Annotated in this window: 103 protein-coding genes and 1 tRNA gene (2 of these 104 only partly in view); 48 read left to right on the top strand and 56 right to left on the bottom strand. The window is 57.8% G+C overall.

What is annotated here, in order from left to right; genetic code table 11:
• Nucleotides 1-3,072, bottom strand: partial view of a hypothetical protein gene (locus ACQ4N7_RS07915; protein ID WP_430711070.1) — the 5' end (the start) only. 4,143 nt of this gene lie to the left of the window's left edge; the window shows 3,072 of its 7,215 coding nt (coding positions 1-3,072); its start codon is at nt 3,070-3,072; the stop codon falls past the left edge of the window.
• 373 nt (nt 3,073-3,445) lie between these two features.
• Between ACQ4N7_RS07915 and ACQ4N7_RS07910 the strand changes: the two genes are divergently transcribed.
• The 3 genes from ACQ4N7_RS07910 (at nt 3,446) to cobT (ending at nt 6,105) form a co-directional block, all read left to right on the top strand.
• A complete protein-coding gene (locus ACQ4N7_RS07910; RefSeq protein ID WP_106873443.1) occupies nt 3,446-4,150 on the top strand; it encodes a Crp/Fnr family transcriptional regulator in 705 nt (234 codons plus the stop codon).
• 6 nt (nt 4,151-4,156) lie between these two features.
• Nucleotides 4,157-4,942, top strand: a complete 786-nt coding sequence (locus ACQ4N7_RS07905; RefSeq protein WP_430711069.1) for a DUF2232 domain-containing protein — start codon at nt 4,157-4,159, stop codon at nt 4,940-4,942.
• Between the two features lie 68 nt (nt 4,943-5,010).
• Nucleotides 5,011-6,105, top strand: a complete 1,095-nt coding sequence (gene cobT / locus ACQ4N7_RS07900; protein ID WP_430711068.1) for a nicotinate mononucleotide-dependent phosphoribosyltransferase CobT — start codon at nt 5,011-5,013, stop codon at nt 6,103-6,105.
• On the opposite strand, the gene ACQ4N7_RS07895 is transcribed toward cobT, so the two are convergent.
• The 5 genes from ACQ4N7_RS07895 to tsaB form a co-directional block, all read right to left on the bottom strand.
• On the bottom strand, nt 6,102-6,734 hold the full coding sequence (locus ACQ4N7_RS07895) for a Uma2 family endonuclease (protein ID WP_430711067.1): 633 nt from the start codon (nt 6,732-6,734) through the stop codon (nt 6,102-6,104). The genes cobT and ACQ4N7_RS07895 overlap by 4 nt on opposite strands.
• Before the next feature lie 163 nt (nt 6,735-6,897).
• On the bottom strand, nt 6,898-7,590 hold the full coding sequence (locus ACQ4N7_RS07890) for an SDR family oxidoreductase (RefSeq protein WP_430711066.1): 693 nt from the start codon (nt 7,588-7,590) through the stop codon (nt 6,898-6,900).
• A 110-nt stretch (nt 7,591-7,700) separates the two neighbouring features.
• Nucleotides 7,701-9,119 (bottom strand): ATP-binding protein, encoded by a 1,419-nt coding sequence (locus ACQ4N7_RS07885; protein ID WP_430711065.1) that lies wholly within the window; start codon nt 9,117-9,119, stop codon nt 7,701-7,703.
• Complete coding sequence (locus tag ACQ4N7_RS07880; RefSeq protein ID WP_430711064.1) at nt 9,116-10,789, bottom strand: FAD-dependent oxidoreductase; 1,674 nt, start codon at nt 10,787-10,789, stop codon at nt 9,116-9,118. Before ACQ4N7_RS07880 ends, ACQ4N7_RS07885 begins: the two co-directional genes overlap by 4 nt.
• A gap of 124 nt (nt 10,790-10,913) precedes the next feature.
• Nucleotides 10,914-11,558: a tRNA (adenosine(37)-N6)-threonylcarbamoyltransferase complex dimerization subunit type 1 TsaB gene (gene tsaB / locus ACQ4N7_RS07875; RefSeq protein ID WP_430711063.1), complete on the bottom strand. Its 645-nt coding sequence runs from the start codon at nt 11,556-11,558 to the stop codon at nt 10,914-10,916.
• A 962-nt stretch (nt 11,559-12,520) separates the two neighbouring features.
• On the opposite strand from tsaB, the gene ACQ4N7_RS07870 reads away from it, so the two are divergent.
• Nucleotides 12,521-12,868, top strand: coding sequence for a TfoX/Sxy family protein (locus ACQ4N7_RS07870; RefSeq protein WP_430711062.1), 348 nt, complete (start codon nt 12,521-12,523; stop codon nt 12,866-12,868).
• Nucleotides 12,869-13,044: 176 nt separating this feature from the next.
• Here ACQ4N7_RS07870 and ACQ4N7_RS07865 read toward each other — a convergent pair whose 3' ends face one another.
• The gene (locus tag ACQ4N7_RS07865) at nt 13,045-14,601 is read right to left on the bottom strand and encodes an ABC transporter permease subunit (RefSeq protein ID WP_430711061.1); all 1,557 of its coding nucleotides are present in this window, start codon (nt 14,599-14,601) and stop codon (nt 13,045-13,047) included.
• Nucleotides 14,602-14,778: 177 nt separating this feature from the next.
• Between ACQ4N7_RS07865 and ACQ4N7_RS07860 the strand changes: the two genes are divergently transcribed.
• The 3 genes from ACQ4N7_RS07860 (at nt 14,779) to ACQ4N7_RS07850 (ending at nt 16,956) form a co-directional block, all read left to right on the top strand.
• Nucleotides 14,779-15,552, top strand: coding sequence for an amino acid ABC transporter ATP-binding protein (locus ACQ4N7_RS07860; RefSeq protein WP_430711060.1), 774 nt, complete (start codon nt 14,779-14,781; stop codon nt 15,550-15,552).
• Between the two features lie 323 nt (nt 15,553-15,875).
• Nucleotides 15,876-16,484: a 30S ribosomal protein S4 gene (gene rpsD / locus ACQ4N7_RS07855; RefSeq protein ID WP_430711059.1), complete on the top strand. Its 609-nt coding sequence runs from the start codon at nt 15,876-15,878 to the stop codon at nt 16,482-16,484.
• A gap of 202 nt (nt 16,485-16,686) precedes the next feature.
• Entirely contained in the window at nt 16,687-16,956 is a 270-nt protein-coding gene (locus ACQ4N7_RS07850; protein ID WP_430711058.1) for an HNH endonuclease, read from the top strand.
• Here the strand turns inward: ACQ4N7_RS07850 and ACQ4N7_RS07845 are convergent.
• Both ACQ4N7_RS07845 and ACQ4N7_RS07840 read right to left on the bottom strand, forming a co-directional pair.
• Nucleotides 16,947-17,480, bottom strand: a complete 534-nt coding sequence (locus ACQ4N7_RS07845) for a universal stress protein (protein ID WP_430711057.1) — start codon at nt 17,478-17,480, stop codon at nt 16,947-16,949. The genes ACQ4N7_RS07850 and ACQ4N7_RS07845 overlap by 10 nt on opposite strands.
• A 198-nt stretch (nt 17,481-17,678) precedes the next feature.
• Nucleotides 17,679-18,788, bottom strand: a complete 1,110-nt coding sequence (locus ACQ4N7_RS07840; RefSeq protein ID WP_430711056.1) for a metal ABC transporter solute-binding protein, Zn/Mn family — start codon at nt 18,786-18,788, stop codon at nt 17,679-17,681.
• 81 nt (nt 18,789-18,869) lie between these two features.
• Here ACQ4N7_RS07840 and ACQ4N7_RS07835 point away from each other — a divergent pair, with 81 nt between their 5' ends.
• Nucleotides 18,870-19,613: a metal ABC transporter ATP-binding protein gene (locus tag ACQ4N7_RS07835; protein WP_430711055.1), complete on the top strand. Its 744-nt coding sequence runs from the start codon at nt 18,870-18,872 to the stop codon at nt 19,611-19,613.
• Between the two features lie 254 nt (nt 19,614-19,867).
• Here ACQ4N7_RS07835 and ACQ4N7_RS07830 read toward each other — a convergent pair whose 3' ends face one another.
• From ACQ4N7_RS07830 to psaA, 4 genes are all read right to left on the bottom strand, one after another.
• A complete protein-coding gene (locus ACQ4N7_RS07830; protein WP_430711054.1) occupies nt 19,868-20,269 on the bottom strand; it encodes a helix-turn-helix domain-containing protein in 402 nt (133 codons plus the stop codon).
• Entirely contained in the window at nt 20,253-20,552 is a 300-nt protein-coding gene (locus ACQ4N7_RS07825; protein ID WP_430711053.1) for a type II toxin-antitoxin system HigB family toxin, read from the bottom strand. The genes ACQ4N7_RS07830 and ACQ4N7_RS07825 overlap by 17 nt, the downstream gene beginning before the upstream one ends.
• Nucleotides 20,553-20,687: 135 nt before the next feature.
• Nucleotides 20,688-22,889, bottom strand: coding sequence for a photosystem I core protein PsaB (gene psaB / locus ACQ4N7_RS07820; protein ID WP_430711052.1), 2,202 nt, complete (start codon nt 22,887-22,889; stop codon nt 20,688-20,690).
• Between the two features lie 103 nt (nt 22,890-22,992).
• Nucleotides 22,993-25,257: a photosystem I core protein PsaA gene (psaA, locus tag ACQ4N7_RS07815; protein WP_430711051.1), complete on the bottom strand. Its 2,265-nt coding sequence runs from the start codon at nt 25,255-25,257 to the stop codon at nt 22,993-22,995.
• A gap of 809 nt (nt 25,258-26,066) precedes the next feature.
• Between psaA and ACQ4N7_RS07810 the strand changes: the two genes are divergently transcribed.
• The 3 genes from ACQ4N7_RS07810 (at nt 26,067) to ACQ4N7_RS07800 (ending at nt 28,681) form a co-directional block, all read left to right on the top strand.
• On the top strand, nt 26,067-26,510 hold the full coding sequence (locus tag ACQ4N7_RS07810) for an NUDIX hydrolase (RefSeq protein WP_430711050.1): 444 nt from the start codon (nt 26,067-26,069) through the stop codon (nt 26,508-26,510).
• 30 nt (nt 26,511-26,540) lie between these two features.
• On the top strand, nt 26,541-27,299 hold the full coding sequence (locus tag ACQ4N7_RS07805; RefSeq protein WP_430711049.1) for a M48 family metallopeptidase: 759 nt from the start codon (nt 26,541-26,543) through the stop codon (nt 27,297-27,299).
• Between the two features lie 311 nt (nt 27,300-27,610).
• Nucleotides 27,611-28,681, top strand: coding sequence for a tocopherol cyclase family protein (locus ACQ4N7_RS07800; RefSeq protein WP_430711048.1), 1,071 nt, complete (start codon nt 27,611-27,613; stop codon nt 28,679-28,681).
• A gap of 9 nt (nt 28,682-28,690) precedes the next feature.
• On the opposite strand, the gene ACQ4N7_RS07795 is transcribed toward ACQ4N7_RS07800, so the two are convergent.
• From ACQ4N7_RS07795 to ACQ4N7_RS07785, 3 genes are all read right to left on the bottom strand, one after another.
• Nucleotides 28,691-29,356, bottom strand: coding sequence for an SDR family oxidoreductase (locus ACQ4N7_RS07795; protein ID WP_430711047.1), 666 nt, complete (start codon nt 29,354-29,356; stop codon nt 28,691-28,693).
• Nucleotides 29,357-29,561: 205 nt separating this feature from the next.
• The gene (locus ACQ4N7_RS07790; RefSeq protein ID WP_430711046.1) at nt 29,562-30,119 is read right to left on the bottom strand and encodes a hypothetical protein; all 558 of its coding nucleotides are present in this window, start codon (nt 30,117-30,119) and stop codon (nt 29,562-29,564) included.
• 202 nt (nt 30,120-30,321) lie between these two features.
• On the bottom strand, nt 30,322-31,803 hold the full coding sequence (locus ACQ4N7_RS07785) for a hypothetical protein (protein WP_430711045.1): 1,482 nt from the start codon (nt 31,801-31,803) through the stop codon (nt 30,322-30,324).
• 261 nt (nt 31,804-32,064) lie between these two features.
• On the opposite strand from ACQ4N7_RS07785, the gene ACQ4N7_RS07780 reads away from it, so the two are divergent.
• Nucleotides 32,065-32,988 (top strand): alpha/beta fold hydrolase, encoded by a 924-nt coding sequence (locus tag ACQ4N7_RS07780; RefSeq protein ID WP_430711044.1) that lies wholly within the window; start codon nt 32,065-32,067, stop codon nt 32,986-32,988.
• Here ACQ4N7_RS07780 and ACQ4N7_RS07775 read toward each other — a convergent pair.
• The 3 genes from ACQ4N7_RS07775 to petJ form a co-directional block, all read right to left on the bottom strand.
• Nucleotides 32,985-33,467 (bottom strand): hypothetical protein, encoded by a 483-nt coding sequence (locus tag ACQ4N7_RS07775; RefSeq protein WP_430711043.1) that lies wholly within the window; start codon nt 33,465-33,467, stop codon nt 32,985-32,987. The two genes, ACQ4N7_RS07780 and ACQ4N7_RS07775, sit on opposite strands and share 4 nt — an antisense overlap.
• Nucleotides 33,468-33,522: 55 nt before the next feature.
• Entirely contained in the window at nt 33,523-34,323 is an 801-nt protein-coding gene (locus ACQ4N7_RS07770) for a tetratricopeptide repeat protein (protein ID WP_430711042.1), read from the bottom strand.
• Between the two features lie 83 nt (nt 34,324-34,406).
• Nucleotides 34,407-34,736 (bottom strand): cytochrome c6 PetJ, encoded by a 330-nt coding sequence (gene petJ, locus ACQ4N7_RS07765; protein ID WP_430711041.1) that lies wholly within the window; start codon nt 34,734-34,736, stop codon nt 34,407-34,409.
• A gap of 160 nt (nt 34,737-34,896) precedes the next feature.
• Here petJ and ACQ4N7_RS07760 point away from each other — a divergent pair, with 160 nt between their 5' ends.
• Entirely contained in the window at nt 34,897-35,337 is a 441-nt protein-coding gene (locus ACQ4N7_RS07760; RefSeq protein ID WP_430711040.1) for a BlaI/MecI/CopY family transcriptional regulator, read from the top strand.
• Nucleotides 35,337-36,227, top strand: coding sequence for a M56 family metallopeptidase (locus ACQ4N7_RS07755; protein ID WP_430711039.1), 891 nt, complete (start codon nt 35,337-35,339; stop codon nt 36,225-36,227). The genes ACQ4N7_RS07760 and ACQ4N7_RS07755 overlap by 1 nt, the downstream gene beginning before the upstream one ends.
• Before the next feature lie 17 nt (nt 36,228-36,244).
• On the opposite strand, the gene ACQ4N7_RS07750 is transcribed toward ACQ4N7_RS07755, so the two are convergent.
• From ACQ4N7_RS07750 to ACQ4N7_RS07725, 6 genes are all read right to left on the bottom strand, one after another.
• Nucleotides 36,245-36,823: a hypothetical protein gene (locus tag ACQ4N7_RS07750; protein WP_430711038.1), complete on the bottom strand. Its 579-nt coding sequence runs from the start codon at nt 36,821-36,823 to the stop codon at nt 36,245-36,247.
• A gap of 326 nt (nt 36,824-37,149) precedes the next feature.
• Nucleotides 37,150-38,322, bottom strand: coding sequence for a molybdopterin-synthase adenylyltransferase MoeB (gene moeB, locus ACQ4N7_RS07745; protein ID WP_430711097.1), 1,173 nt, complete (start codon nt 38,320-38,322; stop codon nt 37,150-37,152).
• Nucleotides 38,323-38,397: 75 nt separating this feature from the next.
• Nucleotides 38,398-38,919: a M67 family metallopeptidase gene (locus ACQ4N7_RS07740; RefSeq protein ID WP_430711037.1), complete on the bottom strand. Its 522-nt coding sequence runs from the start codon at nt 38,917-38,919 to the stop codon at nt 38,398-38,400.
• Nucleotides 38,920-38,941: 22 nt separating this feature from the next.
• Entirely contained in the window at nt 38,942-40,621 is a 1,680-nt protein-coding gene (locus ACQ4N7_RS07735) for a TolC family protein (protein ID WP_430711036.1), read from the bottom strand.
• A gap of 215 nt (nt 40,622-40,836) precedes the next feature.
• Complete coding sequence (locus ACQ4N7_RS07730; protein ID WP_430711035.1) at nt 40,837-42,246, bottom strand: TIGR03279 family radical SAM protein; 1,410 nt, start codon at nt 42,244-42,246, stop codon at nt 40,837-40,839.
• 41 nt (nt 42,247-42,287) lie between these two features.
• Complete coding sequence (locus tag ACQ4N7_RS07725; protein WP_430711034.1) at nt 42,288-43,232, bottom strand: undecaprenyl-diphosphate phosphatase; 945 nt, start codon at nt 43,230-43,232, stop codon at nt 42,288-42,290.
• A gap of 477 nt (nt 43,233-43,709) precedes the next feature.
• Here ACQ4N7_RS07725 and ACQ4N7_RS07720 point away from each other — a divergent pair, with 477 nt between their 5' ends.
• From ACQ4N7_RS07720 to purF, 4 genes are all read left to right on the top strand, one after another.
• Complete coding sequence (locus ACQ4N7_RS07720; protein ID WP_430711033.1) at nt 43,710-44,357, top strand: DUF3120 domain-containing protein; 648 nt, start codon at nt 43,710-43,712, stop codon at nt 44,355-44,357.
• 135 nt (nt 44,358-44,492) lie between these two features.
• Complete coding sequence (locus ACQ4N7_RS07715) at nt 44,493-45,509, top strand: FHA domain-containing protein (protein WP_430711032.1); 1,017 nt, start codon at nt 44,493-44,495, stop codon at nt 45,507-45,509.
• 339 nt (nt 45,510-45,848) lie between these two features.
• Nucleotides 45,849-48,242 (top strand): phosphoribosylformylglycinamidine synthase subunit PurL, encoded by a 2,394-nt coding sequence (gene purL, locus ACQ4N7_RS07710; RefSeq protein ID WP_430711031.1) that lies wholly within the window; start codon nt 45,849-45,851, stop codon nt 48,240-48,242.
• Between the two features lie 335 nt (nt 48,243-48,577).
• A complete protein-coding gene (gene purF, locus ACQ4N7_RS07705) occupies nt 48,578-50,101 on the top strand; it encodes an amidophosphoribosyltransferase (RefSeq protein WP_430711030.1) in 1,524 nt (507 codons plus the stop codon).
• A 148-nt stretch (nt 50,102-50,249) separates the two neighbouring features.
• On the opposite strand, the gene ACQ4N7_RS07700 is transcribed toward purF, so the two are convergent.
• Nucleotides 50,250-50,684: a VOC family protein gene (locus tag ACQ4N7_RS07700; RefSeq protein WP_430711029.1), complete on the bottom strand. Its 435-nt coding sequence runs from the start codon at nt 50,682-50,684 to the stop codon at nt 50,250-50,252.
• A 153-nt stretch (nt 50,685-50,837) separates the two neighbouring features.
• On the bottom strand, nt 50,838-52,067 hold the full coding sequence (locus ACQ4N7_RS07695) for an NAD(P)/FAD-dependent oxidoreductase (RefSeq protein ID WP_430711028.1): 1,230 nt from the start codon (nt 52,065-52,067) through the stop codon (nt 50,838-50,840).
• A 93-nt stretch (nt 52,068-52,160) separates the two neighbouring features.
• Here ACQ4N7_RS07695 and ACQ4N7_RS07690 point away from each other — a divergent pair, with 93 nt between their 5' ends.
• Nucleotides 52,161-52,967, top strand: coding sequence for a 4'-phosphopantetheinyl transferase family protein (locus ACQ4N7_RS07690; protein WP_430711027.1), 807 nt, complete (start codon nt 52,161-52,163; stop codon nt 52,965-52,967).
• Between the two features lie 31 nt (nt 52,968-52,998).
• On the opposite strand, the gene ACQ4N7_RS07685 is transcribed toward ACQ4N7_RS07690, so the two are convergent.
• The 3 genes from ACQ4N7_RS07685 to ACQ4N7_RS07675 form a co-directional block, all read right to left on the bottom strand.
• Nucleotides 52,999-53,799, bottom strand: a complete 801-nt coding sequence (locus ACQ4N7_RS07685; protein WP_430711026.1) for a peptidase — start codon at nt 53,797-53,799, stop codon at nt 52,999-53,001.
• Between the two features lie 166 nt (nt 53,800-53,965).
• On the bottom strand, nt 53,966-54,076 hold the full coding sequence (psbM, locus tag ACQ4N7_RS07680; RefSeq protein ID WP_017300174.1) for a photosystem II reaction center protein PsbM: 111 nt from the start codon (nt 54,074-54,076) through the stop codon (nt 53,966-53,968).
• 166 nt (nt 54,077-54,242) lie between these two features.
• Nucleotides 54,243-54,581, bottom strand: coding sequence for a 2Fe-2S iron-sulfur cluster-binding protein (locus ACQ4N7_RS07675; RefSeq protein ID WP_430711025.1), 339 nt, complete (start codon nt 54,579-54,581; stop codon nt 54,243-54,245).
• Between the two features lie 366 nt (nt 54,582-54,947).
• On the opposite strand from ACQ4N7_RS07675, the gene psbB reads away from it, so the two are divergent.
• From psbB to ACQ4N7_RS07655, 4 genes are all read left to right on the top strand, one after another.
• Nucleotides 54,948-56,480, top strand: a complete 1,533-nt coding sequence (gene psbB / locus ACQ4N7_RS07670) for a photosystem II chlorophyll-binding protein CP47 (RefSeq protein WP_430711024.1) — start codon at nt 54,948-54,950, stop codon at nt 56,478-56,480.
• A gap of 114 nt (nt 56,481-56,594) precedes the next feature.
• A complete protein-coding gene (locus ACQ4N7_RS07665) occupies nt 56,595-56,693 on the top strand; it encodes a photosystem II reaction center protein T (protein ID WP_017300177.1) in 99 nt (32 codons plus the stop codon).
• A gap of 208 nt (nt 56,694-56,901) precedes the next feature.
• Nucleotides 56,902-57,417 carry a transcriptional regulator NrdR gene (nrdR, locus tag ACQ4N7_RS07660; protein WP_430711023.1) on the top strand — a complete coding sequence of 172 codons (516 nt, stop codon included), beginning with the start codon at nt 56,902-56,904 and terminating at the stop codon, nt 57,415-57,417.
• A gap of 222 nt (nt 57,418-57,639) precedes the next feature.
• Entirely contained in the window at nt 57,640-58,617 is a 978-nt protein-coding gene (locus ACQ4N7_RS07655; RefSeq protein ID WP_430711022.1) for a 30S ribosomal protein S1, read from the top strand.
• Between the two features lie 9 nt (nt 58,618-58,626).
• Here ACQ4N7_RS07655 and ACQ4N7_RS07650 read toward each other — a convergent pair whose 3' ends face one another.
• Together ACQ4N7_RS07650 and glgX are read right to left on the bottom strand one after the other, a co-directional pair.
• The gene (locus tag ACQ4N7_RS07650) at nt 58,627-58,989 is read right to left on the bottom strand and encodes an MGMT family protein (RefSeq protein ID WP_430711021.1); all 363 of its coding nucleotides are present in this window, start codon (nt 58,987-58,989) and stop codon (nt 58,627-58,629) included.
• Nucleotides 58,990-58,992: 3 nt separating this feature from the next.
• A complete protein-coding gene (glgX, locus tag ACQ4N7_RS07645) occupies nt 58,993-61,152 on the bottom strand; it encodes a glycogen debranching protein GlgX (RefSeq protein WP_430711020.1) in 2,160 nt (719 codons plus the stop codon).
• A gap of 261 nt (nt 61,153-61,413) precedes the next feature.
• Between glgX and aqpZ the strand changes: the two genes are divergently transcribed.
• On the top strand, nt 61,414-62,181 hold the full coding sequence (gene aqpZ / locus ACQ4N7_RS07640; RefSeq protein ID WP_430711019.1) for an aquaporin Z: 768 nt from the start codon (nt 61,414-61,416) through the stop codon (nt 62,179-62,181).
• A 103-nt stretch (nt 62,182-62,284) separates the two neighbouring features.
• On the opposite strand, the gene ACQ4N7_RS07635 is transcribed toward aqpZ, so the two are convergent.
• Nucleotides 62,285-62,815: a zinc-ribbon domain-containing protein gene (locus ACQ4N7_RS07635; RefSeq protein ID WP_430711018.1), complete on the bottom strand. Its 531-nt coding sequence runs from the start codon at nt 62,813-62,815 to the stop codon at nt 62,285-62,287.
• Between the two features lie 509 nt (nt 62,816-63,324).
• Here ACQ4N7_RS07635 and ACQ4N7_RS07630 point away from each other — a divergent pair.
• Nucleotides 63,325-63,798: an NUDIX domain-containing protein gene (locus tag ACQ4N7_RS07630; protein WP_430711017.1), complete on the top strand. Its 474-nt coding sequence runs from the start codon at nt 63,325-63,327 to the stop codon at nt 63,796-63,798.
• A 20-nt stretch (nt 63,799-63,818) separates the two neighbouring features.
• Here the strand turns inward: ACQ4N7_RS07630 and ACQ4N7_RS07625 are convergent, their stop codons facing one another.
• On the bottom strand, nt 63,819-64,205 hold the full coding sequence (locus ACQ4N7_RS07625) for a hypothetical protein (protein WP_430711016.1): 387 nt from the start codon (nt 64,203-64,205) through the stop codon (nt 63,819-63,821).
• Nucleotides 64,206-64,449: 244 nt separating this feature from the next.
• Here ACQ4N7_RS07625 and hslO point away from each other — a divergent pair, with 244 nt between their 5' ends.
• Nucleotides 64,450-65,361: an Hsp33 family molecular chaperone HslO gene (gene hslO, locus ACQ4N7_RS07620; protein ID WP_430711015.1), complete on the top strand. Its 912-nt coding sequence runs from the start codon at nt 64,450-64,452 to the stop codon at nt 65,359-65,361.
• Nucleotides 65,362-65,401: 40 nt separating this feature from the next.
• On the opposite strand, the gene ACQ4N7_RS07615 is transcribed toward hslO, so the two are convergent.
• From ACQ4N7_RS07615 to rsfS, 5 genes are all read right to left on the bottom strand, one after another.
• Nucleotides 65,402-66,721 carry a four-carbon acid sugar kinase family protein gene (locus tag ACQ4N7_RS07615; protein WP_430711014.1) on the bottom strand — a complete coding sequence of 440 codons (1,320 nt, stop codon included), beginning with the start codon at nt 66,719-66,721 and terminating at the stop codon, nt 65,402-65,404.
• Nucleotides 66,722-66,841: 120 nt separating this feature from the next.
• A tRNA-Met gene (locus ACQ4N7_RS07610) sits at nt 66,842-66,918 on the bottom strand.
• Nucleotides 66,919-67,038: 120 nt separating this feature from the next.
• Nucleotides 67,039-68,001, bottom strand: a complete 963-nt coding sequence (locus tag ACQ4N7_RS07605) for an asparaginase (protein WP_430711013.1) — start codon at nt 67,999-68,001, stop codon at nt 67,039-67,041.
• A gap of 68 nt (nt 68,002-68,069) precedes the next feature.
• Nucleotides 68,070-68,561, bottom strand: coding sequence for a CGLD27 family protein (locus ACQ4N7_RS07600; protein WP_430711012.1), 492 nt, complete (start codon nt 68,559-68,561; stop codon nt 68,070-68,072).
• Nucleotides 68,562-68,638: 77 nt separating this feature from the next.
• Complete coding sequence (rsfS, locus tag ACQ4N7_RS07595; protein WP_430711011.1) at nt 68,639-69,106, bottom strand: ribosome silencing factor; 468 nt, start codon at nt 69,104-69,106, stop codon at nt 68,639-68,641.
• A 491-nt stretch (nt 69,107-69,597) separates the two neighbouring features.
• On the opposite strand from rsfS, the gene ACQ4N7_RS07590 reads away from it, so the two are divergent.
• Nucleotides 69,598-71,361 carry a hypothetical protein gene (locus ACQ4N7_RS07590; protein WP_430711010.1) on the top strand — a complete coding sequence of 588 codons (1,764 nt, stop codon included), beginning with the start codon at nt 69,598-69,600 and terminating at the stop codon, nt 71,359-71,361.
• A gap of 124 nt (nt 71,362-71,485) precedes the next feature.
• Here the strand turns inward: ACQ4N7_RS07590 and nrdJ are convergent, their stop codons facing one another.
• The gene (gene nrdJ / locus ACQ4N7_RS07585) at nt 71,486-73,669 is read right to left on the bottom strand and encodes a ribonucleoside-triphosphate reductase, adenosylcobalamin-dependent (RefSeq protein WP_430711009.1); all 2,184 of its coding nucleotides are present in this window, start codon (nt 73,667-73,669) and stop codon (nt 71,486-71,488) included.
• A gap of 355 nt (nt 73,670-74,024) precedes the next feature.
• Between nrdJ and ACQ4N7_RS07580 the strand changes: the two genes are divergently transcribed.
• Entirely contained in the window at nt 74,025-74,204 is a 180-nt protein-coding gene (locus ACQ4N7_RS07580) for a DUF4278 domain-containing protein (protein ID WP_430711008.1), read from the top strand.
• A gap of 247 nt (nt 74,205-74,451) precedes the next feature.
• On the opposite strand, the gene ACQ4N7_RS07575 is transcribed toward ACQ4N7_RS07580, so the two are convergent.
• From ACQ4N7_RS07575 to ACQ4N7_RS07560, 4 genes are all read right to left on the bottom strand, one after another.
• A complete protein-coding gene (locus ACQ4N7_RS07575; RefSeq protein WP_430711007.1) occupies nt 74,452-76,065 on the bottom strand; it encodes a B12-binding domain-containing radical SAM protein in 1,614 nt (537 codons plus the stop codon).
• A gap of 297 nt (nt 76,066-76,362) precedes the next feature.
• On the bottom strand, nt 76,363-77,814 hold the full coding sequence (locus ACQ4N7_RS07570) for a RecQ family ATP-dependent DNA helicase (protein ID WP_430711006.1): 1,452 nt from the start codon (nt 77,812-77,814) through the stop codon (nt 76,363-76,365).
• A gap of 134 nt (nt 77,815-77,948) precedes the next feature.
• The gene (locus ACQ4N7_RS07565; RefSeq protein WP_430711005.1) at nt 77,949-78,764 is read right to left on the bottom strand and encodes a hypothetical protein; all 816 of its coding nucleotides are present in this window, start codon (nt 78,762-78,764) and stop codon (nt 77,949-77,951) included.
• Nucleotides 78,765-79,059: 295 nt separating this feature from the next.
• Nucleotides 79,060-80,007, bottom strand: a complete 948-nt coding sequence (locus ACQ4N7_RS07560; RefSeq protein WP_430711004.1) for a serine hydrolase — start codon at nt 80,005-80,007, stop codon at nt 79,060-79,062.
• 214 nt (nt 80,008-80,221) lie between these two features.
• On the opposite strand from ACQ4N7_RS07560, the gene ACQ4N7_RS07555 reads away from it, so the two are divergent.
• The 4 genes from ACQ4N7_RS07555 (at nt 80,222) to psbV (ending at nt 85,643) form a co-directional block, all read left to right on the top strand.
• Nucleotides 80,222-80,986: a dienelactone hydrolase family protein gene (locus ACQ4N7_RS07555; protein ID WP_430711096.1), complete on the top strand. Its 765-nt coding sequence runs from the start codon at nt 80,222-80,224 to the stop codon at nt 80,984-80,986.
• A 288-nt stretch (nt 80,987-81,274) separates the two neighbouring features.
• Nucleotides 81,275-83,842: a GAF domain-containing protein gene (locus ACQ4N7_RS07550; RefSeq protein WP_430711003.1), complete on the top strand. Its 2,568-nt coding sequence runs from the start codon at nt 81,275-81,277 to the stop codon at nt 83,840-83,842.
• A gap of 150 nt (nt 83,843-83,992) precedes the next feature.
• Nucleotides 83,993-84,937, top strand: coding sequence for an acetyl-CoA carboxylase, carboxyltransferase subunit beta (gene accD / locus ACQ4N7_RS07545; RefSeq protein ID WP_430711002.1), 945 nt, complete (start codon nt 83,993-83,995; stop codon nt 84,935-84,937).
• 199 nt (nt 84,938-85,136) lie between these two features.
• Nucleotides 85,137-85,643 (top strand): photosystem II cytochrome c-550, encoded by a 507-nt coding sequence (psbV, locus tag ACQ4N7_RS07540; RefSeq protein ID WP_430711001.1) that lies wholly within the window; start codon nt 85,137-85,139, stop codon nt 85,641-85,643.
• 27 nt (nt 85,644-85,670) lie between these two features.
• Here the strand turns inward: psbV and ACQ4N7_RS07535 are convergent, their stop codons facing one another.
• Complete coding sequence (locus ACQ4N7_RS07535; protein WP_430711000.1) at nt 85,671-85,796, bottom strand: hypothetical protein; 126 nt, start codon at nt 85,794-85,796, stop codon at nt 85,671-85,673.
• Between the two features lie 62 nt (nt 85,797-85,858).
• On the opposite strand from ACQ4N7_RS07535, the gene petE reads away from it, so the two are divergent.
• The 3 genes from petE (at nt 85,859) to ACQ4N7_RS07520 (ending at nt 87,472) form a co-directional block, all read left to right on the top strand.
• Complete coding sequence (gene petE, locus ACQ4N7_RS07530) at nt 85,859-86,275, top strand: plastocyanin (RefSeq protein ID WP_430710999.1); 417 nt, start codon at nt 85,859-85,861, stop codon at nt 86,273-86,275.
• A 199-nt stretch (nt 86,276-86,474) separates the two neighbouring features.
• Nucleotides 86,475-86,996, top strand: coding sequence for a GrpB family protein (locus ACQ4N7_RS07525; RefSeq protein ID WP_430710998.1), 522 nt, complete (start codon nt 86,475-86,477; stop codon nt 86,994-86,996).
• Nucleotides 86,993-87,472 carry an OsmC family protein gene (locus ACQ4N7_RS07520; protein ID WP_430710997.1) on the top strand — a complete coding sequence of 160 codons (480 nt, stop codon included), beginning with the start codon at nt 86,993-86,995 and terminating at the stop codon, nt 87,470-87,472. Before ACQ4N7_RS07525 ends, ACQ4N7_RS07520 begins: the two co-directional genes overlap by 4 nt.
• A gap of 82 nt (nt 87,473-87,554) precedes the next feature.
• On the opposite strand, the gene ACQ4N7_RS07515 is transcribed toward ACQ4N7_RS07520, so the two are convergent.
• Together ACQ4N7_RS07515 and ACQ4N7_RS07510 are read right to left on the bottom strand one after the other, a co-directional pair.
• Nucleotides 87,555-88,559: an alpha/beta fold hydrolase gene (locus ACQ4N7_RS07515; protein WP_430710996.1), complete on the bottom strand. Its 1,005-nt coding sequence runs from the start codon at nt 88,557-88,559 to the stop codon at nt 87,555-87,557.
• 8 nt (nt 88,560-88,567) lie between these two features.
• Nucleotides 88,568-89,503: a fatty acid desaturase family protein gene (locus ACQ4N7_RS07510; RefSeq protein WP_430710995.1), complete on the bottom strand. Its 936-nt coding sequence runs from the start codon at nt 89,501-89,503 to the stop codon at nt 88,568-88,570.
• Between the two features lie 247 nt (nt 89,504-89,750).
• Between ACQ4N7_RS07510 and ACQ4N7_RS07505 the strand changes: the two genes are divergently transcribed.
• Together ACQ4N7_RS07505 and ACQ4N7_RS07500 are read left to right on the top strand one after the other, a co-directional pair.
• Complete coding sequence (locus ACQ4N7_RS07505; RefSeq protein WP_430710994.1) at nt 89,751-90,473, top strand: GntR family transcriptional regulator; 723 nt, start codon at nt 89,751-89,753, stop codon at nt 90,471-90,473.
• A 79-nt stretch (nt 90,474-90,552) separates the two neighbouring features.
• Nucleotides 90,553-91,074: an alpha/beta hydrolase gene (locus ACQ4N7_RS07500; protein WP_430710993.1), complete on the top strand. Its 522-nt coding sequence runs from the start codon at nt 90,553-90,555 to the stop codon at nt 91,072-91,074.
• 123 nt (nt 91,075-91,197) lie between these two features.
• Here the strand turns inward: ACQ4N7_RS07500 and ACQ4N7_RS07495 are convergent, their stop codons facing one another.
• The gene (locus tag ACQ4N7_RS07495) at nt 91,198-91,368 is read right to left on the bottom strand and encodes a hypothetical protein (RefSeq protein WP_430710992.1); all 171 of its coding nucleotides are present in this window, start codon (nt 91,366-91,368) and stop codon (nt 91,198-91,200) included.
• 417 nt (nt 91,369-91,785) lie between these two features.
• Here ACQ4N7_RS07495 and gap point away from each other — a divergent pair, with 417 nt between their 5' ends.
• Nucleotides 91,786-92,838 (top strand): type I glyceraldehyde-3-phosphate dehydrogenase, encoded by a 1,053-nt coding sequence (gap, locus tag ACQ4N7_RS07490; RefSeq protein WP_430710991.1) that lies wholly within the window; start codon nt 91,786-91,788, stop codon nt 92,836-92,838.
• Between the two features lie 615 nt (nt 92,839-93,453).
• Complete coding sequence (locus tag ACQ4N7_RS07485) at nt 93,454-93,729, top strand: type II toxin-antitoxin system PemK/MazF family toxin (RefSeq protein WP_430710990.1); 276 nt, start codon at nt 93,454-93,456, stop codon at nt 93,727-93,729.
• Nucleotides 93,730-93,947: 218 nt separating this feature from the next.
• On the opposite strand, the gene ACQ4N7_RS07480 is transcribed toward ACQ4N7_RS07485, so the two are convergent.
• The gene (locus tag ACQ4N7_RS07480) at nt 93,948-94,709 is read right to left on the bottom strand and encodes a metallophosphoesterase (protein WP_430710989.1); all 762 of its coding nucleotides are present in this window, start codon (nt 94,707-94,709) and stop codon (nt 93,948-93,950) included.
• Between the two features lie 216 nt (nt 94,710-94,925).
• Here ACQ4N7_RS07480 and ACQ4N7_RS07475 point away from each other — a divergent pair, with 216 nt between their 5' ends.
• Nucleotides 94,926-95,303 carry a hypothetical protein gene (locus ACQ4N7_RS07475; protein WP_430710988.1) on the top strand — a complete coding sequence of 126 codons (378 nt, stop codon included), beginning with the start codon at nt 94,926-94,928 and terminating at the stop codon, nt 95,301-95,303.
• Between the two features lie 153 nt (nt 95,304-95,456).
• Here the strand turns inward: ACQ4N7_RS07475 and argC are convergent, their stop codons facing one another.
• Complete coding sequence (gene argC, locus ACQ4N7_RS07470; RefSeq protein ID WP_430710987.1) at nt 95,457-96,521, bottom strand: N-acetyl-gamma-glutamyl-phosphate reductase; 1,065 nt, start codon at nt 96,519-96,521, stop codon at nt 95,457-95,459.
• A 284-nt stretch (nt 96,522-96,805) separates the two neighbouring features.
• Here argC and ribBA point away from each other — a divergent pair, with 284 nt between their 5' ends.
• The 5 genes from ribBA (at nt 96,806) to ACQ4N7_RS07445 (ending at nt 101,095) form a co-directional block, all read left to right on the top strand.
• The gene (gene ribBA, locus ACQ4N7_RS07465) at nt 96,806-98,533 is read left to right on the top strand and encodes a bifunctional 3,4-dihydroxy-2-butanone-4-phosphate synthase/GTP cyclohydrolase II (RefSeq protein WP_430711095.1); all 1,728 of its coding nucleotides are present in this window, start codon (nt 96,806-96,808) and stop codon (nt 98,531-98,533) included.
• A gap of 57 nt (nt 98,534-98,590) precedes the next feature.
• Complete coding sequence (locus ACQ4N7_RS07460; protein ID WP_430710986.1) at nt 98,591-100,222, top strand: DUF4041 domain-containing protein; 1,632 nt, start codon at nt 98,591-98,593, stop codon at nt 100,220-100,222.
• A 104-nt stretch (nt 100,223-100,326) separates the two neighbouring features.
• Nucleotides 100,327-100,581, top strand: coding sequence for a ribbon-helix-helix domain-containing protein (locus ACQ4N7_RS07455; RefSeq protein WP_430710985.1), 255 nt, complete (start codon nt 100,327-100,329; stop codon nt 100,579-100,581).
• Between the two features lie 53 nt (nt 100,582-100,634).
• Nucleotides 100,635-100,835, top strand: a complete 201-nt coding sequence (locus ACQ4N7_RS07450) for a hypothetical protein (protein WP_430710984.1) — start codon at nt 100,635-100,637, stop codon at nt 100,833-100,835.
• A complete protein-coding gene (locus tag ACQ4N7_RS07445; RefSeq protein WP_430710983.1) occupies nt 100,835-101,095 on the top strand; it encodes a hypothetical protein in 261 nt (86 codons plus the stop codon). The genes ACQ4N7_RS07450 and ACQ4N7_RS07445 overlap by 1 nt, the downstream gene beginning before the upstream one ends.
• A 55-nt stretch (nt 101,096-101,150) precedes the next feature.
• Here the strand turns inward: ACQ4N7_RS07445 and ACQ4N7_RS07440 are convergent, their stop codons facing one another.
• From ACQ4N7_RS07440 to ACQ4N7_RS07425, 4 genes are all read right to left on the bottom strand, one after another.
• Nucleotides 101,151-101,729: a hypothetical protein gene (locus ACQ4N7_RS07440; RefSeq protein ID WP_430710982.1), complete on the bottom strand. Its 579-nt coding sequence runs from the start codon at nt 101,727-101,729 to the stop codon at nt 101,151-101,153.
• Nucleotides 101,730-101,840: 111 nt separating this feature from the next.
• A complete protein-coding gene (locus tag ACQ4N7_RS07435; RefSeq protein ID WP_430710981.1) occupies nt 101,841-104,504 on the bottom strand; it encodes a DUF3536 domain-containing protein in 2,664 nt (887 codons plus the stop codon).
• Between the two features lie 455 nt (nt 104,505-104,959).
• Nucleotides 104,960-106,330 (bottom strand): sensor histidine kinase, encoded by a 1,371-nt coding sequence (locus ACQ4N7_RS07430; protein ID WP_430710980.1) that lies wholly within the window; start codon nt 106,328-106,330, stop codon nt 104,960-104,962.
• 155 nt (nt 106,331-106,485) lie between these two features.
• Nucleotides 106,486-106,773, bottom strand: coding sequence for a nucleotidyltransferase domain-containing protein (locus ACQ4N7_RS07425; RefSeq protein ID WP_430710979.1), 288 nt, complete (start codon nt 106,771-106,773; stop codon nt 106,486-106,488).
• Nucleotides 106,774-106,962: 189 nt separating this feature from the next.
• Between ACQ4N7_RS07425 and hpsL the strand changes: the two genes are divergently transcribed.
• Together hpsL and ACQ4N7_RS07415 are read left to right on the top strand one after the other, a co-directional pair.
• Nucleotides 106,963-108,651 (top strand): hormogonium polysaccharide biosynthesis protein HpsL, encoded by a 1,689-nt coding sequence (gene hpsL / locus ACQ4N7_RS07420; protein WP_430710978.1) that lies wholly within the window; start codon nt 106,963-106,965, stop codon nt 108,649-108,651.
• Between the two features lie 446 nt (nt 108,652-109,097).
• Nucleotides 109,098-109,463: a hypothetical protein gene (locus tag ACQ4N7_RS07415; protein ID WP_430710977.1), complete on the top strand. Its 366-nt coding sequence runs from the start codon at nt 109,098-109,100 to the stop codon at nt 109,461-109,463.
• A 170-nt stretch (nt 109,464-109,633) separates the two neighbouring features.
• Here ACQ4N7_RS07415 and ACQ4N7_RS07410 read toward each other — a convergent pair whose 3' ends face one another.
• Nucleotides 109,634-110,917: an ABC transporter substrate-binding protein gene (locus ACQ4N7_RS07410; protein ID WP_430710976.1), complete on the bottom strand. Its 1,284-nt coding sequence runs from the start codon at nt 110,915-110,917 to the stop codon at nt 109,634-109,636.
• A gap of 264 nt (nt 110,918-111,181) precedes the next feature.
• Nucleotides 111,182-112,390, bottom strand: a complete 1,209-nt coding sequence (gene purT / locus ACQ4N7_RS07405; protein WP_430710975.1) for a formate-dependent phosphoribosylglycinamide formyltransferase — start codon at nt 112,388-112,390, stop codon at nt 111,182-111,184.
• Nucleotides 112,391-112,820: 430 nt separating this feature from the next.
• Between purT and pilM the strand changes: the two genes are divergently transcribed.
• Nucleotides 112,821-113,343, top strand: partial view of a type IV pilus assembly protein PilM gene (pilM, locus tag ACQ4N7_RS07400; protein WP_430710974.1) — the 5' portion only. It continues 578 nt past the right edge of the window; 523 of the gene's 1,101 nt are visible here — the first part of the coding sequence; its start codon is at nt 112,821-112,823; its stop codon lies beyond the right edge, outside the window.

The following is a 113,343-nucleotide window of genomic DNA, read 5'->3' as shown; positions in this document are numbered from 1 at the left end:
CAGGGCTGGTTCCTCTGGGCCTAGGCTCAGATCCAAATCTGACAAGATCGAGGCCAAAGACGACGCATCCGACGCGGGGGCAGGCGTTGCATCGAGCGTGTTAAACAGATCCTCAGACCTGAGATCTTCAAATTCAGTACCCCTGGGTGACAGGTCGCCAAATAGATCAACCCCTGAGTCTTCGGCGGCGGTTTCAGCGGCGGCGGGCTGATTGAAGAGATCGATGCCGGCCTCATCTGCGATCGGCTCTGCCGGTTCGTCTGAGCCACCAAACAGGTCTAGCCCCAAATCATCTGGGGCTGGGGTTGTGGGGGCAGACGGTGACTCATTGATAGCCAGATCCGAACTATCAAGTAGATCTAGCCCAAAATTGTCTGAAGCTGCGGGTTCCGGTGCAGACGGTGGCTCATCGCTAATCAGATCCGAACTATCAAACAGATCTAGCGACGGCCCTTCGCTTTCTGGGGTAAACGGTGGCTCATCGTTGAGCAGAGCTGAGCTACTGGACAGATCAGGCAATTCGTTGGGGCCACTGGCTTCGGGCTCAGTCAGGGCATCGCCAAAGAGATCGAGCGCGCCCAAGTCTTCAGTAGGCTCCGCAATAGGGGCGATTTCTGAGGGGACTGCTCCGCGAACCGCAGCCTCCGAATCTGTGGGTGACATATCGAATAGATCCAGCCCCGGTTCCTCCACCGGTTGGTCGATGGGGGCAGGGGCCACTGAGGAGTCATCACTGAATAGATCGACGCCGGGCTCTTCAGCGGTAGGAGGGCTGACGGCTGGTTCTGCGTCGTCAAATAAATCGACGCTAGTTAGATCCGGGGGAAAAGATGAATCGGGGCCGAGTTGGTCAGGTTCAGGTAGAGCTGAGTCAACCAAGCCGGGAGCTGCATCAGTGTCTAGAGCCAACAGATCTTGAGCTAGGTCGAGTCGATTTAGCTCAAGATCGGCAGCTGTAGCCCGCTCTAGCGCTAAGTCTGACTCATTTGATAGATCAATGCTCAGATCAAGTGGGGAGGCAGCAGCGGTGTCTTCAGGCCCAGATGCGTCTAGTTCATCGGGCTGTGGGGGTGTAGGCGGGGTAGAAACATCGTCGAGCAAATCGAGGTTAAACAGGTCGGGAACCGCTGCCTCGGTTGGGCGATCGGATTCGGGCGATCGCCGACTGTCTTGGTCAGGCTCCTGAGCAAGATCCTCTAAGGAGAATAGATCGCGATCGGTGCTTTCAGTGGGTACTGCTGCATCTGAGGGCGGTAGGGCCTCTTCAGTTTGAGTCGTCGGCTCGAAGCTGCCCGGTAGGCCAGGTTCTGCCGCCACCTCTAAATAGTCGAGGTCCTGGCGGAGCTGGTTGATCATGGCCTCATCCAGGCTCAGGTCGTAGCTGCTGGTAACCGGCAGCTCGTCTTGGGCCAGCAAATCTTCGTCGGGTGAGGCGGCCATAAATCCGCCCTCGCTGTCGACGGCAGCGGCTTCTAGGTCACCCACCTCACCAGGGCCAGGGGGCAGCAGCTCGTCAAACGATTCTATGGTTTCAGGTAGGTCAACTTCGATAGCCGCTAGTGAGCCAGCCAAAATGCTATCTAGAGGCCCGGCGGTCGCATCCCCAAACAGATCGTCGAGATTATTGCTAGAAGGTGCTGTGCTGGCCTCAGCCTCTGCAACGTCGGCGGCCTGAATCAGCATCGTCAGATCGTCAGGGCGAGGCAGCTCGGCGGCTGGCGGCTCTGGCTGATCGGCGGCTGCGGCTGTCGTAGCCTCAGCGGCATCAGCGGGGCGATCGACATCCAAAAAGATATCAACGGCATCGTCCGCTTCAGTGTCAAACTCGGCGAGTTCGGGGTTGGCCTCGGCGGCACTGGCTCCAGCGGCATCAGCAAAAAAGCCGCCGCCAAACAAGCTCTGGTAGAGGTCGTCCAACGCCGACTCGGCCCCTGTCTCAGCAGCGGCAACATCGGCACTCAAATTGCGATCGCGATCGGGCAGCGACACCGCCGGGGAGGGGTCGGGGGCAGCGGCATCGAGGCTATCGAGCAGCGGCAGGTCGAGAGGAGAAGCCTCGATATCGTCAAGGTCAAGGGCTGCTTCCAGAGCGTCATCGAGCTGGAGTTCAGTAATATCGTCGTCGAGGTCAACCCCCAGATCGAGGGCTTCCAGGGCCAGATCGACCTCCAGATCGGGGGATAGATCATCCTCCCCGGCAACAGCACTGCTCGCTGAGGTTTCTGGGACAGCGTCAAGGCTGGGCTGGGGCAGCTCTCGCCGCTGACCCGATTCCAGGTAGGCCAGGGTTTCCTGGTTGATCTGCTGACCCAGGTGGTTGACCAAGGCGCTAACCATCAGCTCGCCCTGCTGACCCAGGGTGTGCATCTGGTTGAGGCCCTGATTGAGCGAGTTTTGGTAGCTGTAGATGCTCTGCTGCAGGGTTTCAAACACCGATCGCAGCGATTGATCCAGCCCCCGCATGACCTGGTCTGACTGAGCCTGAATTTGCTTTAAAAACTCCAGTCGCTGGGCTGGGGTGAGGCCAGGGGCATCGGGGTCGGGCCCGCTGCCTTCGAGCAGCCCGTAGGCGTTGGCGGTGGCTGTCTCTAGCCGCTGCACCGACTGGTCGACCTGGTTGCTCAGGCGGGCCTCAAGCTGGTGGGCCATCTGCTGTAGGGCCGCTTCCCAGCTGGGGGGCAGCTGGTGCAGTGCTGCCGTCTGATCGATTTGCGATCGCTGCTGCTGAAGCTGCTGCACCTCCTGCAGCAAAAGCTCTCGCTGCTGGCGCAGGGTCGCCACCTCGTTGCGCAGCGGGTCGAGAATCTGCATGGTCTGCCCGCGCAGGTACTGCATCTCCTGCAGTAGCGCTTTGAGCACCTGGCTTGCGGCCATCGCCGTGGGGTCATTGGGTAGACCGCCGGGGTCGGGGGGTGGAGAGACAGCCTTCATCTCTGCCAGGTAGGCCCGCGCTCGGGCCAGTAGCTGACGCTGATTGGCATCATTCGACATGACCCAGGGCAGCCGGGGGGCGGCTTCCCCCAAAATTGAGTCAATTTCGGCTACCAGAGTTTCCAGTTCATCCTGCTGCACAGCCACCTCTTTGCTTATCTTCCCCAGCGATTGCCAAAGTGTATGTCAGGCCCCTTTAAAAATCATCACGGAAATCATCGCGGTAATGCCCTAGTGCTGCTGCTGTTAGAGGACATAGATGGACGAGTTTAAGTCGGTTTCAAAGCAACCTGGAATTGGGTGTTGATCTTAACGGCCTTAACGGCAATTCGCGTAGGATCCTGTCGGGAATCGCCTCTGGTCTGCCTGGGAGTGAGTGATATAGTGCTAAGGCTTTGGATTCCACCGCCAAGCTACTAATGAAGAATTCTACCCCTCCCCTGGGATAGGATTGGTTGAGGCGATTTAATATCACTAACTTAAACAAAAAAATTAATGTTGGGGTGGTTAATTAATGGATGCGCGCTACAACCCTCGGGATACTGACGCTGACTTAAAACTCATTCGCTCAGCGCTGCTATTTCAGGATTTGCCGGAGGAAGCTGTAGCTGAAGCCACCAGCCACGTGGTTTCCCGTCGCCACCCGGCCAATCAGGTGATTTTGCTCGAAAACGACTGGGGCAGCTCAGTTTACTTTATTTTGGAAGGCTGGGTAAAGATTCGCACCTACAACCTCGACGGCAAAGAGGTCACTCTAAATATTTTAGGCAAGGGTGAACTGTTTGGCGAAATGGCCCCGCTCGAAGAGGTACCCCGCTCCACCGATGTCATTACCCTGGTGCCCACGGTGATTGGCAGCATGCCCGCCAGCGACTTTGTAAAACTTCTAAACACTCAGCCTCTGGCCGGTATTCACCTGTCGCAGCTGATGGCGCGGCGGCTGCGACAGGTCAACCGGCGGCTGCGGCTGCGCGAGTCTGACAGCACCTCGCGGGTGGCCGATATCATTCTCTTTTTGGCCGATGGGCAGGGGCAGCGCAGCGCCAGCGGGGTTGAAATTCCTAACCTGCCCCACCGCGAGCTGAGCAGCCTTAGCGGTCTGGCGCGGGAGACAGTCACCCGCGTACTGAGTAAGCTAGAGAAGAAAGGGTTAATTGTGCGGGAAAAAGATCTGATGAGCATTCCCGACCTCAACGCTCTAGAACGCCTGCTGGTTTAGCCATCCATGAGTCATCCCCCTGACCCCGCCCCTGGGGCTAATTTTGGGCCCCCGGCTGAGGCCACCGCGAGTGACTTCGATGGGTTAGACACCTACCTGGAGTACCGCAATCCCGAGGCTGATGCCGACGGGCCAGATCTGTCGCACCGTCTCAAAGCTGGCCCGCTAGCAATGGTTGAAACGGCCTTTTTGGCCAGCACCGCCGCGCTGATTTGGCTGGTGAATACGTACTTTCCGCCGGGGCCAATTCTGCGCATTTTGTTTCCGCTGCCGATGGCGCTGGTGTACCTGCGCTGGGGGCCACGGGCGGCCTGGATGTCGGCCCTGGTGTCGGGGCTGCTGCTCTCGGTGCTAATGGGGCCACCCCGCAGCCTGCTGTTTCTGATTCCCTACGCGCTGCTGGGGGTACAGCTGGGCTTTTTTTGGGTACGCCGGGCCAACTGGTACATCGCGATCGTCGTTGGGTCGCTGCTGGGCACTATCGGCTTTTTCTTTCGGCTGTGGCTGTCATCGGTGCTGGTGGGCGAAGACCTGTGGGTGTACCTGACCACCCAGGTAACGCAAATGCTGAACTGGGGCCTGGAGCGCCTGGTGGGCCTGGGCGTGCTGGATGTGGGCGTGCTGGGTCAGGCCAATGTAGAGGCGGTGCAGCTGCTGGCCCTGGTGTCGGTGCTGGCCAGCAATATTGTGTACCTCTTCACCGTGCATCTGGCGGCCTGGCTGCTACTGGGTCGGCTGGGGGCGAAGATACCGGAGCCGCCGGGGTGGGTACAGGATTTGTTGAAAGAGTAGGTGGGTGGATGAGTGGGCGGGTGGATGAGTGGATGGGTAGGTGAGTTGGCGGGTGGATGGGGGAGGGGTTGATTAAGACTTATACGCAGGGTCGGCGGGGGGAGGATTGGCTGGGGCGGGTGCGGGGGTTGCATCCGGGGCTGGTGCTGACGCTGGGGTTTACCGAGACGGGGCTGGTAGAAGGGATTTCGGCGGCGGGGGCGACACCGCGCGATCGCCGCTACACAGCCCTGGCCGATGCCGAATTTATGGTCAATGGCCTCAATCCAGCCCCAAAGTTTCCGCTGCCGCCGCTTCAGGCTGGGGCTTCGCCAGCGTTGATCTCTAGGGCCGTCATTGCAGAGCAGAGCATTCCCCTCGTCGTCTTAAATGCTGGGTTGCCTCAGCTGCTGACCGTTCCTCATATAGATTTGGGGGGTAAGCCTGCTCAATGCTTAAGCACTGGGGCAGCGTTACCGCTAGATGTGGTGCATCACCTCTGGCGGCAGGGGTTGGCCCAGGGAGAATGGCTGGGAAACGAGAGCGACTACCTGCTGCTGGCGGAGTGCGTAGTCGGCGGCACCACAACGGCGTTAGGACTTCTCACCGCGCTGGGGGTGGATGCGGCAGCGCGAGTTAACAGTAGCCACCCCACCTGTAACCACAGCCAAAAGCAGGCGCTTGTTACCCAAGGATTATCCCGAGTGGGGTTGTCGCAAATGCCCCACCCCCTAGAGGTAGTGGCGGCGGTGGGCGACCCGATGCAGCCGGTGGTGGCGGGGATGGCGATCGCCGCTAGTCGCACTCGGCCCGTGCTGCTGGCGGGGGGCACCCAAATGCTGGCGGTCTACGCGCTGATGGGGGCGATCGCGGCGGCGCAAGGCTGCGACTGGAACCCCGACAACGTGGTGGTGGGCACCACGCGCTGGGTGGCAGAAGATGCCACTGGCGATACGGTGGGGCTGGCGGAGCTGACGGGGGCCTGTTTGATGGCGACGCAGCTGAGCTTTGCCGAGTCGCGGTTTGAGGCGCTGCGGGCCTACGAGCGGGGGTTTGTGAAGGAGGGCGTGGGGGCCGGGGGATGCGCGATCGCCGCCTCGCTCTACCAAAACTGGGGCCAGCCGGAGCTATTGGGGGCGATCGAAGCGCTGCTAGAGCAAAAGTCTCGGCTAGACAAGCCCTAAGAACTTTGCTGATGAATCCACCGCCGCAGCGCCTTCACTACGGCGTTGTCGTCTTCCCCAGGAGCCATCTGCAAAAAGGTCATCAGCATTTGCGACGACACCCGAGGAAACGTAGGGCTAACCTCGCACTCTACGTACTGCCCACCAACAAGCGCGTAAAAAATTAGCCCTCGCCGCTGGGTATATTGCCACACCTCAGGAATTTGCAGCTGTTGGTAGATCGTAAAGCGCCGCTGGGACGAGCTAGTGATGTCTACCTCTACCGCAAGGTCGGGGGGTGGGTTGGTGTGCAGGTCAAGCTGTAGGGTACTGATCTGGTCGGCGTTTTGAATGTAGTAGCAGGAGTCAGGTTCGACTCCTTGCTCCAGATCTTCTCGTTCCAGGGTGGTGGAGCCGTAGGCTTTGATTTTGAGGTCGAGTTCTTCGGTTAGGGCGGTAATGATGCGGTCTAGCAGCCGATTCAGCACTTCGTGGAGGTCAGAGGGCATGATGATTTCTAACGTGCCTTGGTCGTAGGCCAAGCGCGCGGCCCGGTGGTCGCCCATATCTTGCAGCAGGGCCTGGTACGTGCTCCACGACACGTGTTGCAGGGTGATGTGCTGGCTAGAAGATTGCAGCAGGGTGGCCATGGCCTTGCTCTGAGTGCATTTGCTTCAACTGTAGCGGAATTTTCTCGCCCCGCTAGTCAACGAGTAAACAGGTAGATGAACCCGACGGAACTGGCCAGCCCAACCTACAAGCTACCGCACTATTTGTGACAAGGGATGGGTAACGTTAGCTGAGGTTGATCGATTACTCTTCAGTCGGTGGTGTGGGCAAAACCACAAGTTCGCCAATATCAACATGGGGCGGTTGCGAGAGCGCAAAGAGCACTGTCCGAGCCACATCATCGGGACGCAGGGCGTCGGGCTTGGGGTCATCAAAGAATGGGGTATCCACCATCCCCGGTTCAATCAGGGTGACGCGCACTCCAGTGCCTCGCATTTCCTCTCGCAGGTTATAGCCGATCGCCGAAACGGCCCATTTCGAGACCGAATACATCGATCCTGGCAGCGTTCTACGCCCGGCGATCGAGCCAGTGATGATGACGTGTCCTTTGGTTTTCTTGAGTTCTGCCAGGCTGGCCCGCAGCGTATAAGCCACGCCCAAAATATTGGTGTTGACGATGCGCTGCCAAGACTCAACCGGAGCCTCCGAAAACCCACCCGGCTCGCCGCCAGTGCCAGCATTGGCAAACACCGCATCGATACCGCCAAACGCCTCGACTGCATTGGCAACTAAGGTTTCTTGAGCCGCATAGTCAGTGACATCACAGGCAAACGTTCGAACGTTGTCGGTACCCAGTTCTTTCGCCAATTGATCTAGCTTCTCGGTAGAGCGGGCGGCCAAGACAAGGTTGAAGTTTTGTGCTGCCGCCTGTCGGGCGGTGGCGGCACCGATGCCTGAGGATGCGCCGGTAATCAGCAGGGTTTTAGAATTCGACACGTTGAGTATTTACCAGAGGTCTTCACGGTCATCTTGCCATAGCCGATTGGGTACCTGTGGTACGTAGCTAAGCCTGCTGCGAGCAACAAGCGCTCAGACCTCCGTGAGGGCTAGGATGCTTCTGCTTTGCCCAGGGGTAGGCAGACCGCAAAGCAGGTGTGCCCTGGTGCAGACTCTACAGAAATGGTGCCGTGGTGGCGGTTTTCGACAATGCGCAGCACCGTTTCGAGGCCCAGGCCCGAGCCTTTGCCCACCCCTTTGGTGGTAAAAAACGGCTCGTAAATGCGCGATTGAATGTCTGGCGGAATGCCCGGCCCGGTGTCGATGATTTCTACCCGAGCGTTGCCCTGAAATTGGCAGGTGCGCAACGTGAGGGTGCCCTTCTCGCCTATGGCGTCGATCGCATTGTCGATCAAATTCGTCCACACCTGGTTGAGCTCGCTGCCGTGGGCCATGATCTTGGGCAGGGTGGTGTCGTAGTCGCGCTCAACCTTGATGCCCTGCTTCAGCTTGAAGGCAAACAGCCGCAGGGTGTCTTCGAGCCCGGTGTGGAGGTCGACCATCTGCTGCGCGCCCTGATCCATGTAGCTGTACGACTTCATCGACTTGACCAGGGTGGCGATGCGCTCGGCCCCCGACTGGCCGCTCTGAATCATCGACATCATTTCAAAGGAGAGGGCCAGCCAGCGAATGCCCATGTCGCGCAGCTGGGTGGGGTTGTCGCGCCAGGGGGCCGTCAGCGTTTCCAGCGTGGGGATGTCGATCCCGGCTAGGGCCAGGGGTTCGGCCAGCTTCCAGGCCTGGGCCACGCCGTAGTCTTCGAGCCAGTCGAGCAGTTCGTCTTCGCGATCGCTCACCGTCACCGCATCGGCCCCGCCCTTGAGAATGGTGTCGTAGCCCGCATCGCGCACCGATTGCCACCGCTGGGTATCGGCTGCGTCGGGCTGCTGCTGGCCGTAGAGCATGTTCATTTTCTCTAGCTCGCGAATGGCGGGCACTACTTCGCTCAGCGATCGCACCAGGGCGGCGGCCGGGTTATTTAGCTCGTGGGCCAGCCCCGCCGAGAGCGTGCCCAGGGCGGCCATTTTTTCGCGCCCGCGCAAAAATGACTCCAGCCCCCGCACCCGCTTCTGCATCAGGCGAAACACCTGGCGCTCAAACTCGCGGCACTCGTGCAGCAGGGTGAGAAAGTCGGCCCCAGCAAGGCTGTGAATCTGACAATCTGATATGGCCTGCAGCGTCACCGGGGCAGGCTCATCGGTGAGTACCGGAATTTCGCCAATATAGCCGGGGCCGTCGTGCTGGCCGATGGGCATCGCCAGCCCCTCGCTCTGGCGGGTAATACCGAGGCGGCCCGAGGCGATGACGTAAATAGTGGTGGTCAGGTCGCCTTCTTTGACCAGGTAGTCGCCCTTGGAAAGCTGCAGGGAGGTGGCGCGATCGCACACCCACTGCAGCCGCTCCTGGGGCAGGTGGTTAAAGGGCGCGATCGCCCGCAAATGTTCCATACACAGCGCTGAGCCGTTCATCGCACCGCCCCCAAATACTGATGTACGAACTGAACGCAGATCGACCCTTCGCCTACGCCCGAGGCCACCCGCTTGATCGAGCCGTGGCGCACGTCGCCCACCGCAAACACGCCCGGCAGGCTGGTTTCGAGCAAAAACGGGGGGCGATCGCGCGACCACACCTGGTGAGGCGGCACATCGGCAATTTGCAAATCTGGCCCCGTCAGAATGTAGCCCCGACCGTCCCGCTGCACCAGATCCTCCAGCCAGCCGGTGTGGGGAATAGCGCCAATGAAGATAAACAGCGACCGGGCGGGCACGGTTTCGGTAACCCCCGTGACAGCGTTTTGCAGCACCAGCGCCTCTAGCTGCGTACCGCCTTTGGCTTCGACCACGCTGGTGTGGGTCTGCACCGTAATGTTAGAGGTCGCCGCGATCTGGTCGATCAGGTACTGCGACATGCTCTTAGTCAGCGAATCGCCCCGCACCAGCATCGTCACCGACCGGGCGTACTTCGAGAAGTACATGGCGGCCTGTCCGGCGGAGTTGGCCCCGCCAATCAAATACACATCCTCGCCTTCGCAGGCCAGGGCCTCGGTCTGGGCCGCGCCGTAGTAGACCCCAGCCCCGGTAAACTGCTCCAGGCCGGGGGTGTCAAGCCGTCGCCACGACACCCCCAGGGCCAAAATTACCGCGTGGGCGCTGATTTCGCTGCCGTCGCTGAGGGTCAGCAGCCGATAGTCGTTGTCGGTTCGTAGGCTCTGCACTGACTGAGGTGTGAGAATTTCGACCCCAAAGCGGCGGGCCTGGCTGACGGCGCGGCGAGCCAGGTCACCTCCGCTCAGCCCCACCGGAAAGCCCAGGTAGTTTTCAATGCGGGAGCTGGTGCCCGCCTGGCCACCGGGGGCCTCGCGCTCGATCAGCACCGTGTGCAGCCCTTCGGACGCGCCATAGACCGCCGCCGCCAGCCCGGCGGGACCGCCCCCTACAATCACCAGGTCGTAGAAGGGCTTGGCCGCCGTGGTTTGCAGGCCAATGCGGGTGGCCAGCTCGGCGGTGCTGGGCTGGCGCAGGGGCTCGCCCTCAGGAAATAGCACCAGGGGCAGCTTGGCTCCTGTGATCCCGTCGGATACGCAGCCCGCCAGGGTGCGGGCCTCCTCGCTGCGCTCCACATCCAGCCAGCGGTAGGGAATCTGGTTGCGGGCTAGAAAGTCTTTGATCTCGTGGCTGTGCGGATTCCAGCGATCGCCCACCACCCGAATGCCTGCAAAAGGCGGATGAAAATGGGCCTGCCAGTCGGCCAGCAGGTCGTCCACCACCGGATATAGCTTCTCCGCTGGCGGATCCCAGGGCTTGAGCAGGTAGTAGTCGAGGCTGATGGCGTTGATGGCGCGAATGGCGGCATCGGTGTCGCTGTAGGCGGTAAGCAAGGCCCGTTTGGCTTTGGGTACTAGCTCTACCGCCTGCTCTAGAAACTCCACGCCGCTCATCTCGGGCATGCGCTGATCGACCAGCAGCAGGGCGACTGGGTCCTGGCGCAGGGCGATTTGCTGCAGGGCCTCGAGGGCCGTCGCCCCAGAGCTGGCCCGCATGACGCGGTAGTGCTCGCCGTACTGCCGCCGCAGGTCGCGGGCGATCGCCTGCAAGACATCCGGGTCGTCGTCGACGGTAAAAATAATTGGCTTGGCCATAGCAAAGACCTGAAGGGGCAATTCGGTCTGGCCCTTGACGGCGAAGAGATCGTCGAGGGTATTGCCGCTTAGTGTAGCCGACCCCCCCGGCAAAATATGCGTGGGGCGATACCTGGAGGGTCGCCTAGCGATCGACCGGGTGCTGGCCGTAGTAGGGCAGCACGGTAGACCAGTCGGGGCGATCGCCCCTCATCCAGCCCCGGTGCGCCAGAGCTAACACCTGCACCACGGTTTCGGCCAGATCGTCCCCCGCTGTGACTCGGTTAAGGTCTTCAGGAGAGCTGGCCAGCACCGACTCCCAGGCCTCTACGCTCAACACCTGATCGGCCTGCACGGTGGCCAGTCCCTCAGCGGTCGGCTTGTAAATAGCGGTAAAGAGCTGCCCGCGCTGGGCCTGCATCTCCACGGCAATGGCTGAGCCCGCCGGAGATTGTTCCAGCGCCCGCTGGGCCACCGCCGCCAAACTCGATACCCCAAACAGCGGAATCTCCAGCTGCTGAGCCAGGGTGCGCGCCGTTACCACCCCAATGCGGGTGCCGGTGAACCCGCCCGGCCCCTGGGCCACCGCCAAAAACGAGAACTCCTTCCATGCGTAAGGAGCCACAAACTCGCTCAGCAGGCTGTGCAGCTGAGTGGACAAATCGCGCCCCAGCGCCCAGGTTTGATGGCGGGTTTCGCCCTCAAACTCGCTCAGGGCTAGCCCCAGGGCGGGGCCGCAGGTGTGAATCGCTAGGGCTAACATGCGCTCGGGTTGGGTGTTCAAACTCATCCAGACTACAGGACAGAACTGACGTAGACCAGCCTAAATCTGCGATCGCCCTCAGCGACTGGCCGACCGCAGATTTTGAGCCCGGTTTCCTGAACGGTTTGCCAAAGCCTGAAGAATGATTAGGCGCAAGCGTGAACCGGAACCAAACCATGAAAAATAAGCTAATTTACCTTGGCCTCCACGGTCTACTGGTCGCCCTCTGCTTTGCGGTAGGCGATATATTGGGCTGGCCCTGGTGGCCCAATGCAATCGGCTGGTTGTGTTTGGCCTTTCTGGGCAACAAAGGGCTTTGGAACGTGGCCAGAAGTTTTAATTGACTGAGCCATCACAAAACAATTCCTTGCGGCTCAATACCTCACCGGGGCTTAAGCGGTGGAGCAGGCGATCGCTACATTCGCCTGCCCCTTGTGGCTGGGTAGCTGGCAAAGATAGCTTTCAGGGTTGCAGGAGTCTGGTTATGCGCCTGAGCGCGCCAGTTCACGCTGCCGGTCGCAAGGCTGGCCCCCTGCATGGGCTACCGTGTGAGCGACAGCTGGAGCACTAGCGGATCAACCAGCGCCCCTGACCAAGGCAGCGCCTTCGTCGCATATCGGCTTGATTTACAGTAAGTTTTGTAAAAATTTTTCGTCCTTGCTAGAAATGCCGGTAGCACGCCCTCATAACCCATAAAATTAACCAAGACGCACCAGCTATAGCTCCAGGCATCTGGTGTCTGCTGTTACAGGTTTCCCCATGAAGAATCGCTGTCTTCCCGTATGCATGATTCTTAGAAATATTGGTTTAATTCTTGCTCTGGTCGCTGGTAGCGTGATGGTAGGAGCAGAAATTCACGCCTCGGCCAACCACAATCAGCAGCAAAATCACGCCCTGCGCAAGCTGTTTGTTTACCAAATTTTGGTGGGTTTCGAGCAGCAGCAGCAACAGCAGTAGGCTGTACCCTAGCCGAGGCCAGGCAGCGTGCTATGCCAAACCCACAGGCCAAAGCGTTCAAAGATGCCGTCGTCAACTACCTGAACCAGGTGGCCCCAGTCACCGCGCGGGCCATGTTTGGGGGCTACGGTCTGTACTGCGAGGGCACTATGTTTGCCCTGATTGCCCACGAAACGCTGTATTTCAAGGTCAATGCCACCAACCAGGCTCGCTTTACCGAAGCGGGCATGGGGCCATTCACCTACGATCGCAACGGCAAATCGGCAACTATGTCCTACTACCAGCTGCCGACGGCGGTGTACGACGATCTAGAGCGACTCCAGGAGTGGGTGGAGGTGTCGGTAGCCGTTGCCCGTCAGGCTAAGCGCAAGCAGCGCTAGCCTAAAGCGACCAGAACCATCAAACCACCGACAACACCGGTTCACAGTACTCCCCGCCCCTCGTTGGAATGCCTGCCGGAGGCTCCGCATCCTAAAGTAAGCGGCAGAAGCGCCAAGCAAGGGTGCCCAGGCAGAGCCAGGGCACCAGGGAGGCTGCTGGAGGCTGTATCGGTGCTTTAGGCACCAATTGCCGAGGGAACGGGTTCTTTTTCGACTTTTTTGCGTCGATTGATGGGGTCCATGTAGGCTTCGAGGCGCTTAAACGCGATCGAGGCCAGCGACGTCATAATCAGATACACGATCGCGACCGCCAAATAGATTTCAAAGGCGCGATAGGTGGTCGCCACGGTCAGCTGTCCCTGGCGGAACAGTTCTTCAAAGCCAATCACCGCCGCCAAACTGGTGTCTTTGATCAGGGTGATGAACTCGTTGCCTAAAGGCGGCAAAATGCGCCGAAAGGCCTGGGGAAAGATCACGTAGCGCATGGTCTCGATTGGGTTCATCGCCAGCGATTCGCCTGCCTCCCACTGACCGCGATCGATCGACTGAATGCCGCCCCGCAAGATTTCGGCCAGGTAGGCCGCCATGTTGAGGCTGAGGGCCAGCACAGCCGCAAAGATGCGGTTAAAGCTGAACTCAAAGCCCAAACTCTGGAACAGGGCCGGCAGACCAAAATAAATCATAAACAGCTGCACCAGCAGGGGCGTGCCGCGAAAGAAATCGACGTAGATGCGGCAGATCCATTGCAGGGGCTTAATTGGCGAGATCATGGCAAAGGCTACCAGCGCCCCGCCAATCAGGCCAAAGAAGAAGGAGAACGCCGTCAGCAGAATGGTGATCCACGCGCCCCGCATCAGGTTTTGAAACAGGCGGCCCCAGTCCAGACCCGTGGCTGTGCCTGCCTCGGCCAGTACCGGGGCCACCTCCGGCAGAGCTGGCGGGTCGGCAGAAAACCAGCGCTGGTAGATCTCGGCGTAGGTGCCGTCCTGCAGCAGGGTGTCAAGGGCAGCGTTGATGTCGGCCAGCGCCTCAGAATTTTTTGGCAGAGCAATGCCGTAATACTCTTCGGTAACCAGCTCACCGACAATCTTGATGCCCTGGAGGTTGGCTTCGTTGATGGCGTAGAGGGTCACTGGCAGATCGTTGACTACCGCATCGACTCGACCGTTGAGCAGTTCTTGCAGGGCCAGGGGCGCACTGTCAAAGGTGCTGATCGTGGCCCCTTCGACCTGGGCCGCCTGATCAGCTCCGGTGGTGCCAATCTGCACGGCAATGCGCTGACCCGCCAGATCCTCCAGCGAGTTGATGCTGGTATTGCTCTCTTGGACGGCGATCGCCAGGCCCGCCTCAAAGTAGGGCCGCGAAAAGTCAATGGTTTGCGCCCGCTCGGCGGTGATGGTCATACCGCTAATCGCCGCATCGATGGTGTTGGACTGCAGGGCAGGCACCAGGCCGTCGAAGGGCAGGCTGATAAACTCCACCTCGCGCCCGGCGGCTTCACCGATCGCCTGCATCAGCTCAATATCGAAGCCGGTCAGATTGCCCGTGGCGTCGTCTCGCATTTCGAAGGGGGGAAAGGCGGGTTCGGTGCCCACTTCCCACACTGGCGCATCCTGAGCTAGCCCCGCAATTTGGGCCGTCCCTGTTCCCAAAACTAGCCCCAGCACCAGGGCCAGCGCTCGCTTCAACCATCGGTTAGCAAAGACACGAGTAGCAAACTTACGAGGAGTCATGGGCCAGCGATCACCTTGCGCAGACAACACACCCCAGGCGACATAACCAGGGTTTGAGGCACCATAGTCAATTCTACAGAGGTAAAAATGTTTTCTACAATACAGATACCCCCGGAGTGCCAATGATTCTCTGTAGGGTATAAATGCCATCCGCTCACCCACTACTGGTTTGGCCCCATGACAACAGCGACTCTGCCTGCGATCGACACCCCCGTTATTGCCTGCCAAGCTCTGTATAAGAGCTACGGCCCCATTGAGGTTTTGAAAGGGGTGACGACGTCTTTCAAAAAGGGTGATGTCGTCTCCATCATTGGCCCCTCGGGCTGCGGCAAGAGCACCTTTTTGCGCTGTCTCAATCGGCTAGAGGCGATCAACCAGGGCCACCTGGAGGTAATGGGGCAGGATGTCTCGGCCCCCAAGCTGCCCCGGCAGTCGCTCTACCATCTGCGCAGCCAGGTGAGCATGGTGTTTCAGCACTTCAACCTATTTCCTCACCTGACGGTGATCGAAAACCTGATGCTGGCCCCCCGCAAGGTGCTTAAGTTTCCGGCGGGCGACTGCAATGATCTGGCCAGACACTACCTGGATAAGGTGGGCCTAAGCGATCGCGCCGACGCCTATCCCGAGCAGCTTTCGGGCGGGCAAAAGCAGCGGGTGGCGATCGCTCGTAGCCTCTGCATGAAGCCCGTCGCCATTTTATTCGATGAGCCCACCAGCGCCCTCGACCCAGAACTCGTCGGCGAAGTGCTGGCGGTCATGCGCCATTTGGTCGAGGAGGGCATGACCATGGTGGTTGTCACCCACGAAATGCAGTTTGCCCAGGAAGTCTCGAACCGGGTCTTGTTTTTTAACGACGGCGTAATCGAAGAAGAAGGCCGACCGGGAGACGTGTTTACCAATCCTTGCAGCGATCGCCTCAAGTCCTTCCTCAGCCGCCTGAGCCAAAACTAGAGCTTGAGCGCTTTCCCCGTTGCCTGAGCCAAAACTAGAGCTTGAGCGCTCTCCTCGGTGCCTGAGCGGAGTCGAAGGCATCGTAGAAGCCCGGCTGCCTCAGCCAATAAAGTGGACAACACCCGTCAGCCATAGCCCATGCTATTTAATTCAATGCAAAATTTGCGTGGGGAAGACGCCCTGCCAGTCATTGGCCTTTAGAGCGCTTCAGCCCAGAACTAGAGGGCACCTGCCATTACTAATTTCTGCTCTAAGCCATTGTCTCTTGCGCCTAATGACGCTAAGATTAATATCTTTGGAAATTGTTCGGAGAGTAAACGTTTATGGCGCGATACAGAGGCGCTCGCCTGCGGGTTGTACGCCGCTTGGGTGAGCTACCGGGTCTGTCCCGCAAATCCCCCCGCAAGGCTTATCCGCCTGGGCAGCACGGCCAAGACCGCAAGAAAAAGTCTGAGTACGCGGTGCGGCTAGAAGAAAAGCAAAAGCTGCGCTTCAACTACGGCCTGACCGAAAAGCAGCTGCTGCGCTACGTCAAGAAAGCCCGTCGTGCCGGTGGTTCGACCGGTTTGGTCATTTTGCAGCTGCTTGAGATGCGGCTCGACAATACTGTTTTTCGACTTGGCTTTGGGCCGACTATTCCCTCGGCTCGGCAGGTGGTCAACCACGGCCACATCTGCGTCAATGGCCGCGTGGTATCTATCCCCAGCTACCAGTGCCGCCCTGGTGACGTAATCACCGTGCGCGATCGCGACGCCTCCAAGAAGCTGGTTGAAGCCAACCTGGAGTTTCCTGGCTTGGCCAACGTGCCTGCCCACCTCGAACTCGACAAAGCCAAGCTGACAGCCAAAGTCAATGGCGTCATTGAGCGTGAGTGGGTAGCTCTCAACATCAACGAGCTGCTGGTGGTTGAGTACTACTCCCGTAAGGCCTAAGGCTGCTGGCCCTTACCAAATTGTAGTTTGCTGGCCGATCAGGCCTATCGCTTACCGCCCATAACGCATTACTCTGAATAGATTATTCTTGGTCCCTGGCCCGTCAGCTAGGGGCCATTTATTTTGGCTGTTTAGTTACTCAACGGGCAAGAACGGGCTCGATTCGTCAGAATGAAAGCGTCATGTTTGCAGGCAATGCCCTATGCCGTGCCAGCTGTGCCACCGCCCCACCGAGCTCACCGAACATCACCTGGTGCCGCGCCAGTATACTCGACGGCGCAAACTGCCCCCTAGCGATACGGTGTTGCTGTGTCGCCCCTGTCACAAACACATTCACACGCTGTTTGATAACCACACTCTGGCGCGCCAGTTCAACACCCTAGAACGTCTTCAGGCCGAACCCAGGCTCCAAAAGTTTGTCGCCTGGGTGAGCAAACAGCAGCCCGATAAACGTGTTAGAAGCTATCGGTAGGTGGTGGCGCTGGCCACTGCGGTGGCCAGGGTAGCGGTTGCGTCGGGAGTACTGTGCACCACCAAAACTGAACACTCGGCGTGGTGCATGACGTAATTGCTGACGCTGCCCAGCAGCAGCTCTCGAATTCCTCGACGACCGTGGCTACCCACTATGATCAAATCGGCCTGCCACGAGCTAGCCGCGCTGCAAATCGTGGCGGCGGGTTCGCCAGCGTTTTGGGTAAATTCTGCGTTTACTCCAGCGCTACGAGCCGTTTCTAGCTCTTGCCGCAGTTGGGCAATCCCCTGAGCTTCAAATTCTTCCCAGCGCTTTTGGTACAGCCGCCAGGTCGAGTCTTCGAGCACCGGGTAATAGGCCTGGTACGAGCGAATGGGAATGCCTGGGCTGCCTTCTTCGTAGGCTGAAAGCACGTGGCACAGCATGAGTTCGGCCCCGGTGGCACGGGCAAGGTCAAGCGCTTTTTCGAATACGGCTTGGCGATGGGTTGAGTTGTCGAGAGCAACCAAAATTTTCTTAAACATGGCGGTGTGTCTCCAGGTGTACAGGCCCGCGTTTTAGGCTCTCTGAAAATTCAGCGCTAGAGACAGTGGGGGAGCCAGGCCAGCGGCGTTCGGCTACCCCTTCATTATAAAAAGATGGCTAGCCCAATTCCGCTGGCCGTAACAATGTCTTACGGTAGGCTCTGGTGTAAGACGCTCTCGGCAGGCGTATTCAGAGTGCTACAGCGGTGCACTGGCGCGATCGCAGTTGCCCCCCAGGGCCTCTACCACCGTGCAGGTGTTAGCCACCAGCATGGCCTGGACGGTGTCGGCATCGCTCCCCGGTTCACCGGGGCCTTCGACATACAGGGGTTGTTCGGCGACCGCCACTCCGGCATCTTTGGCCACCGATTCGATCAGCTCTGGGTTGGTTGTGTTCTCAGCAAAAATAGCGGGTGCCTGCGCGGCCTTCACCTGATCGACTAAGGCCGTCAGCGCCCCAGGAGTAGGTTTTTGGTCGGTAGACAGGCCGCTGAGCGCACCTTTGACCTCAAAGCCATAGGCATCGGCAAAGTAGCCAAACGCCTCATGGGTAGTCACTAGCTGCCGCTGATTGGCTGGCACAGTGGCTACCTGAGCCTGAATCCAGCGATCGATTTCGGCAAACTGACTGGCCAGGCGATCGGCATTCTCGCTGTAGAACGCGGCCTGATCGGGATTGACCTGGGCCAGCGCTTCAGCAATTACTGTCGCCATAGCCGCGTTGTGGACAGCGTTGTGCCACACGTGCGGATCAGGTACTAGCTCAGCGTCTGTCGTAGTGCTGTGAGTATCCTCATCGCCATGCTCGTGGTCGTGTGCCGCCTCGGTGCTGTGCTCATCCCCATCATTGTAATTAGCTTCAGTTCCATGGTCGTGGTCATGGGCTGCACCCATGAGCGGGTTGGGCACCGCGGCCTCGTAGACAGCTACCCGTTCAGCAGCAGTCGAGCTGTCTTGAACCATGGCAATGAGGCGGGGAGCCGCGCTGTAGCCGTCGTAGAGAATGAGGTCGGCTTGCTCGATCGCCTGGCGATCGGAGGGTTTGACCTGGTAAGTATGGGGGTCGACGCCCGGCTCTAGTAGGCAGGTGAGCGCTACCGTTGTTTCAGCAACCTGCTCAGTCAAATCGCAGATCACGCTAGTGGATGCTACCACGACAGGCCCTTCAGTCTCAGTTGCTGCCGCATCGCCACCTGGTGGCGTAACGGCTGCGTCGTCACCACTGCAGCCAACCAGGCCCAGGGCCAGCACTAGCCCAAGGTACCTAGCCCAGCGACCCACCGCCGCTGTTTCTATGTTTAAAAACATTGCCCTTTCCTCCTAGCAATGGCCAGAAATGAATAACTCGACTACTATGATAGTGATAATGGTTATCATTTTATGGGTGCCATGCTAGAGGTTCAAAACCTGTCTGTCAACTACCGGGGCGTTGTAGCCCTGGAGGATGTTTCGCTGTCGGTAGGGGCGGGGGAACTGGTGGGGTTGATTGGCCCCAACGGGGCAGGCAAGAGCACCCTCATGCAGGCCATGCTGGGGCTGGTGCCCAGCCGAGGGCAGGTGCTATTTCAGGGGGTGCCGCTGCGGCGGCGGCGGCAGGCGATCGCCTACGTACCCCAGCGATCGCGCATCGACTGGGACTACCCCATTACTGCCGGTCAAGTAGCGATGATGGCTCAGTCTGCCCTGGCAGGTTGGTGTCGCCAGCCCAGTCAATCCGCCAAACAGCGGGTTACCGTAGCTCTAGAGCGGGTGGATATGCTGCACCTGTGCGATCGCCCTATCGGTCAACTCTCGGGTGGCCAGCAGCAGCGCGTGTTTCTGGCCCGTGCCCTGGCCCAGGGAGCCGATCTGCTCCTTTTAGATGAACCTTTCACCGGCATCGACAAAAAAACTGAAGCCCTCATGCTGGGCATTTTTGCCGAACTACAGGCCGAGGGCAAAACTTTGGTAGTTTGCAACCACGAGTGGGGCGACGCGCTGCACCGCTACGATCGCCTGCTGCTGCTCAACCGCCGCCTGCTCGCCAACGACACCCCCGCTGCCGTTATGACCTTCGACAACATTCAGCGCGCCTACGGCCAGGGTCCACAAGTGAGTCACACCCGCAGCGCCTACGCCGACTTTTTTTGCTAAGTGGAAGAGCTAAATTAAACCCAGCTTAAATTGCCGACTTTTTTCCCTTCGGGACACACTTTGTGTCCGCGATAGCGTTGCGGAGCAAAACGACTCTGCTCAACCCTCTGCTCAGCACCGGATTGAGCAGAGGGTGAGGTTGAAATGCGTCTTATAGATAATCAAACCTACTTACTTAGTTGAGGCGGCAAAGAAGGTAATTCTAGTCCGTGCTCATAACAGTTTTAGTTCTCTTACGCTTTGTAAAGTTCTATTCACTCGATAAATAGACTGGGTGAAACTTTGAAGCGATCAGATAAAATTTTTGCTTCTGCTTCACTAATAGCTCTTGTGCCATTCACAATTTCTTGCACAACGCTGCTAGAACCAATCAGACCCACTAGATCAGCTGATTTGGTATTACTAGCTTCCAAAATATGGTTGAGAACCTCTATCGGCGATGCCTCTGACATAGCGTAATGTTCTGCCTCATAGGCTTCTACTAGCAAAACTAGTAGCTTATACAGGGCCGTTTGTTCAACCGTTCTACTTTGGTTGAAAGCCAACGACTCTACGACGTCTAGAGTTTGCTCATATTCCTCCTCAGTTTCGATAATTTTTGGAGTGAACTGGGATAGCAAGTCAGTATAGATGGCTCGATCAAAAGTAAGGGTCATTTTTCCACTTATCCTTGTCGTAGTCAGCGTGAGTCAAAAGATATTTGTAGAAAATAGTCTGGCTGCCATAGTCAATTCCAACAATTAAACGGTATTTATTTCCCTTGATGTTAAAGACAGTGAAGTTGCCAACGGCTTCAGCATCTCGATAGATTTTTCTGACATCTTCGAGGTTCTCCCAACAAGCCTTCTTAGCTACGCTATACCAGGCTTCAATCACCTGCTTTACGTCAGGATATTTAGCTACATCACTCCGAAGCTTACGAATTGAGATTAAGTGCATCAAGATGGCCTAGAGCTAGGCTTCTAACCATCATAGCCTCGCCAAGAGTTGGATTGAGGGCATACCACAACATAAAACAAACCTCCCCAGTGAAGACCACTGGGGAGGTTTAAGGGCTTACCTAACTAACCCAACCTAGCCAAAGCGGCTTGATGTTGAAGCTATCAGGAAGGCGGCGTAGGTGAGGATGTAACCCACGGTAAAGTGAGCCAGACCCACCACTCGACCCTGAATGATCGACATGGCAACGGGCTTGTCCTTCCAGCGAACCAGGTTCGCCAGGGGAGTGCGCTCGTGGGCCCAGACTAGAGTTTCAATCAGCTCTTGCCAGTAGCCCCGCCAGGAGATCAGGAACATGAAGCCGGTGGCCCAAACCAGGTGTCCAAAAAGGAACATCCAGGCCCAGACGGCGAGGTTATTCATGCCGTAGGGGTTGTAGCCGTTGATCAGCTGCGACGAGTTCAGCCACAGGTAGTCCCGTAGCCAGCCCATCAGGTAGTTCGACGACTCATTGAACTGGGCGACGTTGCCGCTCCAGATGCTGAGATGCTTCCAGTGCCAGTAGAAGGTGACCCAGCCAATGGTGTTCAGCATCCAGAACATCGCCAGGTAGAACGAATCCCACGCGGAGATGTCGCAGGTGCCACCCCGACCGGGGCCGTCGCAGGGGAAGCTGTAGCCGAAGTCTTTCTTGTCGGGCATCAGCTTCGAGCCACGGGCATCCAGCGCACCCTTGACTAAGATCAAGGTGGTGGTGTGCAGACCCAGGGCGATCGCATGGTGAACCAGGAAGTCGCCAGGGCCAATGGTCAGAAACAGCGAGTTGGCGTTGCTGTTGATGGCCTCAAACCAGCCGGGTAGCCAAACGGCATTGGCGGTTTGGGTCACGCTGTCGGGGTTCGACAACAGGGTATCGAAGCCGTAGAGCACTTTGCCCGAGGCGGCCTGCACCCACTGAGCAAACACAGGCTCAACCAGGATCTGCTTTTCGGGGGTGCCAAAGGCAACCACCACGTCGTTGTGTACGTACAGACCCAGGGTGTGGAAGCCCAGGAACAGCGATACCCAGCTCAGGTGAGAGATAATCGCTTCTTTATGCTGCAGAACGCGATCGAGGACGTTGTTCTTGTTAGCAACGGGGTCGTAATCACGCACCAAGAAGATCGCACCGTGGGCAAAGGCCCCCACCATGATGAAGCCAGCGATGTACTGATGGTGGGTATAGAGAGCCGCCTGGGTGGTGTAGTCCTTAGCCATGAAGGCGTAGGGGGGCAGCGCGTACATGTGCTGCGCTACCAGGGAAGTGACCACGCCCAATGAAGCCAGAGCCAGAGCTAGCTGGAAGTGCAGCGAGTTGTTCAAGGTGTCGTAGAGACCCTTGTGGCCCTCACCCAAACCGCCAGCAGGGGGTTTGTGAGCATTCAAGATTTCCTTGATGCTGTGGCCAATGCCAAAGTTGGTGCGGTACATGTGCCCGGCGATGATGAAGATCACCGCGATCGCCAGGTGGTGGTGGGCCATGTCCGTCAGCCAGAGAGACTCGGTCTGAGGATGGAAGCCACCCAGGAAGGTCAGAATCGCAGAACCAGACCCGGTCGCCGTACCAAAGATATGGCTAGAGGTATCGGGGTTCTGGGCATAGACTCCCCAGTTACCGGTGAAGAAGGGCATCAAACCTTCAGGGTGGGGCTTCATCGAGAGGAAGTTGTCCCAACCCACGTGGACACCGCGAGACTCGGGGATAGCCACGTGTACCAGGTGACCGGTCCAAGCCAGCGAGCTAACCCCAAACAGACCAGCCAGGTGGTGGTTGAGGCGAGACTCGGCGTTTTTGAACCAGGACAGGCTGGGGCGAAACTTGGGCTGCAGGTGCAGCCAGCCCGCGAACAGGAAGACCGCCGACAGAATCAGCAGGAAAACAGCGCCCGTATAGAGGTCGTTGTTAGTACGCATACCGATGGTGTACCACCAGTGATAAACGCCCGAGAAAGCGATGTTCACTGGGGTCGAAGACCCGGCCTGGGAGAAGGCATCTACCGCAGGTTGACCAAAGTGGGGATCCCAAATTGCGTGAGCGATCGGTTTAACGTTGAGCGGATCTTTGATCCACTGTTCAAAGTTGCCTTGCCAGGCGACGTGGAACAGGTTGCCCGACGTCCACAGGAAGATGATTGCCAGGTGGCCAAAGTGGGAGGCGAAAATCTTTTGGTAAAGATTTTCCTCCGTCATGCCGTCGTGGCTTTCAAAGTCGTGGGCGGTAGCAATCCCGTACCAGATCCGCCTGGTGGTCGGATCGGCAGCCAGGTCCTGGCTAAATTTAGGGAATTTAGTTGCCATGAATCAAAACGGATTCTAGTACGACATTTGAGTCATGAGTGCGGTTGGTAGGGGCGCAGAGCTGGCGCTCGAAGCGCCCCCAGGAGATTCCATGACGAGAAACCTAGCCCACCGCGATAATTCGAGCCAGGAAGAAGGCCCAGGTCGTGGCAATACCGCCAAGGAGGTAGTGGGCCACACCCACAGCTCGGCCCTGAGTGATGCTCAGCGCCCGAGGCTGAATGGCAGGAGCCACCTTCAGCTTGCTGTGCGCCCAGACGATGGACTCAATCAGCTCTTGCCAGTAGCCGCGACCGCTGAACAAGAACATCAGGCTAAAGGCCCAGACAAAGTGCGCACCCAAGAACATCAACCCGTAGGCCGACAGCGCCGAGCCGTAGGAGCCAATCACCTGCGAGGCCTGCGCCCAGAGGAAGTCGCGCAACCAGCCGTTAATCGTGATGGCACTGGCCGCAAAGTTGCCGCCCGTGATGTGACTCACCGTGCCATCGGGGCTGACCGTGCCCCAGATGTCTGACTGCATCTTCCAGCTGAAGTGGAAAATCACAATCGAGATCGAGTTGTACATCCAGAACAGGCCGAGGAACACGTGGTCCCAACCGGAAACCTGACAGGTGCCGCCCCGACCGGGACCGTCACAGGGGAACCGGAAGCCCAGTTCGCCTTTGTCGGGAATCAGCCTGGAACTGCGAGCAAACAGTACGCCCTTGAGCAGGATCAGTGCCGTCACGTGGATGGTGAAGGCGTGGATGTGGTGCACCATGAAGTCGGCGGTGCCGAGGGCCATGGGCATCATCGCCACTTTGCCGGCCACAGCTACCCCAGCACCACCGAAGACGGGGCTGACGCTAGCCAGCGCGTTGGGCGCGGTATTGCCAGCGGCAGCGGCGTGAAAGCCCTGCACCCACTGGGCAAAGATCGGCTGTAGCTGAATCGCCGTATCCGAGAACATGTCCTGGGGACGACCCAGGGCCCGCATGGTGTCGTTGTGGATGTACAGACCAAAGCTGTGGAAGCCCAGGAAGATACACACCCAGTTCAGGTGCGAGATGATCGCATCGCGCGAGCGCAGCATGCGGTCTAGCGCATTGTCTCTATTCACTGCCGGGTCGTAGTCACGCACCATAAAGATGGCGGCGTGGGCACCGGCCCCCACAATCAGGAAGCCGCCAATCCACATGTGGTGGGTAAACAGCGACAGCTGGGTGGGGTAATCGGTGGCGATGTACGGATAGGGCGGCATGGCGTACATGTGGTGCGCCACGATGATCGTGAGAGAGCCAAGGATGGCCAGGTTGACCGCCAGCTGAGCGTGCCAGGAGGTGGTCAGGTCTTCGAACAGGCCCTGGTGACCGCGACCGCCAAACAGCAGTGGGTCGCCCTGGTGGTTGTCCAGAATCTCCTTCATGCTGTGGCCGATGCCCCAGTTGGTGCGGTACATGTGACCGGCAACAATAAAGAGCACGGCGAGCGCCAGGTGGTGGTGAGCCGTATCCGACAGCCAGAGGCCGCCAGTCACGGGGTTGAGACCACCTTTGAAGGTCAAAAAGTCAGCGTACACGCCCCAGTTGAGCGTAAAGAAGGGCTTCAACCCCTCAGCAAAGCTGGGGTAGAGGTCAGCCATCAAGGCTTTGTTAAGGATGAACTCGTGGGGCAGGGGAATATCCTGCGGTGCCACGCCAGCATCCAGCATTTTGTTAACAGGCAGCGCCACGTGGATTTGGTGCCCGGCCCAGCTCAGGCAGCCCAGACCGAGTAGGCCTGCCAGGTGGTGGTTCATCATTGATTCCACGTTTTGGAACCACTCCAGCTTGGGAGCCCGCTTGTGGTAGTGGAACCAGCCGGCAAACAGCATCAGGCCAGCCATTACCAGCGCCCCAATGGCGGTGACGTAGAGCTGGAAGCCATTGGTGAAGCCCGCAGCGCGCCACAGCTGGAATAAACCAGACGTAATTTGAATACCGTGGAAGCCACCGCCCACGTCGGCATTCAGGATCTCTTGACCGAAGATCGGCCAGACCACCTGAGCGCTGGGCTTGATGCCCGTGGGGTTGGTCATCCAGGCTTCGTAGTTTGAAAACTTAGCGCCATGGAAGTACATGCCGCTGAGCCAAATAAAGATGACGGCTAAGTGACCGAAGTGAGCGCTAAAGATTTTGCGCGAAATGTCTTCTAAATCACTGGTATGACTATCAAAATCGTGAGCGTCGGCGTGAAGGTTCCAAATCCAGGTGGTGGTTTTGGGTCCCTTAGCCAAAGTCCGATCAAAGTGACCCGGCTTGCCCCACCTCTCAAAAGAAGTAGGTACTGGATCCTTATCAACGATGACTTTGGCTTTCGCCTCCCGCTCGCGCGGGGTAGTTGTCATGGAGACTCTCCTCTCTCTAGACAAAAGCAAATCGAGAATCAATCGCCTTGGCTAAAACTGTACCCAGATGCGCGATCGCTTTTAGGCACAACCGATACTTAGGCGGTGATTGCTCTTGAGCATTATAGTCTCGCAATTTGACGCTTTTTGACGGCGGTTAACAATAATTCAATCTGCGGAACCCCTTGATCCATAAAGCTTCCAGAAATGCTCTGATCACAAAATTGATCTCTGAATCAGGCTTCTATTAACAAAACTCAATAAACAGCCGGGTCGATATCTCCAAAATGGCGGTTCGGCCCTCTTTTTGTTAATTAATGTTAATTATCAACGCCCAATGCTTGATCTTTGGCGGGTTGTGAAGGGCTTGAAGTTTGCGAAATGGTGGGCTTTGAGGCTGTAGCTGAGGGTACGACCATTAGGAGGCATCCACCATGACCAGGACTATTGACGCTAGCGGCAGCCCGATCGCGGTAAAGATCAATAACGCTGCGCCCATCTGTGAAGGGCGGGGATCGGGGCGGTAGCGAGGGGCTTGAGGCTAGCTCTAACTGTTACGTTCTTTTCGTTACATTCCCTTAATCTCACGTTCTTGCCCATGCGCTTGTGCAGTGCCTCGGACTTGAGCCCCAAAATCATCCTGGGTTGTAAGGCTCGCTATGGCGGACGGGCACGCTGCCGGGTATGCTTTCTCCACTCAGCCGCTGTCAGCAAGAAGTTGCTCTCACCCTGTCGCTGTAAGGTGCAGCGCAGTCTTGGGTGGAACATTCGGCAGCGTGGGACCAGCCCTATTGTGACGACCTCGTACTATGACTTCAAAACCTGAGGTGGCGATCGCCATTCTTTACCGGGGCGATCGCTACCTCTTACAGCTGCGTGACGACATTCCCACCATTGCCTGGCCGGGCCACTGGGCTTTCTTTGGCGGACACCTAGAGCCAGGAGAATCGCCTGATGTGGCAGTCTATCGGGAACTGCGGGAAGAAATTGGCTACGACGCGCCCCAGCTAGCGCTGTTTCAGCGATCGGAATCGGAAACTGTAGTGCGTCATGTTTACCACGGGCCGCTGGTAGTGCCGGTTGAGAGCCTGGTGCTGACGGAGGGGCTGGACTTAGGCCTGTGTAGCGTTGAGGACATTCGCCGGGGTCAGCGCTATTCTCCCCGCGCTGCTGAAGATCGTCCCATTGGGCCGCCCCACCAGCAATTTTTGCTCTCTTTTCTAGAGCAACGTAGGATAGAACAGGCTATCTAGATCAGATAGAGTGCCGTCTCCTGCTGCCCTATGGCTGAAATATCCGAACAGCTCCAGCTTTTTGCTGCTGACCCGGTGGCGCTGCCCGATTACCGGATTCGGGAAAGCAGCCGCGCTCGCCACGTCTCGATCAAGGTGCACCTCAACGGCCAGATTGAGGTGGTTGTTCCCAACGGGTTTGACCATGCTCAGGTGCCCGAGCTGCTGCATCGGCGGCGCGACTGGCTCTGGCGATCGCAGCTGCGCCTGGCCCACCAAACAGCAACCCTAGCTGACGAGCATTTTGAGGAGAAACCTGGCCAGATTGAGGTGCGATCGCGCCACCAGACCTGGGACGTCAGCTATCAACCTGCTTCCACCCGCACCCTGGCCATGACCCAGAGCGGCCCCCAAACCCTGCTGCTGCGCGGCCCTATCGACAATAGCGCCGCCTGTACCGATCTGCTGCGCCAGTGGCTCAGCCGTAAGGCCCGAGCCGAATTTGCCCCCTGGCTGCGCGAACTGAGTTTTGTGCTCAACCTGCCCTTTGACCGCATTTCTATTCGGGGGCAAAAAACCCGCTGGGCTAGCTGTTCGTCCAGCAAAAATATTAGCCTGAACTACAAGCTGCTGTTTTTGCCCCCCGAACTGGTTCACTACGTCTTTGTCCACGAGCTGTGCCACACGGTGCATATGAACCATTCCGCTGCCTTCTGGCAGCTGGTTGAAGAGAAGCAGCCCGGACACCAGCAGTACCGCGATGACATTCGCAACGGCTGGCAATACGTGCCGCGCTGGGTAGAAGAATAAGAATCTTTTTGGAGATATAGCTGCTTTAGGTAGCAGAGATCCTAGGCTGCCATGGGTGGTCGGTTAGAAACCAAATCTGCTGCTGGGGCCAGCGAAATGGCCCCAGACCCCCTTCGACCAGGGCCGTTCCGCCGCCCTGGACCCAACGGAAAGGACTAGCAGATCATCGGTTTAAACCTATGTTCTGTAAATCAATCTATCGGCAGCACTGAACCCTAAAGCCCCACTTATCTCATCCACACGCCTACCTATCTATTCATCCACCTATCCACTCCCCACCTCCCTCACGCCCTCACCTTCCTCACCCCTCTATGATCCACCCCCTCCAAACTCCTCACAGCGGCTACCACTGGGATGGCCGGGCCGATCGCTTTTTCGAAGGCTGGTACTTTCGCGTCACGCTGCCGCAGACGGGGCAAACCTTCGCCTTTATGTACTCCATTGAAGACCCGGCTGGGGGGCAGCCCAACAGCGGCGGCACGGCCCAAATTCTTGGCCCCGACGACGGCTACTTTTGCCGCACTTTTCCCGATGTATCGCAGTTTTGGGCCTGGAAGGAGGGGTTGGGGCTGGGGCACTGGCGAAGCAAACCCCAAACCAGTCTGCGGCTGCTGTCGACGTCAGAGTTTAGGCGGTACGTTGCCGAGGGGTATCAGGTGACGGCTACGCTACACCAGGGGTATTTGAATGATCCGGTTGTCGGTTCTGTGGCCTGGCAGTATCACACTGAGCCAGCGTACGGCTGGGCCAGTACGGGGCAGTCTCAGCAGTCTACCGCTGGTTTTCTCTCTAGCCTGCCCATTTTTGAACCCGGTTGGCAAATTTTGATGGCCCACGGCTACTCTACAGGGTGGATTGAGTGGCAGGGAAAGCGGCACGAGTTTACCAACGCCCCGGCCTACAGTGAAAAAAATTGGGGGCGATCGTTTCCGCAAAAGTGGTTTTGGGTCAACTGCAACGCCTTTGATGGCGTGGCCGACCTGGCCCTGACTGCTGGAGGCGGTCGCCGTCAGGTGCTGGGCTGGATGGAGTCGGTCGCTATGGTGGGCGTTCACTACGGCGGTCAGTTTTACGAGTTTGTGCCCTGGAATGCGCGGGTTACCTGGCACATTGACCCGTGGGGCTACTGGTACATGCGCTGCGATCGGTCAAACTACGCCGTTGAAGTAACGGGCACCACCGCCCTGCCCGGCATTCCGCTGCGTGCTCCTACCCGCCAGGGAATGATTTTCTGCTGCCGCGATACGGCGTTGGGGGATGTCAGCCTCAAACTGTGGCGGCGGCAGGGGGAGAATTTGGACCTAATTGTGGCGGCGAGCAGTGCCCAGGCGGGGTTAGAAGTCGGCGGCGGCCCCTGGGAGGAGCCCTGGATCAAAGATTGAAAACGCCCCCTACCAGGGCAGAACCTCGCCGTTTGAGTGCCAGAAGGTGCCAGAGTTCTCCAGGGTCAGCTCATCGACGCGGGCCAGTAGACCTTGGACGGCTTCGGCGGGGGTAATGCCGCTTTTGGTGAAGCCGGTCATGCGGGTTTCTACCAGGCCTGGATGCAAAATCGCCACGGCGATGCCCCTGGGTTTGAGGTCGTGGGCCAGCGATTTGCCCGCCATCGACAGCGCCACCTTCGACATGCGGTAGCCGTAGGAACCGCCAGAGGTGTTGTCGGCGATCGAGCCCATGCGGCTGGTCATCAAGGCGACCTTTGAACCATTGGATAAGTTGGGCAGGAGGGCTTTGGTCACTCGCAGCGGGCCGATCGCATTGACTTCAAACTGCTGACGAATGCTGTCAAAATCGAGATCTTCCAGGGTGACGCGGTGAAGAATGCCAGTGTTATTGATCAACACATCTAGCGCCGTGCCCTGAAGCCGTTGAGCCAAGTCGGCTACCGAGGCTGCATCGGTGATATCAACGCCCGACTCTGTCTGTATCCCCAGGGCGTTTAGCTCATCGGAGGGCTGGCGGCAGACCGCGATCGCGCGATCGCCCCGCTGCTGAAGCTGCCGGCAATACTCGTAACCAATGCCGCGATTTGCGCCGGTAATCAGGTAAGTAGCCATAGGTAGAATTTCGCTTGCGTCTTTGCTTCACTGTCGCAAAGTAGCGAACCTTTGCATAACCCCCCAGGGATTTCCTTGATGTATCTACCCGAGCGAGACGCCTGTAGATACGCAAGGCGAAGGAAAACTGTGTAAAACAATTTCCGTCCGCCTTGGCAAATGCAGCTGTCTAAGACAGCTATCTATAGCTCTCTAATCTATGTTTCTAGGGAGTTTCGACTGGGGTCTGGTTGGGCTCCGCCTCGGGCTGGGCTGGAGTAGCTGGGGCCTCGCTGGCCTCAGGTTGGACTGGTGCTGCCGGGGGCGGCGATTGCACTGGATTGTTCAATTCCACATTGATCTCAGGCGGCTGTGCCGAACTGGGGGCCGGGATGACTTCCTGAGTGCGCTCGACGGTGCGCTCAATGATGGTGGTTTCGTTGTCGGCAGGCTCTGGGCTCACGGCCTCAGGGGTAGGGTTCGCTGTGCCTGGGACGGGGTTTTCTTCGCTGTAAACGTAGATCAGGCCGCCTATGACTGCGGCTAGGGCCGCCAGGGCCAAACCGAGAATTAGACCGGCAGACACACCGTTGTCTTCTCGCAAACGAGCATTTTCTTCGCGAATTCTGGCCTCAGCGGCTAGCCGTCGCTCGTGCTCAAGCTGTTGTGCAGACTTACCTCTAACGTACCCATCGCGGTAGGCAATTTCGTCGTTAGTTACGGGGCGAGTGTTAATTGACGCTTCAAAATCCCGATTGCGGGGATCAGTATTTCGAGTAGCCATACTGTAATTGGCCTCCTATGAAAGAAGAAAATGATGTATTGCGAATAAACCTTTTAATTTTTGAACGAGCACCCTCGAACATGATTCAAGGTAACAATTGCAACATCAATTCAGCCTCTACCCCGATGGATACCGACGAGGAAGAGATCGCACCTTCAGTTATCTATCGATAGACAGATAAACCCTTTAGAAGGGCTTTAAATTATGACTTGCCCTCTGGGCTACTCTGGGTCACATTGTAGATTTGGTAGCGCTCCTCAATCAGGCGATCGACATCGGCGGCGGCCAGGCGCTTGACGTAGTTGAGCTTGAATTCTTCGAGAAAATTCACCACCAGCGCTTCAAGTTCTTCAACATCTTCATTTTCTTTGAGCTGAAGCCTGAACGTAGCCACTAGCTTTTGCACCAGTTCTTCGGTCAGCTGACCTCCCGACTGATTTTCTAAGGTGCCTTTGAGCACGCCGTAGAGATTGGCGGAAAGCTGAGCGACCACCCGCTGAGCCACCTGGTCGGGCAGATCGCCAATGCCGGGCAGCATCCGAAACCCTTGATAGCCGGGGGCGCGATCGAAGGCCTGGGTAACGGTGTGCTTGAGCAAGGCATCGATTTCGGGTTTGACCTGGGGCAGCACGTTGTAGACCATCAGCGCCGCCATGCGCTGAGTGAGGACTTCTAGCTCGTCAACGCCGCCAACTTCGATGTAGCGGCGCGATTTGGGTTCGAGCAGAGCCTCGGCCACACTGCCATCGCGCACCAGCGACTGCATCTGATCGATAATGCGCAGCACCACAATTTCAGTAATTTCGACCGCCACGTGGCTGATCACAAAGCGGCTAATGCGGCTTTGAAAGGGTTCTAGATTGATCAAATTGGACTGGTTGACGCGAATTGTGACCGGAATAATGCGCAGCAGGGCTAGCCAGGGCAGCCGCAGCGCGCTAAAAGGAATAATGAGCAAAATGTCGTACCAGCGCCAGAGAATGGCATCTTGCCAGGTGAAGTTTTTGTAGCGGCGATCGAGGTAGATGCTGCGGGCCAGCAGCTCCAGGCCAAACAGCAGATTAAACCAAATATCAACGCGCCAAAACAGGTCTACAAATCCGCCGTGAACCGCAATCCGCCGAAAGAAGTTGGTTTCAATCAGAGGCTGAATTTCGCTTCTGAAAAACGCCATTTCAGCAGAAAAGCCCGCGCTACTGAGGTGATCTGCACTCCAGAAGTCGGTGAAAGCATCGGTCGATGACTCAACGCCAATGCGATCGCGCATTTTGTTCTTAATCTGTTCCAGATTGCCGGAGCGATTGGCAATCTGAAACGGGTTTTCGGCGATCATGGCGGTGCTCTGCTGCTGCAAATCACTCAAAATAGACTGCGCCTGTATCGAAGTTAGACCCGTCTGAGCCACCTGTTCTTCAAACTTGTCTACGGTTTCCAGGTAGTTGGCCGTAAATCGATGTGGCTCAATGCCTTTGAAGGTTTCACCGTACCAGGTGGTCACCCGGGGCAGCAGCCGCAGATACTGATCTCGCAGGGGAATATAGCTGAGGTCACCAATTACTAGCGCCAGGTTAAGTAACGCCACGGTCGCCATCAGGCGCTCAAACCACAGCGATTTAGAGCGACGGGCATCAAATTTAGAAAATTCACGGCGCGACGACTGACGGGGGCGAGATAGGGCGGCCATAGGAGCAGGCTTAAGAGCATTCCTCTGAAACAATGCCTGGTATTCGCCGTTTTGTCATCCTTACCAAGCCTTCTCCGCTAAGATTCGCTACCATTTTAGTGAGGGCGTGTCACCAATTGTGGCCAAAAGCCCGGTATATAAAGCCTTGCTACGCCCGACCCAAAAGACAGGCTAGGGGCTGTAACCCTCGATTTTTCAGCGTTTAGCACCTGATTGATGGCAGCCCCTACGTTTGTTCACAGAGTCGCTGGCTACAGTTCTATGTCTACCGCCTTTGCTCCTCAATCGGCCAGTCCATCCCCTAGTTCAGCCCAGGGTACCTACTGGTACTGGCGCGACCAGGCTATTCACTACGTCATGGCCGGAGAGGCGCGGGATGATCGCCCGCCCCTGCTGCTGGTCCACGGCTTTGGCGCATCGACCGACCACTGGCGCAAAAATATAGAGGGACTCAAAGCCGATTTTCAGGTCTGGGCGATTGATTTGCTGGGGTTTGGGCGATCGGCCAAGCCCGACTGGCAATATAGCGGCGACCTGTGGCAGGCCCAGCTGCACGAGTTCATTACTGAGGTGATTGGGCGTCCGGTGGTGCTGGCGGGCAATTCCCTCGGCGGGTACGCGTCGCTGTGCGTGGCTGCCAACCATCCTGAGTCAGCCGCTGGGCTGGTGCTGCTCAACAGCGCCGGGCCGTTTTCTACCCCGGCCCAAACGCCGCCGTCGCCGCCCAACCCGATCGCCAAGGCGATTCAGTCGATCATGCTACAGCCGCTGCCGAGCTGGCTGCTGTTTCAGTACGTGCGTCAGCCCGCCACCATTCGCCGCACCCTCAAGCAGGTCTACCTCGACCAGTCGGCGATCACTGACCAGCTGGTCGAAGACATCCGCCGCCCCGCCCTCGACCCCGGTGCCCCCAAGGTATTTGCCTCGGTGTTTAAATCTCGCCAGGGTGAAAAGGTGGACGTGCTGCTGCAAAAGCTCACCCGCCCCCTGCTGATGCTCTGGGGCGAAGGCGACCCCTGGATGAACTGTCGCCAGAAGGGAGCCCAGTTTCGCGAGCACTATCCCTCGCTGACGGAGCACTATCTGCAGGCGGGCCACTGCCCCCACGACGAGGTGCCCGACCAGGTGAATAGTTTGCTCAAGACCTGGGTGCTGGAGCAGGTAGTTGGGCAGATGGAGAACTAGGGAACATCGACAACGACGGTCGATTCGATTTTCTGGCCGTTGTGGGTTAGGGCCTGGTGGCTATTGGTGTTGAGACCTACGGTAATTTCGTTGCGTCCGCTGGGCAACTGAGGCAGATGCAGCCAGGGGCCGTAAATGCGCGACACTTTTTCGCCATTGATGTAGATATGGCCGTGGCCTGCGCCTGGGCTATTGGCCTGGTTGACCTGCTCGGGGGCAAAGCTAAAGTTGGTGGTCTGAATTTCCAGGTTCCAGCCCTGCACTGGGTCGGGGTAAGCGACCAAATTAATCGTTGGCACGGGCTGCCCTGCTGGAATTTCGAGCGTGCTGTGATGGCTGTCGCTCATACCCGGATTGGAGGTGTGGCCATGCCCCATATCGGCCCGGGAGACAAGAGGGCCACCGCTGAGGGCCAGAGCCAGGGTCAGCAGGGCCAGAGTCGGTTTGAGCAGCGTTTTGGTAGTGGAATGAAATAGCATCGGTCTATCCGTTTGTACTTCAATCGATAAAAGTGAAATTGTTGGGTTCAGCCCTCTAGCCCAGCGATGTGCTGGGGGTTTGCCACTCATTGAGCAGGGTGAGAATGTAGTGGTGCAGGTGGGGTTGCCCCTGGGCTTGAGCACAGTCTGCGGCCTGGTAAAGATCGGCTAGGCTGCCAGCGCGATCGCCTAAGCCATACCGCAGCACCCCCCGTTTCAGGTAGGTGCGGGCGTGGTTTGGCTCTAGCGCCAGCACCCGGTTGAGGTCGGCCAGGGCATCACCGAGGCGACCCAGCTGATGACAGGCGCAGCCGTGGTTAAACAGCGCCCTGGTATCGCTGCTATCGATCGCCAGGGCCCGATCGAAGTCGCGCAGAGCGGCCTGGGGCTGGGCGGCCATGAGCTTGGCCAGACCGCGATCGTCGTAGATGTTGGCCAAGGACGTTGAATCTGAGGCCAGCACCACTGCCTGGTCAAAATCGGCGATCGCATCTGCAAAGCTGTGCAGGGCAATCTGAACTAGCCCCCGGTTGTAGTAGGCCCGGTAGTCGTTGGGGTGGGTGGCTAAAACCTCGGTGTTGTCGGCGATCGCCTCGGCAAAATGACCGCTGCGGTAGAACGCCAGCCCCCGGCTGAGGCGGTAGTCAGCGGCTTCTGCCTGGGGATCGATAGCGCGATCGATCGCCTGGGTGCAGGCGGCGATCGCGTCGCTATAGCGCTCCTTTTGGACGGCCATTAAACAGCGATCGCCAGATGCGCTCGGCGTAGCGGGTAGTGGTTTGGCCTGAGCTAAACTGGGCCAGCCCAGGGAAAGCAGCAGCCCTAAACAAATTGCTATCAATCGAGAACCATGCATAGCCACCTCTGACGATAAAAGCCCCGCTTGCAGAGTTACAACGCACAAGCAGGGCAAAAGGAACTGGAGAAAGAAACTTGAACCTACCAACCCTGCTCAGCCTGACTGAGCACATAGGCCGCGACATCGGCAATATCGTCATTGCTCAGCCGCCCTTTGAAGGCGGGCATGGCGTTTTTACCGTTAGTCACCTGGGTTGCGATCGCCTCGATAGAGGCCATATCGTACTTTTCTAAATCGGTCTGCTTTAGGGTTTTGGCTCCATTTACCACGTTGCCGCCACCGATATGGCAAGCGGCACAGTTATTGCCAAAGATCTGTTCGCCTTGCCCCAAATCAACCGCCTGGGTGGGGGGCATCCAGAGCGCAAAGGCACTCAGCACCGCTGCCAATGCCAAAGCAATTTTTTTCATTGCCGTTTACTCACCAAAATCCTGTTTTGAGAATTGTCTGGGGAAACGCCATTTCAATCAAAAGACAGCTCGTCAACTATTACGAAACACTAATCCATCGTCTAGGCAGCATTCCTGCCCATCCCCTAAACTAAAACGTACTCTCGTCCCGCCTCTATCGATGTCTCCCCTTCCCCGCCATCGACCGCACCAGCTCTCTCTCGGCCCATTAGAGGCCGAAATTCTCGCCATCATCTGGGCTAAAGGCGGAGCCACGGTGAAGGAAATTCACGACCACATTCTGGCCGACCCCGATCGCGACCTGGCGCAAGCTTCGGTGACGACGGTGCTTCAGCGTCTAGCCAAAAAAGGGTGGCTGCGGCGGGTTACCCACGAAAAATCTGGCCTGCGGCGGCGGGTGTATCAGTGGCAGCCTACGGTCTCTCAGCGGGAGGCCAAATTGCTTACTGCTCACCAGCAGCTGCAAAACTTTTTGGCCATCGGCAGCCCCGACATTGTGGCCGCCTTTGCCGACAGTCTGGATACCGCTGAGCTAGATCAGCTCGATGCGATCGCCGAACGTCTGCGCGCCCTGCGCAACAACCGGCAGGAGGACGCCTAATGCACAGCAGCCTGGTTTTGCTCACGATTTTGCTGGCGGTGGTCTGGCGGTGGCAGTGGCGCGGTAGCCAGAGCCAATCGCCCTATCGCTCCTGGCAGGTCCGCTGGGAATCTGCCCTGGGCCGCTTTTGCCTGCCGCCTCTGACCATTGTGCTGGTCGCTGGGGCGGTGCTTGCCATGGGGCACCACGGCACCATGATGGGCTGGTCGGTTAGCCCAGTGGGGTGCTGGGTCAGCCTGGGAGTGCTGTTCTGGTTTGGCGGCGTGCTGGTTTACTCGCTGGGCCGCGCCTTCTGGATGCACTGGCGGCTGCGACAGTACCCCACCATCACCCTGCCGCAGGGAGAGGTGGCTCGCTGCGTGCCTACGGATGTACCTATAGCCGCCCAGGTAGGGCTGTGGCGATCGTCGCTGCTGGTCAGCCAGGGCTGGCTCGACCAGCTCACTCCCTCTGAGCAGCGGGCGGTGCTGGCCCACGAACAGGCCCACGCCGACTATCACGATCCGTTCTGGTTTTTCTGGCTGGGCCTGCTCCGGCGCTTTGCCTTCTGGCTACCCAACACCACGGCCCTGTGGGAAGACCTGCTGCTGCTGCGAGAAATTCGGGCCGACCAGCAGGCCGCAAACAGCAGCGATCGCCTCCTGCTGGCAGAGTTGTTAGTGAAACTGGCCCGTCAGATGACTCTGGCTATGCAGCCTCCAGAGTTAGAGGCTGATCTGGACGCCTGTGTGGGGTTCAATGAACCGCTGTCAGTCAGCCGCTTGGAACAACGGGTCGATGCGCTGCTTGCCCCAGCCCCTGAGTTTGAAACCCAAACTTCAGGACTGAGTCGCTTGGCCTGGCTAGTAGCGGCGGTGCTGCCCCTGGCAACGACCTGCCTCCACACCTAGTTTCAGTTTCGCCGCTTTCAAAGATCTAGCTGGGCCTGTAAAGCCGGTAGGTCTGCTTTGAGAAATACGGCCATACGACCCAGGTAGGCATTTCCAGCGCGATCGTAGGCAATCTCTTGCCAGTAGGCAAACCGTTCCCCCTCGCGCACTTCGCCCCGCAAAAACAGGCTGGGGTTATCGGTTGGTGCCGGTCGGCGGCCCCGCTCCGGGTAGCGCAGCAGTATTTCGGCCTGACGGTAGTCGTTGAAAATCTCCTGACCGTAGATGGCCCGCAGCGATTCATCCAGGCGATCGCTGTCAATGGGGTTAGCGTAGTCGACCAGACTAAAGCGCTCGGTGCGAATCTGGCGGCGATCGGGGTTGGGCACCACACCACTGACTGGAAACACCGACGCCTGAAAGGTGAACCGCTGCCCAGGGGACACCAGGCGGTTGATTGTTAAACGCTCGTTGGGGCCAGGCTCGAGGGTAGGATTGTTGCGGATCCACGTCTCGGCGAGGTTTACCGTCTGACCCGGCAGTGCCCAACCCGGCTGGGCGGTAAAGGCCAGAGTTGCGATCGCCCAGCCAAGCCCACGCTTAAACCCAATCACCATTGCCCCACCTCTCAAGAAACCCGTGCTCGATGATAACAACTGTCGGGCTCAACGAAGCACTTGCGTCTTGATCAAAGGCGAACAGTCAAGTTAGTTACACCAGTGTGTTGCGGTACTCGCCCAGCAGAGCGTCGTGGCCGGAATGAGGGATAGAAAATTGAGCCACGGAATCATGCGTGGTGTCTTTAGCTCAGCGGATCGGCAGGGTTGAACGCCCCTGATAAACAGAACGCCCCGATGGAGAGGTTTCCACCGGGGCATTTAGGGTTTGCGGGTGTCAGATTATCCTGACCGGAATCGATTGTGGGCAATGCCCACCCTACGATTTAATACTCAGGCACGGAGGAATCTACCTCTTTGCTCCAGGCCGTGATGCCGCCTTTGACGTTGGTGCCCTCAATGCCGTGCTGCTTGAGAATGCCCAGGGCCTTAGCCGATCGCCCGCCCATCTTGCAGTGCACAATCAACCGATGGCCGTTGAGCAGCGACTTTACCTTATCGACGCCATCGCCGTTTTCGATGTCGGGCAGCGGCACCAGCACCGAGCCCGGAATGCGGGCGATCTCGTACTCATTGGGGTTGCGCACGTCGAGCAGCAGCACGTTGTCGTCACCACCGTCGAGCACCTGCTTGAGTTCGGTTACGCTCATCTCAGCGAGGCCAGCTTTCTCTTGTTCTTCTTCCATACGCGCCTGGGGAATACCACAGAATTCGTCGTAGTCGATGAGCTTTTCGATCACGGGGCGCACCGGGTTGGGGCGCAGCTTCAGCTCTCTAAAGGTCATCTCCAGGGCATTGTAGAGCAGCAGGCGACCGCTGAGGGTATTGCCCGTGCCTAAAATCACTTTGATGGTCTCATTGGCCTGAATAACGCCGATAATGCCGGGCAGCACGCCCAGCACGCCGCCCTCGGCGCAGGAGGGCACCAGCCCCGGCGGCGGCGGTTCCGGGTAGAGATCGCGGTAGTTGGGGCCTTCCTGGTAGTTGAAAACCGTCGCCTGCCCCTCAAAGCGGAAAATCGAGCCGTAGACGTTGGGCTTACCCAGCAGTACGCAGGCGTCGTTGACCAGGTAGCGGGTGGGGAAGTTATCAGTGCCGTCCACTACAACATCGTAGGGTTCAAAAATATCCAGGGCGTTCTCAGCGCTGAGCCGGGTTTCGTAGAGGTCGACCTGGCAGTGGGGGTTGATTTCGAGAATGCGGCTTTTGGCCGACTCAATCTTGGGCTTGCCCACCCACGACTCGCTGTGGATTACCTGGCGGTGCAGGTTTGACTGGTCAACGACATCAAAGTCAACAATGCCGATGCGGCCAATGCCAGCGGCGGCCAGATACAGCAGCAGGGGTGAACCCAGGCCCCCGGTGCCTACGCAGAGCACGCTGGCAGCCTTGAGCTTTTTCTGCCCGTCTAGGCCTACTTCCGGCAAAATAATGTGGCGGGAGTAGCGCTCGTACTCCTCTTTGGTGAGCTGAATGTCGTCCAGATTAGGGTTGAGCATGGCCTCGCGAGAGAAACTGTGGCGGTAAAAACAAAAAACGGCCTGGGGCACGACCGTTTTTGACATCTTTTCAGCTTAGGACAAGAACGGGGCTTTGTTGGTAGATGATTCGATCATTTTTACAGGCTCGGGCTGGAACTGGTTTTGGTCGTCGAGCCGCCAGCTCTTGAAATCGATGGCCTCGCCCTGCACCACCGACACAATGACGTAGGAATAGACCGGCCAGGCTAGAACGCGATCGCACTCCGAAGGCACTGCCGCATGGTCGGGGTGCGAATGGTAGATGCCAATAATCTCCAGCCCCTGCTCGCGCGCCTGCCGCTGCACCGCCAGCAGGTCAGCGGGGTCAATCCAGTAGCGATCGCGCTGACTCTGGCCCTGCCCCCCGCCCTCAGCATCGGTGTAGTCCAGCAGTGAGGGCTCCCAGGCGTTAGCTACAGGCACGATGCCGGTCACCGTTCGACCCATTTCCTCAGTACCCCCAGCGGCAAACATCCGCCGCCCCAGCAGCAGGCCGCAGCCCTCGCGGGGGTAACAAGCGGCAAGCGCCTGGGCGATCGCCTGCAGGTGACCAGCCTCAATATAAAGAGCAGTCATAGGCCGTTACCAAGGTTTTCCCCTAAAGCTCAGTATCGGAGATTTCAGGAGGAGAGCCTAGGTTGCTGACCGCCCGCTCTAGACGAGCCAGGGCGCGGTTGTAGTCGAGCACGGCGGTCACCAGGTTGCCCTCGGCCTCGGCTAGTTCGCGGGTGGCGGTGAGCACATCGAGCTGGGTACCTACCCCGGCGTTAAAGCGTAGGGTAGCCAGCTCCAGCGCCTCCTCGGCCTGGTTAACGGCCACAGAGGCCGTGTCAATATTGGCCTGGTTGGCCACCAGCGTGTAGTAGGCTTCTTCTACCTGAACGCGAATATCGTTGCGGGCGCTTTCAAACTCGAACTCGTCGGTTTGAATGTCGAGTTCGTTTTGGGTTGCCCTGGCTCTGGCGGCACCGGCATCAAAGAGCCGCCAGCTCAGCTGTGCCCCCAGCGAAAACCCATCCCCCAGGCTGGAAGATGCCCCTGTGGAAGAACTAAGTAAGCTTTGGAGACCATACTGGCCAAACACACCCAGACTGGGTCGCACAGCGGACAGACTAATCCGCCGCTGGGCATCGTTAAACTCCCGCTCAACCAAAAACTGCTCTAGTTCAGCCCGATTTTGATAGGCCAGCACAATGCTTTCTTCTAGAGAAAGCGGCCAAGCGCCCGCTATGTTGACCGCCAGCGAGGTCAGCTCGATCGACGGAGGCACATTGAGCCGTCGGGACAGCTGCCGTTGGGCAATTTCTCGCTGGCTGGCGGCCTGGGTCAGGGTTTGACGGGCATTGGCAACCTGCACCTCGGCGCGCAGCACGTCGAAGCGGGTGCCGACCCCGACCTCTTCGCGCAGCTGGCTGTCGCGCAGGTTGCGCTCGGCCTCATCCAAAAAGGCCTGGTTGATGCGAATCTGCTCGATCGCCTCCTGCACGGCGTAGTAGTCGGTGATGGTGTTGAGCCGCAGATCCTCGCGGGTTTGCTCCAGCTGGAGTTCAGACAGCCGCACCTGCCGCTCTGCCGCTGAAATTCGGGCCGATCGCTCCCCCGACAGGCCCAGGTCATAGTCGGTTCTGAGGGTGCTCGATGCAGTAGTACTGGTGACATCGCCGCCGCTGCCAAACTGGCTCCCCCCTGAGGAAGACTGGTTTGTGGTTTGCAGACTGCCGGTGAGATCGACGGTTGGGTACAGCGAGGCCCGCTCGGCGCGCAGCCCGGCCTGGCTACGCTCTAGCTGCAGCAGGGCAATGCGCAGCTCCTCGCTGTTGCGGTAGGCCAGCTCGATGGCGGTTTCAAGCGACAGGGGCTGGGTGCCCACAATTTCGACCTCTTCGGGGCGCGTCGGCACCAGCAGCGGATTGGCCTCAGGGGTTAAGTATTCAGGCGGTACATCAAACCCCTCGTCGGTCGGTCGATCGGACTGCGGCAGCGGCAGGCCTGACTGACTCGAAGCGGGCAATTCCTCTTCGTCGCCGTCGGTCGAGAGGGGCACGGCCTCCTCACCTGGTTCTAGCCCCTCACCCGCTGGGCTAGCGGGTGTAGCCTCATCAGGCATGAGGGGCTCTGGGTTGGCTGGAGCCTCTGCCTCGACCTGGGCGATCGCCGCCCCGACCGCATTGTCAACCTCGGCCCCAGCATCGGGGGCGGCTAGCCCCGCAGCAGACCAGCCAGATAAAGTAATGCCTAAGCTTAGGGGTATCAGGCAGCGTCGATAAGAGTAAAGCATAGGCACCATGGGCTATCAGCAGCGAAAATGAATCACCAACCGGGAAAATGCAATTTTCTGCCTCAGCTTTTTAGCATATCGGCATCAGGGATTACTTTAGCCAACCCCCCGGCAATCTGCACCCTTAGACAGAGCCCAACTGACTCCGTTGCACCAGAGGATTAGCCACAAAATTTTCCCGACCATAGCTTAGCAAACTAAACGGTTTAGTACAATCAGGACGGCGTCCAATATCCGGCAGCGGGTTGCAGGGCGGCAAGCTGGTGGGCGGGTAACTCGCCGCCGCAGGCCTTGACCAGGGCGTCGGTGTCATCGACAGGCAGCACCGAACAGTTGAGCTGCTGGCTGACTGTAGCTACGCTCATGTCGTCCAGAAACAGCGTGTCTTGAGGGTCGCCAGAGTCACTGGGTTTGAGCATGACCGTAGGCAACAGCAGGGCGTCGCCGAGGTTGCGATGCCGCAGCCCCAGCAGTAGATCGTGGCCAGTGAGCAACCCCGTAACGGTCATGTCGCGGCCCCAGTAGTCGCTGGCCAGGGCGGCTAAGTGTACGGTTAAGCCCTTCACCTGGTTGAGGCGATCGACAATTGGCTCAAAGGCGTGCTCGACCGCATTGCCCACCACCCAGGTAAGGGTGCGGGGTGGGCTCACAGCTTCAGGCAGGTAATCTTCCGCCGACTGCTCAAAGGCTTTGAGAAACTGACGAATCGACCCCACGCCGTTGCCCAGCTGGGGATAGTCTTCGTAGTGGCTCTCGGCGGGCACCTCCTGTTTGGCGATTAGGAACCACTCGTCGGCCAGCCAGACAAAATTGGTGCCGAACTGCTGCCGCAGCTCGTTTTGAAGCGCCTGGACCTGGGCAATGACCTGCCGAGCCTGGGCCTGGGTGACTGGGGTGAGCTCGTCATCCTGGGGTCGAAACCGGGTCAGGCCCACAGGTACTACCGCCGCTGAGGCCACCGCTGGAGTTTCCCCACGGTGAAAACGAGCCAGATCCCGCAGCGTGGTCTCCAGGTGGTCGCCATCATTGATGCCGGGGCAGACCACCACCTGGGCATGAATTTGCAGCCGCTGCTGCTGAAACCAGGCTAGCTGATCAAGAATTTGCCCTGCTCTAGCGTTTTTTAACAGGCGCGATCGCACCTCTGGCTCCGTCGCGTGCACCGATACGTACAGGGGCGACAGCCGCAGCTGGGCGATGCGCTCCCACTCCTGGGGCAGCAGGTTGGTGAGGGTCAGGTAGCTGCCGTAGAGAAAGCTGAGCCGGTAGTCGTCGTCTTTGAGGTAAAGGGTGCCTCGCTTGCCGGGGGGCTGCTGATCGATGAAGCAAAAGGGGCAGGCATTGTTGCACTGCATCAGCCCGTCGAAGAGAGCCGTTTCGAACTCCAGTCCCAGGTCGTCGTCGATATCCTTTTCGATGTCGATGTGGTGAGTTTTGCCGCGCTGATCCAGCACCTCTAAGGCCAAATCCTCGTCGGCGCAGAGAAAGCGGTAGTCGATTAAATCGCGCGGTTTCTGGCCGTTGATGGCTACTAGAGAATCACCTGGCTCAAAACCAATTTCTTCGGCAATAGAGCCAGGCAGTACGCGGGTAATGCAGGCAGGGCGGATGGCCAAAGCAGCCATAGCGAGTTGGGCCTCAGACGAGCAAAATGTGCTCCCCTATCTTAGATGTTTTGCATTTTTCCAGTCGCCAAGGCCAGTAAAATAGCGGCCCCAAAGGCCAGGCGGTACCACACAAAGATCCAGGTGCTGTGCTGCTTGAGAAACTTCAGCAGCCAAAAAATAGCCAGATAAGACGAGACCACCGCCGCTATAGTTCCACCCAACAGCGGCACTAGGCCATTAGAGTCAAACCCCGTTTCTAACAACCCCCCAAGTTCCACTAGCCCAGCCAGGGTAATCGCAGGCACCCCCAGCAAAAACGAAAACCGGGCCGCTGTAGCGCGCTCCAACCCGATAAACAGGCCTGCCGTTAGGGTTGAACCCGATCGCGATACGCCCGGAATCAACGCCAGGGCCTGGGCAAAGCCCATCGTAATGCCGTCACGCAGAGTGAGCATTTCAAAGGTGCGCTTCCGGTTACCAGCGACTTCAGAGGCTGCCAGCACCAGCGCCATCAGAATCGATACCACCGCGATCGTTGAGCTGTTACGCAGCGGCGAGTTATCAAAGTCGGGAATAAATGCCTTGATCAGCAAACCGCCCACCACGATGGGGAGCGTGCCCAGCAAAATGCCCAGCCCTAGGCGAAATTCTAAGGAATCAAACTGCTTGCTGAAGGTGGCCTTGACCGTGCCGACGGTCACCTGGCGCAGATCATCCCAAAAATAGTAGAGAATCGCTGCAATGCTGCCCAGCTGGATGACAGCCGTAAAGGCGACCCCCGGATCGCCCCACCCCAGCACCACGGGCACCATTTTGACGTGGGCCGTGCTGCTAATCGGCAAAAACTCAGTCAACCCCTGCACAATACCGATCACAATGGCTTGAAACAGGTTCAGGTCCTGCACTATAGGGATGGCGGTGGGGTTAGCAATCGCGTCATTTGCTTGAGCTAGCTGAACCGCCAGGCCCATCAGAGGAGGCAACTCGAATAATGGATTAGTCATAGTACGCAATCATAGTCATAGATGATGATGTGCCGTTGCCCCATTGGCGAGCCAGAGCTGTATGTACTGGACTCGTTACTGAATTGTCTAGCGCAAAGTTGTAAGCAGCAAAATGCACGGCCAAACCGCTTGAGCGCACCTTTGAGCTTTTTCTTAAAATAAGTACACTAAGGTAACTCGGTTAGCAGCCTGGTTAAACGCAACCATAAAGTCACTGTTGCGTATTGTACGGGGTCGAAGTGGTTGTCTACTCTGTCGTTGCGCTTCTTTTTACAGGCTTAACCTGCACCACAGCGAACTGTGAACCTGAAGACAACCTTAATAGTTGGCTAATCTACCCCAGGGCCGAGCAATGCCCCCCTGGGGCATGTTATGTTAACAATGATTAACCAAACACTCAGAATCCCATTGAGCCTTTCCTATAGTTCCGGATCAGTTAAAGCAGCGCTGCCGTGGTTGGCCCAGGCGCGCAACTGGGTGGCGCGCTCTACGATGCAGCTCCAGGTGTTTGGGGCGGCTCTAGCCCTAGTCATTCTGCCTGTTTTTGTGCAGGCTCCCCTGGTTCGCTACTTTCCTTGGGTTAGCCTGGCCATGACGCCCTTTTGGCTGTGGCTGGGGACATGGTTGATGCAGCGCACTAGGTGGCATTTTTGGGGTGACTTGATTGTTGGATTTGGCTGGATTTGGCTGACGGGTTCGCTGTACTGGGGTTGGTTTCGCTGGGAGCCGGTAGCTCACCTGCCAGTTGAGGCCCTGGGTCTGCCGATCGCGCTCGTCTGTCTGCGCCAGGGTTGGGGACGGGTGGGCAGCTACTTTTTCCTGGGTTCGCTGCTGGGTACTGCCGTTACTGACCTCTACATCAACTGGATGCATTTGTTTCCCAGCTGGCGGCAGCTGATGCTGACAAGCCCCGATTTAGCCCCTCTAGTGCTGCGGGCGGCCAGCGCTACGCTAGATACTGAGGTGGCGGCCTGTCGGGCCGTGGTGCTGGTGGTGTTTTTGCTGGTGGCGACGGCGATCGCGCTAACCACCTCCCGACAGCTAGCCTGGTGGGCCTTTGGTGGAGCCGTGTTCAGCACCCTGATTGTGGATGGTTTGTTTTTTCTGACAGCGGCTCTGGCTTAGCAGCGTGATAGGGTTTGCATCTCTGGCATAATAGGGGCAACTCAGGGATATTTTGGGGTTGTCTGCGGCGATCGCTGTCAGGATTTTGAGCGATCGCGCCCAATCGATCTCAGGCTGTGCCCTTATCATACCGACGTGACTACTACTTCTGGCCCCTACCTTGCGCTTAAAACCGGCTCTGGCGATCGCCAGCTGTCTTTGGTAGGCGGCAGCTATTGGACTGTTGGCCGCGGCGACGATAACAATTTTGTGCTGCCCGATCGGTGGATTTCTCGCAATCACGCCATGTTTCAGGGCACCGATAACGGTAAATTTTATTTAATTGATCTGGGCAGCCGCAACGGCACTTTCGTAAACGGGCGACGGGTCAGCGTTCCCGTTATTCTGCACGACGGCGATTTGCTGACCTTTGGCCAGACCGAGCTGCGGTTTTACTCACCCGTCGATACGTCTCTGGCAGCTGATGTTACCCTGGGCGGTGCTTTCAGCAACGATAGTACCGCTACGGCCATGCTCCACGTGCGGCAGCTCATCTCGGTGGTGGTGGTCGATATTCGCGACTTCACCGTCATGACTCGCCAGATCGACGAAAAAATTCACTCTGAGGCCATCGGCACCTGGTTTCGTCGAGCGGGAGAAATTATTGGCCAGTACGGTAGCTGGGTCGACAAATATATTGGCGATGCCGTAATGGCGGTATGGATCCATGGTGCCGATGGAACCGATGACGCCAGCATGGTGCAAATTTTGCAGGCCGTTAGCACCCTGGCTGCCATGACGGGGCAGCTCCACCAGCAGTTTCCCCTGCCCTTTCCGCTCAGAATTGGGGCTGGCATCAACACTGGCTACGCCATGGTGGGCAACACCGGCAGCAGCGATCGCCCCGACTACACGGCCCTAGGCGATACCGTTAACGCCGCCTTTCGCCTGGAGACCTCCACCAAGCAGCTGGGACTTGATATTGCTATGGGTGAAACCACCTATAACTATCTGCAAAAAGTTGGCCGCTCCACCGCTGACTCCCAAAAAAACGGGTTGAGTGACTCATTCTTCAAGCGTTTTACCCTAGAGATGAAAGGCTACGAAGCCCCTATGACGATGTGGGCGGGCACCTTTGACGACCTTGACCAGTTTTTGGCCGAGGTTTTGTAGTTTACTGCCCCCCATACCGTAGTCATTCGGGTCGAGCAGTTAGCGATTCAAGCGATTCAGTCGAATTTACCAGCCCAACGCCGCTGTCTTGGGGTGAGAAAAGGCGGCTAATTGAGGCGATCGACTGCGGGGGCTGCCGTCTGCACCCTGTCTAGTGGCAGTCAAGTCTGGAAGGGGCGTAGGCCATCTTTTTCGATTCGGTCGGTCTAGACGGTGGTGATGCAGAGATTAGGCAGCTCACGGGTTTAGGCCGATAGTCGTGCCTCTCAGGCATCAGGTTCGACCGCCCTGAGCGCCGACTTAGGGCTAAGATCGGTAGGCAATGTTTCTGGCGCGAGTATGACGGCCTTTTCTACTGCTCCCTTTAGCCCCGCTGAGATTGCCTCCGAAGGCATCAAGCCCGAGGAGTACGACGATATTGTGCGTCGGTTGGGTCGCCACCCCAACCGGGCCGAGCTGGGCATGTTTGGGGTGATGTGGTCAGAGCACTGCTGCTACAAAAACTCGCGGCCCTTGCTCAAGCAGTTTCCCACTGAGGGGCCGCGAGTGCTGGTGGGGCCAGGGGAAAACGCCGGCGTGATCGATGCCGGCGATGGGCTGCGGGTGGCCTTCAAAATTGAGTCGCACAATCACCCCTCGGCGGTAGAGCCGTTTCAGGGGGCCGCTACCGGCGTCGGCGGCATTCTGCGCGATATTTTTACCATGGGTGCGCGGCCGATCGCGGTGCTCAACTCCCTGCGGTTTGGCGATCTGGCCGATAGCCGCACCCGCCGCCTGTGCCAGGGAGTGGTGTCGGGCATTGCCCACTACGGCAACTGCTTTGGCGTGCCTACAGTCGGTGGCGAGGTTTACTTTGATGCCGCCTACAACGGCAATCCACTGGTCAACGCGATGGCGATCGGGATTATGGAAACCGATGACATCGTCAAATCTGGCGCGGCGGGCCTGGGCAACCCCGTGGTCTACGTTGGCTCTACCACTGGCCGCGACGGTATGGGCGGGGCCAGCTTTGCCAGCGCCGAACTCACCGACGAATCTGAGGCCGATCGCCCCGCCGTTCAGGTGGGTGACCCGTTTTTGGAAAAATCGCTGGTAGAAGCCTGTCTGGAAGCCTTCAAGACCGGGGCGATCGTTGCCGCTCAGGACATGGGGGCTGCTGGGCTCACCTGCTCTACGGCTGAAATGGCGGCTAAAGGCGGGGTCGGCATCGAGCTCGATCTAGACCTGATTCCGGTGCGCGAAACGGGTATGGTGCCCTACGAGTACCTGCTGTCAGAATCCCAGGAGCGGATGCTGTTTGTGGTGGCTGCCGGGCGTGAAGCCGAGGTAATCGAAATTTTTGAGCGCTGGGGCCTCCACGCGGTAGTGGCTGGTCGGGTGATCGAAGATGCGATCGTGCGGATTTTATTTAAAGGCGACATTGCGGCCGAAATTCCAGCCCTGGCCCTGGCCGAAAATACCCCTATCTACCACCGCGATCGGCTGAGCGAGCCGCCCGACTACGCCCAAAAAGCCTGGGCCTGGAGCGAAGATAGCTTGCCTGCCTGCTCTGCATCAGGGATTGCGCTCTCCGAATCAGGACACACCTCCTGGACGGAGGTTCTGCACCAACTTCTGGGCCAGCCCACGATCGCATCTAAGCAGTGGGTCTACCACCAGTACGACCACCAGGTGCAAAATAACACCGTGCAGTGTCCTGGCCAGGGCGATGCTGCCGTTATTCGCCTGCGACCGTTAGAACCTGTGCCACAGTATCAGCCGGGGGCTGTAACCCGTGGTTTAGCCGCCACCGTAGACTGTAACGCCCGCTACGTATACCTCAACCCCTACGAAGGGGCCAAAGCCGCCGTCGCCGAAGCGGCCCGTAACCTGAGCTGCGTAGGCGCGCTGCCTTTGGCGGTGACCGATAACCTCAACTTCGGCAGTCCCGAAAAGCCCGTAGGCTACTGGCAGCTGGCCGAAGCCTGCCGGGGGTTAGCCGATGCCTGCCGCGAGTTTGAGACCCCCGTGACCGGCGGCAACGTCTCGCTCTACAACGAGACGGTAGACAGTCAGGGTAACCCTCAGCCAATCTACCCCACCCCCGTGGTTGGCATGGTCGGCCTGATCGATGACCTCAGCCTCACCTGTGGTCAGGGCTGGCAGCGGTCGGGCGATATCATCTATCTGCTAGGAATTCCCGTGGAGCAGACGGGAACGGCAGCGGTTGACGGCAAGCCCCTGGTCACCCTGGGCGGTTCCGAGTACCTGGCGGCGACTCAGGGGCTTGCCACCGGGCACCCTCCTGTGGTGGATATGGCCCTGGAGAAACGGGTGCAGGCCGCCTGTCGTCACGGCATTGCCCAGGGCTGGGTGCGGCAGGCCCACGACTGCGCTGAGGGCGGGCTGGCGGTAGCCCTGGCAGAGTCCTGCATGGGCGGACAGCGGGGGGCATTAGTTCAGCTTGCCGTAGCGTCAGATCAGCTCGACCAGCGGTGGGACCGGCTGCTGTTTGGCGAAGGCGGAGCCAGAATTGTGGTGTCGATTGGCCCTAACCACCAGGCCGATTGGGAGACCTATTTGGGCGATCGCCTGACTGGCTGCTGGCAGCGGCTCGGTACAGTGCAGGGGGATACCTTAACCGTGGCGACTCAAGACAACCAAACCCTCATTACCGACGCCGTAGGTGCCCTGGCTCAGACCTGGGGCACCGCCATTGAGCAGCGGCTAGCCGGAGCTGAGGACGTAGCTTAACCTGAGTGGCCCCTTCAGCGGGTCAGTATATAGTGGGCATTGCCCACTGTGCGGGACAGCCCAATGTTCTGGGACTGTCCCTATTTCAGCGGCTTTGTCCGCTGAAATCTTGCCGCTCACTATCCCCCCTGAGGGGAAACCGCAGTGCTATGATCGGTCATATGTTAAGGAACTATTAAAAAGGTTGGGGAAGTTCGGTAGTTTCTAATACCACTCCGAAAGCCCTCACCCTATGATGTAGCTGGGCTCGCATTGAAGGCAAAATGCGGCAGCCAAATGTGTTGAGACGTTCTGCTCCTTTGCCATTGCGTTCCTAAAGCCATCCTGCACCACCCATGACGTTCCCTTCTAACTCTTTCCTCGACGAGTCTTTTGAATCCCGCCAGGTCTCTGAGTCCTATCAGGATCGTCCTGACAAGCCCGAAGAAGCCTGCGGTATCTTTGGCCTCTACGCCCCCGACGAAGAAGTGGCTCGGCTGGCCTACTTTGGTCTGTTTGCCCTTCAGCACCGGGGGCAAGAGTCAGCCGGTATTGCCACCTTTGACGCCTCGGGTAGCCACTGCTACAAGCACATGGGTCTGGTGTCGCAGGTGTTTGACGACCACATTCTCAAAGACTTGACCGGTCACATTGCGGTGGGGCATACCCGTTACTCCACCACCGGGTCTAGCCAAGTGTGCAATGCACAGCCCGCCGTGGTGCCCACCCGCCTGGGCAATTTAGCATTGGCCCACAACGGCAACCTGGTCAACGCCGCCGACCTGCGCGAAGAACTGATCGATCGCAACCACGACCTGGTCACTACCACCGACTCAGAGATGATTGCGTTTGCCCTGGCCGAGGCGGTCAATGACGGAGCCGACTGGGTAAAAGCTGCAGAAACCGCCTTTAACCGCTGCTATGGGGCCTTTAGCCTGGTCATTGGCACGCCCAACGGTATCATTGGTGCCCGCGATCAGCAGGGCATTCGTCCCCTGGTGCTGGGTGTGCTGGGCCACGACATTCCCGAGGTAGGTCAGCCGGCTCACTACGTTCTGGCCTCAGAAACCTGCGCCCTCGACATCATTGGGGCCACCTACGTGCGCGATATTGAACCGGGCGAACTGGTATGGATTACTCCCGAAGGGTTGATCTCTCGCCAGTGGGCTGAGGCCACCCAGCGCAAACTTTGCGTGTTTGAAATGATCTACTTTTCTCGGCCCGACAGCATTGTCAACGGTGAAAGCCTCTACAGCTACCGCCGTCGCCTGGGCCATCAGCTGGCTAAGGAGGCCCCCGCCGATGTTGATTTGATTATGGCGGTGCCCGATTCAGGGGTGCCTGCCGCGATCGGCTTTTCGCAGCAGTCCAAAATCCCCTACGCCGAGGGGCTAATCAAAAATCGCTACGTGGGGCGCACGTTTATTCAACCCACCCAGTCGATGCGAGAGGTGGGCATTCGCATGAAGCTCAACCCGCTCAAGGATGTGCTGGAGGGCAAGCGGGTGCTGATTGTGGATGACTCTATTGTGCGAGGCACCACCAGCCGCAAGATTGTGCAGGCGCTGCGCGATGCGGGCGCAACTGAAGTGCACATGCGAATTTCGTCGCCGCCGGTCACCCATCCCTGCTTCTACGGCATCGACACCGACAACCAGGATCAGCTGATTGCTGCTACCAAATCTCTAGAGGAGATTGCCCAGCAAATTGACGTCGATTCGCTGGCCTACCTGAGCTGGGAAGGCATGCTAGAAACTACCCACCAAGACCCCAATAGCTTCTGCTCGGCATGTTTTACGGGCAAATATCCGGTAGAAATTCCTGAGCCCTTTAAGCGGGCTAAGCTCAAGTTTGAGGCTAAAGAGCCTGTGGCTACATAACGTCGATTCAATCACTAACTGCGATTAACTATAACTTGGCCGCCCGAAGGTAAAGCATTCCAGCGGCCAAAATACTATTGGCCAGAATTTTGCCAGCTCCGATCGCTCGATCTACGCTATCAGCAAGCGTGAATCTCTAGAGTGAAGTTTACGGGTGCTCAGAATCGCCGGATAGCTCCTGAATCAGGTCCGTATCCCAGTAGGAGGCCTCAATTTTATGGCCGTCGGGGTCGCGCACAAAGCAGCCGTAGTAGGGTTCGCCATAGTCGGGCCGAGGCCCCGGTGGCCCATCGGGTTGGGCACCAGCGGCGATCGCGGCCTCGTAGAAGGCATGGACAGCCTCTTTAGTGGGGGCAATAAATCCGACGTGGGTGCCGTTGCCCACCGTGGCGAGTTGTCCATCAATGGGCGTCTGTACCCAAAACTCGGGATAGACCTTGCCATAGGCAATAGCTCCCGGGTGCTCCATAATGCGCTGACAGCCCAAGCTGGGCAGCACGCAATCGTAAAAGGCTATAGCGCGATCGAAGTCGTTGGTGCCCACAGAAATGTGGGAAAGGATGCTTGGATTTTGATCGCTCATCGGCTTTCACCAGCAGAGTTGGCAACACCAGTAGTATAGTTCACTTGAACTATTGACGCAAGCCTGTTATACGGCTGCTTCCTGTCAGTTTTATAACCGGCTTGTAGGCTAGGCCGTGGGTCTAAACCATAGAAAACCATTGGTTTCGGGTCGCTATCGCTTAAACCCCAGCCAGTGCTTGAGCACCCGCCAGCGATGGGTGTGGGTAGGCAGCCGCAGCCAGTAGGCCCAGCGCCGCGATAGTCCGCCCAGTCGCCCGGTGATGCACAGCCCAAAGCCACAGACCACGGCCTCTCCCTGGCCGAGGGTGAGCATATCGCCCAGATGGTTGTAGATGAAAGGTTTGAGGGGGCGATTGGCGATCAGGGCCAGCAGGTTTTTGGCGACCGCAGGGCCAGCCTGGTAGGCGGCTTGGGCCGTGGTAGGGGCGCGGTCCCGTCCGGGGGCAGGCATGGCCGCCATATCCCCCAGCACAAACACGTTGTCGTGGTCGGGCAGTTGTAGCGTTGGCCGCACCTGGCATTGGCCGAAGGCGGTTGGCTTGAGACTGTTCTCCCCCAGCCACGATCGCGGCACCGTACCCACCGTCCAGAGCATTAGATCGGTCTGACAGTGGCGAGTTTGGCCCTCGTAGCCAAAGGTCAGTCCGTTGGCATCCACAGTTTCGATCGCGGCATCTAGATAAACCTCCACTCCCCGTTTAGCCAGCGCCCGCGCTGCCGCTCGCTGAATACGCGCCGGGTACGATCGCAGAATTTCGCCCCGCCGATCGACTACGGTGACATGCCCCCGACGACCCAGGCGATCGCTGAGTTTGCAGGCCAGCTCGACACCGCTGGGGCCAGCCCCGGCCACCACTACCTGCACCTCAGGCAAGTGGTCGAGTTCCCCCAGCCGCCGCTCCAGCTGTTCGGCGTCGTGCAGGGTATTAAACGGCAGCGTGTGGGCCTGGCTACCGGGGGTAGCGGGCGGCCGCATCTGGCTGCCCAGGGCCACCACCAGGTAGTCGTAGGTGAGGAGGCCGCTCTGGCGTAGGGTAACGGTTTGTCGGGCTAAGTCAATGTGCTCGGCCCAGTCCTGGCGCAGGTCAACGGCGGTGTGCTTGAGCAAATCTCGGTAGGCGGGGGCAATTTCCCAAGGGGCCAGCTCGCGGGTGAGCAGTTCGTACAGCAGCGGCGTAAAGTTAAAGCGATCGCGCGGCTCGACCAGGGTAATGCGCACCCGAGACGCTTTGCCTAACCGCTGGTGTAGGGCCAATGCACAGTACAGCCCACCAAACCCACCGCCCAAAATGCAGATATGTACTGCCTCTTCAGGACTAGGCTCAGACGGTCTAAAGGCAGCATGATCGCCTGGGGCAGCGGCAAAGGGCTTGGATGGCATAGCGTGATGACGGCGGGGGCTGTGCCAAGGGTGCCCAGCTTGCTGCAAAATAGCGCTAGGTTTATCTCTTGCGATCGCCCCACCCCTTAACCCATGCCCGAGTCAGGTCAGGAGCCGCCACCCATCCCCAACTCCGCTGCCATTGACCTCTGGCTAATCCCCACCGATACAGTCGAAACACCTGTATTGGAGAGCTTTCAGAACGCCCTATCTGCTGATGAACAGGCCCAGCTCCAGCAGCGTCGTCTGCCCGCTGCCCGGCGCAGCTTTGTCGTGAGTCGGGGCTGCTTGCGTCACCTGCTCAGCCGCTACACCGGGCAAGCGCCCAGCGTTTTACGCTTTAACTACGGGCCGCGCGGCAAGCCCGAACTCGGTTCTAGTCGCCATGCTGTAGCGCCCGCCTGCCCTGTACCAACCTTCAATCTCTCCCACAGCGGCGGGTGGCTGCTGGTTGGCGTGAGTGTGGCACCAGAGATTAAGGCGATCGGAGTTGACCTGGAGCAACTGCGCTCTGTGAAGCAGCTGTCGGGGTTGTGCCGCCGCTGTCTCACCCCGGCTGAGGCCCAGACGGTGCTGGTACTAGATCATCCCCAGGCCGACCACCGCTTTTTGCGCTACTGGACAGGCAAAGAAGCCTGCCTCAAAGCCTTGGGCATGGGCATTGTCGACTCGATGCAGACCCTAGAGCTGACGCTAGCCCCTACAGAACCGGCCTCAGCGCCAGCGGCTACAGTCGTTGCTACCGATTGGCCACAGCACCCAGGGTGGCTGTATCAGTGGCAGCCTACGGCGGGCTATTTGGCGGCGATCGCGGTACAGTCCGACCGCCACCAGCCGCTCAGCTTTCAGCTCAGGCAAACCACTCCCGCCGCGCTAGCCGAGAACCCCCTTAACTGTTGAACAGTCAACCTGTCGTTCATTCAATCTGAGCCTAAGCATCTCCCAAATCGGCAATTCCCAGGGGTGAGAGCGCGTCCTCCTGATTCCAGGAGATATCGGGCATGCTCAAAGATGCCTCCCGCAGAGCAACTTCCCAGTGCTTGCGCATCTTAATTAAGTAGGGATCGCCCGCCTGAAACTGGGCCCGGTGGCGAACCTCAAAGCTGTTGGTCTGATACATCACCATGTGGATGGGCGGCCCCACCGACAGGTTCGATCGCATGGTCGAATCAATCGAGAGCAAGGCGCACTTGGCAACCGCGTCGAGGGGCACGTCAAAGCCCAGGGTGCGGTCTAAAATGGGCTTGCCGTACTTGGTTTCGCCAATTTGTAAAAACGGCGTCTCTGGGGTGGCCTGAATACAGTTGCCCTGGCTGTAGATCAAAAATAGCTGCGGCGCTTCCCCCTGCACCTGCCCGCCCAGCAAAAAGCTGCACTGAAAATCGATCTTGTCCTGCTCCAACCAGGGACGGTCGGCCTTTTGCAGTGCGCGAATCTGGTCGCCCAGGTAGCGGGCTATGTCGTAGAGCGTCGGCAGGTTGTGCAGATTGGGAATGCGATTCCGGGACGGAACGCTCTGCGAATCGCGCTTGATGTCTTGGGCGAGCTGATGCACCACCGCCTGGGTAATCGACAAATTGCCCGACGTGCAGAGCAAAAGAGTGCGATCGCCGGGCTTCGAAAACTCAAACAGCTTCCGGTACGACGAGATATAGTCCACTCCGGCATTGGTGCGCGAGTCAGCCGCTAGCACCAGCCCCTCCTTCACCAAAATGCCTAAACAGTACGTCATGGGTTCGACAGAATTGTGCGATCGCTGCTGCGGGCGTCATTGAAGCAAGGCAGCCAAGATACTGAAAAAAGCGCCGGTTAGCCCAGCGCTTTCAGACTACACCTAACCCCCACAGGCTGGCTCTCTGACTCTAGCGACCCAGTGCGAACCAGCCCTGAACGACAGGTTACGAACCCGTTTGCTTACTAGACGTTTGGATGTACAAAATCAGCAGAAAAACCGTTGGCACCAGCACAAAGAGAATGCTGGCTACAAAACCAAGTTTATTAACTTCCATGCTTGCCTCTACTCTCAACCCAACAACGTCGCTTCAGAACCTTGGTCTTAGGCAACCAAAAACTCCGATGACCTTAGGATATCACTCTACTCGATGAGAATGCCTGGCCAGAAACCCAGTGCTCTTGCCAAAACTGGGTCTGGAGAGGGCAGGTTCAAGCCATCTCTTAGGCACTTTTAGAGGCTTTAGGCGATGCCTTCGCCTTACGGCTGGGCTTAGTCACGACCGAAACTGGTCCGTGCACCGTGGCTTGACAGGCCAACCGGCAGCTCGCAGGCCACTTTTTTAACTTGCGCTCCTCTACTTGAGTGCGGGGAGAGAGGTTTTCACCGCCCGCCACCACATCTACAACGCAGGTGCCGCACTGCCCATAGCCACCACAGTTCATTAACTTGCCGCTAAATGTGTAGATATCAATGCGATTTTCTAACGCCTTGAACCGCAGATTGGCCCCGTCGGTAACGCTAATTTCTTTGCCTTCGTTAACAAACTTAACATTAGCCATCAGGGAAATCTCCTTTGCGTTCTGCGTCGACAATGGCGGTAGATCAAAGCTTTTGGCCGCTAGACTTGGGTGTTTTTGTCCCGCAACTGCTCGCGATCGCCGCCGCCTAGGGGCAAGCTGCTTGCGAGGGTAATTCGGACTGGTTACACTTCGTAAAGTAATTTCATTGTTACATCTCATCTGTACCAAATGATTCAGCATCCAACAACGGCGTGGCCCATCGGTAGCACTGGGGGCAGCACCGGGATAATGGCGTCAATTGGGGCGGTTCTGGGAGCCTGATTCTGATAGGCTAATCAGTATCTGGCCATGCTTAAGACAATTCCACAAAACATTACTGTTTTACCTAGAGGAGGAGCGTAGTCAATGGGACTACCCTGGTACCGGGTACACACGGTCGTCGTAAACGATCCCGGGCGACTGATTGCTGTACACCTAATGCATACGGCTCTCGTAGCCGGCTGGGCCGGCTCAATGGCCCTGTTTGAACTATCCACCTTTGACCCCAGCGATCCCGTGCTGAACCCTATGTGGCGGCAGGGCATGTTTGTGCTGCCCTTCATGGCTCGCCTGGGTGTGACTGAGTCCTGGGGCGGCTGGAGCGTCACTGGCGCAACCGCTGTCAACCCCGGCTTCTGGTCATTTGAGGGCGTTGCTGCAGCCCACATTGTGCTGTCGGGCCTGCTGTTTTTGGCCGCCTGCTGGCACTGGGTCTACTGGGATCTAGACCTGTTCCGCGATCCTCGCACTGGCGAACCGGCGCTGGATCTGCCCAAGATGTTTGGCATTCACCTGTTTCTTTCGGGTCTTCTCTGCTTTGGCTTTGGTGCCTTCCACCTGACTGGCCTCTGGGGCCCCGGTATGTGGGTTTCCGACCCCTACGGGCTGACTGGCCACGTGCAGGGAGTCGCCCCGGAATGGGGGGCCGCTGGCTTTAACCCCTTCAACCCAGGCGGCATCGTGGCTCACCACATCGCCGCCGGTATTGTGGGGATTATTGCTGGGCTGTTCCACCTGACGGTTCGCCCGCCCCAGCGTCTGTACAAAGCGCTGCGCATGGGTAATATCGAAACCGTTCTCTCTAGCAGTATTGCGGCGGTGTTCTTTGCTGCCTTCGTGGTGGCAGGCACGATGTGGTACGGCAGCGCCGCTACCCCCATCGAGCTGTTTGGCCCCACCCGCTATCAGTGGGATGGCGACTACTTCAAGCAGGAGATTCAGCGCCGAGTGCAGGCCGACGTGAACGCTGGTTACACCCTGGCCGATGCCTACGCCGGTATTCCAGAAAAGCTTGCCTTTTACGACTACGTGGGCAATAGCCCAGCTAAGGGTGGTCTGTTCCGGGTTGGCCCGATGGTCCAGGGTGATGGTATTGCTGAGGGCTGGCTGGGCCACCCCGTCTTCAAAGATAAGGAAGGGCGCGAGTTGTTTGTGCGTCGTCTGCCCAACTTCTTTGAGACCTTCCCCGTGGTGCTGGTCGACAAAGACGGGGTTGTCCGCGCTGACATTCCCTTCCGCCGGGCTGAGTCTAAGTACAGCTTTGAGCAGACTGGGGTAACGGCTACCTTCTACGGTGGCGACTTGGCTGGTCAAACCATTACCGAGCCTGCTCTGGTCAAGCGCTACGCCCGTAAGGCGCAGCTGGGTGAGCCCTTCGAGTTTGATCGCGAAACCCTCGGCTCTGACGGGGTGTTCCGCACCAGCACTCGCGGTTGGTTTACCTACGGCCACGCTGTGTTTGCGCTGCTGTTCTTCTTTGGCCACATCTGGCACGGGTCTCGCACCCTGTTCCGCGACGTGTTTGCTGGGGTAGATCCCGACCTGTCTGCCGAGCAGGTGGAGTGGGGCTTCTTCCAAAAGGTGGGCGATACGTCTACCCGTAAAGAAGAGACCGTTTAGTTTCCTCTCAGTTAAGCTGCCCGGCGGTTGGTTATAGGCCTTCATCCGTCGGGCACTTTACTGACAATCCCTGTAGACTAAAGATAATCCGGTTGATTAGGAGCCTCTTTAACCATGGAAGCTGTCGCTTATATCTTCATTTTTGCCTGCATCATTGGCACGCTGTTCTTCGCGATCGCCTTTCGCGAACCCCCTCGTATTCCCAAAGATTAAGCCTGTAGCAATAGCCTTTTAGAGCCGCAACGGTTCTTGCCTGTCCGCAACTTTAGAGTGACTTTCGATTCATTTCGATTGTTTTCTCACAATTTAATTACTATAGAGGCAAGTCTTTCCTGTAGAGGAAGGGCTTGCCTCTGTTTTTTCCAGGCTCCCAGGCTAGAGAGGGCGGCTTGGCTACTTGTCTCCCATTGGGAGTGTGTCTATGCATTGCCCGTTTTGTCAGCATCTCAATAATCGAGTGTTAGAGTCGCGATCGGCGGAGGCGGGGCGCAGTATTCGCAGACGACGAGAGTGTTTGCGCTGCGAGCGACGGTTTACCACTTACGAACGCATTGAGTACGTCCCCGTTACCGTCATCAAGCGCAGCGAAGATCGAGAATTATTTGAGCGCTCCAAAGTTCTGCGCGGTATTGTGCGAGCCTGCGAAAAAACGCCGGTTTCGTCGTTGGCAATGGAGGCCATTGTGGATGACATTGAGGCTGAGCTACAGCAGCGCGCCACCCGAGAGGTGAGCAGCGCCGAAATTGGCGAAATGGTTTTGGCTAAGCTCCAGGCGATCAACGAAGTTGCCTTTGTGCGGTTCGCCTCGGTGTATCGACAGTTTCAGGGCATTCGCGATTTTGCCGAAACGCTGAGCGAGCTTCAAGATGACCGTCCCCTCAACGAGGCCGAAAATGACCCATCGTCAAATTATGTAATTTCTGTTCAATCGTTGTAACGCAGTAGTTCAAGCGATCGCCGCGATCGACTTGATCAATCCTGGCGGTGAATTATCAACAACACCTCCAATTCAGCTATAATTTTAATCCTGTGGGTTTATCGGGCTGTCTATGTCGGCACGCGGCTGCGTGGGGGCAGACTGTCATATATCTGAGTTGATTGTTTTGTACGTCTACACGGAAACCGCAGTAATACGGAGAAATAATAGGACAACACTAGCATGCTCAATCAGGACGTAAAGGACGCTGACATCGGGTTTACACACGAAGACTTTGCCGCGCTACTCGACCAGTACGACTATCACTTCAACCCAGGCGATACCGTCTCTGGCACCGTGTTTAGTCTTGAGCCCAGGGGTGCCCTGATTGATATTGGTGCTAAAACCGCTGCTTATCTTCCCATTCAGGAAATGTCGATCAACCGGGTTGACCATCCTGAAGAGGTGCTGCGCTCCAATGAAACCCGTGAGTTCTTTATTCTCACTGACGAAAACGAAGATGGTCAGCTGACCCTCTCGATTCGTCGCATTGAGTATATGCGCGCTTGGGAGCGGGTGCGCCAGCTTCAGCAGGAAGACGCTACGGTGCGCTCTGGAGTTTTTGCTACCAACCGAGGTGGTGCTCTGGTCCGAATCGAGGGCCTGCGGGGCTTTATCCCCGGCTCTCACATCAGCACCCGCAAGCCTAAAGAAGACCTGGTGGGCGAAGACCTGCCCCTAAAATTCCTTGAAGTTGACGAAGAGCGCAACCGGCTGGTGCTGAGCCACCGTCGAGCTTTGGTTGAGCGCAAGATGAACGGCCTGCAGGTGGGCGAGGTTGTGTTGGGGGCCGTGCGTGGTCTCAAGCCCTACGGTGCGTTTATTGATATCGGCGGCGTTAGTGGTCTGCTGCACATCTCTGAGATCTCCCACGATCACATTGACACGCCCCACAGCGTGCTCAACGTCAACGACGAGATCAAGGTCATGATCATCGACCTAGATGCAGAGCGAGGCCGGATTTCTCTGTCCACCAAGCAGCTTGAGCCTGAGCCGGGTGATATGGTCAAAAACCCTGACCTGGTTTACGACAAAGCTGAGGAAATGGCGGCCAAGTACCGTGAAGCTATGCGTCGTCAGGCCGCTGAGCAGGCGGGTGAACTGGTTGATGAACCTGAAGACGTCTACGTGGAAGAAGAAGTGGCCGTGGCGGTTGACTAGACACACTGCCTAGTCCAAATTCTCCATAAATGCTGCTAGCGCCCGCTCGATGATACTGTCGGGCGGGCGCCATCTATATTGGCTGAGGTCAACTCGTCCCCGATGGTCAAACACCACTCCCTCATCCTCTAGCATGGCCCGCTGTACATAATCACTGCCGTTGCGTCGGGGCGATTCGGATACCTCCCCCTTGGCATTGATCACTCGCTGCCAGGGCACATCAGGAACAGTCATATCGACCCGGTAGAGGGCGTACCCTACTAAGCGAGGCCTGCCTACTAATCCCGCTAGCTCCGCTACCTGTCCATAGGTGGCAACCTTGCCCCTAGGGATTTGACGCACTATGGCGTAGATCCGTTCATAGGTGAGCATAGTCTAGGTTCTGGCGTTTTTATCCCGAGGGCTACACAGCACAACCAACGAAAAGTCGGCGACGGCGATCGCGCTGCCCGGCGTATAAATTTGCTTGCTTTGGCAAAAGCCACCTGGCTCGTTGGTATTCAGCACCATTGACCAGCGCTCTTTTTTGACCTCCGGCGGAATTTGAAACTCCTGGGAGTCGGCCTGGGCGTTAAAAAACAGTAAGAAGCTGTCGTCTACAAGCCGTTGTCCGGCGGTTTGGACCGCCATTAGCTCTTCGCCGTTGAGATAGACCGCGATCGCTTTAGCCGCACCATCATGCCAGTGATCAACGCTGATTTCGCTGCCGTCGGGGTTGTACCAACCAATATCGTGCACCCCAGACCCGTGAATGGCGCGTCCCTGAAACCAGTGGCGGCGAGCAAAGGCAGGGTGCTCCTGGCGTAGCTTAATCAGCTGTCGCACGAAGTCCAGCTGGTCTTCCTGGGTGGCATCAAGGTTCCAGTCAAACCACGACAGCCTGCTGTCTTGGCAGTAGGTGTTGTTGTTGCCCTGCTGAGTGCGACCCAGCTCGTCGCCCCCCAAAATCATCGGTACCCCCTGAGACAAAAATAGCGTGGCCAGCAGGTTCCGCTGCTGTCGCTGCCGCAGGGCTAAAATTTCGGGATCGTCAGTATCTCCCTCGGCTCCACAGTTCCAGGAGCGGTTGTAGCTCTCGCCGTCGCGGTTGTTTTCGTGGTTGGCCAGGTTGTGCTTTTCGTTGTAGCTGACTAGATCTCGCAGCGTAAAGCCGTCGTGGCAGGTAATAAAATTGATGCTGGCGTGGGGGCGCTTGCCGTTGGCCTGGTACAGGTCAGAACTGCCGGTAATGCGAAAGGCAAACTCGCCCAGGCGGCAGTCGTGGTCGCGCCAAAAGTCACGCATGGAGTCGCGGTATTTGCCGTTCCACTCTGACCACAGCAGCGGGAAGTTGCCCACCTGGTAGCCGCCCTCCCCCAAATCCCAGGGTTCGGCAATCAGCTTGATAGTAGACAGCACCGGGTCCTGGTGAATAATGTCGAAAAAGGCGGCCAGGCTATCTACTTCGTAGAGCTCTCGGGCCAGTGCCGAGGCCAGATCAAAGCGAAAGCCATCCACGTGCATCTCCAGCACCCAGTAGCGCAGGCTATCCATAATCAGCTTGAGAATCTGAGGATGGCGCACGTTGAGGGAGTTGCCGCAGCCGGTGAAATCCATGTAGTAGCGAGGGGCGTTGTCCACCAGGCGGTAGTAGGCGGCATTGTCAATGCCGCGCAGGCTCAGGGTTGGCCCCAGGTGGCTGCCCTCGCCCGTGTGGTTGTAGACCACATCTAAAATCACCTCAATGCCCGCCTGGTGCAGAGCCTTGACCATCTGCTTAAACTCGTTGACCTGGTTCCCGGTTTGCCCTGTGCTGCTGTAGCCCCCGTAGGGAGCAAAATAGTTGAGCGAATCGTAGCCCCAGTAGTTGCGCAGTCCTGTGTTGGCCAAATGCCCTGGGTAGGCATGGAAGTGATGCACGGGCAGCAGTTCTACCGCTGTAATGCCCAGCTCAGTCAGGTATTTGATGATAGCAGGGTGAGCCAATCCGGCGTAGGTGCCCCGCAGCGGTTCGGGCACCTCGGGGTGGAGCCGGGTGAGCCCCTTAACGTGAGTCTCGTAAATAATAGTGCGGTGCCAGGGGGTATCGAGGGGGCGATCGCCCTCCCAGTCAAAGCTGGGGTCGACCACCACTGCCTTGGGCATAAAGGGGGCACTATCGACCTCAGAAAACGATAAATCGAGATTTTCCAGGTCATCGGTGGCCTCAATGTCATAGCTAAAGATAGCCGGATCGAATTCTACGTCGCCATCCAAAGCGCGGGCGTAGGGGTCGATGAGCAGCTTGTGGGGGTTGAACCGCTGCCCGGCTCTAGGATTGTGGGGGCCGTATACTCGAAAGCCATAGCGCTGGCCTGGCTTTACATCGGCTAGATAGCCGTGCCAAACATAGTTGTCGACCTCGGTGAAGGGAATTCGGGTTTCTTGATTGTCGGCGTCAAATAGGCAGAGCTCAACAGCCGTTGCGTTCTCTGAAAACAAGGCGAAGTTTGTGCCTGTACCATCCCAAGTGGCACCCAGGGGATGGGGACGACCTGGCCAGACTTGCATTCCCATGGTGAGCGCGGCTTCCTAATAACTCCAGACAGGGGTATGACGCTGAGGCGACTGCGCCTCTCCTAGGGTAGCAGGCCTTAGGTTCCCAGGCCTAGATGATTCTTGCCCTGTTGGCTTTGGTTGTCTGAGCTAGCTAACCTTTGGGCTTATCAAACTTTTATAGTCTTACGGTAGTATCGCGCTGAGATATAGGTTATCGATCGCAGTTTGTATCGGTAAATACTAATCGTCCTGAAAACTTCTGAGTAGGAGTGGTTAGCTATGCCTATTGCAAAGCGTTGTTTAGCTGAATTTCTGGGTACGTTGTGGCTGGTGCTGGGTGGCTGTGGTAGCGCCGTACTAGCCGGTGTGTTCCTAGACGGCAGCGGTGCTGTGAACCTGGGGATTGGTTTTCTAGGAGTATCTTTGGCCTTTGGTCTGACCGTGCTGACGATGGCCTACGCCATTGGCCATATTTCTGGCTGTCACCTCAACCCGGCTGTGTCTTTTGGGCTGTGGGCGGCGGGGCGCTTTCCCAGCGGCGAGCTGCTGCCCTACATTGTGGCCCAGGTTTTGGGCGGCATTTTGGGGGCAGGTATTGTTTACGTCATTGCCACCGGTCAACCTGGCTTTGCCATTGACCCTTCGGTCGGTAATCCTCTGGCTACCAACGGGTTTGGAGCCCACTCGCCCGGGGGCTTTAGCCTGCTGGCCTGCCTGATCTGCGAAGTAGTGATGACCTTCTTCTTTCTAATGATTATTCTCGGTGCTACCGACTTTCGGGCTCCGGTGGGCCTAGCTCCGGTGGCGATCGGTTTAGCTCTAACCCTAATTCACCTGATCAGCATTCCGGTCACCAACACCTCCGTCAACCCCGCTCGCAGTACCGGCCCGGCTCTCTTTGTCGGGGGACCGCTGATTGGCCAGCTCTGGTTATTTTGGGTAGCCCCTATTCTGGGTGCTCTGCTAGCGGGCTGGGTCTACGCCACCTTCTTCGCTGACGACAGCGAAAAGGCGGCTCGAATTGATCGACCCAAGCCTGTGGCCTAGCGGATGGCGTTTTGGCTCACGATTTAGGGTTAAACCTGTCTACATACCTGCACCAAACCGGGAATAACTTCCCGGTTTTTGGGTTTTAGGTGGTTTGAAGAACCTACTGGAGCGGGTGACCGCAGCTGCCGCAAAAGCGATCGCCAGCTTTGATGGCGCTACCGCACTGGGTGCAGAATTTTTTGGCCTTGGGGGTGTCGGCGTTGCCCATGCTGAGCCTCATGTCGCCCATTTGCATAGTCATGGGGTGAGCTGACATCTGCATATTGCCCATGGTCATAGGAGCCATCGGTTCGATGGGAGCCATGGGCTTGATCGGCTCCACAGACGGCATAGCCTCTGTAGGCTGTAGAGAGACAGCCTGCTGGGCTGACCAGGCGGCGGTATCAGCGGTCCTGAGCTGTGTCCCCTGCACCTGCCAGATGAAGACCCCTTGTGCAGTGATGCAGCGAAGCAGAACACCGCTATCGGTTCGTGCCGCCTGGGGCATTTCTGTCCACGGCCCTGTCTGTACCTGAGTGCCCGATTGCTGCTGCTGCCCTGGGCTACCGCTAGCAAGGGTGATTACAGTGGTCGAACCAGAGTTCTCAAGATATATCTTTTGACCGAAGCCAAGATCATACTGGTAGGGCATAGTTGACTGTGGCAAATACGATAAGCCAATAAATTTGACTATATAAGACTGTTTTTTAGCGCAGTCAGCTCTACAGGTATGCTAAGCCAGTTTTGAAAGCTTGGGGACGTTTTCCAGATCCAGATTCTTCTTGGCTAGAGAGCCTTGACTGGGTCTAGGGCCAAACTGAGTGGCGGCGGGGTGTGTTTGGGAACTCTAACAGAATCGTCGCGTTACTGAGGTATGTAACTCAGTAACACTGCACGTAGAGGCCGCATTGAGCCGCAATGGGAGAATGAGGCTCCTCTCCTGCGAGTTTTCACCATTCATGCAGGAACACCTATAGATAAAAATATATAAATTAGATAAGCACTAAGTCGTTTTTGGCTCGCCAGCTACAATCTGAGGGTCAATAGAGTTCCTGGTTTCATGCTGCAACTGCTCATAACGTAAGGACGACACGCTCAGGCTTTTACAAGGGGCCGGGGTGTAGCGCGTTTGCGGAGCCTCCCTAGATGGGAATCGCTGCTATGGCTAAAAAAAGCGCGGGGCTACTGATGTACCGCACCCAAAACCACCACCTAGAGGTGCTGCTAGTGCACTCGGGCGGACCCTACTGGGCCAATCGTCGCTGGCAGGCCTGGACTATTCCCAAGGGCGAAATTGCCCCTGGGGAAGACACCTTTGCAGCGGCTAAACGCGAGTTTTTTGAAGAAACCGGGCAGGCTCCGACGGGCAACTTTCGCCCTCTACAGCCGGTGCGCCAGGCCGGCGGTAAACTCGTCTTTGCCTGGGCCTTTGAGGGCAACTTTAACCCTGCTACCCTGCACAGCAACACGTTTGTGCTAGAGTGGCCACCTCACTCAGGCGTGCTGAAGGAGTTCCCTGAGGTGGATCAAGCCGCCTGGTTCGAGCTAGAAGAGGCCAAGAAACGCATCATTAAAGCCCAGGGCCAGTTCCTAGATGAGCTGGTGCAGGTACTGGGCCAGGTGCCTTTGTCTTGAGCTTTTAGACAATCCAGCCCCTAGACCGTGGGCTGCTGCAAAAACTGCCGCAGTCGCGCGATCGCCAGGCTTTGGCCCAAATTTAGGGGTAGCGCCGAAACCCCTTCCAGGCGTGACTGCACCCAGCGATCGCCCCAGTACCACTCGTGAAATCCGTCAATGCCCCCCGATAGCACCATGTGCAGGCTGTGATCATCAATCTGCTTGATTTCATGGTGAATTTCAACCGGGCCAAGATAGCTATTAAAACTCAGCCCGCTGTGCAATTCGCTGGGTAGCCCCTGGCTAAATCGCTGCGGCCAGAGCCACTGGCTAAATTTGCTGGGCTGCACCAAACTGGCCTGAATTTGCCCCTGGGTAGCCTCGACTTCAATGCGAAGGCGACTGTGCTGAAATGTGCCTAGCATAGGGTGGTGATGTGCCCGCAAACAACACCTCCCAGTATGCCAAAAGAAACCTAACCAGATGGGGGGAGAAGCGCGATTGACAGAGCGTATTGCCTGTAGTGTCGCACAAATGGGAAACAACCCAAAACGAGATCCGTTCCGGCAGTGCGCCTTAGGGCCAGGGACGGTAAACCCTCTCAAACCCATATCCCCAAACCTTCTACAATTATTAATAAGCAATATTAAGGAAAGCTTGGGGCCACGCATGGTAGATCAACTGATTCGGGCGACCGCCGCCGATGGCGGCATTCGGGTGGTCGGCGTTATCACCACAAAACTGACCGAGGTGGCCCGGCAGCGCCACAATTTGTCCTATGTGGCCACAGCGGCTTTGGGGCGTACAATCTCGGCGGGCCTGCTGCTGGCTTCAAGCATGAAACAGCCCCAGGGCCGGGTCAACATTCGGGTGCGCGGCGACGGCCCGCTGGGCGGCATCCTGGTTGATGCCGGAATGGATGGCACCGCCCGTGGCTATGTGGACAACCCATCGATTGAACTGCCCCCCAATGCCCAAGGCAAGCTGGATGTGGGCGGTGCCGTGGGCCGCAACGGCTATGTGTATGTCGTGCGCGATATGGGCTACGGCTACCCCTACTCCAGTACGGTAGAGCTGGTCTCTGGAGAAATTGGTGACGACCTCACCCACTACCTGGTGAACTCAGAACAAACGCCCTCGGCGCTGGTGCTGGGCGTATTTGTGGGAGCCAATGGGGTCGAGGCCGCCGGAGGGCTGCTGCTGCAAATTTTGCCCCGCGCGGCTGAGGACACCGAAATGGTCGCCCTGATCGAAAGCCGTTTGGCTGGCCTGACCGGCTTTACCCCCCTGCTGCGGGCCAACAAAACCCTGCCGCAAATTTTTAGCGACCTGGTTGGCGACCTGGGCCTGGAGATCCTGCCTGAAACCCAAATGGTGCAGTTTAGCTGCCCCTGTTCCTTCGATCGCATGCTGCGCGCCCTCAAAATGCTGGGTGAAGACGAACTCCAGGACATGATTGAAAAAGACGAGGGGGCCGAAGCTATCTGCCACTTTTGCAACGAGGTTTACCACACCGACAGCGACCAGCTAGCCCAGCTGATCGAAGATCTGCGAGACGAGCGACAGGAAGCCAGCCAGTAAGGGGGCTGCGTCGATATGATCGCATCGACGTATCCCGTTTTTACCGCCTCATCAGGCGGCGATAGGCTAGCGCCAGCGCATCCTCATCCCCCACGTTGCCGGGGAATAGCACCACGGGCAGGTCAGGAAACTGAGCGTGATCGGCGGGGGTGCGCACTACAGATACCCCCGGTAAGATCTGGCCCAGCAGGCGGGCCGTCCTGAGCGCGAGCCCGGTGCTCAGGGTGTCGTTGGAGGTGATGCCGCCCTTGCTGATCAGAAAACCAATGTCGGCGGGCAGGCCCTTTATCACGGCCATCAGCAACGCAGAAACCTCGACGCCGAAGTCGAGACGGGCCTGCACGGTGTCGAAGGTGAGTTCATTGCGGCTGGTGTAGACGGCAGGCACCTGGCCGCTGCTGTGGGCCGTTTCTACCTGGGCCAGAATGTCGGTGAGTAGCTCACTGGAAGCCGTTGGGCCACCATCGCGTAGCTGGGCCACCTTCACTTCAATACCCTTTACCCCCGGCTCCTGCAGCAGTTGTTCTAGCTGTTGGGTAGTTTTCTTGACGTGGGAGCCAATGATGATAGCTCCAGGTCGTCCGTCGCGGACGTAGGTAGCCATGTGGTCAGCATCGATGGGCTGGGCCGGAAGCGCGGCCAGGGCCGTGAGAATGCTGGCGGCGCTGCGAAACAAAAAGCGCTTGCCCTGGGCGGCGGCGGTAAGCAGGTCTTGGGCAAACTGGTTGAGGTCGGCCTGGGTTTCGCCATCGACGGCGCAGCAGACGTTGTTTTCAAGCGCCATCAGCCGCTCTAACGATCCGGCTCGAATCTCGGCTAGAGTAAAGCGCTCAACGGCCTGGGCCTGAATGCGCTGGTTGGTTTTTTCCGCTACGTAGTCGGGCAGGTAGCTGGTGCTATAGCCAAACACCGAATCTTTGGCAAACTCGGTCTCGTGGACCGGGACAGGTTCGCCATTGACCATCAAATAATGAGTGCTGTTGCGGGTAATGCGGCCTCCCTCAAAGAACGCGGGCACCAGAAAGTGAGCGTCGAAGGGGCCAAGCTCGTCTGCGATCGCATCGGTTTCGACCGGATAGTGCCCCCGCAGCGTTGAGTCAGAGCGACTGACCACCAGAAAGTCTTGAATGCCTTCGAGGGCGATCGCCTGCTTGAGATTTTGGCAAACCTCTCGGGTGACCGCCTCAGCGGCGGCGGCGGTAAGGGCACGAGTATTGGTCAGCACAAAGAAGATCGGTGCGGCATCCTGTAGCCCCTGACGCAGGGTTTCTACATCCCACTGCATCAGCAGCAGACAGCTGTGCACCGTTTGCGAGCCGGTGGGGTCGTCATCTAAAACAATAATTTTGGGCTGAGCCATGGGTGCTGGTCTCGACGAGGTCAACAACAATCACGATTGCCTATGCACTATAGCGCTGGCCAAGTTACACAAAGCAAAAAGGGCTCCTAAGTCAATTTAGGAGCCCTTTTTGTTTTCTTTTGGTGGCGGGGCATGGATTTGAACCATGGACCTTCGGGTTATGAGCCCGACGAGCTACCAGACTGCTCTACCCCGCGTCGGTTTGTTTAGTATAGCGTTAAATGTTCTCAGTTAACAATCTAATTTTCTCCGAAGACAGTCTTTTTTTTGCTGACAGGGCTGTAACCCTATGCGAGCGGTACTTTGATGCATCACGATCAGTACATCATGGGCAGATCGCCAACCACGTCGAGCCGCTTGTAGTTGCCAATTTCCATGTAGGTTTCGGCCAGGGTGTCGGCTACCGTGGGCGAAATCCAGCCCAGCTGGCGGAGAGTAAAGATGGCGGTAGCGTACTTGGCCCGCTTGGCCCCGTCAATTGCTTTAATGGCTACGCCTAGCCCCTCACCCACTCGACCGATGCACTGAATACCTTCGGCTCCCGATTTGCTTACCAAGGCCCCGTTAGTTAAGGTCATCAACGTGGTGTCAAAGGAGTCGGGGCCGCCCACCATATCGGGGTGGCTGGTCATGGCCCGCACAATGCGCTCCATATCGAGGTTGCTGCCCGACGACAGCATGGCGTAGAGCGTCGCCATCTGGCTCAGCTGCATAAAGTAGGTGGGGGCACCGCAGTCGTCGTGGGCACAGATAAACTCGTCAGAGGGCATGCCCAGCAGCTCTGAGATGCGGGCGACAATTAGCTTTTGCACCGGGTGGTTGCGATCGAGGTAGCTCTCCAGTGGCCAGTTGCGCTGCTGAGAAACGGCCAGCATACCGGCGTGCTTGCCCGAGCAGTTGTGCTCTAGGGGGCTTTTCTTGCCCGCTGGGGTAGGACAGCGCAGGGCGGTAGTGTCGAGGTCGGCCTGCCAGAGAATATGAAACACCTGACGCACCTGCTCGATGGTGCCCTGGTGGGAACCGCACATAATGGCTAAATCGCGATCGTCGAGGTTGTAGCGCTCCAGCGCTCCGGCCGCCGTCACCGCCAGGGCCTGAAAGGGCTTGAGCGCCGAGCGAATGAAGGTACCTAGCTCGCCGTTGCCGGCCACGGACAGGGTGCGGCCTCGGTTGTCGCACACCGCTACGTGGGCGATGTGGTTAGACTCGACAATGCCCTCCCGCAGCAGCTGTATGCGTAGCTCTTTGGTTTGGTGTCGATTAACCCGACTGCTGGTCATAATTAGGGGCTCTGCGGTAATGAACAAGAGTGATGCGAGCAGGGCAGCGATTGATAATAGACTACCCGCTACACCAGAAGGGGCCAGACAACTAGCCCCAGGGCCAGCAATAGGGCCATCACCCCCAGGGTGCGGCGGATGCGCTGGAGCACAGGCTGTACCTGGTAGTCTACGATGAGGCGATCGCGATTTGACACCTCTTCAGGCTTGACCCAAAGCTGGCCGTCGTACCAGCCCGACTCTTCGTAGGGCACGGTAGTCTGCCGTAGCCGACCGCCCACGTGGGCCCAGCCGACATAGAGCTGTAGCAGAGCCAGCATGGGCAGTATCAGCGCTCCCATGGCGGCGCTCAGGCCAAAGGCCATCGGGTGCTTAGCCGGTACAAAACTAGCGGCGGCCATCGGTCCGGCCACGGTCCAACCGACCATCCAGAGCACCACCACAGGCTTGAGGTACCCCATTAAGCTGCGGCTACCCCAGCCGTAGAACCAAGAATCTCGCACATCTTGGTATTCGTTGATGGGCTGCTGCTCAGCCGGTACAGGACATCGTTGAGGCATTGCCACCGACACTACGCAAATCTAGCTCTAGCCTAAACGAATTGCTTGCCAATAGGAATCTCTGCGGCGCAATTCAACTAAACCTGAGATGGGCTGAAATGCTGGCTGGAAGATTGGTAGACAATCTGGTTGGCGTGGCCCCAAAAAGCTTCTAGGTCGTAGTAGTCCCGCGCTTCGGGCATAAAGATGTGGGCAATGACTTCGCCGTAGTCCATCACAATCCAGCTGCCCTCGCCCTGGCCTTCTACCCGCAGGGGACGACGGTTGTGGTCGGTTTCAAGGGCCGCTTCGATCGATCGCGTAATGGCGCGCACCTGCACCGCCGAAAACCCGGTTGCAACGACAAAATAATCGGCCAGATACGACACATCTCCCACCTGCAGAATCGTGATGTTGCCTGCTTTGCGCTCATCGGCAGCGGCAGCAATGGCATAGGCTAGCTGGAGAGCATCGTCCTCGGTCTGGCTGGGCTGGGGGACATTGGCGGTGCTTTCTGGCGCGATCGCGTCACGAACTGTAGGCTGACGGTGGGAAGAATGGGTCATACGCAAGCGGGTAATGGGGTCGAGCTCAGCAGAGTCTCCTAGGCCACAGGCGCAGCGTATTGCCCGCCAGCTGAACCAGAGACCGTAGCTTCATTGTAGAGGATGTGCCTAAGTGCCCGCAGCGCCAGCGCCGAGCATAGACATAATCTGTCATCGAAAGGTCGCGCCAAAAGCGTGGTCTTTAGCCCTCAGTTTGGGTACCTTGAGTGTCCTGTGGGGCTAAAGTTTCAGATCCCAAACGGGATGCAGCGTATATCATTGATCGTCAATATTTAGTGGCTGCTAGGAGCTGTCATTATTCAACCGCTAATAGCTTAATCGTCAATCTTGACAGCCCTAGCCTGTTTTTGGGTCGGACGTGGCAACGCTGATGGGATAAGGATTGTGGCCAAAATTAATGACACGCCCTAAGGCGGGAGAGGTGGTCGTTTTTGGCCTCTCAGGCGTGGATGCTCTGCGGCTCGGCTTTAATTTTTACGGGGGAAAATACGATGCCTCAACTCACGCAAGGTCTTATTGTTGCTGTTTTAATTGGCCTTCTGCTGGCCATTATTGTGGGGTACTACCTGCGCCAGAGCCAGGTGAATGAGTTGAGCGAGGCGTTGCAGCAAAGTCAGCAGCGCCAGGCCGATCTGGCTCAGGAGCACGAGCAGCGGCTGCGCGAAGCTACTCTGCAGCTGCAAAAAGACTACGAGGCGCAGCTGAGCGAGCGTATGGAGCGCTACCAGGCTCAGTACGATGAGCAGCGTAGCCAGATGGAGGCCGAGTACCAGGCCCGCCAGACCATGATGGGCGGTGCAGCAGGCGAAGGAGACAGCTCGATCGAGCAGCGCATTCGCAAGCAGTACGAGGCTCGCCTTAAGGAAGCCGCCACCAAAATTCAGCAGGCCTACGAGCAGCACCTGCAAGAAAAGCTGGTAGAGGCGCGATCGCAGGCCCAGCAAGACTATGACCAGCGCCTGGCAGAGGCGATCGCCCACTACCAGGACGAAGCCCAGGCCCGCCTCGCCCAGGGCCCCGACACCTCCCTGGGGGCTCTGGTGCCAGAGCCTTCCCCAGCTATCTCGGCCAGCTCGACTGACCTGGCCGAGGTGGAGGCCCGCCTCCAGACCCAGTACGACCAGCGGCTGGCTGAGCGCCTGGCTGAGTACCAGGACGACATGGCTCAGCGGCTAGCCCAGATGCAGCAAGACTACGAGGCCCGCCTGCAGCTGGCCCAGGCCAGTGCTCCTGCGGCTGCGATCGCCGCTGAGCCCTCCACGGAAGAACTAGAGCTAAACCTGAGGCGTGAGCTAGAAGCCAGTCTGCGCGAAGAGTACGAGCAAAAGCTGGCCGAAAAAATTGAGCACTACCAGGACGAACTCACCCAGCGCACCCAGGAGCTAGAGCAAAGCTACGAGGCTCAGCTGCGGCTGCTGCAGTCTTCGTCATCTGCCCCAGCTGATGTCGGTGAGTTTGATTTAGATACGGCGATCGCCGCTGCCAGTGCCGCTACTCTGGCCACCAGCTTAGAATCGGGCCTTGAGGATACGTTTTCTTCCCCTGAGGCGACTGCCCTGCCTGCCTCAGATGCCGACCTGGGTACCGATCTTGGTTTTGATGCTGCCCTGCTAGGGGGCGGCTCAGAAAGCTCTCCGGGCAGTGAATTCATCCTTGACCCCGACTCTGATACTGAAAATCTGGAAACCTCCAGCCTAGACCTGGAAGAAACTTTTCCCGCTGAACCTGATGCCCCCTCCGCTGCGGATGCCGATCTGGGTTTTGACGCCGCTCTTCTGGAAAGTGGCCTGGAAACCGTGCCAGACAATGAGGTTGATGCCGCCTCTGGACTCGACCCTGAAACGTTTGAAACCACGAGCCTCGAACCTGATCTAGACCTTGAGGGTGGGTTCTCTCTCCCTGAGTCTGCTGCCCCCCCGGCTGCGGATGTCGATCTGGGTTTTGATGCCGCCCTTTTAGACAGCGATCTGGGGAATGAACCAGGCAACGAGTTTGATTTAGACTTTGGCGGAGCACTTGATACCGAGCCCCCTGCCCCACCCGCCGCCAGTGCCGATCTGGGTTTTGACGATTTCTTAGCAGGCGACTTAGAGACCACTCAAGGTGATGAATTCGCGTTAGACCCTAATTTCGACACTGCAAATTTTGACGACGAAAGCCTTGATCTAGATGCCCTGCTCAACGCCCCTCCTCCAAACGACAGTGCCTCCGACGATCTGCTCAATGATCTGGACGATATTAGTGACCTGAGCTAGTAGGTAGCCAGACTTCAGGTTGGCAGCATGACTTCTCCTTCATAGCGACTCCTCTTAAAAAAAAGGGGTTCTGAACATGCTCAGAACCCCCTTTCGCTATCTCTCTAGTCTTGGTCAGTCAACCCTAATCGGGCTTTTTCTCCGGCATCAGGCACTTGTCGGAGTCGCAGCCAGCCGGGCCGGCCTCAATTACCTCACCCGCGTCGTAGCGCGATAGGGCGGCGTGGAAGTTGTCGGTGCCGCGCCGGGCTTCTACCTGCTGCTTAAGAGTCTCGAACGTGGCCTTGTCAATGGGCTCAAAGGGCAGGCGAGGAAAGGTTTGCAGGTCGTCGAACCGGGCCAGCAGGGCGGCGGAAATGTAGCCTTCGTCGTTTTGTATAGTTTGGTAGATGCGCTCGGCCAGATCCTCCAGCTCGGGTTCGCGAAACTCGATGGTGGCCGAGGTGTTGTGGGTGGTGTAGTGCTTCTGCACCTGCATATAGAAGTCAAACTGGGCCGCCGCCGAGAATTTCTCAATGGCAATTTCGTCGGCCCCCGGCAGGTTCGCCCAGGGCACCTCGACCGGAATTTCCACCAGCCACTCGGTGCAGCGGGGATCAAAGGGGTCGTTGAGCAAACCCCCGTTTTCATCCTTATCAGACTGCGACGGCACGATGGAGTAGCCGTAGTCGATGCAGGCCATCGCCACGGGATCGTTTTTGCGGAAGGTGATGCGGCGTATAAAGCGCTGGGCTTTGGGCGGGTGCCAGCCGGGGCTAGCGCCCGTGAGCAGCGACTTGGTGCCGGCGGGCTGTACGGTGGTGCAGCGGTTGGGGCGCACCAGTCCGTGGGCGTCGCAGTATTCCCCCACTACCCGATGCACGGTATTTTTCCAGCGGGTCAGGTACTCTTGCTCTTTGGCCTTGAAATCGAGCCCTTGCATGGTGTTGGGGCGACCCGCCTCCCACCAGCGCAGCCACTCGACCCCAAAGGCGATCACGAAGAAGTCAAATAGACCGGTGAAGGAGACACCAACGATCGGGTCTTCTAAGCGCGACTTTTGGTAGCGGGGTTCCTGGAACTGGTGATTCAGCAGCACTGCGACGGATAGGGCGGCGGCGGTAAAAGCGTCTTCCTGATCCTTCAAATTCTTGGGGTCGAGCTGGTTGAGGTGTACCTCCGCCAGGTTGCAGTGGAAGTTGGAACCCAAAATTTCGCCGCAGGGGTTGAGACCGTAGCGATCGTCGGCCCCGGCCCGCCGCTTGGCCTCCCCCGCCCACTGGATTGCGCCTTCGCCAGAGTAAAACTGCTTACGCACCGAGTCGATGCAGTCTTGCAGGCTGGGCTTTTCGTGAAACACGCGGGTGTGGTTGGCCATGCGCAGCACGTCGCGCTCGGGGTCAATGCGCCAGTTACCCTCGGCGTCCTGCTGCCAGAGGTTGTCTTTGGCGCTGGCGGCCAGCTCGTCGTTGCTGTCAAACTGCCGCATGCCCGCGCTGCGGCGAATGTTACCGGCCACCACGCAGGCGGCGGCTTCGTCGATTAGCAGGCAGCACTCGACTGAGTTGAGCTGGCGACCCAGGGCTTTGTTGAGAATGGCAGCGCAGCGATCGTAGAGCAGCGACAGGCGCACAGGGTTGGCGACACCGCCAAAGCCCTTGAGTTTTTCACCCGCCGGGCGCACGTCGCGCAGGTCGATGGTGACGTTGACTTCGCCAGTGAAGCGATCGTCCGTAGACAGCTCCAGCAGGGTTTCGTAGGATTTGACCCAGCCCTGGCGGCTGTCGCCGACGCGAATGGTGACCTGGTTGCCCTTGGTGGTTACCTGAGTGGCCTCTTGCCGCTCAGCGATCGGGGTTGCGCCAATGTCGCCTGCCATGGTGACGATCAGCCGGTTGCGAATGGTCGGAATTTGGCTGATGTACTTGGGTTCAAGAATCGCCCCGGTGCCGCAGCCCATCATGGCCAGATCCATCATCAGGCCGAAGGCGCGCCAGTCAACCACATTGGTGCTGGTGCAGTTGTAGGCCCCAGAAAAGTTTTCGGGCTGCTTGCTCCAGGCGGTACCGCCCACCCACAGCCAGCGGCCCGAGGGCAGGGCTTTGACCTGGCGCTGCATACGGTTGAGTAGTGCTGTCTCTTCGGCGGTGAGGTTGCCGAGTTCGACTAGGCCGGCCAGGGTGCGATCGCACACCTGATCCCAGGTTTCGCGCTGCCCCTCTACCACCTCGCCCCGGCGGCTGTAGGTGCGATAAAACACAGGAAACGCCGCTGGAGCTGCCTCAGGGAATGGCCCCTGCTGCCGGGTACGGGGAAGTTCTTGAACCATTGGATCAGCCTTTTCTTAGGAATAGAATGTGCAGCCTGGCGCTGGCTCAACCTGAGGTATAGCAACCAGCCTGAATCGACCAGTTTGAGGCCAGGGTCGAGAGATTGCCTTAATGGTGACACATCATAGCCGATCCTCTTAGATATAGCGCTAAAAAACTAACTTTCCCCAGGTCGAGCGCTACATCTGGCCACCTGATGCCGATAGCCTAGACAGACAGGCTCCTCTCAGCTTTCTCAGTCAGCCCTTAATACCTCCTCAGGCGACCGTCAGGATGTGCTTAGGAAGACGACAGAAGATAGCCACAGGCATCAATCAATTGATACCTGCGTACATTGTTTGAGGAGACCTCACTATGCGCCTCTCTTTCCTGGGCCAGTCCTACGCCACATCACCGCCTGCCGTTGAGGCTATTCCCAGCCTCGATACGCTTGTCTTTTTGGGGGTGTCTTACCCCGGCAGGCAGTTGAGTACGGCAACTCAGCCGCGATCGCCTGAAGCATTCACCTACCGGGGGCATCGCTATACTCGGTAATATCCCGCAGCAAAACCGGGCTTTTGAGCAGAAGTCAGCTCAAAAGCCCGGTTTTCTGCAACACGTTCTCAATAGTCCCGTTCTCTCCCCTGTTTAGCACTCAGGAGATTGCCCATGGAACGCGTGTGTTGGAAAGACTTTAAACACAAGTATGGATCTCACAATCAGCTCAAGGCCTGGGCTGAGTATCAGCGGGCCTACCAGCAATGGCGGCAGGCCCGCTGACCACGACTCAGCTAGAGCCGCCCTAGGCCGCTGGCACAGCCACAGACTCCGCGATCGCCGCTGCCGTATCGGTTTGCCGCTTTGCTTCCAGGTAGGCGGCCAGCTGCTCCTCGATGTTTTGCCGCACGATCTGGCGGAAGTCGAGGAAGTGCTCGGCCTGGGCGCATACCGAAATATAGTTGGCCGCTACCGCCGGGTAGCGCCACAGCATAATTGCCAGGTTTAGCCAAAACCGCAGGCGAGTCTTGCGCAAAACGCCCTGCCGCCACACCACGATTAGAAAGGCGCGAATAGTGACCCAGTTGATATCGGGGGCACCCGCCGAAGTGGTGCGGTTTTGGTAGTTGCGCTTCTGGGCCTCGCCCAGCATGAGAAAGTGGCGAAAGGTGCGGTTGAGCACCGTCAGCGGGTCATAGAGATCCCAGAACACTTGAATGTACTCTTCCGTGATTTCCTCAATGGGCCGGGTGGGCACAAAATTCATCAGGGTGGTCTGGTTGATGTCGGCGCTCTTGCCCAGCAGGCGACCTTCTTTTTCGAGACGGTGCCAGAGGGCGGTATCGGGCAGGGCCTGCAGCATACTCACCAGCGCGGTGGGGATGGCGGTCTGCTCAACAAATTCGTAAATGCGCCGACCGGCCCCCGACTTTTCACCGTCGAAGCCGACGATCAGCCCCGCCATCACCCTGAGCCCCGCTTGGGCGATGGAGATCACCGACTCCGAGAGGGGGTCGCGCATGTTTTGAAACTTTTTAGTCATATTCAGGCTGTCGTCGTCAGGGGTTTCGATGCCCAAAAAGACGGTGCCGAAGTTGCAGTCAACCATCATCTGCATCAGCTCTGGATCCTGAGCCAGGTCTACCGAGGCCTCGGTGGCAAAGGAAAAGGGATAGCCGTGCTCCTCCATCCAGGGCTTCATCGCTTTGAGCAGCAGTTTGACGTTGCGCTTGTTGCCGATAAAGTTGTCGTCGACCATAAAGATGCTGCGCCGCCAGCCCAGGTCGTAGAGGCACTGCAGCTCGGCCAGCAGCTGCTCGGGTGCTTTGGTGCGGGGCTTGCGGCCGTAGAGCACGATAATGTCGCAAAACTCGCACTGGAAGGGGCAGCCGCGAGAAAACTGTACCGACATCTCGGCGTAGGCATCCATCTCTAGCAGGTCGTAGCGAGGGACGGGGGTGCTGGTGACGTCGGGCTTTTCGCCGCCAGAGCGGAAGGTGCCGCACTGGTCGCCCCGTTCCACCGCCTCCACAAACATGGGCAGGGTAATTTCCCCTTCGTCCAAAATCAAAAAGTCGGCCCCAGCGGCCTCAGACTCTTGAGGAATGGCGGTGGGATAGGGGCCGCCCACGGCCACCAGCTTGCCGTAGCGTTTGGCGGTCTGCACGGCGTCTAAAAAGTCTACGCGGTGGACGATCATTGCCGAGATGACGACAATATCGGCCCAGCGCCATTCGTCGTCGCGAACCTCGCGCACGTTGCGATCGACCAGCTTGTAGTTCCAGGTTTGGGGTAATATCGCCGCTACGGTCACTAGCCCTAGGGGGGGCAGCTGTGCCTTCAGCCCAACTAGCTCCAGAGTTTTATCAAAAGACCAAAAGCTTTTCGGAAAACGTGGATAAACCAGAAGAATGTTCATAGAGACCGTATGGGTACCCTCGCCATGCTACGGGAGATATTTGAAATAATCAAACACAAAACGTTAGAATCTGCCCCTTCGGCAGTAGAAATCCATCAAAAAAACCGCTAGTTCAACCTTTGAAACATCACCTTTGCTGATTTGGGTCAGCGGACAAATATAGCTTTGGTGCCCAGGGATGAAGAACTTTTGCGGCCCTGGCGATTAGACGAAGGATGGCAGTAATTGTTCAATTGTCTACGGCGCGCTCACGCAGTGTCTCAAAATGAGAACTGCCCTCCGTAGCCACTCTAGCCCCTAGCGATCGCGCCTAGCGCAGTTGTCGCAGTGCCCGCAGGTGCCCATGCGCTGCGCCTCGGTGCGAAAGCCAAACGCGATCAGTAGCCCCTGCCAGCGGCACTGGCGACTATGCAGAAACTGGTGCATCTGTTGACTGGCTGACCCCTGCAAGGTCGAGGGCTGCTGAGCTGTTTTGGTGAGCTGATAGTGAAATGGGCTCACCCACTCTAGCTGCCCCACGCTGTGCAGCCAAGATAGGGAAATGGCCCCGTGCTCAAACTGCTGACCAATGTCGCGCACATCGCCGCTGGGCGGAATTTGGCTCACCAATCGCTGGGCCTTTTGCTGTAGCGTTTGGGCCTGAGCCTCAAAGAACATGGCCCGCTGGCGATCGCCCGGCTCTAGCCAGCCCGTCGGCTCGCTCACCAGGGTCAGCGCCTCGGCGGCCTTGCCGTCGCGCCCGGCTCGGCCCACCTCCTGCACGTACTCGGTGATGGTGCAGGGAGCCTGGTAGTGCACCACCCAACGGGTATTGGACTTCGAAATTCCCATGCCAAAAGCGCTGGTCGCCACGACAAACTGAAGCTTGTCGGCCATCCAGTCGGCCTCGATCTGGCGGCGATCGCGGCTGCTCAACCCGGCATGGTATGGCGCTACTCGGTAGCGATCGCCCAACCGTTCAGCCAAAGCTTCGCTGTCTTTGCGGGTGCGAACATACACCAACCCGGCCTGATCACGATGCTGATCGAGGTAGCGCTGCAATATGCCCTTGCGCTGCCCCTCGCTGACCACGGCTTTAACCCGCAGATTTAGATTGGGGCGATGGGGGTTGAGCCGCACCACCTGCGGCGACTGGAGCTGTAAGACATCCTTCAGCGTTTGTTGGGCCGTGGGGTCGGCGGTGGCGGTAAAGGCTGCGATCGGCAGAGTGCTGCCGGGTGGGCGGCAGTCGAGCAGCGCTTTTCGCACCGCGCCCAAACGGCGATAGGCGGGGCGAAAAGTCTCTCCCCACTGAACTAAGCAGTGGGCTTCATCCAAAATCAGGCCGTTGAGGCACAGGTTGGGCTGACACAGCCGCTCCCACACGGGCGGGCTGAGCAGGGTTTCTGGTGACACGTAGAGCAACCGGAGGGCCTGTCGCTCGAGCGCCTGAAGGGTTTTGCGGCGCTGGGGCGGCGGCAGCTGACTGTGGAGGGTGGCGGCGGGCAGGGCTTTGTCGTGCAGGTCTTGCACCTGGTTCTCCATCAGCGCCACCAGGGGCGACACCACCAGGGTCAGGCCCGACTGCAGCAGCGCCGGCAGCTGAAAGCAGATGGATTTGCCCCCGCCTGTCGGCAGCACCACCAAAACATCGCGATGCTCAAGTAATGCTTTAACGATCGCATCTTGAGGCGGACGAAAATCGCTATACCCCCATATACGCTGAAACGCCTGAAGCACTTCGCTCCAGGCCACCGACGTTTCTGCCATGACCACACCCTTAAGCTGTGCTTTCAGAGTGCCCAAGCATAAAACAGGGGATCGCTGTCGACAGCAATCCCCTGTTTTTAAAGGGCTTAGCCCTACTCTAGTCAGGCCTCACCGGGCCAGCATTTGGTTCAGGCTTAGTCAAAGAAGAAGGGGAAGTTGTAGCCTACGCCGAGGGAAATGCCCAGGGCAAATCCATCGGTCACCCGGAAATTAGCCACCCCGTTGAGGGTGAAGTTTCTGGAGATAGGCACATCAGCGCCAGCATTGAGCAACAGCCCAAGATTGCCGCTGGTCGGAATTTCAACCCCAGCCCCAACATAGGGCTGAGCGAGAAAACCGCCATAGGAGACAGTGTTGAAGTTATAGGTGAGCGGAATGGTGAAGCCCGAGCGATCGTTGGTGATTGTAGCCCCAGGCCGCAGAGAGAAGCGAGGCCCCAGAGAGATCTTGCTAATGACGTTGAAACCAAAGCTAGACAGAGCACTTTCGCCGCGATTGCCAATACCGATGTTGCCGCCCACGCCCAGATAATTGGGGGAGACAGAGACAGTCGCCGGAGTGGTTTGGGCCAGATCAATCGAGTCAGTAGCTTCGGGGGCTGCTTCAACGGTGGCAGCCAGCAGAGCAGACTCAATGTCGCCAGCGGTGAACAGGTCGTTGCTGGCCAGGGGAGCTTCCTCAGACGAAACTAGCAAACTGGCTTCGCTCGAAGAAATTTCAACGGCTTCGAGCTGTGCCACTTCAGCCGCGTCTACTGTTTCCGCCGCGTCTACGGGTTCAACGGCGTCTACTATAGGCTCAGCTACTGCTGCGGGAGCGACGTCTACTTCAGCCAAAACGTTGTCGGTCAGTTCTAGATCGCTCAGCTGGGTTTGGGCCAGGGCAGGGGCTGCTACACCAGCCACAGCGGCTAGGCTCAGCGCCAGAGAAACTCGCTTGAGATACGCCATGATTCTGTTCACTCCTCAGATGTTTGACAATCAGGTCTCATTGGCCTAGGGGCAACAATGATTACGCTCGAAACAATCAAGCTCGAAATCGTGCTGCCGTAGCTAGAGCTGGAAAAACGAACCTGAACGTTTCCCCGCTACGGGCCTACACACCACATTTACCTTCGAAATTGGCTGAATTGTACCATCTTCAACCCAGGGGGAAGGCTATGTTGACAACATTTTGCACCTACCTAAGATAGATGCGACTCTACTAAAAGACAGATCAGGTCGGGGATCAATTCGCCTCTCAGAATTAGGCCAGAGGCCCAGTGCTGGCAATGGCCTGGGTGATCAGGTCAGCTAGCCGGGGCAGAATGTCACGGTTCTTGCTGTGCTCGCGGCCTTCGATAAACGCGACTAGCAGACCGGGAATGCCACTCGGCAACTCAAAGTAAGCGGCATCGTGACGGACCTGGCTGGTATAACCCGCCTTAGAGTACAGAGTAGTGCCGGGGGGCAAACCGGCCCCTAAAAAGCCTGTCACCTGGTCTTCTTCGCCGGGCTCTGGCGGGCCAGAGGGCATCAGCCGCTGCATCAGGTTGAGCATGGTCTGCGATCGCGCCGCTGAAACCGCTACCCCTCCAGCAATGCTGTGGATCAGTCGGGCCACCGCGTTGGTGGTGAGCCGGTTGCGATTCTCGTAGTGCTCGCCCACAAAGGCTCGTTCTCGACCGTAGGGACCGTCGCCCCAGGGTTTTTGGTTGAGGTTGACCCCCGTCAGCTCCGGCCACTGGAGCGACTGAAAAAAACGGTTGATGATATTCCGCTGGTGACACCAGGTTTCAAAGGGGCCGGGGGGCAGCTCTGGGCCGCTGGTGGTGCCGCTGAGCATATCAACCACCAGTGACGTGGCGTCGTTGCTAGAGTCTACGATCATGTCCTGGAGGGCCCGATCGAGCTCAGCCGAAGGGGGGATCATGCCCTGCTCTAGCCACTCGTGGGCGGCCACCAGGTAAAACAGTTTGACCACGCTGGCCGGATAAATTAGCTCGACCCCCCGGTAGCTGGCTCCGCGCGGCTGGCGCTGCCAAAAATCGGTGGCGCTGAGGGCTCCGCCCGTATTGGTAATGTAGGGCGGGTCATACACCACCCAGGTAACGGCCATTTGCGTGGGGGTGAGGGCAAACTCGGCCCGCATCTGATCGAGCACCCGATCGAGGGCCGTTTGCAGGGCGGCATCGGAGGTAAAGAATAGTGTCATGGTCGGCGCTGGTGTCTTAGGTAACCGCTCGTTGATCCCATCATCCTTCACTATCGGTACGACATCGCTGGGGAGGTTGGGGGAGAGGTGTCAGGCGCAAGGTGTTAGGGATAAGGTTTACGGCAAACGGCAGGCCCCAAACCCTGAACCGTGAACCCTAAACCTGATGCCCATTCCCCCTCACATTCCTTTGGCGAATCCTGGAGGTCAACCTGTGCAAATTCAGCGCCATGATGTGGGTCTTACCGTAGACGACAGCCTGATGCGCCTCTACGTGGCTGAACCGGCTGCGGCTGGCCAGTACCCCGGCATTTTGTTCTATTCCGACATCTACCAGCTGGGAGGGCCGATATTGCGCCTGGCCGATCGCCTGGCGGGTTATGGCTACGTAGTGGCCGCCCCCGAAATTTTCCACCGGCTAGAACCCATCGGCACGGTAATTGAGCCCAACGATGTTGGCCGTCTGCGGGGTAACGATGCGGCCCGTCGTACCGCGATCGCCCACTACGACGCCGATGCCACAGCCGGCCTCGACTGGCTGCAAACCTATGCTGCCGTCGCCCCTGAGCAGATTGGCACCCTGGGCTTTTGCATCGGGGGGCACCTGGCCTGCCGCGCCGCCCTAAATTCCAAAGTAAGCGCTGCTGTGTGCTGCTACCCGACCGGCATTCACAGCGGCAAGTTAGGACGAGACAGAGCCGACACCCTGGAGCGTTTGGGCGATATTTCGGCCCGACTGCTGCTCATTTTTGGCGATCAAGACCCCCACGTACCTGCCGAGGGGCGCGACACGATTCTTAAGACCTTGTCAACCGCAGGACTTGAGCCCAAAACTTTGGTTTACTCGGCCAACCACACCTTCATGCGCGACGACGGCTACCGCTACGACCCTGCCGCTACCGATGCCGCCTGGGCTGAAATAGTCGCGTTTTTGCAGTCTAGTTTTGACCCCGCCGTAGCGCGGCGGCCCCATTCCTAAAGGTAGGTGGGTATGCTAGGTCATGGCCTGGAGCAGGGCATTCTGTTCAAATTGCGACGTTGCTGCCCTAACTTGGGGTATACGGTTAGAGTGATAGGTGTTTAGCAGATTTGCTATTGCCTGAATTGACCTGCTGGGTGCAGGAGGACTAGCTCATTTACCGCTCTGTGGGCCAGTGCGTTTGGCCCGCCGCACCTAGGCCAATGTCTACACGTTTTATCAACTACCCGGGCGGTTGACTGTGCCCACTGCTTTTGTTCCCATCTGCCACGCTTGAGTAGGGTTCCTATGGCAACTCAGATCGATGGCCCCTCGGGGTCGGTCTTTGAACATCGCAGCCTGATCACCACGCTGTCTCTGGCTAACCAGCACAGCTCTCTGACCCACCGGGTACGCGACCTCCCAACGCCGCAGTTTATTAATCTGCTCGACCAAATTACGGCGGAGTTTGAGCATTTTTTGCGCGCCATCGACATGATCAACAACGAGTCGTTGGAGATCATGCTGGAGCAGATTTTAGAAGCCTTCACCCTCAAGATTGGCCAAATTTTGCAGGCCGAGCGCACCACTATCTTTATGGTGGACCACGAGAAGCAGGAGCTGTGGTCGAAAATTGCCCAGGGGGATGGAGAGCGATCGCTCGAAATTCGCGTCCCCATGGGCAAGGGCATCTCAGGCTACGTTGCCACCAACGTGACGCCGCTCAATATTCCCGACGCCTACGCCGACGATCGCTTTGACAGCACCTACGATCAAAAGCACGGCTACCGCACCCGCAGCATTCTCTGCATGCCGGTGCTAAGCAAAAAAAGCGACAGCATTGTGGCGGTGGTGCAGCTGCTCAACAAGCTCAATAACGCCCCCTTTGACGAGCAAGACGAGCGCCACTTCAAAGAATTTGCTGAATCGCTGGGGGTGATTTTAGAAAGCTGCAACTCGTTCTACATTGCCGCCCGCAACCAGAAGGGCGTCGCCGCCCTGCTGAAGGCGATCTCGTCGCTAGAGCAGAGCTTAGACCTGGAGAAAACCCTGCAATCGGTAATGGAGGAGGCCCGCCAGCTGATGCAGGCCGATCGCAGCACCCTGTGGCTCATCGACGAAGAGAGCGGCGATCTGTGGTCGAAGGTCAAGTCGGGCGACGGCAAGTCGCTGGTTGAGCTGCGCAGCTCCATTAGCAGCGGCATTGTGGGCCATGTAGCGACCACAGGCGACGTGTTGAACATTCCCGACGCCTACCAAGATCCCCGCTTTAACCCTGACGCCGACAAGCGCACCGGCTACACCACGCGCACCATTCTCTGCATGCCCGTGTTTGACTCCGGCGGCAAGCTGATCGCCGTCACGCAGCTGATCAACAAGGCCCACGGCACGTTTACCACCTCCGACGAGGCCTTTATGCGGGCCTTCAACATTCAGGCTGGGGTAGCGCTAGAAAATGCCAAGCTGTTTGAGAGCGTGCTGGTCGAAAAGCAGTACCAAAAAGACATTTTGCAAAGCCTTTCCGATGCCGTTATCTCTACCGATATGGAGGGCCGCATTGTCACCATCAACGACGCCGCCCTCGATCTGATTGGCTGCCCCGAAGATACCGACCACAGCCGCACCATCCGCGATCGCTGGCAGGCGGCCCTGCTGCACCGCCCCGTGTGGGATGCACTCCCCATCGAGAGCCTGCGCTTTCGCCTCGAAGACAGCCTCAAGCACGGGGCACGCCACTACGTCCCCGAGCAGAGTCTGCGGGTGGCTGTCGCTCCCGGTCCCGGCACCGGGCTAGACCCCGTCTCTGAGCTGGCGCTGCCCGATCCTAACCACCCCGAGATCTATCGGGCCTGGGGCAATCTGGCCGCGCCCCCCGTGCCAGCCGACCTCGTGCAGCGCATCGAGCGCAGCATTAACCTGACCGTCAACCCCCTCAACAACCCCGAGGGCGGCGTGCTGGGCGGTCTGCTGGTGCTCGAAGACATCAGCCAGGAAAAGCGGATGAAGAGTACCCTCTACCGCTACATGACCCCCGGCGTGGCCGAGCGGGTCATGGCCCTGGGCGACGATTTGCTGATGAAGGGCGAGCGCAAAGACGTCACTGTGCTCTTCTCTGACATTCGCGGCTACACCACTCTCACCGAAGACCTGGAAGCTGACAAAGTCGTTGAAATGCTCAACGCCTATTTTGAAACCATGGTGGAGTCGGTATTTCATTTCGAGGGCACCCTCGACAAATTTATTGGCGACGCGCTGATGGCCGTGTTTGGTGCGCCCCTGCCCCTCAGCAACCACGCCTGGGCAGCGGTGCAGAGCGCCCTCGACATGCGGCGGCGACTGGCTCAGTTCAACGCCGAGCGGGGTGCCCTGGGCCAGCCTGAGATCCGCATTGGCATTGGCATTAGCTCGGGTGAGGTGGTGTCGGGCAACATTGGCTCCCAGCGCAAAATGGAGTACACCGTGATTGGTGACGGGGTCAACCTCAGCTCTCGCCTGGAGGGCGTTACCAAAGAGTACGGCTGCGACATTGTGATCAGCGAGTACACCTACGCCCTTTGCGCCGACAAAATTTGGGTCCGCGAGCTCGATCGCACCCAGGTCAAGGGCAAGCAGCAGGCCGTCGGTCTCTACGAGCTAATCGACAAACGCGATGTCCCCCTTCCCCCCGGCACCGAATCCTTTTTAGACCTCTATGCCCAGGCTCGCAGTGCCTACACTGCTATGCGCTTTGATGAGGCCCTCACCCTGTTTGAGCAGGCCCATCAGCTGCGCCCCGACGATAAAGCCGTGGCCGTCCATCTCAGTCGAGCCCGCCAGTATCGGCTGCAGCCGCCGCCCGAGGATTGGGATGGGGTGTACATCATGACCACTAAGTGATGCTGCCGCCGGGTTGGGGTGCGGCATTTGCCCCGACTCGGCCCATCTATCGCAGAGGTCGTAAACCCGCTAGGATGAGAGTTGTGTTCATTTTGGACACTTTAACTAATTAGATAGATTGTTCTGTCGCTGTTGAGCTAACGCACGCGCATGTCACTGTTTGACTGGTTTGCCAATCGCCGTAAGTCAGGCCCCATTAGCGAAGACCGCCAGGAGCGAGAAATTGCCGATGGCCTGTGGACTAAGTGTGAGCACTGCGACGTTCTCACCTATACCAAAGACCTGCGCACCAACCAGTGGGTCTGTGGCGAGTGTGGGCACCACCACCGCATCTTCAGCGATGAGCGCATTCGTCAGCTGATCGACGCCAACACCTGGCAGGCGCTCGACACCCACATGCAGCCCCAGGATCCGCTCAAGTTTAAAGATCGCAAGGGCTACGGCGATCGCCTGCGCGACACCCAGTCCAAAACCAAACTGAGTGATGCCGTGCAGACCGGCTTAGGCGACCTCGACGGTCTGCCCGTAGCCCTGGGCGTGATGGACTTTCGCTTCATGGGCGGCAGTATGGGATCGGTGGTGGGCGAAAAGCTCACCCGCATGATTGAGCGCGGCACCGCGACAGGCCGCCCGGTGATCATCGTCTGCGCTTCGGGAGGGGCCCGCATGCAAGAGGGCATGCTCAGCCTGATGCAGATGGCCAAAATTTCTGGAGCGCTACAGCAGCACCAGGCCGCTAAGCTGCTCTATCTGCCGGTGCTGACTCACCCCACCACGGGCGGCGTTACCGCCAGCTTTGCCATGCTGGGCGACATTATTTTGGCCGAGCCCAAAGCCACCATTGGCTTTGCCGGTCGCCGCGTCGTTGAGCAAACCCTGCGCGAAAAGCTGCCCGACGACTTTCAAACCGCTGAGTACCTGCGTGACCACGGCTTTGTCGATTTAATTGTGCCGCGCACCCAGCTCAAACAGACCCTAGCCCAGCTCATTCGGCTGCACCAGCCCGTTGCCGTTTCCGCCGCCTCCGATGGCCACGCCTCCTGGAGCAACGGCTTAGAAACCGTCGCCCCAACCCACATCGGAGCCGATTTATAGCGGTAAAACATTGGGAATGGCCCCCTTCGGTGGCATGATAGACATTACAAGAATGATTTGATGGGGAAAGCTCCATTGAGTTGAATCTAATTCAAGGCCAAACGGGGAGGTTTGCCCGAGGCGAAACTCCATATCCCGAACTTGACTTGATATAGCTGTGTTGATTTCATACCCAAGCCCTATACATTCGAGGAGAACCATGTTGAAGAGATGCATTTGGCTAGTTGCGGTCGCACTCTTCTTTGTCAGCCACCTGGTCATGGGAGACGCTGTCGCGGCTGAGCTAGATGAGGCCACCCGTACGGTGCCGCTCAATGCCGAAGGCGATACCTATGTGCTGTCGCTGGAGCAGATCACCCGTGGTCGTCGCCAGTTTAACTACGCCTGTGGCACCTGCCACGTGGGGGGAATCACCAAAACCAACCCCACCGTTGGCCTTGATCCAGATTCTCTGGCTGGTGCTCTGCCCCCCCGCGACAACATTGAAGCCCTGGTGGCCTACCTGAAAGAGCCGATGACCTACGATGGTCTGAGCGATATTTCTCAGGTGCACCCCAGTAAGAAGAGCGCCGACATTTATCCCAAAATGCGTAGTTTGACCGAGGAAGATTTGGTGGCAATCTCGGGTCACATCTTGCTTCAGCCCAAGGTTATTGGCGACATGTGGGGAGCTGGTAAAACCCGCTTCTCTGCTCCTCAGGTTTAGGGAGAGTTGGGTAACTTGAGGGCTGATCTAGCGTTTGATGAATTGCTGCTGGGACAGCTGTAGGTCTACTGACAGGGCTTTACAGACCGCCACGGCGGCAATTACCCCAGGGCTAAAGCCCCAAGTTACCGCGCAAAGCAGGTAATATGCCATAGGAAGTCTGTTTAACAGCTCCCTGATTGATTGAACTGGAGATACGAGCTTTAGAGGTAGTTATGCAACGTGTATTTCGCGCCGCCCAGCGTCTGGGCCTAGTTATTCTGTCTGCTCTGCTGGTGGTGGGTACGCTCACCCTGGCTTCTGCACCCGCTGCAGCCACCAATTACGATGTCAAAATGGGTTCTGATGCGGGTCTGCTCGTGTTTGAACCCAGCACCATCACCGTTCATGCTGGCGACACTGTGACCTGGGTGAACAACAAAATGGCCCCCCACAACGTCGTGTTTGATGCCGCTAATGTGCCTGGCGACAAGGCCCTGGCCGACAGCATCTCCCACACCCAGCTGACCTTTGCCCCCGGCGAAAACTACTCCACCACCTTCACCAGCGACATGCCTGCTGGTACCTATACCTACTACTGCGCTCCCCACCGTGGGGCCGGTATGGTAGCTAAGGTCATTTTGGAGAAGTAGACTCTGGGCTCACGTAGCCGAGTGCTGCTTGACTAACTTGGTTTGCCAAAAGGAGCGTCTTTCGAGGCGCTCCTTTTGATTTGGGTCCGATTGCTCCGGCAGCACTGGGGAACTGGGTGCCGCGCTATGTTGGGTCAACGATTATATCTTGGGGGCGATCGCCTAAAGTTGCTGTAGCGTGTAGTGGGCTGCAATCACCATGAGGCAGGTTCAGGTTCACCCTCCTAACTCTCGATGGAGCGAAGACTTTACCGCTGAGGCCGCACGGATCGCTTTGGCCTTGGGCGATAACGTGGTGCAGGTTCACCACATTGGCAGTACCGCCATTCCCAATATCTATGCCAAACCTGTGATTGACCTGCTGGTGGAGGTCAACGACATTAACCAGGTCGATGGCTGCAACGTCGCCATGATTTCCCTGGGCTACGAGGTGATGGGCGAGTTTGGCCTACCGGGACGGCGCTACTTTCGTAAAGATAATGCTGAGGGCGATCGCACTCACCATGCCCACACTTTCCAGACGGGTTCCTTTGAAATTGTGCGACATCTGGCCTTTCGCGACTTTATGATTGCCCACCCCGACTGTGCCCAGCAGTACAGCGACCTCAAACGCGCCCTGGCGGCAGAGTATGCTGAAGACATCGACGGCTACATGGACGGCAAAGATAGCTTTGTCAAAGCGATGGAGCAACGGGCGCTACAGTGGCGAGGAAGAGCATGAGTCAATCTAAACAGCACCTCTACCGACTAGAGGTGCACTGGACCGGCAATAACGGCCAGGGCACCGAGAGCTATCGCGCCTACGATCGCGCCCACAGCATCAGCGCTGAGGGTAAGCCCCCGATTGAGGCCTCGGCTGACTCGGCCTTTCGTGGCGATAGAACCAAGTACAACCCAGAAGAACTTTTGGTTGCGTCGCTATCGAGCTGCCACATGCTCTGGTATCTGCACCTGTGCGCCGAGGCTAAGGTTGTGGTGACTAATTACGTTGACTATCCCATCGGGACGATGCTTGAAACCGAGGACGGCAGCGGCCGGTTTTCTAAGGTTTTGCTGCGCCCGGTTGTTACCCTTGCTCCTCAAAGCAATGCCGAGTTGGCTACTCAGCTTCACGAGCAGGCCCATCAAAAGTGCTTTGTCGCTAATTCGGTCAATTTTCCGGTGCAGTGTGAGACAACCATTCAGCTCGAACCCTAATCTCAAATCCTGTCGGTATACCCCCAATTTGTAGGGGCATTGCAGTGCAATGCTCCCTACCGGGGATCGGTCTTGAATGGGATCACTGGCTTAACAAGTCTGCGATCGCCCCTCGAATAAAGGCCTCATCCTCAGGGTTTTGGTAGGGGTTGCCCGCTCGGTGCCCCCAGATGGATGGAATGGGCCGATACTGGGCATTGGGGATCAGCGCCGCTTCGGCCTGGCAGTCTTCGGGGGTGAAGTAGAGGTCGGTGGTGGCAGGCATGATCAGGGTTTTGGCGGTGATTGATGCCATTGCTTTAGCGTAATCGCCCTGGTAAACGGGATTATCGCCCACGTCGCAGCGCAGCCAGGTGTCGATCATGGCTAGCAGGTTGTGGGGATCGCGCTGGCGGTAGCCCGCCTCCCAGCCCCGCAAAATGTAGTCTTCGAGCGAGTCGTAGCCCCAGGCCAGGTAGGGTTTGGCCCGGTAGTAGGCCTGCGATGCCGCCCAGCTGGCGTAGATCTGGGCAAAGGTGTGAAAGCCGCGATCGGGTGTGCCCTCAAAGCGATCGCCGGTCCAGGCCGGGTCGCTGGTGAGGGCGGCCCGCAGGCTGTAGAGAAAAATTTTGTTGTGGTCGGTGGTTTTGGCGGTGCCGCAGAGGGCGGCCAGACGCTGCACGCGATCGCGGTACAGCGCCGCCCAGTGGTAGCCCTGCTGCGCCCCCATCGACCAGCCGTAGATCAGGGCGAGCTGATCGATCCCCAGGGCATCAACTAGCGCTACTTGAGCCCGCACGTTGTCGTAGTGGGTAAAGTAGACGCCGGGGCGGGCGGCGGCGGAGTCGTTGCTGGGTGAGGTTGAAAGCCCGTTGCCAAACATATTCACCATTACCATGCACCAGCGGCTGGGGTCGAGAATGCCGTCGGGGCGCACCAGCCAGTCAACATCGGTGTGCTGCGCTCCGTAGGAAGTGGGGTAGAGAACGGCGTTGGTGCGCTCACCGTTTAGCTCGCCATAGACCTGGTACACCACCCTGGCTTCGGGGATCACCACCCCGCACTGCAGCGGAAAATCCTTCAGCACAAACTGTTCTGGTGTTGCCATCGCCGCCCTTAGCTAACTTTGGCCACAATACTGCGATTTACCTGCACATAGCCCGCATCGACATGCTCAAAGTAGGGCTTGAGTTGTGCATGGGCCGCTGGCAGCGCCTGAAACGGGATTGACGGATACAGGTGGTGCTCGGCGTGGTAAGGCATGTTCCACATTAGCCAGCGCAGGGGCCAGAGGGTGAGTGTGGTCCGTGTGTTGACTAGCGGGTTTTCGTCGTTGGGGCAGCCGGTGTGCTCGGCCAGCAACACAAACCGCAGCAGGGGCTGACCGACCGCCAGCGGCAGCACCCAGTAGGTGAACAAAAACCACGGATGGCCTAGCAGGGTAGAGACTGCGATCGCCCCTGCGTAGGTGACGAGTTGCCAGCGCACCGATCGCACCACCTCGCCATGAGCACTTTCGGGCAGGTAATACATGCCGTCTAGCTGCACCAGCGCCACCTTGCTGTGGCAGCGCAGCTTGCCAATCCACCAGGGAATGCCGCTGAGCTGCCAGAAATAATTGCCTAGGCTGTGGGGCTTGGGGTCATCCAGTTCGGGGTCTTTACCCGGAATTTGAGTGTAGCGGTGGTGCCACTTGTGGTAGCGCCGATAAAACGTGCTGTTGTAAAACGACAGCAGCCCCGCCAGCCAGGCCGCACCGTCATTGAGGCGAGGGTTGGCAAAGGCTGTGCGGTGGCAGCACTCGTGCATGGGGCAAAACATCAGCGCCAGGCTGGCCCCATAGATAACTAGGGCGGGCAGCGCGACCACCAGCGGTGCGATCGCCCACAGGTAGCCACTAATCGCCATCACCCCCAGATGGCCCAAAAGCTGAGCTGCCCCGGCCCGGTTCGATCGCTGGTTGAGAGTGGCCAACGCGTCAGCGGACAAGACCTGGCGCGGTCGAACCGGCAGCGGACTGAGTTTGGCAGCAGGTGTAGTATTCGTAAGCATGGTTAAGGTTCTAGTAAGAAATGCCTTGGCAACATCAGATAATGAGAACGAAAGGTAGCCTGCCTGGTAATCTTCCCAGCGCTTGGTTCACCTTTTCCACAACGACCTGCTGACTACAGCGGTCAGCACAACGCCCCTCTTGCCGTGGGGCGCAATCAACTTGTTATAACAAGTGAGCTTAGCACATTATTTTGGGTGGTCAAGCTGCCTTTGAGTATGCCCACCGCCCGTTGATGGTTCTCTGACTATGTCTCCTCCCCTTCACATCAGCATTTCGGAAAAGCTGCGCCACCAAATTGAGGCGGGAGTCTATGCTGCGGGCGATCGCCTGCCCAGCGAGCACCAGCTGATGGAAACCTTTAGCGTCAGCCGCATTACCGCTCGACAGGCGGTGGCCAATCTAGTCAGCCAGGGATTGGCGATCGCCTACCGGGGCAAAGGTGTCTTTGTCACGCCCCAAAAGAAAGTCACCTACTCGCTCTCCAGCCCGCTGGTCTTTTTAGAGCAGGATATGGCCCGCCAGGGCATTGCCTTTTCCTTTGAAAATCTAGAGTTTGAGGCGGTCGCTGCCCCCAGAGATGCAGCGGCGGCCCTGGAGATTGCTAAAGCGTCGCCGGTTTACCTGCAAAAGAAGCTCTTTCGCATGGATGGAGCCGCTGGGGCTGTGGATGTGTCCTACCTGATCGCCGATTTGGGCGATCGTTTTGCGCCGCTGCTAGAACGGCAAATGACCTTTCCCATCCTGGCCCAGCACGGCATTCCCATCGATCATCTCGACGCCGTCATTGAGTGCACCCACGCTGACTATGACCTCAGCGGCTACCTAGAAGTACCGCTGGGCCACGCCCTGATGGTCTATCGCTACACGGCCTACAGCAGCAATCAGCAGCCTGTGCTGCACGGATCTACAATTTCGCGGGCCGATCGCTTCTGCTACTCCCTCAGCACCCGCGCCGGGTCTCAAGCTTGACATCGTTATACTGACGACAGGCGGGCTGCAACCTTTGGCAACAGCAGCTCGTCAGGAGATTAGTCGGTAGGAGATCGCTATGCAGCGACGAATTGTTACAGCCATTGCCCTGGCCAGTCTGGGGCTCGGTACCCTGATTGCCAGCCCAGGTTTCGCCGCCGAACGGGTGCGGCTCAACTACCGGGGGTTTAGCCGCACCGTACCCATCGCGCTGCTCGAATTGCTGGCCAACACGGGCGAAGCGACCGGCGTACTGGGCGGGTTACTTGGCCAGGCGGGGCAAAATCCGGGCGAACTGCGATCGCTGCTCACGCGTCCCCTGGCCGCCGACTCTGTCATTCTCGATCGCTCTCTCAACAGCCGCCCCGGTGAATGGGTGCTCGACTACCTGGGCCAGTCGATTCACACGGGTACGGGTGAGGCCGATCGTCAAGCCCTGCGATCGGCCCTGGTGCTATCGGCTAGCGACGACCAGCAGATCACCCTGCTGGAGCTACTGCAAAACTATCCCACCGAAGAAGTCGTGCTAGAGGGCGACAATATTCAGTCTGCCTACAACCGCCTGGCCAGCTTTCTGCGTCCCCTGTCAATCTTTCTCTAAAGCGATGTGTGGTGGGCGCTGGCTTTGTCAGAATGCTTGCGCACCTGGCACCGTGCCAGGCTGAGCTTTTGAGCGATTAGCTAACGTGAAGTCCCTAGCTACTAGGCCGTTCCACTGACCGCATTAGCGATTGAGCAGAGAGAACGCTATCATGCCCACGATAATAGCCACCACCACCAGCGTTAGCGGCTCGAACTTAAAGCTCGCATCTTTATCTTTACTCGGAGGGCTGGTCGCGTAAAAAAGCGCGGCCAGCACCAGCACTATCACAACCAGATCGAGGCCAGTAAACACAGCGCTTTCTCCCGTGGCCAACTGGAACCGTAGGTGCAATTAAGCCACTGCCGTAACTACAATCGCCCACTGGCTGTAGGTATAGCGACAGACGTCTTATGCCATCAACTATCTAAAATCGAGTATACCAACCAGCTTGGGATCTAGCGTTATCCTATCGGCAAAACTCTACGTCTGGGCTCGGTTTAGTTCATGCAGTCGGGAACTGAACAAAACCTCAACTCTGAAATAAAAGCGTAGATCCCGCCCCCGTCCCATTGTTTACCCATAGCATTTCTCAGTGGGGAGCGACGAAGATTTTCAGGGCCAGACATGACTAACTCAGAAGTCATCCAACGGCTCGTTTTGAAGAGATGGTGAGGCTGTGCCAAGCGCAGTCTATTCCACAGCAAACTTTACCCATAAGGATATCTAACCATGACAACTCTAAAGGTTGGTATTAACGGCTTTGGCCGCATTGGTCGCCTGGTACTGCGCGGCGGCATCAAAAACCACAATATTGAGTTTGTCGGCATCAACGACCTGGTGCCACCGGCAAACCTCGCCTACCTGCTCAAGTACGACTCTACCCACGGCCGCTTTGACGGCACTGTCGAAGCGGCTGAAGACGGCATTATTGTCAACGGCAAAAAAATTCCCTGTACGGCCAAGCGCAACCCCGCCGAACTGCCCTGGGGCGATCTCGGGGCTGACTACGTGGTTGAATCCACGGGTCTCTTCACCACTTTCGATGGTGCTCACCAGCACATTGCCGCCGGGGCCAAGCGAGTGATTCTTTCGGCCCCCACTAAAGACCCCGACCAGGTGCGCACGTTTGTGATTGGCGTTAACCACGAAAGCTTCAACCCCGCTAGCGACGTCATTGTGTCGAATGCCAGCTGCACCACCAACTGCCTCGCCCCCGTCGCTAAGGTGATTAACGAATCCTTTGGGCTCGCTGATGGGTTAATGACAACGGTACACTCGGCCACTGCCAGCCAACCCACCGTCGATGGCCCCTCCCACAAAGACTTTCGCGGCGGGCGCGGCGCGAGTCAAAACATCATCCCCGCCTCGACTGGGGCGGCCAAGGCCGTTACCCTGGTGCTGCCCGAGCTAAAAGGCAAACTCACGGGCATGGCCTTTCGCGTACCGACCCCCAACGTGTCGGTGGTCGATCTTACCTTTAGAACCGAGCAGGCCACCAGCTACGCGGCCATCTGCGAGGCTGTCAAAGCCGCTGCCAATGGACCGATGAAAGGTGTACTGGCCTACACCGAAGACGATGTAGTTTCCAGCGACTTTATCACTGACCCCCACTCCAGCACCTTCGATGCCGGGGCGGGCATCGGCCTCAACGAGAATTTCTTTAAGGTCGTCGCCTGGTACGACAACGAGTGGGGCTACTCGATGCGCGTGGTCGATCTCATGCTCTATATGGCCCAAAAAGAAGGCATTCTCTCCGGCGTGAGGATTCCTGCCACGGTGTAGGGAGTTTGTTTGCTCTAGAACCCCAGTTTTTTGGAAAAATTGGGGTTCTTTTGCTGCGATCGCCTTTGCTGGTTGGAATAGCGATATTGCAGAACCAGGCGCTGCGATCGCACAGCATCATTATTTAAGTGAAGACATCGCCGGACGCATCATCACCCCTCAGTGATGCCATCAACTCGGGCAGTGGCAAACAGGTTACGATCAGGATTGCATATAGAAAAGACCCCTTCGACAAAAAGCACTGTTTTCTGCAGCTCTATGGCCATCAATGCGCTGGTTCCGGTGATTCAGCAGCTGTCGCACACTGACAAGCTACTCTTGCTGCAAGTGCTTGTGCAAGAGTAGCTCAAGACCGAAAGCGTTTCCGAGGGCATAGCCCAAGGCTCAGCCAGCAGCCCCCCAAAGAAATATCCTGTGTCGCCAGATACCGCGCCCCTAACGCTGGCTGAACGGTAAGCATTTTTACAACGGCCTGTCGCTGAACGTCAGCGAGTTTTGGCCGAGCAGGCAACAGCAATGCAAAACTACTACGAGCAAACCACTGACTGGCAGGATCTAATGGCAGGGGACAGCGTTGAGGACTAGCGTTGAGGTTCCTAGGCGAGGCGAGGCGAGGTGTGGCTGGTTAACGTTGACCCCACCCTCGGCGCAGAGATTAAAAAGGTACGTCCGGCTATCGTGATCAGCTCGGATGCCGTAGGGAAATTGCCGATCAAGCTGATTGCCCCTGTAATTGATTGGAAGCCTTACTTTGCTAACAATCTTTGGCACGTGCGCATTCTGCCTAACGCTGACAATGGGCTAAGCAAGTCCTCTGCTATTGATGCGCTTCAGCTTAGAGGGGTTGATTTACGGCGATTTATTCGCAGACTATTGCTCTGTCAAGACTGAAATTTAGGGTAAGGCTATGCTTGAAATGGCCCTCCTCACGGTGCATTGCTGCGCGAATGCACCCTGCAAGATTCCTTAGAAGAGTGGATCATCCTTGGATTACGGCTAGGGCATAGGTTGCCCGTAGCATAAGTTAATTGGTGCATTGCTTCGCGAATGCACCCTACGATAATCTGCGAGAGTTTAAAAGACCTGTGCTTGTCTTTAACTAGGCTCCCCTAGTACGCGGCGCGGGTGGCCATGTCGCGGGGGCGTTTTTTAATCAGCGTGGGGTCGAGGTAGGTAATGGCTTCGGCGCACGATCGCACCCGTTCGATCGGCTCAAACACATTCACCTGGTAGACGATCTGGTTATCCCAGTCGAGGGCGGTAAGCCAGCCGCTGCGGGGATGATAGACGCCGGTATCGATATCGACCCAGCCGCGCCCCGCAACAATTTGGCCGGGGTCTACGCCGGGAAATGTGAAAGTGATAGTGTGGCCTGTGATGATCAGCTTGTCGGAGAAGAAGGGCGTCAGGCTGCTGTGGAAGGTTTCGCGAATCCAGCACATTTCGTAGCTGCTCTGCTCGGCGATGGGCAGCATGGGGTTGACCCCAGCATGGACCAGCCACAGATCGCCTAAGTCAATATAGAGGGGCAGCTGACGCAGCCATTCGAGGTGGTCTTCGAGGGTGGCGGCAGAGCCGTGATAGCTGGTAAGGGTGGCCTGACCGCCGCTGAAGATCCAGCCCTGGAGGGTGGGTGGGTTAATTTTGCCGTCGACAAAAGTATCGAGAATGAGCTGCTCGTGGTTGCCCCGTACGCAGTTGGTGGCGTGGCGACGAATGAAGTCGACCACATCGGCGCTCTTGGGGCCGCGATCGATTAAGTCGCCAACGCAGTAAATTTCATCATCAGCCTCGGGGGCGATCGCATCCCACAGCCGCTGCAGGCCGTCGAAGTGACCGTGAATATCGCCAATAAAAATTCTTCGGGGCATGAGGCAGGGACTCCGTTAGTTTTATTATGCCTTAACCCCAAACTCGACTATCAATTTTCCGTAATGCTCATATGGATGAAGGCTGGCTGAAGATATACCCTAGGGGCGATCGCAAGCGATATCCTCCTTTAAAGGAAAACGCCTACATTAAGCACTCGATCGGGTTTATTCTCATTGTTCTCAGGCATAATAAAGGCCAGCTAGAGCACCTACCCTATGAGTCGTTCGCCTTCTCGCCGCCCGCTGCCAACGTCTTCTTCCAAGCGCATACCAGTTCGGCGGCAGCGACGGGCTGACCCTCTGCGGCGGCTAGCTCGTCACACCGTTGCTTTAGAGCTGAGTGCGCGGCTGGGGGTCAATGTATTGGTGCTTTCGGTGGCAGCCGTATCGCTGGGGCGGCTGGTACCTTACCTGCAAACCCAGGTGCAGCAGCTTGAGATTGCCCGCACTGAACTAGCGGAGGCAGAAGCTGCCAATACCCGTCTACGGGCTGATTTTGACCGCTACTTTGATCCGGCCCAGGCAGGGCGGGTGATTCAAGAACAAACGGGCTACCGCAGCCGTTCAGAACGCCAGGTTGTTTGGACAGACTGAGGAGAATGGGCGAGTAGGTGAGTGAGCGGGTGGATGAGGGGGTTGGACCTGACTGCCGGTACGGTTTCTCGGCGCTGATGACTTGAATCTGCAGATTTATCTAGCGTCGTCCACAGACCTACCCGCCTACCCGCCTACCCACCTACAGATTCGCTACGGATAGAAGGTCGTCGTAGGCAATCCCAGCCCTTCCTCCAGCCCCATCATCAGGTTGAAGCACTGCACCGCCTGAGAGGCCTGGCCTTTCATTAAGTTGTCGATCGCAGACATAACAATTACCCGCCCGGTGCGGGGGTCGGTTTCGAGGCCGATGTAGCAGCGGTTGGTGCCCCAGGCCCATTTGGTTTGGGGGTAAGTGCCGTTGGGCAGTACCGTCACCCAGGGGGAGGCGCGGTAGAAGGCACTGTAGATAGTGAGCAGATCGTCGCGCACCAGGCCTGGGTCGCGCAGGGTGGCGTAGATGGTAGCCAAAATACCTCGCACCATGGGGATCAGGTGGGGCGTAAACTGCACCGTGACTTCGTGTCGGGCCAGGTGAGTGCAAATTTGCTCGATCTCAGGGGTGTGGCGGTGGCGAGCAACGCCGTAGGCTCCTAAGGAGTTGCTGGCTTCCGCTAAGAGCATATTGGTTTTGGCCACCCGCCCGCCGCCAGAGGTGCCCGATTTAGCATCGATGATCAGGCTCTCGGGCTGGGCCAGCCCCTGCTTGAGCAGGGGAGCGATGCCGAGCAGGCTGGCGGTGGGGTAGCAGCCGGGGCAGCCCACTAGCCGGGCATCCCGAATGCGATCGCGGAACAGCTCGGGCAGCCCATAGACCGCTTCGGCGGCGGTGACCTGATCGCTGCGCTCGCCGCCATACCAGGCCTGGTAGGTATTCAAATTCTCAAAGCGGTAGTCGGCAGATAGATCGAGCACCTTGCAGCCCCGCTCCAGCAGGGTGGGGGTCATGGTGTGGGCCAACCCGTTAGGCAGCGAGAGAAATACGGCCTGACAGCGCTGGGCGATCGCGCTCAAGTCCACAGCTTCTACCGTCAAATTGACTGAGTCGGCCAGGTGAGGATAAATATCGGTGTAGGGCTGCCCGGCGCTGCTGTCGCCGCCCAAATACACCAGCTCTACCTTAGGGTGCTGGGTCAGCAGTCGTACCAGCTGTACCCCTCCGTAACCCGATGCCCCGACAATGCCGACTGTAATTTTTTCTGTCTGTGACTCGCTCATGGTTCTAGGGTTGGCTAGTGGCCGGGTAGGAAGAGGTGGGGCAGTGGCTAACGGTGTCAGCATCGCCCCTTTAAATAAGCACTGTAATAGTAAACCAGTAATCTCAGATCAACATGGTGGCTTGAGATGCTGTGGACAGCATTGTTCAATTGCCCCAAGAATTGCTCTGTTCTAGCCTTGGGTGCGATCGCCTGCCAGTGAAGCGTAAGCGGTAAAGCTAGAATTTTAAGAGTGAACGTACTTTATTAAAGGCTAGCCCCACCGTGCTTGACTCAACCTCGGAGATGCCCGAAGCCGTAAGCCAGCCCACCCCCGAATTTCAGTTTGACTCGATTGAGTCGGCCCTCCACGATTTGGCCGCCGGGAAGTCGATTGTCGTGGTTGACGATGAGAACCGCGAAAACGAAGGCGATGTGATCTGCGCGGCTCAGTTTGCCACCCCCGACATCATCAACTTTATGGCGGTGGAAGCGCGGGGTCTAATTTGCCTGGCCATGACCGGAGAACGGCTCGATCAGCTCGATCTGCCGCTGATGGTCAGCCCCAGCGCCTTTGAGGACGAAAACGAGCAGACCGCCTTCACCGTCAGCATCGACGCCGCTCTGAGCTGGGGTGTCACCACCGGCATCTCCGCCGACGATCGCGCTCGCACCATTCAGGTCGCCATCAACCCCAACGCTCGTCCCACCGATCTGCGCCGACCGGGGCACATTTTTCCGCTGCGGGCCAAGGACGGCGGCGTGCTGAAGCGAGCGGGCCACACCGAAGCCGGAGTTGACCTGGCCCGATTAGCTGGCCTGTACCCCGCTGGCGTGATCTGCGAAATTCAAAACCCCGACGGCTCAATGGCGCGGCTGCCCGAACTGGTCGACTACGCCAAAACCTTTGGCCTCAAGCTAATCAGCATTGCTGACTTGATCAGCTACCGGCTGCAGCACGAGCGCTTTGTGCAGCGCGAGGCTGTCGCCACCATGCCCACTCAGTTTGGCGACTTCGCCATCTACGCCTACCGCAACCTGCTCGATGGCTCTGAGCATGTGGCCATGGTCAAGGGCGACCCCGCCACCTTTGCCGACCAGCCGGTGATGGTGCGCGTCCACTCCGAATGCTTGACTGGCGACGCTTTTGGCTCGCTGCGCTGCGACTGCCGTATGCAGCTCCAGGCGGCCCTCAAAATGATTGACGCTGCCGGGCGCGGCGTCGTAGTCTACCTGCGCCAGGAGGGTCGCGGCATTGGCCTGGTCAACAAGCTCAAAGCCTACTCGCTGCAAGACATGGGCCTCGACACGGTAGAAGCCAACGAAAAGCTGGGCCTGCCGGTCGACCAGCGCAACTACGGTGTAGGGGCACAAATTCTCAACGACATTGGCGTTAAGCAGTTTTGCCTGATTACCAACAACCCGCGCAAAATCGCGGGCATCAAGGGCTACGGTCTGGAGATGGTGAATCGGGTGCCGCTAATCATCGAAGCAACCCCCTACAACTCGGGCTACCTGGCCACCAAGGCCCAAAAGCTGGGCCACCTGCTGATGCACACCTACCTGGTCACGGTGGCGATTCACTGGCGCAGCGGCAATCTGACCGTGCAGGACCGCTACCAAAAGCTAGAACAACTGCGCGGTCTGGCCCAGTCGCTGGGGCTGATGCTGCAAGAAGAAGCTCGCCCGGTAGCAGCGGCCCTGTTTAGCCAGCCCGATGTGATCGTGAATTTGGGCCTGGAAGGGGTAACAGAAGCGGGGGCCGATACCTGGTATCACGATTGCAATGAGCCGAAAATGAAAGCGATCGCCACCCTGCTCGACAAACTCGCCGCATGGCCCGACATTGACCAGCTAGCGTTCCTGATCTCCGGCGGCAGCGACCCCTTCAGCGGCTTACAGGTCAAACTCGATCGCCAGGTGTTCCAGCGCGATGGATTATCCACTGTCGAAACCGTTAAACCCTCCGACCTCTGCGGCAGCCTAGAGAGCCAGCGCATTTATGTCTTCTCTAGCCACATTCCTACAGATTGATAACGCACCAGTGTTAGGGCATCTATGAGATATCGTAACCAGCTAATGAGTTAGTTTATGCAAGGAATTATTGCTCTGCTTATTGGCGGATCTGGGGGACTACTCATCTGGGCACTAGTAGCGCAGAGAAAGGTAGTTGAGCTCCGGAAAGAGTTTGGCATTGTAGTCGACGCTCAGCAAAAAGCAGAAAGCATTCGTCAAGCTTCTAAGAAGCTTGAGAATGAAAGCAAGAAGACCGCTAACGCAATCATTGCTGGTGCCCAGAAGGAAGCCGAAAAAATTCGCCAATCTGCAAAGAAGTTTGAAGATTTAAGCAAGAACAATGCCCGCACAATCATAGGTGAGGCCAAGCAAAAGTCAGAAAAAATCAATCAAGCTTCTAGGAAACTTGAGAACGAAAGCAAGAAGACTGCCAATGCAATCATCTCAAGGGGAAAATTAGAAGTCAAAGAACTCGAAATAAGAGCAAATAAAGTCAAGCAGCACATAAATTCTTTGGAGAGCAAGAAAAAAGAGACTCAACATGAACTAGATGCTATAAATGAGGCGATTGCTCTCAAGAAGGACGATGTATATCTTTTAGAAGTTGGTTATTTTGAATCCAGACATGAATTTGAAGATATTCCATCATATGAGGCGGCCCTTCGGGACATAAAGGAAGAGCAAAAATTGCAATTACGTGTTGATGGAAGTACAGGTGATAGAGACGCAGCGGCTTTTTGCACCGAGTTGATAAGTTTCAATAATTCCACGGTTCAAGGCCGTGCAATGATTAAGAAAATTCTTAAGCTTATGCTCAGAGCATTTAATGGTGAGTGCGACTCTTTTATTGCGCGTGTAACCTATAAAAATATCCTAACAATGGAGAGGCGTATTGAAGGTAGTTTTAATCAAATAAATAAACTAGGGGGATCTTGGTATTGCCACCTCAGTAGAAGGTATCTAGAAAATCGAGTTAAGGAACTCCAGCTTACCTTCTCATATGAGGAAGCTAAGCAAAAGGAAAGAGAGGAGCAAGCACAGATTCGTGAACAGATGAGGGAAGAGCAACGTGCTCTCCGCGAAATTGAAAGGGCTCGCGAACAAGCTGAGAAAGATGAATCTAAGTACTCTGATATGCTCCAGAAAGCAAGACAGGAGGTGGAACAAGCATCAGAGAAAGACAAGATCAAAATGGCAGAGAAAATTGCCAAACTAGAGGCACTACTAGCAGACGCCGAGGCAAATCGTCAGCGTGCCATAAGTCAGGCACAGATGACCAGATCAGGGTATGTCTATGTCATCAGTAACATTGGAAGCTTTGGTGATAATGTTTACAAGATTGGTATGACTCGTCGATTAGAACCTATGGAACGTGTACGTGAACTTGGTGATGCTTCCGTTCCTTTCCCTTTTGACGTGCATGCATTGATTTTTACTGATGATGCACCATCGTTGGAAAGTGAACTACATCGACGATTCAGTAACCGACGTCTAAATTTGGAAAATCTGAGGAAAGAGTTCTTTCGAGTTTCCATCGAGGAGATTCGTGATGAACTACTTCGTATTCATCACGAAAAGGGACTAGCTACTGCCCTCCACATCACGCTCGCAGCAGAAGCAAAACAATATTATCTTAGTGAAACGAAGCGCAAAGATTTGGAAAGAATATATTCAGGCGAAGAAGCTTCGGGAGAGTCCTTCTTTTAGATTGTCTATTAGGATAACGAAAATAACTAACAGCATTGCCCTCGCTATTGCGGAGAGAAAAAATCAGAAGATGCGAAAGATGGAAATTCAGCCAAGAGGTTTTTATGAGTATCAATCTTACCTCTGACCAAGAGCGGCTTGTCGAAACCAAGCTTCAGTTTGGCGAATATCGCTCTACCGAAGAAGTTTTAGAAATTGCTTCGCAATTATTAGACGAGGACGACCGCTTAGAAGCCGAGTGGGTCGAAGACGTACGGGCAAAAATTGACGCAGCAATTGAAGCCTCTACCCACACACCCTCAGTTAATGGCGAAACGTTTGTAAACGGCATTTTAGAGCGCTTTCGACAGGCGAATTAACCATACATTGAAAGTTTCGTAAACTGTTCAAGGATAGAGAGGGGCAAAAGGTGATGTCTAATTTGGAGCAAATTGAAGCGGCTATCCTTTCGTTGCCATCAAGCGAGTTTGAAAGGCTAAAACTTTGGCTTCTCGATCTAGATTATGACCGCTGGGATGAGCAGCTAGAGCAGGACGTTGCAGATGGCAAATTAGAGGCGCTAGCTCAGGAGGCGATCGCTGAATTTGAATCAGGGCATGGCCGAGAAATCTAATGCACTATGCAACTCGGCGATTTTGGCAATGCTATGATGCTTTACCCGAAAACGTGAAGAGAACAGCTGACGAGTGTTACGAGTTACTTAAAACCGATTCATCTCATCCATCTTTACACTTCAAGAGGTTAGGCAAAAAGTATTGGTCAGTTCGAGCAGGGTTGAACTATCGAGCTTTAGGAGTAGAAGTAGAAAATGGCATTTCCTGGTTTTGGATTGGGACACATGCAGAATATGACAAGTTGATCGGTCGCTTGTAATTTTGCCCAGCAGCTTATTAATTTTTCTGCAATAGTGATTGGGAATCTCGTCAAGTCACCAAGCAGTTGGCTGAAAAGTGTCGTCGTTGGCGATCAAAACCATATCGCCAGTTTGCTTAATTGCAAATAGACCTCGTTGATAGGCATAGCGATCTACCCCTTCATTGACCTCAATGCTTGCCACCGCCCCATAAATTTGATAGTCGCCATAGTGGGGAAACGCCTGCCTAAAGCGATCTAGGCGAGCCAAAAAATCGTCCACATCCTGTCGAGAAAGTCGCGACTTGACTTCGATCGCAACCGCTACATCTCCATCAACCGCAAAAATGTCGATCTCCATCTCTGCGCCAGGGCGCTGCGATCGCATACGACGGGCTGTTTCCTGCACTTGAATGCCCCGCTCCTGAAACAGACGCACCACCGCAGGCTCCACCAGATTTTCGACAAACTGCCCCCAGCGGGTCGTGAGCCCGGCCACCTCTCGACTGGTGTTGGCGGCGATACGACTAGTATTCGCAGAGATTTGCTTCAGCTCCTCCATCTGGCGCTCAGATTCAGCAAAACGACGATCGGCCTCTGCCTGAGAGGCTTGAAATAAAGCATAAATGTCGTCAGTGGTGACGGGTTTAGTCACAGCCTGACTCCTGCTCTAATGCGCTCTTTCCCATTATGCGTTACGGCCTGAAATGCCTAATGCAGCCCTTGCTCAAATGAGAGAAGGACTGCATTGACGTTACTTTCCCAGCTATGCAGGGCGACCGGGATCAAGGTGATCTAACGCCTTCAGCACGGCTCCCACATCCATCGACAGGTATTCGCCGAGGCGGAGGATGTCGTTGACCTGGGCGCGGTTGTCGGGGCCGAGGGCCGTTTTGGAGACAGCGGCCTGCTTGAGCAGGGCGAAGATTTGGCGGTTGAGGTGCTGGTAGTACAGTTCCTGGGGGCGCTCTAGCGAGAGACCCAGGGAGAGCTGCTGGCCCAGGTTGACCAGTCGCCCAAGCCAATCCACATCGGCGGCGAGGGATTCGGTCGGTGCCTGGTTGAGAAGTTGCCACACCGATCGCCCGATCAGACGCTCCAGCATGGGTTTGGCCGCTGCTAGCGACAGCGAGGCGTTGCAGGTGCTGGCTTCGGTGGCGATCGCCTCCAGTTCATTCAAATAATCTTCGCCCTGCCGCAGGGGGCTAATGGTGGGGTCACTGGTTTCGCGTTCCAAAGATTGCAGCACCTCCATCGCCCGGTGGCTGAGGGCAATATCAGCCGCCACTTGCAGCTCTTTGGGCACGGGCAGGCCGTCGCGGTGAAAGGCGCGCAGCACGCCGTAGTTGTCGCGGTAGACCTGGGCGTAGAGCTGGTCAAGGCGCAGCAGGGTGTCTTGGGAGAGCAGGCCCATCATGCGGTGGCGTTCTTCGGCAAACAGGTCTTGTAAACCATAGGTGTGGGGGCCAAAGGCGCTGTTGATGGCGAGAATCACCTGGGCGGCGCTGGCCTGGCTCAGGCTGTCAAAGACGGCGGCTTTGGCGCGGGTATAGGCGAGGCGCGATCGCATCGTCGTAATCCCGCAGTGGAAGTCCCAGCCGCCCAGGTGTACCACGGCAAAGGCCAGACTCAGGCTCTCGCGGGTGATGGTGGAGGTGATTTCGACCTGGCCCACGGCCAGCGACATGGGACCCATGCGCTGGCGGCGGTAGTCGTGCTGCTTGACGGTGTAGCAGTAAACCGTCTGCTCGCGGTGGTAGTCGGTGAAGAGCGACCCCATGGCATAGTGGGCCACCACCTGCTCCAGCGAAATGCGGGAGGGTTTGACCAGCGCTTCGTAGACCCCGGCCCCGGTGGCAAAGTCTTCGATGTTGCTGGGCGCGTGGAGCAGCCGCTTGACAAACTCTGGCTCCAGGGCGATCCCCGCTACTTCTCCAGCTAGCTCGATGGCGCGGGCGGCATAGCGCAGGATCTGGGTGCCCTCGGGGCGCGAGAGTTCTTCAAAGAACCAGCCGCAGCTGGTGTACATGAACAGGGCGTGGCGCTGCATTTCGAGCAGCTGCAGGGCGGAGACCCGCTCTACGGCAGAGAGCTTGTGGGTTTGGTGGGTTTTCAAGAAGGCGTTGAGGCTCTCAGAACTGCGATCGCCCATTACCCCCACGTAGGCATCGCGCGCCGCCCAGGGATCGCGCAGCAGGGCGGCTCCGTGCTCTTCGTATACGGCTGCTAGCTGGTCGCGCAGCCAGTTGAGGCTGTCGCGCAGGGGCCGCCGCCACTGCTGGTTCCAGACGCCACCACCGCCGCAGCCGCAGTCCTCCTGCCAGCGATCGACCCCGTGGGAGCAGCTCCAGGCGGTGACGGGTTTTAGTTCGGCTTCCCAGGTGGGCGGGTGGGTGGCCAGGTAGTGGGCGTAGTTAGTCACCGTCCAGCCCTGGCGGGGAAATTCGTCGGTGACGGCGTAGGCCAGCGCTTTTTCGGCTCCGCTGCGGTGGTGGCCAAAGGTTTCGCCATCGGTGGCTACCGAAATCAGCTGAAAAGGCCGGTGGTCGCCGTGAATGGCCTGGCCGATGCGGCCAACAAAGTGCTGCGACGAACTCAGCACGTCGTTAAAGCCCATATCGCGCGAGATCGGGCCGTCGTAGAAGAAAATATCGATGTGGCGGCTGGGATCGGGAGTCCCATCAGCGTGCTTGAGAAAGCAGCGGTAGGGGCGGCTGGGATCGATCTGGCCGCCGCCCACTTCCTGCCAGGTGTCGCGCTCGCCGTTGTAGCTGACCAGCGGGCGGCAGCGCTGCACCTGCGACGGGGCCAAAATCGTGAACTTGATCCCCTCGGCGTGAAGCACGTCTAGGGTGGGGTAGTCGATCGCGGTTTCGGCCAGCCAAATGCCCTCGGGCTGGCGACCAAAGCGGCGGCGAAAATCTTCAATGCCCCAGCGCACCTGGGTCACTTTGTCGCGCTGGTTGGCCAGGGGCAGAATGATGTGGTTGTAGACCTGGGCGATCGCGTTGCCGTGGCCGCTGAGCCGCTCACAGCTGTTGCGATCGGCATCGAGAATGCGCTGGTAGGTCTCCAGGTCGTAGCGCTCCATCCAGCTCAGCAGGGTGGGGCCGATGTTGAAGCTGATGTACTCAAAGGTGTTGACGATGCGCACCACTTCGCCGCGATCGTTGAGAATGCGGGCAAAGGCGTTGGGCCGATAGCACTCGTAGTGAATGCGCTCGTTCCAGTTGTGGTACGGCGCGGCGCTGGGCTGCTTCTCGATCGCATCCAGGTACGGGTTTTCGCGCGGCGGCTGGTAGAAGTGGCCGTGAACGCAGACAAACACCCCCGTACTGACGGCGGGGATCAGCCCATCGTGGGGGCCGTCATAGGAAGCCTGGGCCGCAGAACCAGCCTGCAACGCCGAATGCTGGAGTGAATCAGCCATAGGAAAGTGAAGGTGAGTGAGGAATTGAACATTGAACCAGGCAGCCAGCTTTAACTCAGCTGTGCCGCCACCAGGAATCAGGTTTTAGAAAAACTTAGGGCCGGGGATCAAAGCCCTGAGGGCGACTCGGCAGATTGGTTAGGTTCAAAAGAGACAGCGAACCTGCTTCGGGGATCACCTGAAAATGGGAAGTACAGCTGGGGCAGCACGGAGAAGTAGGGGGCTATTTCGCAACGGAGACTCGTTCTGAGTGGGTTACAAACCCTTTGCGAGTCACGGCGATCAGCGTAGCTTCCACCAGGTGTAAACATCTCTGCTGATTTTAACTCTCTTTTGCGAAACAAGCAGGAGCCTGTAACCTCCGTTGATGTTTCGCAACAGCCCCCACCCTTCGACTCCGCTCAGGGACCGTCACCCATCCACCCACCTACCCATCCCCCCATCCCCCCATCCACTCACTCACCCCCCCAAGGCAACACCACCGTCACCGTAGTGCCCTCGCCCCGCTGGCTCTCCAAATGAATGTGGCCCCGGTGGGTTTCGACAATCACCCTGGCGATCGCCAGCCCCAGCCCGGTCCCCTGCTCGCCGCTGCGCAGCCGCGACGGATCGGCCCGGTAGAAGCGATCGAAGGCGTGGGCCACAGCCTCCTCATCCATCCCGATGCCCGTGTCGGTGACGGTGACCTGCACCCCCGGCTGTCCCTGGTGCTTGGCGGGCTTGACCTGCACCGTCACGGTGCCGCCCTCGGGGGTATACTGCACCGCATTGCTGATCAGGTTGGTAAACAGCCGGGTCAGCTGGCTGGGATCGCCCAAAATCGTGGAGCTGGCAGTAGGAGCCGCTAACAGGCGTGGGGCACCCAGGCGTTGTTTCCCTGCGCCCTCTGGCGACACCTCAATTCGCAGGGCTATCTGCCGCTCGGTCGCCATTACCTGTTGCTCCTCCACCACATCTTCCAGCAGCCCCTCCAGGCTGAGCGAAGCCGGGGTGAGGGCAATCAGGCCGCTCTCCTGGCGGGCCAAAAACAGCAGATCGTCTACCAGTCGCCCCAGCCGCCGGGTCAGCCGCTCAATCACCTGAAACTGCTGCTGCTGAATTTCGACATCGGGGTCAGGATCTGACAGCGCTACCTGGGCGTTGGTTTGAATGACGGCGATCGGGTTGCGCAGCTCGTGGGAGGCATCGGCAGTAAACTGCTTCAGCTGCTGGTAGGAGTCGCGCACGGGGGCGATCGCGATCCCCGACAGCAGCCAGCCAATCGCCGCCACCGCCCCCACCATCAGGCTGGTGCCCAGGGCCAAGTCCACGATCAAGCGGCGACTGGGCTTAGTCACCTCAAACCAGGGGTGGCTGACCCGCAGGTAGCCCAGCACCTGGCCATTGGCCTGCACCCGCTCGGTAATCTGGCGAAAGAAGGTATCCAGCCCCACCTGCACCGTTTCCCCAGCGGGGTTTACGTGCAGGGGCACGGGCTGGAGGTCGGTAAAGGTAGACCACAGCAGTTGCCCATCGGGGCCAAACCACTCCAGGTCTATGTGGTCGTCTTCGACGGCGCGGGCGTTGTCGCGAAAGCTGGCCTCGACGTTGACTCGCAGGGGTGAACGACTGGCCTTGACGGTGGCGAATAGGTGATCCCCGGCGGTATCGGGTTCGATCACCAGCGATCGCTCCACAATTTCCACGACGTGGTCGAGGGTGTCATCCACCCGCTCGACTAGGGTAGTGCGTACGTAGAGGTAAAAGCCGCTGGCAAACAGCAGCAGCAGCACCGCCGTCACCGCCGTATACCAGAGCGCAAGCCGCCGCCGAGTCGCCTGAAACATAGATCTCTAAGGCAATTTTTGGGTGACGAAATTCAAAATTGATTCGGCCATTTCTATAGCCTGTTGGGCATCTTCTTCAGGTTCGAGGGTGTCCGAGGGATATCGAAATTCTGTGGCGTATGATCAGCCATTTCTCGACCTCCGCTTGCTTAGCATCAGCCATACAGAACTTTTCCCCGTCGAAGAGCCTGACAAACCAAAGAACTAACTACAGTCTTTTGGCGCTCAACCTCTTCACGAGTCATCACCAAAATATCTTTAGGAATCCCTAGCCCTCGCAGCGTTTTGTAGGCAACTCGTGCCCGTCGATAGCGCGGTTCATCTGACTGCGAGACGATGACCAGCAGGTCGATGTCACTATCCTCATTGGGTTCGCCATAGGCGTAGGAGCCAAACAAAATGATTTGCTCTGGCTCGAGGGCAGATACCAGACGCTGAGTCATTTGTTTGAGTAGATCAGCCGTTAACTGCTGCATGTAATTCACCCATGTATCTAAGAGAGCCGCAGGTTTTTCAGCCTGTCAGCGATCGCCTCTGCTGCAATGTTTCAATCCTAAACCAAGCGCAGGTTGAATCTCCCATACAACCGCTCAAAGCGGCTACCCTGGCAATGGCCCCCATGCGATCGTGCTGTGGTAGACATTCCCAAATCTCAGGCGAAGGCGACTCGAGTCCGGCGGCGCGGCAAAGGCAAAGAGGACGCGGCAGACCAAGCGCCTCCTCTCACGCGCAAAGAAGAGCGGGCCCAGAAGCGCCAGGCCCAAAAGGCGCGTAAGGCCTTAATTCAGTACCTGTCGGCCACCTTGTTTGCCGCTGGGCTGATCGGAGTGCTACTGGCGCTGCTGGGGGAACCGAAGCTGGGGCTGGCGGCGGTGGTGGCGATCGCCTGTCTGGCTCTCTCCTTCAAGTATCCGCGCCAGGCCATCTACGGGCTGATTATCTACGTGCCCTTTGGCGGTACCGTGGTCTATGCCCTGGGGGGCAGCGGCATCTTGCAGTTGGCTAAAGATGCGATCTACATTCCGGCGCTGATTGGGGTGATTCAGTTTTGCCGCCGTACCCGGCAGCCGCTGATTATTCCTCAACTGATCAAAATGCCGCTGCTGGCCCTGCTGGCGCTGAGCGGGCTGACCCTGCTGGTGGTGAACGGCGGGCAGCAGCTCGATGCGGCGGGGGGCGAGGTGCCCATTTTGATCGGCGTGCTGGGGCTAAAGGTGCTGATCGGCTACGTGCTGATTATTCCTTGTATTTACTATCTGCTGCGCGATCGCGAAGACGTGTACTTTTTGCTGCGCCTGCAGGTGGTGCTGATTTTGGTCTGCTGCGGCCTCGGGTTTATGCAGTTTCTCATGCTCAAAACGGGCATATGCCCCGGCACTGTCGGCGAGGGCGAAGACCTGTTTAAGGCCTCGCTGCAGGCTCGCTGCTTTGTTGGTGGGTCGCTGCTGTATGCGCCCTCTCAGGGGCAAATTCGGCTGCCGGGCACGTTTAATGCGCCCTGGCAGTGGGGCTGGTTTTTGATCTCCAGCGGCTTCTTTGCCTTTGGCACGGCGTTTAGCGATCGCAGCCCAATCTGGCGCATCGTCGGCCTGGCCTCGCTGGCGGCGGTGGGGGTCATGGCGGTGGTGTCGGGGCAGCGCATTGCCCTCGCCCTGGTGCCAGTCACAATTGTAGGGCTGCTAATTCTCACCGGGCAGGTGGTTAACCTGAAGCGATTTCTGCCGGTGGGTATCGGGCTCGCCCTGGTGCTGACGGTGTTTATGGCTCAAAACCCAGTGGTGGTAAGCGAGCGACTGGCCAGCTTTCAAAGCCGCTGGGCTGCCTCGCCGCCCCACGAATTTGTGGTGCAGCAGTTTGCCTGGGCGCAAAAGCAGCAGCAGGGCATTTTGGGCCGGGGAGTGGGTCGCGCTACCAACGCTGCCCGTATTTTTGGCAAAACCGAGCTGGTCGAAACCTATCATCCCAAACTGCTCTACGAAATTGGCCCCCTGGGGCTGCTGGCCACCCTGGCGGTGTACCTGACGCTGACGGTAGCCACCTTCAAAGCCTACCGCTCGATTAAGGATCCAAATCTGCGCGGCTATGGGGCCTCAATGTGGGTGTTTGTGCTGTTTATCAGCGTCTTTCCCTACTACTATCCGCTGGATGTGGATCCGGTGAATGTGTATTACTGGCTGGCGGCGGGCATTGTGCTGAAGCTGCCGGAGATTGACCAGCGCGAGCGCCTGCAGCAGCGCCTAGACGAAGCCAGCCGCCGTCGCAAGCTCACCCCCCGCGAGAAAAAGCAGCTGCAAAAGCAGGAAACGGTCGTCTTTGAGTAGCCGTTGAGACTGGAGAATGGCCGGATATTGGGCCAGATAGTCTGACTTGTGGTGGGCTAAACGGGGCGATCGAACTTTATTTCTCCAGGTTTCATCCTGAATACTCGGTGTTCCGAGAAAATGAATTGGCGCTTCGAGAAAAACACTTGGTGCTTCGAGAAAATGACTCGGGACCCCACGAAAATTACTCGGGATTCCGAGAAAAAAGCTTGATGCTTCGAGAAAATTACTTGGGACTGCGAGAAAATTACTCGCAAGTTGGCGTAAACGACTCGGCCATTGGATCAAATTGCTGGGCACCCGCCCCGGTGAGCATAGCGATCGCCAATATCAGCACAATTGCCGCGCTGAGCTACGGCGCTGTCTTGAGGAAAAACTCGGCGATAGTACGCTTGAACTTTGTGCGCTATACTGCCTTCGTTGAAGGTTGTTTGGGAGACAGGGCAATGGCTCAGGAAAAGAATGGGGCAACGGCAGTGGCCGAAGCGGACGAGGTGACAGGGTCGGATGCAGTCGTGTCAGAGGATATCGAATCTGTCGATGCAGACCAGATTGACGATCTGTTCAAAGACCTCAAGACCCTGCTCAGCACGGTCGAAAAGCTGCAAAAGGCCCGCCAGGATGTGGGCGACATCAAACCCCTGATTCTGCGCCTGCTCGACGGCGAACTGCTCTCCGGTGACGAACTGGAAGAACTGCGCGGCGGCATCGGTGGCCTATCCAAAATTCTCAAGCTCTACAACGATTACCAATCGGCCCTGGAGCGCGCCCAGCCCGCCCGCACCATCCTCGATCAGCTTCTAAAAGCGTAATTACCCCGTAGGGTGCCATTAGGCGGCCAATAGCCCATGCTATTTACAGCTCAGCCCTGGCTCCGCCGTAATGCACCGCTCACGGTAGGGAGAAGCTTTCTGTTTGAGGTGCCCTAGTGGTGCATCGCTGCGCGGATGCACCCTACAACCGTGAAGATGCAGGACTTTTGCTACCGACTGTTCCAGGCCGCAGCCGCATCGCTAACGGCCTCATCAACGGTTTTCTGACCCAGCATCGATGCCTGAAGGTTGTCGTAAATGATCGCCTGAAGTTCCTTGATGCCGTCCATGGCTGGAATCAGCACCTCGGCCTGGTTCATCTGCTCGGCACTGATCGATCGCGCCTTTTCTACACCCTTAGTGCCCTCGGCGGCAAAGTAGCCATCCTCCAGCGCCCCCGTCGTCGAGGGCAGCACGTTGGCCGCTTTAGCAAAGGCCAGCTGGTTGGCATCGTTGGTGACGTACAGGGCAAAATCGATCGCCGCATCGGGCACGTCGGTACTGGCCGGTATCACTACATTCATCACCGCGACGTTGGTTTTGCCGGTGTCGCCCGTAATTTGGGGGCCGCTGCCGGTGACGGCGGCAATATCCGGCGCGTTGGCCTCAATGGTGGGGAAGAATTCGGCCCCGGTCGAGAGCAGCGCCACTTCGCCCGCCTGGTAGAGGTCGATCGCCCGACGATGTCCCTGGGTCAGTACCTCCTGAGGCAGCAGTTCTTGCTGGTAGAGGTCGGTCCAGTACTGAAAGACGGCGCGCCCTTCGGGAGTATCAAAGGCGGCCTGACCCTGGTCATCCACCAGCTCGACCCCCATCTGCACGAAAGATTGCAGCACGTCGGCAGAGTCTTCAGGAACGAAGGTGGTGAAGTAGGCGTACTTGCCGGTTTTGTCTTTGACCTGGCGGGCCACCTCGGCCAGTTCGGCGTAGGTGGTGGGCGGCTCAACCCCAGCGGCGGCGAGCAGCTCCTGGTTGTGCAGGGTGACGTTGGTGGTCAGGTACCAGGGAATGCCAAAGCTCTGGCCGTTGAGGGTGTTGGCCTCCCAGATGTTGGGCAGGTAGACCTGCTTGGCCTCGGCGGGCACTTTGTCATCCAGGGGCATCCAGGCGTTGCGACTGGCGAGCTGGGCGGCAAAGTCGGGGTTGAGGTTGACCACATCGGGGGCGGTACCAGCGGTGACGGCGGTGAGAATTTTGCTCTGCATGTCGGCCCAGGGCACATCGACCCAGCGCACGGTGATGCCGGGGTTTTGGGCTTCGTAGTCGGCAATTAGCCCGTTGAAATAGTCGGTAAAGTCAGGCTGGAGCTGCATCGTCCAGAACTCGACCTCCTGAGCGCCACCCTCGGCGGGGGCGGTAGCCGTGGGCTGTCCGCTGCCGCAGGCGACCAACCAGCTCATCATCAACCCCAGCAGGGCAAACAGACCAAAGCGGGCAGAAGGACGTAGTCTCATGAAATTTCCAGGGATAGGGCTACCGCAGTACAGTCAACCTCGCTCAACCACGCGCTTAGGGCGCTGACGAGCTAATTTGCTGCAAACGTCTATTCGGTTAGGGCAGGTTCAACGCAGGGGCATTGCACTGCAATGCCCCTACAGAGATTTCGCCAGTCAAAGGGGCCTAACTCAATCGACGGCTGCCATACGGTTGTTTATTTTCCCTTAAACTGGGCGGCATTGGTGGATCTACATGACCAATTCAGCAACTAATTTGTTCGTCTAGAGGATGACCTGTACGGCGCTGGCGCTGGCGATCGCCCGCTCTTTAGCTTCCTCCACCGTATCCCCCAGGGCCAGCGCTACCCCCATGCGGCGGTTGGGGTGGGCGACGGGTTTGCCAAACAGCCGCACCTTGCTGGTGGGTACCTGAAGGGCTTGGTCCAGGCCGGAGTACTGGGGATGGTCGCTGTGGCCAGCCGCCAAAATTACCGCCGAGGCCCCCGGCTGCACCAGGGTAATCTCGCCGATGGGCAGGCCCGCGATCGCCCGTACGTGCAGCTCAAACTCCGACTGGTGCTGGCTCACCATTGTCACCATGCCGGTGTCGTGGGGGCGGGGGCTGACCTCGCTAAAGTAGACGGTCTGGGCCTGATCGGGTGCGCCTGCAATAAACAGTTCCACCCCAAACAGGCCCCAACCGCCGAGGGCATCGGTGACCGCTTTGGCCATCGCCTGGCAGGCGGCTAAGGTGTCGGGGTGCAGGGCGCAGGGCTGCCACGACTCGCGGTAGTCGCCCGCCTCCTGGCGGTGGCCGATGGGGGGGCAAAAGTGGGTGCCGTCGCTCGCTCGCACGGTCAGCAGGGTGATCTCGGTATCGAAGGGCACAAAGCCCTCGACAATGACGCGATCGCCCTTGCCCCGGCCCGCCTCCCCGGCATACTTCCAGGCGGGCAGCACCTCAGATTCTTGGCGCACAGTGCTCTGGCCCTTGCCCGATGAGCTCATAATCGGCTTCACCACGCAGGGCAGGCCGATCGCCGCGATCGCCTCCAGATACTCCGCCTCCGTGCCAGCAAAGCGAAAGGGCGAGGTCTTGAGGCCCAATTCTGCCGCCGCCAGCTTCCGTATGCCCTCGCGGTTCATGGTCAGCTGGGTGGCCCGCGCGGTGGGGATGACCCGCCAGCCCTCGGCTTCTAGCGCGATCAGGGTATCGGTGGCGATCGCCTCCACCTCCGGCACAATCAGCCCCGGCTGCTCCTGCTCCACCACCTGCCGCAGGGCCGCGCCATCCAGCATGTCAATCACGTGGCGGCGGTGGGCCACCGCCATCGCGGGGGCGTGGTCGTAGCGATCGACGGCAATTACTTCTAAACCCAGCCGCACGGCCTCCAGCGCTACCTCGCGGCCCAGTTCACCCGACCCCAGCAGCAGCAGCCGTTGGGCGTTTTTAGTGAGCGGCGTGCCCAGGGGCAGTAGGGGGGCGGTCATGGTCGGTAACTCCAGAGATAGAGAAAGGTGGTACGAAGCAATATTTTCTCAATATTAAGTGCTCACTTTTCAGAATTGTGTGTAACATCGCTGGTGATACCAGCTATCGGTTTGCTCGGTATTCCCTCAGGAGCAGTGGTTGAACCATCGGGTGCGAGTTCAGGAAAACGGTGCTTGTCTGTCTTCTAGGCAAGGCTGTCTTTCAAACAGGAAAATCAGCGCGTAGAAAAGAAAAGTGGAAAAACTGAATTAAATTGTGTACCATTCGTTAGCACTTTTCCCCTGGGGGACGATTGCTGGGCCGTTCAACCCTCTCAAAAGGCCTGTAGCAGGTTTTTGATGGGGGTATAAATGGGCTTGTTTGGGTCTGCTTGGTTGTCGTTAAACCGGGCAGGTTTTCCGGTTACCAACCTGTTTTTCGGATACTGCCGTGGATAGTCTCAAAGCCATTTTTAGTCGTAAGCCTCGCGGGGTTGGTATTGAGCTTACCCCTGAGAAAGTTAATTTGGCCCGGCTGAAAAAGCAGGGAACCGCTCTTAAATTAGAAACCCTGGCTTCGGTAGAGCTGGCCGAGGGCATCTACGAAGAAGGGCAAATTTTAGATACCGCCGCTATGGCCGACGCCATTCAGCTGGTGCTGGCGGAAAGCAAGCTCAAGGTCAAGCAGGCCACGACCGCCATTCCGGGGCGAGCCATTACCCGCGTCATTCCGGTGCCCGCCGAGCTTGATGACGAAGAGCTGCGAGAAATGGTGCTCAACCAGGAGGCCAGTCTTTACCTGCCCTTCCCCCGCGAAGAGGCCGACGTCGACTACCAAAAACTAGGCTACTTCGTTGACGAAGACGGCATTGAGAAGGTGCAGGTGCTGCTGGTGGCGGTGCGCAAAGACCTGACCGACCCCTATATAGAGGTGTTTCAGCAGGCGGGGCTGATGCTTAACGTGCTCGAAACCT

The sequence above is a fragment of the Nodosilinea sp. AN01ver1 genome (assembly GCF_050565655.1).
Lineage (GTDB): Bacteria > Cyanobacteriota > Cyanobacteriia > Phormidesmidales > Phormidesmidaceae > Nodosilinea.
The sequence above is the reverse complement of the archived record's forward strand: the minus strand, read 5'-3'. Positions and strand labels throughout refer to the sequence as shown.

Coding starts and splice junctions, on each gene's coding strand:
- psbV (WP_430711001.1), top strand. CDS start 85,137: ATGTTGAAGAGATGCATTTGGCTAGTTGCGGTCGCACTCTTCTTTGTC.
- ACQ4N7_RS07895 (WP_430711067.1), bottom strand. CDS start 6,734: ATGGCCACCCTGCTGCAATCTTCTAGCCAGCACATCACCCTGCAACAC.
- ACQ4N7_RS07905 (WP_430711069.1), top strand. CDS start 4,157: ATGAGTCATCCCCCTGACCCCGCCCCTGGGGCTAATTTTGGGCCCCCG.
- ACQ4N7_RS07810 (WP_430711050.1), top strand. CDS start 26,067: ATGACTTCAAAACCTGAGGTGGCGATCGCCATTCTTTACCGGGGCGAT.
- ACQ4N7_RS07725 (WP_430711034.1), bottom strand. CDS start 43,232: ATGACTAATCCATTATTCGAGTTGCCTCCTCTGATGGGCCTGGCGGTT.
- purF (WP_430711030.1), top strand. CDS start 48,578: ATGACGTTCCCTTCTAACTCTTTCCTCGACGAGTCTTTTGAATCCCGC.
- ACQ4N7_RS07695 (WP_430711028.1), bottom strand. CDS start 52,067: ATGCCATCCAAGCCCTTTGCCGCTGCCCCAGGCGATCATGCTGCCTTT.
- accD (WP_430711002.1), top strand. CDS start 83,993: ATGTCACTGTTTGACTGGTTTGCCAATCGCCGTAAGTCAGGCCCCATT.
- ACQ4N7_RS07525 (WP_430710998.1), top strand. CDS start 86,475: ATGAGGCAGGTTCAGGTTCACCCTCCTAACTCTCGATGGAGCGAAGAC.
- ACQ4N7_RS07625 (WP_430711016.1), bottom strand. CDS start 64,205: ATGCTAGGCACATTTCAGCACAGTCGCCTTCGCATTGAAGTCGAGGCT.
- ACQ4N7_RS07650 (WP_430711021.1), bottom strand. CDS start 58,989: ATGCTCACCTATGAACGGATCTACGCCATAGTGCGTCAAATCCCTAGG.
- ACQ4N7_RS07700 (WP_430711029.1), bottom strand. CDS start 50,684: ATGAGCGATCAAAATCCAAGCATCCTTTCCCACATTTCTGTGGGCACC.
- ACQ4N7_RS07685 (WP_430711026.1), bottom strand. CDS start 53,799: ATGACGTACTGTTTAGGCATTTTGGTGAAGGAGGGGCTGGTGCTAGCG.
- ACQ4N7_RS07505 (WP_430710994.1), top strand. CDS start 89,751: ATGTCTCCTCCCCTTCACATCAGCATTTCGGAAAAGCTGCGCCACCAA.
- ACQ4N7_RS07500 (WP_430710993.1), top strand. CDS start 90,553: ATGCAGCGACGAATTGTTACAGCCATTGCCCTGGCCAGTCTGGGGCTC.
- ACQ4N7_RS07730 (WP_430711035.1), bottom strand. CDS start 42,246: ATGGCTGCTTTGGCCATCCGCCCTGCCTGCATTACCCGCGTACTGCCT.
- tsaB (WP_430711063.1), bottom strand. CDS start 11,558: ATGAGTTTGAACACCCAACCCGAGCGCATGTTAGCCCTAGCGATTCAC.
- ACQ4N7_RS07865 (WP_430711061.1), bottom strand. CDS start 14,601: ATGACTCCTCGTAAGTTTGCTACTCGTGTCTTTGCTAACCGATGGTTG.
- ACQ4N7_RS07850 (WP_430711058.1), top strand. CDS start 16,687: ATGCCGTGCCAGCTGTGCCACCGCCCCACCGAGCTCACCGAACATCAC.
- ACQ4N7_RS07435 (WP_430710981.1), bottom strand. CDS start 104,504: ATGGCTGATTCACTCCAGCATTCGGCGTTGCAGGCTGGTTCTGCGGCC.
- petJ (WP_430711041.1), bottom strand. CDS start 34,736: ATGAAAAAAATTGCTTTGGCATTGGCAGCGGTGCTGAGTGCCTTTGCG.
- rsfS (WP_430711011.1), bottom strand. CDS start 69,106: ATGACCCATTCTTCCCACCGTCAGCCTACAGTTCGTGACGCGATCGCG.
- ACQ4N7_RS07675 (WP_430711025.1), bottom strand. CDS start 54,581: ATGGCTAATGTTAAGTTTGTTAACGAAGGCAAAGAAATTAGCGTTACC.
- ACQ4N7_RS07425 (WP_430710979.1), bottom strand. CDS start 106,773: ATGACTCAGCGTCTGGTATCTGCCCTCGAGCCAGAGCAAATCATTTTG.
- ACQ4N7_RS07770 (WP_430711042.1), bottom strand. CDS start 34,323: ATGCATGGTTCTCGATTGATAGCAATTTGTTTAGGGCTGCTGCTTTCC.
- ACQ4N7_RS07565 (WP_430711005.1), bottom strand. CDS start 78,764: ATGGCGTATCTCAAGCGAGTTTCTCTGGCGCTGAGCCTAGCCGCTGTG.
- ACQ4N7_RS07455 (WP_430710985.1), top strand. CDS start 100,327: ATGAGTATCAATCTTACCTCTGACCAAGAGCGGCTTGTCGAAACCAAG.
- purL (WP_430711031.1), top strand. CDS start 45,849: ATGACGGCCTTTTCTACTGCTCCCTTTAGCCCCGCTGAGATTGCCTCC.
- ACQ4N7_RS07910 (WP_106873443.1), top strand. CDS start 3,446: ATGGATGCGCGCTACAACCCTCGGGATACTGACGCTGACTTAAAACTC.
- ACQ4N7_RS07520 (WP_430710997.1), top strand. CDS start 86,993: ATGAGTCAATCTAAACAGCACCTCTACCGACTAGAGGTGCACTGGACC.
- ACQ4N7_RS07805 (WP_430711049.1), top strand. CDS start 26,541: ATGGCTGAAATATCCGAACAGCTCCAGCTTTTTGCTGCTGACCCGGTG.
- ACQ4N7_RS07575 (WP_430711007.1), bottom strand. CDS start 76,065: ATGAACATTCTTCTGGTTTATCCACGTTTTCCGAAAAGCTTTTGGTCT.
- ACQ4N7_RS07480 (WP_430710989.1), bottom strand. CDS start 94,709: ATGCCCCGAAGAATTTTTATTGGCGATATTCACGGTCACTTCGACGGC.
- ACQ4N7_RS07755 (WP_430711039.1), top strand. CDS start 35,337: ATGCACAGCAGCCTGGTTTTGCTCACGATTTTGCTGGCGGTGGTCTGG.
- ACQ4N7_RS07780 (WP_430711044.1), top strand. CDS start 32,065: ATGTCTACCGCCTTTGCTCCTCAATCGGCCAGTCCATCCCCTAGTTCA.
- ACQ4N7_RS07845 (WP_430711057.1), bottom strand. CDS start 17,480: ATGTTTAAGAAAATTTTGGTTGCTCTCGACAACTCAACCCATCGCCAA.
- ACQ4N7_RS07550 (WP_430711003.1), top strand. CDS start 81,275: ATGGCAACTCAGATCGATGGCCCCTCGGGGTCGGTCTTTGAACATCGC.
- ACQ4N7_RS07535 (WP_430711000.1), bottom strand. CDS start 85,796: ATGGCATATTACCTGCTTTGCGCGGTAACTTGGGGCTTTAGCCCTGGG.
- ACQ4N7_RS07690 (WP_430711027.1), top strand. CDS start 52,161: ATGCCCGAGTCAGGTCAGGAGCCGCCACCCATCCCCAACTCCGCTGCC.
- ACQ4N7_RS07870 (WP_430711062.1), top strand. CDS start 12,521: ATGCCAAACCCACAGGCCAAAGCGTTCAAAGATGCCGTCGTCAACTAC.
- psaB (WP_430711052.1), bottom strand. CDS start 22,889: ATGGCAACTAAATTCCCTAAATTTAGCCAGGACCTGGCTGCCGATCCG.
- petE (WP_430710999.1), top strand. CDS start 85,859: ATGCAACGTGTATTTCGCGCCGCCCAGCGTCTGGGCCTAGTTATTCTG.
- ACQ4N7_RS07860 (WP_430711060.1), top strand. CDS start 14,779: ATGACAACAGCGACTCTGCCTGCGATCGACACCCCCGTTATTGCCTGC.
- ACQ4N7_RS07590 (WP_430711010.1), top strand. CDS start 69,598: ATGCCTCAACTCACGCAAGGTCTTATTGTTGCTGTTTTAATTGGCCTT.
- psaA (WP_430711051.1), bottom strand. CDS start 25,257: ATGACAACTACCCCGCGCGAGCGGGAGGCGAAAGCCAAAGTCATCGTT.
- ACQ4N7_RS07560 (WP_430711004.1), bottom strand. CDS start 80,007: ATGACACTATTCTTTACCTCCGATGCCGCCCTGCAAACGGCCCTCGAT.
- ribBA (WP_430711095.1), top strand. CDS start 96,806: ATGCCCGAAGCCGTAAGCCAGCCCACCCCCGAATTTCAGTTTGACTCG.
- ACQ4N7_RS07630 (WP_430711017.1), top strand. CDS start 63,325: ATGGCTAAAAAAAGCGCGGGGCTACTGATGTACCGCACCCAAAACCAC.
- ACQ4N7_RS07475 (WP_430710988.1), top strand. CDS start 94,926: ATGAGTCGTTCGCCTTCTCGCCGCCCGCTGCCAACGTCTTCTTCCAAG.
- ACQ4N7_RS07655 (WP_430711022.1), top strand. CDS start 57,640: ATGCTCAATCAGGACGTAAAGGACGCTGACATCGGGTTTACACACGAA.
- glgX (WP_430711020.1), bottom strand. CDS start 61,152: ATGGGAATGCAAGTCTGGCCAGGTCGTCCCCATCCCCTGGGTGCCACT.
- ACQ4N7_RS07800 (WP_430711048.1), top strand. CDS start 27,611: ATGATCCACCCCCTCCAAACTCCTCACAGCGGCTACCACTGGGATGGC.
- ACQ4N7_RS07450 (WP_430710984.1), top strand. CDS start 100,635: ATGTCTAATTTGGAGCAAATTGAAGCGGCTATCCTTTCGTTGCCATCA.
- hslO (WP_430711015.1), top strand. CDS start 64,450: ATGGTAGATCAACTGATTCGGGCGACCGCCGCCGATGGCGGCATTCGG.
- ACQ4N7_RS07795 (WP_430711047.1), bottom strand. CDS start 29,356: ATGGCTACTTACCTGATTACCGGCGCAAATCGCGGCATTGGTTACGAG.
- ACQ4N7_RS07735 (WP_430711036.1), bottom strand. CDS start 40,621: ATGCTTTACTCTTATCGACGCTGCCTGATACCCCTAAGCTTAGGCATT.
- aqpZ (WP_430711019.1), top strand. CDS start 61,414: ATGCCTATTGCAAAGCGTTGTTTAGCTGAATTTCTGGGTACGTTGTGG.
- nrdJ (WP_430711009.1), bottom strand. CDS start 73,669: ATGGTTCAAGAACTTCCCCGTACCCGGCAGCAGGGGCCATTCCCTGAG.
- ACQ4N7_RS07600 (WP_430711012.1), bottom strand. CDS start 68,561: ATGCCTCAACGATGTCCTGTACCGGCTGAGCAGCAGCCCATCAACGAA.
- ACQ4N7_RS07740 (WP_430711037.1), bottom strand. CDS start 38,919: ATGACTGCTCTTTATATTGAGGCTGGTCACCTGCAGGCGATCGCCCAG.
- ACQ4N7_RS07880 (WP_430711064.1), bottom strand. CDS start 10,789: ATGGCCAAGCCAATTATTTTTACCGTCGACGACGACCCGGATGTCTTG.
- nrdR (WP_430711023.1), top strand. CDS start 56,902: ATGCATTGCCCGTTTTGTCAGCATCTCAATAATCGAGTGTTAGAGTCG.
- ACQ4N7_RS07430 (WP_430710980.1), bottom strand. CDS start 106,330: ATGTTTCAGGCGACTCGGCGGCGGCTTGCGCTCTGGTATACGGCGGTG.
- purT (WP_430710975.1), bottom strand. CDS start 112,390: ATGACCGCCCCCCTACTGCCCCTGGGCACGCCGCTCACTAAAAACGCC.
- gap (WP_430710991.1), top strand. CDS start 91,786: ATGACAACTCTAAAGGTTGGTATTAACGGCTTTGGCCGCATTGGTCGC.
- ACQ4N7_RS07410 (WP_430710976.1), bottom strand. CDS start 110,917: ATGAGACTACGTCCTTCTGCCCGCTTTGGTCTGTTTGCCCTGCTGGGG.
- ACQ4N7_RS07750 (WP_430711038.1), bottom strand. CDS start 36,823: ATGGTGATTGGGTTTAAGCGTGGGCTTGGCTGGGCGATCGCAACTCTG.
- ACQ4N7_RS07775 (WP_430711043.1), bottom strand. CDS start 33,467: ATGCTATTTCATTCCACTACCAAAACGCTGCTCAAACCGACTCTGGCC.
- psbM (WP_017300174.1), bottom strand. CDS start 54,076: ATGGAAGTTAATAAACTTGGTTTTGTAGCCAGCATTCTCTTTGTGCTG.
- ACQ4N7_RS07885 (WP_430711065.1), bottom strand. CDS start 9,119: ATGAACGGCTCAGCGCTGTGTATGGAACATTTGCGGGCGATCGCGCCC.
- moeB (WP_430711097.1), bottom strand. CDS start 38,322: ATGCTCAACCCTAATCTGGACGACATTCAGCTCACCAAAGAGGAGTAC.
- ACQ4N7_RS07605 (WP_430711013.1), bottom strand. CDS start 68,001: ATGACCAGCAGTCGGGTTAATCGACACCAAACCAAAGAGCTACGCATA.
- ACQ4N7_RS07835 (WP_430711055.1), top strand. CDS start 18,870: ATGCTAGAGGTTCAAAACCTGTCTGTCAACTACCGGGGCGTTGTAGCC.
- ACQ4N7_RS07415 (WP_430710977.1), top strand. CDS start 109,098: ATGGCTCAGGAAAAGAATGGGGCAACGGCAGTGGCCGAAGCGGACGAG.
- ACQ4N7_RS07570 (WP_430711006.1), bottom strand. CDS start 77,814: ATGGCAGAAACGTCGGTGGCCTGGAGCGAAGTGCTTCAGGCGTTTCAG.
- ACQ4N7_RS07445 (WP_430710983.1), top strand. CDS start 100,835: ATGCACTATGCAACTCGGCGATTTTGGCAATGCTATGATGCTTTACCC.
- ACQ4N7_RS07515 (WP_430710996.1), bottom strand. CDS start 88,559: ATGGCAACACCAGAACAGTTTGTGCTGAAGGATTTTCCGCTGCAGTGC.
- rpsD (WP_430711059.1), top strand. CDS start 15,876: ATGGCGCGATACAGAGGCGCTCGCCTGCGGGTTGTACGCCGCTTGGGT.
- ACQ4N7_RS07665 (WP_017300177.1), top strand. CDS start 56,595: ATGGAAGCTGTCGCTTATATCTTCATTTTTGCCTGCATCATTGGCACG.
- ACQ4N7_RS07510 (WP_430710995.1), bottom strand. CDS start 89,503: ATGCTTACGAATACTACACCTGCTGCCAAACTCAGTCCGCTGCCGGTT.
- ACQ4N7_RS07615 (WP_430711014.1), bottom strand. CDS start 66,721: ATGGCTCAGCCCAAAATTATTGTTTTAGATGACGACCCCACCGGCTCG.
- ACQ4N7_RS07790 (WP_430711046.1), bottom strand. CDS start 30,119: ATGGCTACTCGAAATACTGATCCCCGCAATCGGGATTTTGAAGCGTCA.
- ACQ4N7_RS07785 (WP_430711045.1), bottom strand. CDS start 31,803: ATGGCCGCCCTATCTCGCCCCCGTCAGTCGTCGCGCCGTGAATTTTCT.
- argC (WP_430710987.1), bottom strand. CDS start 96,521: ATGAGCGAGTCACAGACAGAAAAAATTACAGTCGGCATTGTCGGGGCA.
- ACQ4N7_RS07840 (WP_430711056.1), bottom strand. CDS start 18,788: ATGTTTTTAAACATAGAAACAGCGGCGGTGGGTCGCTGGGCTAGGTAC.
- ACQ4N7_RS07825 (WP_430711053.1), bottom strand. CDS start 20,552: ATGCACTTAATCTCAATTCGTAAGCTTCGGAGTGATGTAGCTAAATAT.
- ACQ4N7_RS07635 (WP_430711018.1), bottom strand. CDS start 62,815: ATGCCCTACCAGTATGATCTTGGCTTCGGTCAAAAGATATATCTTGAG.
- psbB (WP_430711024.1), top strand. CDS start 54,948: ATGGGACTACCCTGGTACCGGGTACACACGGTCGTCGTAAACGATCCC.
- ACQ4N7_RS07830 (WP_430711054.1), bottom strand. CDS start 20,269: ATGACCCTTACTTTTGATCGAGCCATCTATACTGACTTGCTATCCCAG.
- ACQ4N7_RS07760 (WP_430711040.1), top strand. CDS start 34,897: ATGTCTCCCCTTCCCCGCCATCGACCGCACCAGCTCTCTCTCGGCCCA.
- ACQ4N7_RS07460 (WP_430710986.1), top strand. CDS start 98,591: ATGCAAGGAATTATTGCTCTGCTTATTGGCGGATCTGGGGGACTACTC.
- ACQ4N7_RS07580 (WP_430711008.1), top strand. CDS start 74,025: ATGCGCCTCTCTTTCCTGGGCCAGTCCTACGCCACATCACCGCCTGCC.